This window comes from Pseudomonas sp. fls2-241-TYG-175 (genome assembly GCF_030209155.1).
In the GTDB taxonomy this organism is placed as follows: domain Bacteria; phylum Pseudomonadota; class Gammaproteobacteria; order Pseudomonadales; family Pseudomonadaceae; genus Aquipseudomonas; species Aquipseudomonas viridiflava.
In genome coordinates this window covers 112820-225895 of sequence record NZ_JARVSO010000014.1, presented here as the reverse complement: position 1 = coordinate 225895, position 113076 = coordinate 112820, and the positions used below count along the sequence as shown (strand labels likewise).

The window sequence follows — 113076 nt, the reverse complement described above, 5'->3', positions numbered from 1 at the left end:
CCATGATGTCCTGCTTGAGGCCCATGAACGCCTCGATCACCGACTCGGCAGCGGTCGCCGTTTCACACAGCACCACACCGATCCCTTGGGTGCCTTCCAGCACCTTGATCACCAGCGGGGCGCCGTTGACCATCTGGATCAGGTCGGGAATGTCATCGGGGGAGTGCGCAAAACCGGTGACCGGCAGGCCGATCCCGCGACGCGAGAGCAGCTGCAGCGAACGCAGCTTGTCCCGCGAGCGGGCAATGGCCACGGACTCATTGAGCGGAAACACGCCCATCATTTCAAACTGGCGCAACACCGCGCAGCCATAAAACGTCACGGACGCACCGATGCGCGGAATCACCGCATCGAAGCCTTCCAGTGGTTTGCCGCGGTAATGGATCTGCGGCTTATGACTGGCGATGTTCATATAGGCGCGCAGGGTATCGATCACCACCATCTCGTGGCCACGCTCAATACCAGCTTCGACCAGACGACGGGTGGAATACAGACGCGGGTTACGCGAAAGCACAGCGATCTTCATGCAGCACCTGAGGAAGTAGAGGCCGGGAACACCGGCTTGTCTTGTACATAAGTAATGCCCGGATTGACGACCAGTTGGCCGTCGATCAAGGCGTTGGAGCCCAGCAGCAGTCGATAACGCATCGACTTGCGGCATGCCAGGGTGAATTCCACTGGCCAGATGCGATCACCCAGGGCCAGCGTGGTGCGAATGACATAACGCACCTGTGCCTGACCGTTGGAGCTTTTGATGGTTTTCATGGCAACCAGCAGTGCCTCGCAGCGGCGATGCCGCAACTGAACCACGGTGCCCAGATGCGCGTTGAAACGAACCCACTTCTGGCCATCGCGTTCGAAAGGTTCTATTTCGGTCGCATGCAGGCTCGACGTGCTGGCGCCGGTATCGATTTTCGCCCGAAGGCCCGCCACCCCCAAATCGGGAAGCGCCACCCACTCGCGCAGGCCGATGACTGTCAGATGGTCGAATGTTTTCAATGCGATTCCGTAGGTATCAAGACTTCTGCCAGGCGTCGGGGCTGATCCGCGCCAGGGCTTTGAACGCAGGTTTGGCGAACCAGTAACCCTGCATCAGGAAAATGCCGCAATCCGCGAGGAAATCCCGCTCCTCCACACTCTCTATTCCCTCGGCGATCACTTTAATCCCCAACTCCGAACACATTGTGACAACCCCACGAACAATAGCCTGACGCGCGCGATCGCGGTGGATATCGCGGATCAGATTCATGTCGAGTTTTATCAGGTCGGGTTGAAAATCGGCCAGCAGCGACAGGCCGGAATGGCCAGCGCCGAAATCGTCGATGGCGGTCATGAAACCGAACTCACGGTACTCGCGCAGAATATTGCTCAAGTGACCCTGATCATCCACGTGCTCGGTTTCGATTGTCTCGAAAATCAGGCGGTCGATGGGGAAATTGTGTGCCTTGGCGGCTTCCAGCGTGCTGCGGATGCACAGCTCGGGACGATACACGGCATTGGGCAGAAAGTTGATCGAAAGTCGTTCGGTCATTCCCAGTCGTGCAGCACCTGCAATGGCTGTGGTGCGGCATGCCTGGTCGAAGCGATAGCGGTTCTGATCCGTGACCTGGCTGAGCACCGAATGCGCACCTTCGCCATTGGGGCCACGCACCAGCGCCTCATGAGCAAAGGTGGAATGGTCGCGCAGATCTACAATGGGCTGATAGGCATAGTCGAACGAAAAATTCAGTTCCGGACTGTTTGTACAGCCTTCGCACCCCTTCCTGGGGGCAGTCAATGAAGCTGGAAAGTCGGTCACGTCGCACTCCCTACGGGGTAAAGGCTGTGAAATTGAAGCAGTCTGTTTTTGACAGGCAAGGATCGGTTACTTCATGTTCGTGTCGATATGAGGTCTTGCACACGCAAACGCCCTTGGGGCCGTCGCTGATTGCAAAACGCCTGTAAACGTTCTGACTGTTATAAGGATGAGGAATTCATATGGCACAAAAGCCAGAAGAAGACGACAAGGTTCGTTTGGACAAATGGCTGTGGGCAGCGCGTTTCTTCAAGACCCGCGCCCTGGCCAAGGCCGCCATCGAAAGTGGCAAGGTGCACTGTCGCGGCGAACGCTGCAAGCCCGGCAAGGAGCCCCGCGTGGGCGACGAGTTTCAGATCCGCATGGGTTTCGATGAGCGGACGATCGTGGTCGAAGCGCTGTCCGTCGTACGTCGTGGCGCTCCCGAAGCCCAGACACTCTACCGTGAAACACCGGAAAGCATCACCCGGCGCGAGCATGCGGCCGCGCAACGCAAGGCCGGTAACCTGGGCGTCACGACTGAGGGGCGACCGACCAAGAAACAGCGCCGTCAGATTTTCGATTTTCGTGGGGTCCAGCGCGACGTTTGAGTGCTGCCACTGTATGGCTGCGTGGTCGGCCTGAATGCCGTTCGGCTTGGAAGACGGCCCTATAGCTCCTAAAATACCTGTCATACGGCTCGATGCAGTGTGTCTTCGGACACGCTGTGGCGCTTTGACGTCGACTGCCACCACCGATACTCACATCAGATACCTCTTTTATGAACGATACCCCGGACATCGATTTCACCCAGCGCTTCATCTTCGACGAAAGCGACGTTCGTGGAGAACTGGTCGCTCTCGAACGCAGCTACGCCGAAGTGCTCGCCAAACACCCGTACCCCGAACCGGTCGCAGAATTGCTTGGCGAACTGATGGCCGCTGCTGCCTTGCTGGTAGGCACGCTCAAGTTCGACGGTCTGCTGATTCTGCAGGCGCGCTCCAGTGGCGCTGTACCTCTGTTGATGGTCGAGTGCTCGAGCGAGCGCGAACTGCGTGGCATCGCCCGCTACGACGAAGCATTGATCACGCCGGGCGCAGGGCTGCAGGACCTGATGCCTGATGGTTCGCTGACGCTGACTATCGACCCTCGCAAGGGCAAACGTTATCAGGGCATCGTTGCGCTGGACGGCGTGGACCTCTCCGAGAGCCTCTCCAGCTATTTTGTGATGTCCGAGCAATTGGGCACGCGTTTCTGGCTCAAGGCCGACGGCCATCGCGCTCGCGGCCTGTTGTTGCAACAGTTGCCGGTGGCACAGATCCCCGATCCTGAAGAGCGGGACGCCAGCTGGGAGCACGTCATCACGCTGGCCAGCACCCTGACCGCAGAGGAAATGCTGAGCCTGGACAACGCGACCATCCTGCATCGCCTCTACCACGAAGACCCGCTGCGCCTGTTCGACATCCAGCCTATCTGCTTCCGCTGCAGCTGCTCACGCGAGCGTTCTGCCAACGCGCTGGTCAGCCTGGGGCTCGAGGACGCACAGCAGCTGGTTCAGGAGCACAACGGCACCATCGAGATCGACTGCCAGTTCTGCAACGAGCGCTATCTGTTCGATGCCACTGACGTCGCCCAGCTGTTCGCTGGCGGCGGTGTCGATTCGCCATCTGCCACGCGTCATTAACCGGGCCGCAAACAGCCTCCAGAATACGACGTGGGCCCTGTAATCCAGTTCTGACAGGAGGGTTCTACCATTCCTGAGCTTTTCTGGCATAATCCGGCCCACTTTTACGCTGTAGTAGTGGTAGTTTTTTTACTACAAAACCGTTTGGAGCACTCGGCCACTGGCCGACGGGGAACCTCATGACGCAAACCAACACCGCTGTGTACACCGATCTGAGCACCGACGAACTGGTCAAGGAAGCCCTTGCCCGCAACGAAGGCGAACTTTCCGACACTGGCGCACTGGTTGTGCAGACAGGCCATCGTACCGGCCGCTCGCCGGTCGATCGTTTTATCGTCGAAGAGCCGAGCACTCAGGATGCAATCGCCTGGGGCCCGATCAACCGCAAGTTCCCGGCCGAGAAATTCGACGCTCTGTGGAATCGCGTAGGTGCTTATCTGGCTGAACGCGAGCGCTTCGTTTCCCACGTTCATGTAGGTTCCGATCCTGCGCACTACCTGCCCGTCAAGATGACCACCGAGACGGCCTGGCACAACCTGTTCGGCCGTTGCCTGTTCATCAATCCTGAACAGTACAACCCGGCTGGCAAGGACGAGTGGGAAATCCAGAACGCGCCATGGTTCGTCTGCGACCCTGAGCGCGACGGCACCAACTCCGACGGCACTGTCATCATCAACTTCGCAGCCCGCAAGGTGCTGATCGCGGGCATGCGTTATGCCGGCGAAATGAAGAAGGCCATGTTCTCCGTGCAGAACTTCCTGCTGCCGGCGTCCGATGTACTGCCGATGCACTGCGCAGCGAACATGGATGAAGACGGCGATGTGACCCTGTTCTTCGGTCTGTCCGGCACCGGCAAGACCACCCTGTCTGCTGACGAAAGCCGTTACCTGATTGGTGACGACGAGCACGGCTGGGGCGAAGGCGTGGTGTTCAACATCGAAGGCGGTTGCTATGCCAAGTGCATCGACCTCTCCGAGAAGAACGAGCCTGTCATCTGGAAAGCCATTCAGCACGGCGCTGTTCTTGAAAACGTCATCCTCGACGCCAACAAGAAAGCCGATTACGCCGACAGCAGCCTGACCCAGAACAGCCGTGCGGCCTACCCGCGCGAACTGATCGAAAAACGCGCACCGAAGAACCTCGGTGGCGAGCCAAACGCCGTGATCTTCCTGACCTGCGACCTGACCGGCGTACTGCCGCCTGTGTCGATCCTCAGCGAAGAGCAGGCTGCCTACCACTTCCTGTCGGGCTACACCGCACTGGTCGGTTCGACTGAAATGGGTTCGGGTTCGGGCATCAAGTCCACCTTCTCCACCTGCTTCGGCGCACCGTTCTTCCCGCGTCCGGCTGGCGAATACGCAGAGCTGCTGATCAAGCGCATCCGCGGCTTCGGCTCCAAGGTCTATCTGGTCAACACCGGCTGGACCGGCGGTGGCTACGGCGTTGGCAAGCGCTTCAACATTCCGACCACCCGTGGCGTGATTGCAGCGATCCAGAGCGGCGCGCTGATCGGTGCCGAAACCGAGCACCTGGACACCATCAACCTCGACGTACCGAAGTCGGTTCCGGGCGTGGACACCAACCTGCTCAACCCGCGCAACACCTGGGCTGACAAGGCTGCCTACGACGAAGCCGCCAAGGCACTTGCTGGCCTGTTCGTGGAGAACTTCAAGAAGTTCGACGTGAGCGACGCCATCAAGGCTGCCGGTCCGAAGTTGTAATTAAACATTCTCGACGCCGCGCTTCAGCGCGGCGTTCGGAAATGCTCAAGCAAACGCCTCGACTTGTCGGGGCGTTTGCTTGTCCGGGATACTGCTCTGGTGTTGCACATCATGACAAGGAGCTGCGTTTTGACCCCGACCGATATCCTGATTCAACGTTTCGAGCCGCATCACCAGCAGGGCGTGGTCGATGTGATCCTGCCCATCCAGCGTGAAGAGTTCGGCATCGCCATCACCGCCGAAGAGCAGCCAGACCTCAAGGCCATTCCCGATTTCTATCAGAGCGGCACCGGAGACTTCTGGGTCGCCACGCACGGTGAGCAGGTCATCGGCACCATCGGGCTCAAGGACATCGGTGCAAGGCAGGCGGCGCTGCGCAAGATGTTCGTCGCCGCGCCGTTTCGCGGACGTGAATTCTCGGTGGCTGCCAAACTGTTGGACCGACTGATCGAAGACGCCAGGCTTAAAGGCGTCAGCGAAATATTCCTCGGCACCACCGACAAATTCCTCGCTGCACACCGCTTCTATGAGAAGCACGGGTTCAGCGAGGTCGCGAAGGCGGACCTGCCTGAAAGCTTTCCGCTCATGGCAGTGGACAGCAAATTTTATGTCCTGGCGTTGGGAAGCTGATCGTCTGAAGGCTCGTTCTTCAGGCTGTTGAGCATGTCCAGTGCCGAACTGTCGCCCGAGATCAGGTTGTCCACATAGTTGGCCGGATATTGCGCCTTTTCTATGGGCGGCAGGGCGTTGTAATGCTCAAGCAGCATGAACAGTGTCTGGGTGCTCTTGCCGGTTTCGTTGTATTCGTCGACGTAGCGTTGGCACATCTCACGGTTCCAGGCTTCCTGTTGTTGATAATTCTCTCGATAGGCAGCCTTTCGCTCATTGAGCGTGAATTCGCCGCTTTCGTCATAGATGATCAGCCTGAGCGTGTCTTGCGATAGGCCGGCGAATGGATTTTTTGCCAGACCGTTGGTGAATCGAGTGGCTTGGCTGGCTCTTTCGAGCAGATCCGGATCCTGAGTGTCGGGGACCTCGGCATCGTGAATTGCCTTGTTGGTGTGGTAGCTGCTGTCGGTCAATTTGTCGATGACTGACCTGGCCAGCGTGCCCAGTTCTTTTTCGTCCAGCAGAGCATCGCGAGCGTTGGCACGTGCAGCACTGTCATTCAGTTGTTTGGCCATGCTGGAAAATGTAGCGCCGTCCGAGAAGCGACTAAAGGCGGCCGACACGTGGGTACTGGTATTTCTGTTTCCCGGGGAAGGGATGCCGGAGGCTACTTTATGGATGCTGCTGACAACTGCTGTCGATGGGGAGTGAGTGTCTATCATGATCGCGTCCTCGCGGTATTAGCTGGTCCATGGCAATGTCTGGAGACGGTTTAGCGACCATCGCCAAGCGGTGGAGTCTTCTGTAACGGACTGTTGTATGAGGACAGCGCTGGGCTTCCGACCGCTAGATGAATGGCTTTATAGCCTTCAGCTTGTCGAGCTTGTTTTATAGGCGGTAGATCATTGTAGTGGGCGAGGATCATGTAAAGGGTTTGGGTACTCTTGCCGGTTTCGTTGTCTTCATCTTCAAGACGTTTGATAACGATACTGTTCCACGCCTGATCCTGAGCGTAGTCCTCGGAAAATGCTGCATTTCTTTCATTTATCGTGTAGTCGCCTTGTTCGTCATAGATGATCAAGCTCAACTGATCTTGCGACAGCCCCTGGAAAGGGTTTTTGGCACGTCCGTAGCTAAATTCGGTGGCCTGCTTAGCCCTCTCAAGTAATTCACTGTCTGTGGTATCTGGCACCTCTGCATCATGCAGCTCGCGATAAGCGTAATAGCCGGTACCGACCACTTTGTCGATAATACCTGCAGCCAATGCGCCCAATTCTTTAAAGCTGAGAGTCTGATCGCGTGACTGCGCACGTGCTGCGCTTTCACTGAGTTGTCTGGCCAGCGTGGAGAGTGTGCTCTTGTCCGAACCGCTTATAGCCGTAACAGGCTCTTTCAAGGCCGTTGTCCCAAGCGTCACGGTTTCCACTTTGGTGACGGACTTGGTCGTATTGTGTGCTGCGGTGCCTGAGACAGGAAGGATTTCTATCATGCTCGCGTCCTCGCGGTAATAGCCAATCCATGGCGCTGTGTGCGTTATCTGTATCGGCCTGCGCTGAGTCATCTTTAATTTCCATAAAGGTATGCGCGCCGAAACCGGCGCGCATGCCTCAGTTTTACTTCATCGTAAACTCCGCTGCCCATGCGTGGGTGGAGAAGTTGGTGACCCGAGAAGTGGCTGTGCAGACTGCTCCGCCCTCAGGGCTGGCTGTCCGGTTCCATTTAGGCACTTTAGCTCCACCTGCACCGGGTGCTTTTATGAAGGTGGTAGAGAATGTGCAAACTTTAGATCCCATCACGTAACGAACACTTGCGTAGTTGGTGCCTGGTGAGATAGTACTTTTCACGTTGTAGGAATCTGACGCTCCGGGTTGTACGATTAAACTGATCTGACTTCTGGCATTCAACTGCGTTGACTTTTCATTACGAGTGACAGGCTTGTACTCGGCATGTTCCGTCCCGAGATTTTTAAACGTTATTGTCACGGCCGGCCCGGCCTGTGCTGTAACGGTTGCGCCCAGTGTAGTCAGAGCAAGAACGCTGAGTGCGATGTAGTTGCGTTTCATGGGTATGTCCTTAAGTTAAACGATTAACGTCATGTTATTTGCGGTTTTTCAGTGGCAGACAATCGGCGGCAACAGTTGCCCGAGGCCGAGTGGGATCGTCCGGTTGATAATGATGTTGAGCGTTGGGGTTCAGGCGAGGTGTAAAGTCGCTGTTGTCCACTGCCAGAATTGTTAATCAGTTCTTGAGAAGGAAAGCAACAGGTTGTGATGGGGGTCTAAAATAAATAGCGAAGTAACATTTTTATTCTTGTGCTGCCTATGTTTTGGCGATTAACTGCGCGAGCGAAAGTTGCTCTAGTAGACTTTGTCGATTGCTTAAACGTTATAGCTGCGCCCTTCATAGTCGAAGGGCGCGGCCCGGCAATCACGTCACCGCATAGAACTTGCGTACATACCCTGTGCTGGTCCACTTGCACGGCGCGCCTTGGGCGACGAAGACGGTATCGCCGGTTTTCACTACAACCGCTTCCCCGCCCTCGATGCCCAGCGTCACGCTGCCTTCGATGAGGTTCATCAGTTCGTGGATTCTGTGCGGACGCGAGATGCGCTCGTAAGGGGTGGAATCCCAGACGCCGATGCGCAGGGTGCTGGCGGTGTCTTCGAAGAGGTTGTTGCTGCGGCACTGCGGCAGCGCGCTGATCATGATGGCGGGGTCCGGCGGAGACGACGGCGTGAGCATCGCGAGACAATCCAGGTGCGTGACGCCGGGCTTGTCCGGCCCGGTGGCCTGTGTGGCTGCGCAGAATGCCCAGAGGCTGTCGGGTTGTGCTTCGACGCGCACTTGGGTGCCGCGACCGATGACGACGCTTTCGCCGGTACTGATCGTGATGCTGTCGGTGCCTGAGTTCAGGGTGACGGTGCCGCGATGCATCACCAACATTTCGGTGTAGGGATAGGCCTCCACCGACACTGAAGTGCTGGAATGAACGACACCGGCGGCGATGCCTGCCTCATCGACGAAGGCCGTGCGGCGTTCGTTGGCGAAGGGATCGCTGGCGTCGAGAGGCCCCGGTGTGAATTCGGTATCGACAGGGCTGTGATCGGCACGGGCCAGCAGCAGTACGGTGGGTTCAGGCATGGTTCTGGTCTCGAGAATGTTGTGTGGACTGTTCGCAGGGAGGTGGGATGCATTACCACGTCTTCGATATAGCGCAGGCGCGCAGCAAGCACCGGACTGTGGGAGGCGGCTTGCCGGCGATGAAGTCTGACGCGATTTTCCTGATATACCGCGTCATCGTTCATCGCGGGCAAGCCCCATAAGTCACTGAAGTAACTGGGTTTTGTGGGAGCGGACTTGTCCGCGAAAAGGCCGGTACATCCGACGCATATGCGGTGGCTGAAACACTGCATTCGCGGACAAGTCCGCTCCCACGACGCCCGGTGTTTGCTGCGCGACAGCGCTACGTCGAAGACGTGGTGGCGCCTCCCACAAAAAAATCGCTTTCCTTCAGTGGGTATGGCTTGCTTGATAGCAGCTGGCGTCAACGCCACTGCGCTCAACCAATCGCCTGGGTAATCAACGTAAACTGGCGCACGCCCTGGCTGGGCTGCGGTACGGCGCCCATGCTCATGCAGGTCACGGCATCGACGCGTTTGAGGCCTGCTTCTTCAAGCCAGTCTGCCAGCCCGCCATTGGAGGGGATGTCGATGCGCACGAAGGCGTACGGCACCTTGGCCAGCAACTGCTCGATCATGTGTTTGGCCTGATCCACGTCCTCGGCAACCACCGGGCCGATGCACAGGCCACGACCGAACGGACGCATCAGGGCGAAGGCCTTCAGCTGGCTGTCGCGCTCAATGCCCACTGCGTGTTCGAGGTTATCAAGTACGTCGTTCATAACCGTCGAGCGGTCCATGCCCGTGCCCGCATTGGCCAGCTCAATAACGCGCGCATGGTCGGTCTCGGTCAGGGCGCGGCAATGTTCGCCAGCCTTCAGGGCGGTCGGCGCTGGCAACTGTGCCTGGCCCTGGCGCTGCTGAACTTCACCGAAGCTGACGAAGCCCATCTTCGCGTAGAGCGGCGCACCGTCGAGCGTGGCGTTGAGTACCGCTGTGCGGGGAGCGACGCTGCCGACGGCCATTTCCATCAGCTTGCGACCGATGCCCTTGCCTTGATAATCGTCGCTGACAATCACCAGGCCGATGGTGGAAAACTCACCCTGATGGCAGGCGAAGGCGCTGCCGATCAGTCGGCCGTTGTGCAGCGCAACAAAGCCCTCGGCGACGCGTTGCAGCATGGCCCAGTCTTCCAGGCGATGAGGCCATTTCAAGGCGATGGACAGTTCATGGGCGTTGACCACATCGGCGGCAGTCATCGAGCGGTATTCAAGTTCGAGGCGTTGCTGGGCAAGCATGATGTGTCTCCCATCCAGAAGGATGCACAGGCGATAAAAGGATGCGGCAGGATTGCTGTATCCCACCTGCGCGACGGGGTGACAAGAGGGTGGCGAACATTCGGTAGATTTCACGATTGGCAGCTCGCCTGACCACAGTTACTGCTTAAATCGGCCGAGACTCCGGCAGCAAATGCTTGAGGTTTTCCAGCGCATTTCTGCCTTATATAGCTGCAGGAATCGGCTCGTTCCGTGCGCAGTACATTGTGCTGAGCAACAGGGGGATACAAAGGCGCAGTATCTGCGGTGCAAAGCCGCGTGTTTGAGCCCGGGCGCCCTGAAAAGGGTCAAAAAAGCGCCAAAAACCGGGGTTTGCCCAAGGCTGGAGCGCCCCGCAAAGTCTGCTGAGCGCGCACCCCAAAACGGTGCTTTCTATCAAGCAACCAGCACTTTTAACGCCATCTGCTGATTTCACGGTGTTGTAATGAGGGTGTGCTGCAGCGTGCAACGCGGTCCTTGCATCAGGGCCGGAACTGCTCGTCATGCCATGACCCCAACGAACTTTCAGGACCGCACACAATGAGCTTTCTTCGACCAAAATTCATTACGTTCGACTGCTACGGCACGTTGACCAACTTTCACATGGGCACCATGACGCGCGAACTCTTCGCCGACCGTGTTCCGGCCGAACAGATGGATCAGTTCGTGAAGGATTTCTCGGCGTATCGCCTGGATCAGGTCATGGGTGACTGGATGCCTTATGACGAGATCCTGAAAGTCTCCCTGTCACGTGTCTGCAAGCGCTGGAATGTCGAGTACCGTGGCGAAGGTCAGCTGTATTACGACGCTGTTCCTACCTGGGGTCCGCACGCCGATGTGCCGGCCGGTCTGGCGAAGATCGCCGACAAGATTCCGCTGGTGATCTTCTCCAACGCCAGCGACAGCCAGATCATGTCCAACGTCGAAAAACTCGGCGCGCCGTTCTACAAGGTTTTCACGGCCGATCAGGCCAAGGTCTACAAACCGCGTCTGGCGGCATTCGAATACATGCTCGACAACCTCGGCTGCGGCCCGGAAGACGTGCTGCACGTTTCATCCAGCTTCCGCTACGACCTGTTCTCGGCCAACGACATGAAGATCAAGAACAAGGCGTTTGTGGCTCGCGGTCACGAACAGCCTGCTCACAGCTCCTTCGAGTATCACCAGATTCCGGACATCGGCGGTCTGGCGGGACTGGTCGGCCTGTAAGCAGGACTACCCGCGACACGGCATTTTTCAAGGTGCTCTTCCATGAGTGACAAGGGGAACAAGATGCGCAGTGAGTCCTACTGGCTCGATACGGCTCCAGATTTCACCGGCGCGCAGGCTGGCGCGGTGGAGGGGCAGGCTGACGTGGTAGTGGTCGGTGGCGGGTTCACCGGGCTCTCGGCAGCGCGTGCATTGGCCTTGAAAGGTGCCAGCGTCGTGGTGGTGGATGCAGGCCGGGTGATCGGCGAAGCGTCCGGCCGCAACGGCGGGCAGTGCAACACGGGTGTGGCGCAGGATTACGCATCGTTGAGCGCGACGCTGGGTGCGGCTCAGGCTCGCGAGTTCTACAAGGCGTATGAGAGCGCAGTACAAAGTGTTGTCGGCGTGATCGAGCAGGAAAACATCGCCTGCGACATCAAGCGCAACGGCAAATTGAAGCTGGCCGCCAAGCCGGGCCATTACGAAGGACTGGCGCGCACCTGCGAGCTGATCCGTCGTGAGGTCGATGCCGACGTCGAGCTGCTGTCGGCGCAGGACATCCGCTCCGAAATCGGTTCGGACGAGTTTCACGGTGGGCTTCTGCAGCGTAATGGTGTGCAGATTCACGTGGGACGCTTTGGCCTGGGTCTGGCCGATGCGGCGGTGCGTCACGGTGCGCGGATTTATCAGGACACAACGGTCAAGGACTGGAAAGCCAATCGCAACGGTTTTGTGGTCAACACCTCGAAAGGCTCGATTCAGGCGACGCAGGTGTTTCTGGCAACAGGCGCCTGTCAGCACGGCGGGCTGGGCTGGTATCGCCGCCGCATCGTGCCGGTCGGCAGCTTTGTGATTGCCACCGAAGTGCTGCCGCAAGCCTTGATCGATCAGTTGTTTCCCCACCAGCGTGCGTACGTGACCAGTCGTTTGATCGGCAACTATTTCCGCCTCACCCCGGATAACCGTTTGCTGTTCGGCGGACGTGCCCGCTTCGCCATGTCCAACAGCAGCTCCGACGCCAAGAGCGGCAAGGTGCTGCAGGCGGCCATGATCCAGATGTTTCCGCAGCTGGCGCAGGTGAAGGTCGATTACTGCTGGGGCGGTCTGGTGGACATGACGTCCGATCGTTTGCCGCGTGCAGGCGAGCACGACGGCGTCTTCTACTCGATGGGCTACAGCGGGCACGGCGTGCAGATGTCAGTGCACATGGGCCAAGTCATGGCCGATGTCATGGAAGGCAAGGCGCAGGCCAATCCCTGGAAAGACCTGAACTGGCCGGCCATTCCCGGGCACTTTGGCAAACCGTGGTTTCTGCCCCTGGTCGGCGCGTACTACCGCTATCAGGACAGTCGTCACTGAGTGTTTTGTTTCACCGTCGTCGTGTGTGTTTGAAGGACGCTCCGGTCAACCGTGAGCAACTCGGAATTTCCCTTTTTCGACAGGTAGAACTGATATGGCTGACAAGAAAAACGATTCCCCGCTGATCACAGGCGAAGACAGCCTGCGCGTTTTCGAGGGTCTCAATCGCGGCCTTTCGCGTCGTGATGCACTGCGTATGCTGGGCGTTGCCGGTGTGGTTGCGGCAGGCTCCACCAGCCTGTTCGGTGCCGCTGGCAAGGTCTTCGCCGATGACGACGCGGCGCCTGTCAAAGGCAAACCGGGCGGTCGTATTCGTGTGGCGGGCATGTCCAGCTCCACAGCCGACACGCTCGATCCTGCGAAAGGCGCACTGTCCACCGACTACGTGCGTCACTACATGTTCTACAACGGCCTGACCCGTTTCGACAGTCATCTGGTTCCGCACATGGAGCTGGCCGAGAAGATCGACAACAAGGACGCGACCGTCTGGACCATCACCCTGCGCAAAGACGTGACGTTCCACGATGGCAAGTCGCTGACCGCAGGCGACGTGGTGTTCTCGCTGTCACGCCACAAAGACCCGGCCACCGGTTCCAAAGTGATGCCGCTGATGGCGCAGTTTTCCGAGATCAAGGCCACCGGCCCGCTGGAAGTGCAGATCACCCTCAGTTCGCCGAACGCCGAACTGCCATCGATTCTCGCTGTTTCCCACCTGCTGATCGTGCCCGAAGGCACCACCGATTTCAGCAAGGGCATCGGCACCGGTCCGTTCAAGGTCAAGGAGTTCAACCCTGGCGTACGTTCGGTCAGCGTGCGTAACCCCAACTACTGGAAGCCGGGCCTGCCGTACCTGGACGAGATCGAGTTCATCGCCATTGCCGACGAGCCATCGCGGGTCAACGCGCTGCTGTCCGGCGATGTGCACATGATCAACGAGGTCAACCCGCGCTCCACCAGCCGCATCGCCGCCAGTGCCAAGCACCGGGTGGTCGATGCGCCGTCCGGCAACTACACCGACCTTATCATTCGTCAGGACCAGATGCCCGGCAAGAGCCCCGAATTCACCGAAGCCATGAAGTACCTGCTGGACCGTGAACAGGTCAAATCAGCGGTGTTCCGTGGCTACGCCCGGGTTGGCAACGATCATCCGATTGCGCCCGGTTCGCGTTATTTCAATGCTGATCTGCCGCAACGCGCCTACGATCCCGAGAAGGCGAAGTTCCTGCTCAAGAAAGCCGGCATGGAAAAGATCACCATGGCCGTTGCCGCCTCACCTGCGGCCACCGGTTCCGTCGACATCGCCGTGCTGTTGCAGCAATCGGCGAAACAGGCCGGGCTGACGCTCAACGTCAACCGCCTGCCAAGCGATGGCTACTGGTCCAATCACTGGATGAAGCACCCGCTGAGCTTCGGCAACATCAACCCGCGCCCTAACGCCGACGTGATCTTCTCGCAGTTCTTCCAGTCCTCGGCACCCTGGAACGAATCGGGCTGGAAGAACGATCAGTTCGACCAGTTGCTGATGCTGGCCCGTGGTGAAACCGACGACGACAAGCGCGCCAAAATGTATGGCGACATGCAGACCCTGGTCAGCCAGAACTGCGGCATCGGCATCCCGGTGTTCATCAGCAACATCGATGGTGTGGACAAGCGTATCCAGGGCTATTCCAGCAATCCGCTGGGCGGTTTCATGGGCTACATGTTCAGTGAGCAGGTCTGGCTGGACGCGTGAAAGCGGCTGTGAATCGAGCGGGAGGATGCAGATGAATAGCAACACACTCGGGTTGATCCTGCAGCGCTTCGGCGCTGCGATCGTCACGCTGCTGATCGTGTCCATGGTGGTCTTCGCCATTACGGCGGTGCTGCCAGGGGATGCGGCGCAACAGGCTCTGGGGCAGTTCGCGACACCTGAACAGGTTGCGGCATTGCGTACAAAACTGGGGCTCGATCAACCGGGTGTGGTGCGTTATCTGCAATGGTTGATGAACCTGCTGGGCGGCAATTTCGGTGAATCGGTATCCAACGCGATGCCGGTTTCCGACCTGATCGCCGGACGTTTCCCTAACACCCTGATGCTGGCCGCAACCACCGCGCTGGTGTCGGTGCCGGTCGCCCTGATGCTGGGCATCGGCGCAGCCATGGGCCGAGGCGGACGAATCGACAGCGCCCTGAATTTCGTCACCCTGTCGCTGGTGGCGGTGCCGGAATTTCTGGTCGCCACGCTGGCGGTGCTGATCTTCGCCGTCAAACTGGGCTGGCTGTCGGCGCTGTCCTATGGTGGTGACGCCAGCACGCCGCTGCAATTTATCCGCACCTATGCGTTGCCGGTCATGACACTGTGCTGCGTGATCGTCGCCCAGATGGCGCGCATGACTCGCGCCGCTGTCATCGATCAGCTCGACAGCCCTTACGTCGAAATGGCCCGGCTCAAAGGCGTAAGCCCGGTGCGTATCGTGCTGCGACATGCCTTGCCCAACGCCATCGGCCCCATCGTCAACGCCGTGGCGTTGAGTCTTTCCTATCTGCTGGGCGGTGTAGTCATCGTCGAGACGATCTTCAACTATCCGGGCATTGCCAGCCTGATGGTCGATGCGGTGACCAACCGTGACATGGCGCTGGTTCAGGGCTGCACCATGCTGTTCTGCGCGGCTTACCTTGGGTTGGTGCTGCTGGCCGACCTGTGTGCAATTCTTTCCAACCCGAGGCTGAGAAACCAATGAACCCGATCATTGAGACATCTACGCCCGCCGTTCAAGTGCGTGCGCCTCGCAAGATCGCCTGGCTGGGGTTGGTGGGCGCTTCGGTCTGCTTCTTCTGGCTCATGATCGCGCTATTCGGCCCGTGGCTCGCGCCGCATCCGGTGGGCGAGGTGGTGTCCGACAACGTCTTCGAAAACATTAGCGCGGCGTTCCCGTTCGGCACCGATTACCTGGGCCGCGACATGCTCAGCCGCGTGCTGATCGGCGCACGCTTCACGGTCGGTCTGGCGTTGATCTCCGCCGTATTGGCCAGCGGTATCGGCACCATGTGTGCGCTGTTGTCGGTGGTTGCGCCCAAGTGGCTGGACGAAATCATCAGCCGCCTGATGGACGCGTTCATTTCGATTCCGAGCAAGATGCTTGCGCTGATCATGGTCTCCGCATTCGGTTCGTCCGAGGTGCTGCTGGTGTGCACCGCTGTGCTGAGCTATACGCCGGGCGCGTTTCGCATCGCCCGCAGCATGGCGGTGAACATCGAAGCGCTTGAGTACGTACAGGTGGCGCGCACCCGTGGTGAGGGCCGTCTGTACATCGCCTGCCGCGAAATTCTGCCGAACATGCTCAACCCGGTGCTGACGGATCTGGGCCTGCGTTTCGGCTTTATTGTGCTGTTGCTCAGCGGCATGAGCTTTCTCGGTCTGGGCGTGCAGCCGCCAGATGCCGACCTCGGCTCGCTGGTGCGCGAAAACATCGGCGGGCTCAATCAGGGCGCGCCGGCCATCGTGATTCCTGCGCTGGCCATCGGCTCGCTGACCATTGGCGTGAATCTGTTTATCGACCGTTTGTCATCGCGGCGCAGCCGACGCTCGGGAGGGCACTGAGATGAGTCAATTGATTCGGGTGCAAGACCTGCGTGTGGTGGCCGACACCGACAAGGGTGAGCTGGAAATCGTCAAGGGCGTGAGCTTTGCGCTGGAGAAAGGTGAAGTACTGGCGCTGATCGGCGAGTCCGGTTCCGGCAAGACCACGATCGCCCTGGCGCTGCTGGGCTATGCCCGACGTGGCTGCAAGCTCGCCGGTGGCGTCGTTCAGGTCGGTGAGCACGACATGCTCAGCCTGCCAGAAAGCCGGTTGCAAGGCTTGCGCGGCAATCGGGTTTCCTACGTCGCACAAAGCGCGGCGGCGGCCTTCAATCCGGCGAAAAAGCTGATCGATCAAGTGATCGAAGGCGCGCTGATTCATGGTCTGGGCAGTCGTTCGGACCTGCAGCGAAAAGCCGTCGACCTGTTTCGCGATCTCGCGTTACCCAACCCCGAAACCATCGGCCAGCGCTATCCGCATCAGGTCTCGGGCGGTCAGTTGCAGCGGGTCATGGCGGCGATGGCACTGATCAGCGATCCCCTGCTGGTGATCCTCGACGAGCCAACCACTGCGCTGGACGTGACCACACAGATCGACGTGCTGCGGGCTTTCAAGCGCGTGGTACGGGATCGTGGCGCGACGGCCGTGTATGTCTCCCACGACCTGGCGGTCGTGGCGCAGATGGCCGATCAGATTGTCGTGCTCAATGGCGGAAAAATTATCGAGCAGGGCAGCACGGCTGCATTGCTCAAGGGGCCGGAAGACGAATACACGCGCAGCCTGCTCGCCGCCGCCCGTCCCGACGCGAAACTGTCGCCGGCCAGCGACATGGTCAAGGACAGCACGCTGCTGACCATCAAGGGCCTGACCGCAGGCTACGGCAAGAAGAATCTTCAAGGCATGCCGATGATCCGCGTGCTCGAAGACATCGACCTGACCATTCGCCGGGGTCAGGCCATCGGCGTGATCGGTGAATCCGGTTCGGGCAAATCGACCCTGGCCCGTGTGGTCGCCGGTCTGCTGGATCCTGCACAAGGCAGCCTGACGTTCGACGGTGCGCCGTTGTCCGGCGATTTGGCCGGGCGAACGAAAGAACAGTTCCGCCGCATCCAGATGGTGTTTCAGAACGCCGACACCGCGCTCAACCCGATGCACAACGTCAGCGCGATTCTGGCCCGCCCGCTGAAAATGTATTTCAACCTCAAGGGCAAGGCACTGCGTGATCGCATCCACGAGTTGATGGACCTGGTGCGTCTGCCGCGCGAACTGGCCGACCGGCGCCCCAACGAACTGTCGGGCGGCCAGAAGCAGCGCGTCAACCTGGCCCGTGCGCTTGCAGCCAAGCCGGACCTGATCCTGTGCGACGAAGTGACCTCGGCGCTGGATACCGTGGTCGGTGCCTGCATTCTCGAACTGCTTGGCGACCTGCGGCGCAAGCTGGGGGTTTCCTACCTGTTCATCAGCCATGACATCTCCACCGTGCGCGCGCTGTGCGATGACATCGTGGTGATGTACAGCGGCCACAAGGTCGAAGAGGGCAGCCGTGACGCCTTCAGCCAGACGCCTTTTCATCCCTACACCGACCTGCTGGTGCATTCGGTGCCCGAGCTGCGCCAGGGCTGGCTGGAAGGCTGCGGCGTGACCAGCGGCAAGCTGCCGCCGATCAGCGCGCCATCGAATACGCCGGAGCTGTGCACTTTCCTCAATCGCTGCCCCGTGCGCATCGAAGGACTGTGCAACAAGACGGCACCGGGTCGTCGCGTCATCGCAGGCGGCAGCGAAATCCTCTGTCATCGCGACGGCGGTGAGTTGCAGGAACGTCAGAGCGATCTGGACCCCGTCACCGTAGGAGCCTACGCATGAGTGGCCGTTTTGTAAGACTGGGCGAGCGTGATCGGCCGGTCGTCAACCTGATCGTCGACGGGGCACCTGTCGAAGCCTTGCAGGGCGACACGCTGATGGTGGCGCTGCTGACCGGAGGCAATGCCTTGCGTCAGTCCGAGTTCGATTCGGGGCGTCGGGCCGGTTTCTGTCTGATGGGCGCCTGTCAGGATTGCTGGGTCTGGACCCGCAGTGGCGAGCGCCTGCGCGCCTGTTCCAACGAAGTCCGTGACGGGCTCGATATCGTCACCACCCAACCGGAGGCGAAATGGCCACTTCTCCACGGCTGAATGTCAGTCACACCGCCAGCCCGCGTGTGGTCATCGTTGGCGCCGGTCCTGCGGGCACCCGTTGCGCCGAAACGTTGTTGGCCGCTGGCATCAAACCGATTCTGATCGATGAAAACCGGCGTGATGGCGGACAGATCTACCGCCGCCAGCCCGAAGGCTTCAAACGTGATTACCCGGCGCTGTACGGCACCGAAGCGGCCAAGGCGCGCGACCTGCACGAAAGCTTCGACCGTCTGCGCAGCCAGATCGATTACCGCCCCGACACCCTGGCCTGGAACCTCACCTCAGGCCAGCTCTGCTGCGTCAGCAAGGGTGTGCACACGGTCGTGGAGTACGACGCGTTGATTCTTTGCGCGGGCGCCACCGACCGACTGATGCCGATCAAAGGCTGGCAACTCGCAGGCACCTACAGCCTGGGCGGCTCGCAGATCGCGCTCAAGTCGCAGTCGGTTTCCATCGGCAGCCGTGTGGTGTTCATGGGCAGCGGTCCGTTGCTGTATCTGGTCGCCAGCCAGTACGTCAAAGCCGGTGCCGACGTGGCGGCCGTGCTCGACACTTCACCGTTCAGCAAACGCATCGGCGCGATGCCAAAATTGCTGTCGCGTCCGGGTTTGTTGTTCAACGGCATGAAGCTGCTGGCTCAGTTGTACAGCGCCAGGGTGCCGGTGCATCTGGGCATCAAGCCTGAAGAAATTCTGGGTGACGAGAAAGATGGCGTGACCGGCGTGCGCGTGAGGCTCGCCAACGGCAGCGCCCTGACAATCGATTGCGATGCGCTGGCGCTGGGTTACCACCTGCGACCTGAAACCCAGTTGGCTGATCTGGCCGGCTGCGGCCTGCGTTTCGACGAAGCGTCCGGGCAATGGGTGCTGGCCGTGGACGACGACGGCCGCACCTCTGTCGCGGGTGTCTATGCCGCAGGCGATGGCGCGAAAATTCGCGGTGCCGATGCGGCCGAACAGGCCGGGCGTCTCGCCGCGCTGACCTTGCTGAGTGACCTGGGCATGCCTGTGGATAACCAGCGCGTGGATAACCTGCGGCAGAGTCTTGAGGTCATGGATCGCTTCCGTGTCGGGCTGATGGAAGCCTTTCCCTGGCCGTCTGCGCAGGCGAAGGCGCTGCCTGATGAAGCCATTATCTGTCGCTGCGAAATGATCAGCGCGGGCGAACTGCGCGGTGTGGTGCGTGAAAAAGGCGCCTGTGAAGTCAACCGCGCCAAGGCTTTCAGCCGGGTCGGCATGGGTCGCTGCCAGGGGCGTTATTGCTCGCAGGCCGGAGCCGAAGTGATCGCTGCCGAATCCGGCGTACCGGTCGAGCAGGTCGGCCGCCAGCGCGGTCAGGCGCCGGTCAAACCGTTGTCGATGATGACAGACGAGGTGGTGTCATGAAGCAGCTCAGGGTCGATGTACTGATTGTCGGCGGCGGCGTGATGGGCGCGGCGTCTTCGTTCTTTCTGCGTCAGCGCGGCAAGTCGGTGACGCTGCTGGAGCGCGACGTGGTCGGCCAGTACGCCAGCGGCGTCAACTTCGGCAACGTGCGCCGTCAGGGTCGTCATCTGGATCAACTGGAGCTGGCCAACCGTTCCTTTGCGCTGTGGAAGCGCCTGCCGCAGCTGATAGGCGAAGACCTGGAGTTTCTGCCCAGTGGCCACATGCGCGTCTGCTACCGCGAAGACGAAATTCCTGAGCTTGAAGCCTACGCTGCTGCCCCCGAAGCGCGTGAGCTGGACCTGCAAGTACTTCAGGGCAAAGCGCTGCACGAGCGTTTTCCGTTTCTGGGGCCGGACGTAAAAGGCGGCTCCTACGCGCCACACGACGGCCACGCCAACCCGCGTCTCGCCGCGCCCGCCTGGGCCCGTGCGGCGATACGTGCCGGGGCGAGGATCGAAGAGCGCACTGAAGTGCTGCACGTCGAAAAGGTCGGCAAGGAATTTCAGGTCACGACCACCGATGGCCGAATCTTCACAGCTGATCAATTATTGATCACCGCCGGAGCCTGGGGCGAAAAGCTCTCGTCGCAGTTCGGCGAGCCGGTGCCGCTGGAAACCTTCGGCCCGCAGATGTCGGTCACCGAGCCTGTGCCTTACGCGCTGCCAACGGTGATCGGCGTGTTCACCAAGATCCCCCACGAAGTGGTGTATTTCCGCCAGATCGCGCGCGGCAACATTGTCATTGGCGGTGGCGTACGCACCAGGCCGGACATGGTCAACCGTCGCGCGTATTTCGACCCCAACAGCCTCATCAATCACATGCAGCAGATGCGTCGCCTGCTGCCTAGCGTCGGCAACCTGAACATTATCCGCGTGTGGAGCGGCATCGAAAGCTACACGCCGGACTCATTGCCGATCATGGGCCCCAGCGGCAAGGTCGACGGCCTGTACTACGCGTTCGGTTTCTGCGGCCATGGCTTTCAGCTCGGCCCGGGCGTGGGCGATGTCATGGCCGAACTGATCAGCACCGGCACCACCAGCACGCTGATCAGTCCGTTCGATATCCGCCGTTTTGCCGCCTTCTCAGAACTTGCGAGTAAAGCCTCATGACACCGCGTGCGCTGGACATCTTCAAACGCCTGATTGCCTTCGAAACCGTGTCGTCGGAGCCGAACATGGCGCTGATCGACTACGTTCGCGACCTGCTGGCGACCAAGGGCATCGAGTCGCTTATCGTCAAGGACGAGACCGGCAAGAAAGCCAATCTGTTCGCCAGCACCGGCCCTCGCGAGCAGCCCGGTGTGTTGCTCTCCGGGCACACAGACGTCGTGCCCGCCGCAGGGCAGGCGTGGACGATGCCGCCGTTTCAGGCCACGCTGCGTGACGGGCGCATCTATGGGCGCGGCACCTGCGACATGAAAGGCTTCATCGCGCTGGCCATAGACGCCATGCTCGATGCCGCCGACATGACCCTGACGCGACCGCTGCAACTGGCCCTGTCCCACGACGAAGAAATCGGCTGTGTCGGCGTGCGGCGCCTGCTGGACGTGCTTCATCTGGCACCTGTGCGCCCGTTTTTGTGTGTGGTGGGCGAGCCGACGCTGATGCAGTTCGCGGTCGGTCACAAGGGCAAGAGTTCGTACCGGACTTACTGCCGGGGTCAGGAAGCGCATTCCTCGCTGGCACCGCGTGCGGTCAACGCCATTCACCTGGCCAGCGACTTCATTGCCGAACTGCGCAAGAGCCAGAAACAGGTCGAGCAGCAGGGCGTGCGTGACGACGGCTACGACATTCCGTACAGCACCGTCCACATCGGCCGTATCGATGGCGGCAAGGCGCTGAACATCGTGCCGAACCTCTGCACCCTTGAGTTCGAATACCGCAACCTGCCGGGCGATGATCCGGACCAATTGCTGGAGCAGTTGCGTGAGCGTGCCGAAGTGCTGGTGCGTGAAGCCAGGCAACTGTCCGGCGTGGCAGCCATCGACATCGAAATCATGAACGAATACCCGGCGCTGGAGACCCATCCCAGCGTTGAAGCCGTGCGCATGCTGCACGCCTTCGCCGAGCCCGGCACGCAACACATCAAGGTCTCGTACGGCACCGAAGGCGGCTTGTTCGCCGGTCGCCTCAACGTGCCAGTGGTGGTCTGCGGGCCGGGTTCCATCGAACAGGCGCACAAGCCTGACGAGTTCATCGAAGAAAGCCAGATGAACGCAGGCGAGCGTTTTCTGCAAAGTCTGCTGGGCTCGCTGAAGCAGTAGAGGCTGCCGTGCGGGCGCGAAATTCAGCAGCGTTTGCCGCCCGCATTCCCTGCTTTCAGCATCCTGGACTGTGATGGCTGCTTAGACTGACAGTCATCCCGGAACAGGACTCGACCGACCATGCTCAAGCACCCTTTGAAAGACCCCAGCCTGCTGGTAGAACGCGCCTACGTCGATGGGCAGTGGATCGTGGCCGACGATGGCGCGACCTTGGACATTACCGACCCGGCCACCGGCGACGTCATCGCACAGGTTCCGGCGCTGCAAGGCGCTGAAACCCGCCGCGCCATCGAAGCTGCTGACCGCGCATGGCCGGCCTGGCGCGCGCGCCCGGCCGCCGAGCGTGCAGCGTTGCTGGAGCGCTGGCATCAGGCGATGCTGGAAAACGTCGAAGACCTGGCGCTGATCATGACCCTTGAGCAGGGCAAGCCGCTTAACGAGTCCCGTGGAGAAATCCGCTACGGCGCCAGCTTCGTCAAATGGTTCGCCGAAGAAGCACGTCGCTCGTATGGTGAAACCATTCCTGCGCCGAGCGCTGATCGCCGTCTGATGACGCTCAAGCAGCCGGTCGGCGTTTGCGCTGCCATCACTCCGTGGAATTTCCCCAACGCGATGATTACCCGCAAGTGCGCCCCAGCCCTCGCGGCAGGCTGCCCGATCATCGTCAAACCCTCCGACCTCACGCCGCTGTCGGCCTTGGCATTGGCGGTACTGGCCGAGCGTGTGGGCATTCCGGCTGGCGTGTTCAACGTCATCACCGGGATGCCATCCGGCATCGGTGAAGAACTGACCGGCAACCCGGTGGTGCGCAAGATTTCCTTCACCGGCTCTACCGCTGTGGGTCGTCTGCTGATGCGCCAGAGCGCCGAGCACATCAAGCGTCTGAGTCTGGAACTGGGCGGCAACGCGCCGTTCATTGTGTTCGACGATGCCGATCTGGAGCAGGCCGTCACCGGCATCATGCTCAGCAAGTTTCGCAACGCCGGGCAGACCTGCGTGTGCGCCAACCGCATTCTGGTGCAGGACGGCATCTACGACCGTTTCGCCGCACGCTTGGTCGAAGCAGTCGCCAAACTCAAGGTCGGCAACGGTCTGGAAGACGGCGTCACCATCGGCCCGCTGATCAACCCGGCAGCGGTCAGCAAAGTCGCCCGGCACATCGACGATGCCCTGAGCCAGGGCGCGAAACTGCTGTACGGCGGTATGCCGGACGGCGACAGCCAGTTCGTCCAGCCGACGGTGCTGGGCGATACCCACGCAGGCATGCTGCTGGCCAACGAAGAAACCTTCGGCCCCGTCGCCCCGCTGATGCGCTTCACCGACGAAGCCCAGGCACTGGCACTGGCCAACGCCACACCTTACGGCCTGGGCGCGTATTACTTCACTCAGGACCTGCGTCGTTCATGGCGCTTCGGCGAGGCGCTGGAGTTCGGCATGGTCGGCCTCAACACCGGCATCATCTCGATGGAAGTCGCGCCGTTTGGCGGGGTCAAGCAGTCGGGCCTGGGCCGTGAAGGCTCCAGCTACGGATTGGACGAGTATCTGGAAGTGAAGGCGTTTCACGTCGGCGGGCTTTGAGGCGCGTCTAAACGTCGCCCGGCACAACGAAAAACGCCGCAGCGCTCAAAGAGCCTGCGGCGTTTTTTATCAACCTCAGGAGAGGCAAGCTTCTTTAAGTAATGGGTGCCTACTTCAGGTCTACGTTGAGCATTGGAGTTCCGAAGGCTTCCAGTCTGGAGTTGGACTTTTCAAAGTATGAAGACCAGAACTCGTTCAAGAGATCCATTGTCTTGCCTGAGCGGTATTTCTGCTTGATGCTGTCAGTCACCAGTCCAGCGCCTGCGACATAAACCCGAGCGCCCGAGAGGTCGGAGAAGAGGCTCTTGTCAGAGGCTTTCTTGATTTCTTGCGCAACGTTGAGGTTCTGAATGGCGCTGTTGGCGTAGAACGATGCGTAATCACTGTTCTCCAGCATGTCGCTGATCAAAAAGACCACCCGATCCCTGGCACTCTGCTGACTCATGTCCGAGCCCACTTCACGAAGCGCGTGGAGTATCTCGCTTTTAGGATTGTCGTTGTTGGCGTCACGCATGGCCTTCACAAACAACCCCCCGACGCCACGAACGAAGCTCGCCTTTTGGGTTTTCATGCAGGCATCGAGCTGGCGTAGCTTGCTCATACCCATGTCATTACGGACGGTATCTGCCGGGGGGACTTCAAGCGTCACATCCGCCTGCAGGCGCATGTACTCTCCCGGCACGAAAGCTGAGAAGGTGTAAAGCTTCACTTGGTCGCCTGGCTGAACAAACCGGTCAATTTTTTCCCAGGCTGATCGCTGAATGTCTTCAGGCATCTTGATTGTCTGATCGACAATGATCACCAACTGACGACCGCTTGGTGCCGGCTTGAACTCGGTCAGTCTGGACGCTTCATAGCAGCTCGCCATGTCGTTCCGCTCTGCCGCCATAGTGGCGGCAGGAAGAAGCATGGCTGCGATCAAAATTTTTCGCAGCATGCTTTTCATCAGACCGTTGCCCCTTGGTGTGCCGGGAATTTGCCCGTTTTGGCAAGTACAACCTGGGTTGCACGGATGCGCTTCAGTTGTTCGAGCGCAAGCTGGTAAACGTCGACCACCAGTTCAAGCTCCTCATCGGACAAACTGCGAAGGTCGTCAAACTCGGTGGGCTTCACTGTATTTGCGGCGGCAGCAGGTTGAGTCGCTGGAGCCTCGATAGTCAGTTCAGGTTGCTTGGGTGTCGGATGCTGAATCTTGGGGGCTTCCTGCTTAACCTGTGCGTCAGATTGGTACTCGGCAGAAACTCCATCTTTACGTTTTTTCAACTCCAGCGCTGCCCGATGCTCAGCAATAGTCCTGTCGTCTTCCTTGGCTTTTTCAAGCTTCAAAAAGGCTTCAAAGTTCCGCTCTTGCGACGTTGAGGTGCTGTTTACCCCATCATTGCTGGTCATGTCGTAATTTGAAACCTTGTCTCGAAGAAGCGAGAGCTTATGGTTCGCATGATCACGAATAGCGGCTCGTTGACGATCCATCCAGCGAACCATTTCGTCTGCAGTCCTGAACTTGCTGATCGTCTCGTAGGCATCACGGGATGCCAGGCCCGCAAAGCCGTAAACCATGGAGAGCCACAGCGCGATGAACTGGATGGCCACGAACACTACTGACAACACGCCAAAGGTCACCATCGAGGCGCGATGCTCTGCGCCAATCTTGTCGTCGAACGTTTTTTCCTGGCTCTGCCTCTCAACGTCGGCAGAAGCGGCAGGCAAGTCAAACGGACTGTTCGATGACTTCGCTGATTCGTTGATCTGATAGCCAGCGACCAGCTCTGTTTCCATTGCATTGAGCTGTTCAGCACGAACCCAAAATGCAGCAATTGCGATAATGATAATGGTGACGCCGAACATCGCTACCCAGAAATGCTTGACGGTAACGGTCTCGTTGGTCTTGATACGGGCCAGAATCTTGTTGTAGCCGTGGGCCGTATCATCATTGTGAGTGTCATCAATGGAGATCTGAGCAATGTCTTTCCCGATCTGGTTGTCACGTTGCTGCGTCGGTGTTCCTCTCCACCAGTGGCGTGCTTTTTTGATAAGCGAGTTGTGATGGATTTCATGACCTGCGATGTGGGCAAAGAATCCGGAGATAAGAGCAAGGAACGTGGCTACAGACCAGGTGAGGTATTGGAGGTTGTTCGCAGATATTTCGCGATTTACGAAGGGCCCGATAACGTAAGCGAAACCGACCGCTTCCAGGATCAGCAGTCCTGCCATCAAAGGGATCACCCAAAAAGGGCTGGTACGCCGACCTGTTTCACACACCTTCGACAGGTAATCCCGGCACTTGGCGTAGTAAGCCGGGTCTTTATCAACCTTTTTATAGCTTGTGTAATATTCCTGGCACAAACGGAGTTCACCGTCGCTCCAACCGGAGCTGTCAGACGAGCCACGCTCCCGTTTCGCTTGCCTGGCCAACCGAGCCACGGTGCCGATCAAAGGGGTACAGTGCCAGGCACGACGGACAAAATAGCAAACCTTATCCCAGTTCAGTGCAGCGACGATTATCGCTACTACCAATGAGATCAACGACGCCGCCGCCAACCGGTTTGCCAGCATCAATGCGAGCATTGAGGTAGGTGAGAAATCTTGCATGATCTGTTCTCTCAGGGATCAGGAAGCTTTGATCGGAATGAATTTGGCCACATAGGCCGACTGCCCGCGTGGGTAGAAAACTTGCCCTTTGGTGGCCTGCGGAGCGTTTTTCTCAAAGACGACGTCGATGCAGGAAACTGCTGCCTTTGGGTCTTTTGCGAAAACTCGATAGAGCACCTGGGTTTCGCCCTCGTAGGTGTTGGCAATGCCCTGGATAGCCTTGAGGCTTTTACGGTTGCCCGCATCGTAGTCTTTGACTATTTCAAGGATTGGCTGTCGGTCTACGGCTGCGTTTTCCTTGAGGATAGAGACGGGCGTAATCGTCAGCAGGTTGCCATTGACGCGCTCGGCCCATACACGGTTGTTGTATCCGGCCATGTACTCGTAGGTCTTGTGGTCAATCAAAGGCTTGTCATTGGCAAGGCTCAAGACCTGGCCGGTTTCTCGCGGGGCATCCGCTTCGCAGCTTTGGATTGGAAGGTCACTTGCCTGTGCCGAGGATATGAGCGCGAACCCGCCTGATTTAGGCTTGATGGAAGCTGTGACGCTTTGCTCGTTATTCGCGAGTACGCCGCCAAAGTTAACCAATGTAGAACTGGCGGGTGCTTCGGGAGTAGAAGCAGGCTCCGTGCTTGAAGATTTCGCAGGGGCTTGGGCGGGTTTGGACGCTACGACGGTATCCTTTGCTTTCGCCTTGGCAGGCGTTTTAACTGCCGTCTCGGGCTTTTTTTGCGCCCCGGCGCTGTAAACAGCGTACTTGGCGTTGGACGATTCGGCCTGAACACGTTTGACCAATATATCTTCGGACTTCATTTCGCTGATTTCGACGCGGCGGTTGCTGTTTCGCCCTTCCACCGTCTCGTTATTTGCGACAGGTCGCGAGGAGCCAGCGCCCTGGTAATAAATACGATCAGACTTGACACCGGCGTCCTGGAAAATTTTGCCAACGGTACGTGCGCGTTGTTCGGATAGCTTCTGATTGAAACTCGCGCTGCCGGTAGCATCGGTATGACCAACAACCAGGAATCGGCGCTGATCAACTCCCTTTCCGTCACCGCTTTGTTGAGCGAATGTCTGTGCCAGCTTTTGTGCCTGGCGCTTACCCGTCGCGGTCAATTGAGCAGACCCGGACGTAAACATACTTTCATCTTGCACCAGGGCGACGAGGCCACCCTCAGTGCCAGCGGTGTTGCCAACAGGCGCTTCAAGGTTCAGAGATTGAACCTGGATGGACATGTTTTCGTCGTGAGCGATCTGTTCGAGGGCCTTCATCTTGGCTTCCCAGATAGAGCCGGCGTAACAGCCTGCGGCTGTTCCAAGTCCGCCACCTATAAGAGCACCTTCCTTGCCACCCAGCTTGGCGCCGATGACGGCTCCACCGACTGCACCCACTCCGCAAAGAATCAGCGTTCCGTGCTTGGCTCCAACCTCGCGTATCGTTTGCGACATGCTGTCCATGCCAGTATTCAGACTCTGGCAGCCACCGAGGGCAGCAATGGTCACCGCCAGAACTGTCAAGTGGCTAATTCTCGAGCTCATTTCTTCAATTCCTTATGATGGGGTCGGGGGCGAATGAACAGACTCTTTGGCGTTCATCTCAACCCCTTTTGCTTGCTGGCGCTGGCAACCCTGAGAAAACAGCTCCATTGAAGCGCAGGATTATTGCAAAATGCCTCTATTTGTCAATCTGTTACGGGTGTTGATGTTTGGAGTGTTATGTGTGGTGCCTGTGCAGTTAAATGACTGCTCGCTGTTTTTAGTGGCGCTGAGCTGTTTGATAACTTCTTGTTTGGCGTGACGTCCACGTTATAAAGATGTGCTGGATTACGTAGAGTTTAATATCAAGCATTCTGAAATATGAAAATGGAGTTGCCATAAAGTGCGGTGAGGTAGTGAACTTCTATTTTCCACAGGGCGGGAAGTAATTTTTCATTAGGTGCGTCTCATCTGGCCTTGAAATGCAAAACGCCCGATGCGGTGCATCGAGCGTTTTGAGACTGAAACAGGTGTAAACCTATTTCAGGACTGGACACTCAGCCTCAATCAGACTGTGTGCAGGTACCAGTTGTACTCGAGGTCGGAGATGGAGTGTTCGAATTCCGCAAGCTCGCTCTCTTTACAGGCCACAAAGATATCGATGTATTTCGGGTCGATGTACTTGGCCATGACCGCACTGTCGTCCAGCTCGCGCAGGGCATCGCGCAGGTTGTTAGGCAGGCTTTGCTCATGTTGCTCGTAGGAGTTGCCTTCCACCGGCGCGCCTGGCTCGATCTTGTTGACGAGGCCGTGGTGCACGCCTGCCAGCACGGAAGCCATGAGCAGATACGGGTTGGCATCGGCACCGGCTACGCGGTGTTCGATACGCACGGCATCGGCTGTGCCGGTCGGAACCCGGATGGCAACCGTACGGTTGTCCAGGCCCCAGGTCGGCGAGTTGGGTACGTAGAACTGGGCACCGAACCGGCGATACGAGTTGACGTTCGGGCACAGGAACGCCATCTGCGCCGGCAGGGTCTCGAGCACACCGCCGATCGCATGACGTAATGCGGCGTTCTGCTCGGGATCCTCGCTGGTGAAGATATTCTTGCCATCGCGATCCAGGATCGAGATGTGGACGTGCAGACCATTACCTGCCTGACCCGGATAGGGCTTGGCCATGAAGGTCGTGTCCATTTCGTGGTCGTAGGCGATGTTCTTGATCAGACGCTTGAGCAGTACGGCGTAGTCGCACGCCTTGATGGCGTCGGCCACGTGGTGCAGGTTCACTTCGAACTGGGCCGGGGCGCTTTCCTTGACGATGGCGTCAGCCGGAATGCCTTGCTCTTTCGCACCTTCCAGAATGTCCTGGAGGCAGTCGACGTATTCGTCGAGGTCGTCGATCAGGTAAACCTGGGTCGAATGCGGGCGTTTGCCGGAGATCGGCGAGCGCGGCGGCTGTGGACGGCCGTTCACGTTCTCCTGGTCGATCAGGTAGAACTCCAGCTCGAATGCGGCGCAGATGGTCAGGCCCATTTCGTCGAACTTGGCGACGACCTGGCGCAGCACTTCGCGCGGGTCGGCGAAGAACGGGTCGCCTTCGAGTTCGTGCATGGTCATCAGCAATTGCGCGGTAGGGCGCTTTTGCCATGGCTCGTTGCACAGGGTATCGGGGATTGGATAGCAGATTCGGTCAGCATCGCCGATGTCCAGGCCCAGGCCGGTGCTTTCCACCGTGGAGCCATTGATATCCAGAGCAAATAAAGAGGCTGGCAGGTTGATGCCTTTCTCGTAAACCTTATGGAGGCTGGTGCGTTCGATGCGTTTGCCACGCACCACACCATTCATATCTGCAATCAGAAGGTCAACGTACAGAACCTCAGGATGTTCCTTAAGGAACGCGTTCGCTTCATTAAGCTGAACGGCACGCGGGGGTACCGACATGATGCAACACCTTTGTTGTTAAAAATATCAATCATCAATGATTACGGGTCTCAGTCAATCCGAAAGCCATGATGAAGTCAATAGAGCCTGTATGTGCCCTAAAACTGCTCCAAAAAGCCTTTTTTGCTGCTATTTGGGGCGTTTTTTCGGGCCTTCGGCTGTCCTGGAATATGCGCCAGAGCGGCCTGTCTTCTATTTTTAACGGATTGTTGTATAAAAAAATGAACAAGGCTAAGCTCGATCGCAACCCATAAAGCAATAATACCGGGGGTTCAATGCTGCGCCTTCCCTTGACCGGCATGACCATGTCCAATCCGCAGAACGGTCATCATGCCTGTGATATCAGTGCTCATGGTGCGCCATCGCTGATGATGAGGGCACCCGGACTGCCATTGCGCGTTACCCGTTTCATTCTCAATGCTGGACACTATCACTATAGCGGCCTCGTCAGTGTGACGGCGGCTGTGTGGAATTGTGCCCGTGCAGGTGTCACCTTACGCCTTCTTGGCTCCTTAAACGAGTTGTACACCATGACGCCGATGCGTCGAAAAAACGCCTGATCGCGATCAGGACACCAAAACCCTGAGGTATTTATGAGTACCAACCTCGACCAGCTCACCGATTGGTTGAAAGAACACAAGATTACCGAAGTCGAATGCATGATGTCCGACCTCACCGGGATCACTCGCGGCAAGATCTCCCCGACCAACAAATTCATCGCTGAAAAAGGCATGCGTCTGCCTGAAAGCGTGTTGTTGCAGACGGTGACCGGCGACTACGTAGAAGACGATATCTACTACGAGCTGCTGGACCCGGCCGACATCGACATGATCTGCCGCCCCGACCAGAACGCGGTGTATCTGGTGCCCTGGGCCATCGAGCCGACTGCGCAGGTGATTCACGACACCTACGACAAGCAGGGCAACCCTATCGAGCTGTCCCCGCGCAACGTCCTCAAGAAAGTCCTCAAACTCTACGCCGACCAAGGCTGGCAGCCGATCGTGGCGCCGGAGATGGAGTTCTATCTGACCAAGCGTAGCGACGACCCGGACTATCCGCTGCAGCCTCCGGTCGGCCGCTCGGGACGTCCGGAAACCGGTCGCCAATCATTTTCCATCGAAGCCGCCAACGAATTCGATCCGCTGTTCGAGGACGTGTACGACTGGTGTGAGCTGCAGAACCTGGATCTGGACACGCTGATCCACGAAGACGGCACGGCGCAGATGGAGATCAACTTCCGTCACGGCGATGCCCTGTCGCTGGCCGACCAGATTCTGGTGTTCAAGCGCACCATGCGCGAGGCCGCACTCAAGCATGACGTCGCTGCAACCTTCATGGCCAAGCCCATGACCGGCGAGCCCGGCAGCGCCATGCACCTGCACCAGAGCATCATCGACATCGAGACCGGCCAGAACATCTTCTCCAACGAAGACGGGACGATGAGCGAGCTGTTCCTCAACCACGTCGGCGGTCTGCAGAAATTCATTCCCGAGCTGCTGCCGCTGTTCGCGCCCAACGTGAACTCGTTCCGGCGCTTTCTGCCGGACACTTCCGCGCCGGTGAACGTGGAATGGGGCGAAGAGAACCGCACCGTCGGCCTGCGTGTGCCGGATGCCGGGCCGCAGAATCGCCGGGTGGAAAACCGCCTGCCGGGCGCCGACGCCAACCCGTACCTGGCCATTGCCGCCAGCCTGCTGTGCGGTTTCATCGGCATGGTCGAAGGCATCAACCCGAGCGCGCCGGTGGTGGGCCGTGGTTACGAGCGCCGCAACCTGCGCCTGCCGCTGACCATCGAGGATGCGCTGGAGCGGATGGAAAACAGCAAGACCATCGAAAAGTACCTGGGCAAGAAATTCATCATGGGCTACGTCGCGGTCAAGCGCGCCGAGCATGAGAATTTCAAGCGCGTGATCAGCTCTTGGGAGCGTGAGTTCCTGCTGTTCGCCGTCTGACCCGGCAGGGCGTCGCTGCAGTTAGACGGCGACGTCCCGCTTACTGACCTGATTAAAAGGAAGTGCTGCATGAGTGCCAACCACAACCCGCAAACCCTCGAATGGCAAGCCTTGAGCAGCGAGCATCACCTGGCACCGTTCAGCGACTACAAACAACTGAAAGAGAAAGGCCCGCGCATCATTACTCGCGCCGACGGCGTTTATCTGTGGGACAGCGAAGGCAATCGCATTCTGGACGGCATGTCCGGCCTGTGGTGTGTGGCCATCGGCTACGGCCGCGAAGAACTGGCCGATGCCGCCAGCAAGCAGATGCGCGAGCTGCCTTATTACAACCTGTTCTTCCAGACCGCCCACCCACCGGTCCTGGAACTGGCCAAGGCGATTTCCGACATCGCGCCTGAAGGCATGAACCACGTGTTCTTCACCGGCTCCGGTTCCGAAGGCAACGACACCATGCTGCGTATGGTCCGCCATTACTGGGCGCTCAAGGGCCAGCCGAACAAGAAGACCATCATCAGTCGTATCAACGGCTATCACGGCTCCACCGTCGCGGGCGCGAGCCTGGGCGGCATGACCTACATGCACGAGCAGGGCGATCTGCCGATTCCGGGCATCGCGCACATCCCGCAGCCTTACTGGTTTGGCGAGGGCGGCGATATGACGCCGGATGAGTTCGGCGTGTGGGCAGCCGAGCAACTGGAACAGAAGATTCTCGAACTGGGCGTCGACAACGTCGGTGCGTTCATCGCCGAGCCGATTCAGGGCGCGGGTGGAGTGATTGTGCCGCCTGACACCTACTGGCCGAAGATCAAGGAGATCCTTTCGCGCTACGACATCCTGTTCGTCGCCGATGAAGTGATCTGTGGTTTCGGGCGCACCAGTGAGTGGTTCGGTAGCGATTTCTACGGCCTCAAGCCGGACATGATGACCATCGCCAAAGGCCTGACCTCAGGCTACGTGCCCATGGGCGGTCTGGTGGTGCGCAACGAAATCGTGGCTGTGCTCAATGAAGGCGGCGATTTCAACCACGGTTTTACCTATTCGGGTCATCCGGTGGCCGCCGCCGTGGCGCTGGAGAACATTCGTATCCTGCGCGAAGAAAAGATCGTCGAACGGGTCAAGTCTGAAACGGCACCATATTTGCAAAAGCGTCTGCGTGAGTTGAGTGATCATCCACTGGTGGGCGAGGTCCGTGGCGTGGGGCTGCTGGGCGCCATTGAGCTGGTCAGGAACAAGGCAACCCGCGAGCGTTACACCGACAGGGGCGCGGGCATGATCTGCCGAACCTTCTGCTTCGATAATGGCCTGATCATGCGGGCCGTGGGCGATACCATGATCATCGCGCCGCCACTGGTGATCACGTTCGAGCAGATTGATGAACTGGTCGAGAAGGCTCGCAAGTGTCTGGACCTGACCCTGGCGGCATTGGAAGGGTAAAAGATTGTTATCCGGTGCAGCGTTTGCACTGAGCACACCGGATTGTGGGAGGCGGCTTGCCGGCGAAGCGTCCGTTCAGACAATGATATGGCGTCTGGAAAAACGCATCGCCGGCAAGCCGCCTCCCACAGGAAAAAGCGTTTCTTCAGCGGGACAAGGGCTGTTCGACAGGTGTCGGCTTGAAAGCCTGCCCATGAACTTGCCAGACTAATGGCTACAAGCCGCTAATCTAATCGGTCAGTGATAAAAAACATTGGAGCTACGCATGAAAAAATTTGGCAAGACCCTTCTCGCCCTGTCCATGATGGGCGTCGTGGCCACCGCTGCGCAGGCCGATGACAAAGTGCTGCACGTCTATAACTGGTCCGATTACATCGCGCCGGACACCGTTGCCAAGTTCGAGAAAGAATCGGGCATCAAGGTCGTCTACGACGTGTTCGACAGCAACGAGACGCTCGAAGCCAAATTGCTGGCCGGCAAGTCCGGTTATGACATCGTGGTTCCGTCCAACAACTTCCTCGCCAAGCAGATCAAAGCTGGCGTCTATCAGGAACTGGACAAGTCCAAGCTGCCTGACTGGAAGAACCTGAACGAATCGCTGCTCAAAGCGGTGTCGGTCAGCGACCCGGGCAACAAGCACGCCTTCCCGTACATGTGGGGCTCGATCGGTATCGGTATCAACCCGGAGAAGGTCAAGGCTGCGCTGGGTGCCGATGCGCCGGTGAATTCCTGGGACCTGCTGTTCAAGCCCGAGAACGCGGCCAAGCTGAAGTCGTGCGGCATCAGCTTCCTCGATTCGCCGACCGAAATGCTGCCGATTGCCCTGCATTACCTGGGTTATCCGACCGATTCGCAGGACAAGAAGCAACTGGCCGAAGCCGAAGCGCTGTTCATGAAGATCCGTCCTTCGATCGGCTACTTCCACTCGTCCAAGTACATCTCGGACTTGGCCAACGGCAACATCTGCGTCGCAGTGGGCTACTCGGGTGATATCTATCAGGCCAAATCCCGTGCTGAAGAAGCAGGTGGCAAGGTCAAGGTTGCCTACAACATTCCGAAGGAAGGTGCTGGCAGCTTCTACGACATGGTCGCCATTCCCAAGGATGCCGAAAACGTCGAAGGTGCCTACAAGTTCATGACCTTCCTGATGAAGCCGGAAATCATGGCAGAGATCACCAACGCGGTGCGCTTCCCGAACGGCAACGCAGCCGCCACGCCTCTGGTCGACAAGGCAATCACCAGCGATCCGGGCGTCTACCCGCCTGCTGACGTACAGGCCAAACTGTATGCCATCGCGGATCTGCCTGCCGCGACTCAGCGGATCATGACCCGCAGCTGGACCAAGATCAAATCAGGTAAATAAGCCTGTCATGAAACCTGTGGAAGCTGCGTAGCCCTCGGTGCGCAGCTTCCAACAGACAGGAAAATTGCCGAAAACTTTGCTGGTTGGACTCATAGACGGTAAGTTGCGCGCCGGTTTTGTCGTCCGGATGCCATCCGGCTTTCAGGCCTCTCTGTTAAAAGGATTCATGTTGTGTCTATTTCTAATCTTTCCAAAGCCTTGCTGGTGACTGCCGGGCTGACACTGGCAGCCAGTGCTCAGGCCGAATCCACCGTGCATATTTATAACTGGTCCGATTACATCGGCAAGACCACGCTGGCCGACTTCGAAGCCGCGACGGGCATCAAGCCGATGTACGACGTGTTCGATTCCAACGAAACCCTGGAAGCCAAGCTGCTGGCCGGTCGCACCGGCTATGACGTAGTCGTGCCGTCCAACCATTTCCTCGGCAAGCAGATCAAGGCGGGCGCGTTCCAGAAGCTCGACAAGTCGCTGCTGCCTAACTACAAGAACCTCGACCCGGCGCTGCTCAAGCGTCTGGAGAAGAACGATCCCGGTAACCAGTACGCCGTGCCTTACCTGTGGGGCACCAACGGCATCGGTTACAACGTCGAGAAGGTCAAGGCGGCGCTGGGCGTCGACAAGATCGACTCCTGGTCGGTGCTGTTCGAACCGGAGAACATCAAGAAGCTGTCCAGCTGTGGCGTAGCATTCCTCGACTCTGCGGACGAGATGCTGCCTGCCATGCTCAACTACCTCGGGCTTGATCCCAACAGCACCAAGGAAGCCGATTACAAGAAGGCCGAAGCCAAACTCATGGCGATTCGTCCTTACGTGACCTACTTCCATTCCTCCAAATACATCACGGACCTGGCCAACGGCGACATCTGCGTCGCGGCCGGTTTCTCGGGCGATGTGTTCCAGGCCAAGGCCCGCGCCGAAGAAGCAGGCAAAGGCGTGAAGCTTGCGTACAGCATCCCGAAAGAGGGCGGCAACCTGTGGTTCGACATGCTGGCGATTCCGGCTGACTCGAAAAACGTCAAGGCCGCCAGCGCGTTCATCAACTACCTGCTCGATCCCAAGGTGATCGCGCAGGTCAGCGATGAAGTCGGTTACGCCAACCCCAACCCGGCCTCGGGTGAGTTCATGGATCAGGCGATCCGCACCGACGAAGCGGTCTACCCACCGCAGGAAGTGCTGGACCGGTTGTTCGTGAACAGCGAGTTGCCACCCAAGGTGCAACGTCTGATGACCCGCAGCTGGACCAAGGTCAAGTCGGGCAAATAACAATCCAGCGCCCGGCCGTTTTGGCCGGGCTGCCTATCATGTTGGGAGTTTCACCCATGGCAGTTGCCTCCGGCGCCTACAAGAAAGCCCTCGAAGGCGGTCAGCAACCCAAACAGGTGCTGGTCAAGATCGATCGCGTCACGAAAAAATTCGACGAGACGATTGCTGTGGACGACGTGTCCCTGCAAATCAACAAGGGTGAGATCTTCGCCCTGCTCGGCGGATCGGGCTCCGGCAAGTCCACACTGCTGCGCATGCTGGCAGGCTTCGAACGTCCGACCGAGGGTCGCATTTACCTCGACGGCGTCGACATCACCGACATGCCGCCGTACGAACGTCCGATCAACATGATGTTCCAGTCTTACGCGCTGTTTCCGCACATGACCGTGGCCGACAACATTGCTTTCGGTCTCAAGCAGGACAGGCTGGCCAAGTCGGAAATCGACGCCCGCGTGGCCGAAATGCTCAAGCTGGTGCAGATGACCCAGTACGCCAAACGCAAGCCGCATCAGCTTTCGGGCGGGCAGCGTCAGCGTGTCGCCTTGGCCCGCTCGCTGGCCAAGAAGCCCAAACTGCTGCTGCTCGACGAGCCCATGGGCGCGCTGGACAAGAAACTGCGTTCGCAGATGCAACTGGAGCTGGTGGAAATCATCGAGCGCGTGGGTGTGACCTGCGTGATGGTGACTCACGATCAGGAAGAGGCCATGACCATGGCCGAGCGCATCGCGATCATGCACCTGGGCTGGATCGCCCAGATCGGCAGCCCGATCGACATCTACGAAACCCCGACCAGCCGTCTGGTGTGTGAGTTCATCGGCAGCGTCAACCTGTTCGAAGGCGAAGTGATCGAGGACATGGAAGGCCATGCGCTGATCCGCAGCCCCGAGCTTGAGCGCAATATTTATGTCGGCCACGGCGTGAGTACGTCCGTGGAAGACAAGAGCATCACCTACGCGCTGCGCCCGGAAAAACTGCTGATCACCACCGAGCAGCCGAGCTTCGAGTACAACTGGTCGCGCGGCAAGGTCCACGACATCGCCTACCTGGGCGGTCATTCGGTGTTCTACGTCGAGTTGCCCGGCGGCAAGCTGGTGCAGTCCTTCGTGGCCAACGCCGAGCGTCAGGGCGCGCGTCCGACCTGGGGCGATGAAGTCTACGTGTGGTGGGAAGACGACAGCGGCGTGGTACTGCGCTCATGAAAATCCGCAAGATCAAGCGCGCCTTCGAGCGCATCATGCCCAACGGTCGGCAGATGGTCATTGGCGTGCCGTTCCTCTGGCTGTTTCTGTTCTTTGCGCTGCCGTTCCTGATTGTCATCAAGATCAGCTTCGCCGAGGCTGACGTCGCGATCCCGCCGTACACGGAAATCTTCAGCTACGCCGAAGAGAAGCTGCAGTTGGTGCTGAACCTCGCCAACTACACCTTGCTGACCGGCGATGACCTGTACGTTTCGGCGTACCTGGGTTCGCTGAAAATGGCCTTCATCAGCACGCTGCTGTGCCTGCTGATCGGCTACCCGATGGCCTACGCCATCGCCAATGCGCGCAAGGACATCCAGACGGTTCTGTTGCTGTTGATCATGATGCCGACTTGGACCGCGATCCTGATCCGCGTCTATGCCTGGATGGGCATTCTCAGCAACAACGGGCTGCTCAATGCATTTCTGATGTGGTTGGGCCTGATCGACGAGCCGTTGCAGATCCTCAACACCAATCTGGCGGTGTACATCGGCGTGGTCTATTCCTACCTGCCGTTCATGATTCTGCCGCTGTATGCCAACCTCGTGAAGCACGACACCAGCCTGCTGGAAGCCGCGTCCGATCTGGGGTCGAGCACCTTCAACAGTTTCTGGAAAATCACCGTGCCGCTGTCCAAGAACGGCGTGATCGCCGGCTGCATGCTGGTGTTCATCCCGGTCGTCGGCGAGTTCGTGATCCCCGAACTGCTGGGCGGGCCGGAAACCCTGATGATCGGCCGCGTGCTGTGGCAGGAATTCTTCAACAACCGTGACTGGCCCGTGGCTTCGGCGCTGGCGGTCATCATGCTGCTGGTGCTCATTGTGCCGATTATCCTGTTCAACCGCAGTCAGGCCAAAGAACTGGAGGGCAAGGCATGAAGACCTTTCGATTCTCGAACCTGATGCTGGTCCTCGGTCTGCTGTTCATCTATGCGCCGATGGTCATTCTGGTCATCTACTCGTTTAACGCCTCGCAACTGGTGACGGTATGGGGCGGCTGGTCGGTGAAGTGGTACGTGGGCCTGCTGGACAACTCGCAACTGATGGGCTCGGTGATGCGCTCGCTGGAAATCGCCTGCTACACAGCCATCGCGGCCGTGGCGCTGGGGACAATGGCGGCGTTCGTGCTGACCCGCATCACACGCTTCAAGGGCCGGACGTTCTTCGGCGGGCTGGTCACGGCACCGCTGGTGATGCCAGAAGTGATCACCGGTCTGTCGCTATTGCTGCTGTTCGTGGCGATGGCGCAGCTGATCGGCTGGCCACAGGAACGCGGCATCGTGACCATCTGGATCGCGCACACCACGTTCTGCGCGGCTTACGTGGCGGTCGTGGTGTCGGCGCGTCTGCGTGAGCTGGACCTGTCGATTGAAGAGGCCGCGATGGATCTGGGGGCGCGTCCGTGGAAGGTGTTCTTCCTGATCACCATCCCGATGATCGCGCCATCGCTGGCGGCGGGCGGCATGATGTCCTTTGCGCTGTCGCTGGACGACCTGGTCCTGGCCAGCTTCGTCTCCGGGCCGGGCTCGACGACCTTGCCGATGGAAGTGTTCTCGGCCGTGCGTCTGGGTGTGAAGCCTGAGATCAACGCGGTGGCGAGTCTGATTCTGCTGGCCGTCTCGCTGGCCACCTTTCTGGTCTGGTTCTTCACCCGCCGTGCGGAAAACAACCGCAAACGCGCGATCCAGCAAGCCATCGAGGAAAGCGCCGCCGACTCCTGGAAACAGCCCGACCCACGCCGCGCTCCGGCTGCGTAACACTGATCGTTCCTACGCTGCGCTCATCGTTTGATCGTTTCCACGCTCTGCGTGGGAATGCCTCCCAGGACGCTCCGCGTCCGCTCTCGAAGGTGGCGCAGATGTGTGCCCAGGCTCCAGCGTTATCCACGTCATGCACTCGGCTCACTGAATCCTCAGTCTGTGCCATTTGTGACGCAGAGCGTCACGGGATGCATGCCCACGCGACGAGCGCGATCAGTGCCCTCGCTCACTGCCCCGGCACGAACCTCAACACCCCTTCGGTGTGCTCGACCACGTCCTGTTCGCTGAAGTGCTGTTTCATGTACTCGCCATTGATGTAGGCCTTGGCCTGATCCGAGTAGTGCTTGTCGAACGGTACGCCGCTCTGGCCGACGGGGTTGATGCCCAGGCTGTTGGCGGGGTCGGCGAAGTCGATGATGCGGCGGGTCGAGGGGCCGTAGTTCACGGGCCACGGCGCAGGGCGAATGCTGGCTGACAGGTTGTTCGGCACTTCATGCGTACCCGGCGCCGGGTAAGGGCCAACGTTCAGCACTTTATCCAATGGCTTCTGTGAGCCCAATGGATGTCCATGGGTCAATGTGTGCGCTCTGCCCCAGACCCATTCGTCCGGGTTGTTGCCGTACAGGGATTTGAGGTGCGAAACGCTGGCGCGCCACGCAACCTTGACGGTATTGGCGCGGCTTTCTTCGTGAGGTGAGTTGCGGTTGTTCCACCAGGGCGAGTCGGCATCGGCGGCCAGACGCGGCAGGGCCATGTCCAGCGAGCGTGTCGTCAGGAGCGTCTGGAACAGGTCATCGCCCAGTTCATCGTGGAAGGTTTCTTCGGCGATGTCGAACAGGAACTGGTTGAACAGCGTCGCACCCACCGAGTCCAGCGAATACTCGCCGTTCCAGCTGGCCATCCGCTCCACCAGAGCAAGTTCTTCGGGGTCGCTGACGACTTTGCGTAGCACTGGAATCAGCGGCCTGAGGATGCTCGGCGCATAGTCGGTCCGCGTGCCCAGTTGCAGTTTCTTGTTGGCCTCCACGTCCCACTTGACCGAGGCGTCGCTCAACTGGCGATCAAGCTGTTGGCCGCGCTCAGGCGGGTTGTAGTAACCCGGAATCTGCATGCCGGTGGGCGAAAGCGGCTGGAAGTTGGCCGACACGATGTAGCCTCGTGCCGGATTCTCTTCCTGCGGGTTGGCGCTGAAGGGGTAAAAACCCAGCTTGTCGGCCTGCGACGTGCTGCCATCGAGGATGTAGGTCGGGTTGACGCCTTCCGGCCGGATCGGCAATTGCGCCGTTGCCCACCAGCCGATGTCACCCTTGGCGTTGGCCCAGACGATGTTCAGGCCGGGTGCCTGAATCTTCTCGGCCGCGCTGCGCATCTTCTCTCGCGTGTCGGCGCGGTTGGCCTCATAGAAACCGTCCAGCACCGGGTTGTCCGACACCAGGAACGACCACCACATGGCGATGGGCACCTGTCCTGCATTCTTGCCCATGGCATCGTTGACGACAGGGCCGTGCGGCGATTCCAGAAGGCTCAGGGTGACAGGCGCTTGGCCCTTGACCGCAATCTGCTGTTCGGTGCGAGTCATCTCGACCCACTGACCGTGATACCAGACCTGATTGGGATTTTCAGGATTGGTCTTCTCGGCGATCAGGTCCATGTCGTCGTTCTGGAACATGGTCAGGCTCCAGCCGAAGTCCATGTTGTGGCCCAGAAACGCGAACGGGTTCAGCGGCTGAAAATGCCCATACAGCTCAAAGCCCGGTGCTGACAGCTGCGCCTCGTACCAAGCGGCAGGCACCGAGAAGCGGATGTGCGGGTCGCCCGCCAGAATGGGTTTGCCGCTTTGCGTGCGGCTGCCGGAAATCGCCCAGGCATTGCTGCCTTCGAATTGCGGCAGGCCGGCCTGCTCGAACGCTTCATTGCTCAGTTTCGCCAGCGCGCCAAGGCCTTTCCAGTCCGCGCCGGTCAGCGCGGGTTTCTGGTCCAGCATGCCGTTCGGGTGCCAGTCCAGATCGAAAACCTTCAGGTACTGCGGGCCCAACTGGTCGCGCACATAGGTCATCAAGGGTTCGGTACGCAATGCCGAAGCAAAACTGTAGGCCAGATAGCCACCGATGCTGAGCGTGTCTTCAGCGCTGAACGGCCGCTTGGGGATGCCCAGTGCGTCGGACTCCATCGGCCTTGCGTGGGTGTCCTGATACTGATTGATGCCGTCGATATAGGCTTCAAGGGCCTTCCACATCGGCGTGTTCTTGTCCTGACGCGCCACATAGGCCGCCGCGTGATCACGAATGCGCAGGCTGCGGAACAATTTGTCGGTCTCGATCAGATTCGGACCCAGGATTTCGGCCAGTTCGCCACGCGCCAGACGCCTTATCATTTCCATCTGGAACAACCGGTCCTGAGCCTGGACATAACCCAGGGTGCGGTACAGGTCCGCTTCGTTTTCGGCGCGTATATGCGGCACACCGCGTTCGTCGTAGCGCACACTGACCGGCCCCTGCAGACGGCTCATGGCAATCTCGCCCTCGCGCACCGGCTGTTTGCTGTGGATGTACCAGCCTGCGCCACTGGCAACGATGGCGATGATGATGGCAAGGGCGATCAGGCTGCGTTTCATCCGGGTCCTCAATGGGTGGCGTATTGCGGGGATGAAGGCTACCGTTTTGGCTCAGGGCTGGGTAGTGAAGATACCAGGCAGATACAATGCGTGAGTTTTGTGAAAGACGTTTTAACTGCGTCGGTCTGGCTTGTCATGTCCAGGCAGACAGAAGACTATCCCTGCATCATATTCTCGCGGCGCTTGCCCGAACCTGGAAGGCCCATGTCCGTAAAGTTCGACCCCGATAATCTGCGTGCCAGCCTGTTGCCGCTTGGCATCATCGATCCGCTTTCGCCGGATGGACAGGCGTACCAGCGCTTCTATGGACTGGGCGGTCTGGGCGGGGAGAACGTGATTCGCAGCTGGCTCGGGCGGCTGGATGTGGCGGGGTACGAGATCGTTGGGCAGGTGTGGATTCCCGAGAATGCCGTCGCGACGCTGTTTCTGTTCCATGGTTTCTATGACCACATGGGGCTTTACCGGCACGTGATCGAATGGGCGCTGGGGCAGGGCTTTGCGGTGATTTCCTGCGACCTGCCGGGGCACGGGCTTTCCAGCGGCAGCCGCGCAAGCATCAACGACTTCGCGGAATATCAGGCCGTGCTGCAGCAACTGCTGCTGGAAGCGCAGGCCCTCAGACTGCCGCAGCCCTGGCACCTGTGTGGCCAGAGCACCGGCGGTGCCATCGTGATCGATCATTTGCTCAATCAGGGTGCCGACAGCCCAGCGCAAGGACAGGTCATTCTGCTGTCGCCACTGGTGCGCCCGCGTGCCTGGGGCTGGTCGCGGCTCAGTTACTACCTGCTCAAGCCCTTCGTGACCGGCATCGCCCGACGTTTCACCGAAAACTCCAACGCCCCGGCCTTCCTGCCGTTCCTGCTGGCCGACCCGTTGCAGCCCAATCGACTGCCGACCGCCTGGGTCGGCGCGCTGGCGCAATGGATCGTACGTATCGAAAGCGCGCCACGCAGCACACGCAGTCCGTTGATCATTCAGGGTGAGGCGGACATGACGGTGGACTGGCTACACAACCTGAGCGTTCTGAAGGACAAATTCAGCGAACCGCAAATCCTCATGCTCGGTCCCGCTCGCCATCACCTGGCCAACGAACTGCCAGAGTTGCGCGCACGGTACTTCGATTTTCTGGCGGAGCGGTTGCGTTAAGGCTTCTGGAGAGTACGGGCCGAAAACGCTTTGACCTGACGGCGCAGACGGAAGTTGTCGACGGCCAGCGTCACGGTCGTGATCAGACCCAGCACGGCAAACGCGTCCTGCCCCAGTTCCCTCCAGAACAGCGAGGCCAGAACGGCCATGGCGATTGCGGTGGCGAGCAATGCGATCGAGTCTTTCATAACGTCCTTTTTGATAATGACTGCCGGGTTACTGCGCGGGGTTCAGACTCGACGTACTTTGCCCGACCGCAAGTCCTGCGCGGATCGCGGCGAGTGCCGCCTGGTAGTACGCCTGACCTTCCGGCGATTCAGCGAAGGTCGAAAACTCTTCCAGCTCCGGGTCCGACAGCTCGCGATAGACGTACAGCAGCGTGTTGTTCAGGTCGGCACTGATCTGCGCCATCAGGCGCTCGCGCTGGCCTTCGAGCATGCCTTGCGCCTGACCTCCGCCCAACAGGCCGGGAATCATCTGGCTAAGGCTGTCGGCGGCCACACCGGCGATGGCCAGGCTGACTTCGGCACCGGCCTGTTTGGCGGGCAGTGCTTGCGCCAGATGGCCGATCAACAGCTGGCGGGTCGCGTCGGCTTCAATGTGCGGCAGCCCGTCGGCATGCTTGGCCAACTGATCAGCGCGGGTCGCGGTCAGTTCGGCGTTGACGATCTTGCGGCCCAGTGGCGACTGGAAGAATTGCAGCGAGGGGTTGGGGTCCTTCAGCGTTTCACGCAGGCGTCGTGCAGCACGCTGATCCATCGCCTGCGGTGCAAAACGCTGATTGCTGTTATTGACCAGCGCCTGAAAAACCGCAGGTGGCAGGTTGTCCCGGTAGCGCTGTTGCGCAGCTTTCAAGGCATCGTTGAAGTGCGCGCGCTGGTCCGGCCAGCCTGCAGCCTTGTACAACTGGTCATAGCTGTCTGCCCAGGCAGGCGCAGTGCACAACATCAACAACAAAACAAACAAACGGCGCATTAGGGACTCCTGTCGGCAGGTCGCTATTCTCCGGGTGTTACCGGGGACTTGTCGAGTTATCACTGCCCTTGCGCAGCGAAATCTACCGCATATGACGCGCCACATACGCGCCTCTGTCGAATTTCAGGGCTTATGGATATGATGCGCCGCATGCGCATACCCTCCGATCACCCGCTGCTGCTACGAATCGTCGACGACCTGGCCGCAAACGGCTGGTCGCAGCAGAATATTTTCCTGCCCGACAGTCTGACCCTCGAACTCGAACAAGAGTGCCGCAAGCGCGCTGCCGAAGGTGAACTGGAGCCCGCCGGTATAGGCCGGGGGCTTGCGCATGAAGTGCGCGAGGGGATTCGCGGTGACCGGATCCAGTGGCTGGAGGCAGGTCAGGCAGACTGCTGCGACAGTTATCTGGAACTGATGGACAGCCTGCGTCAGGCACTCAACCGCGGTCTGTTCCTGGGCCTAGAGGATTACGAAAGCCATTTCGCCCAGTATCCGCCCGGTGCTTTCTATCTGCGCCACGTGGACCGCTTCCGCGATGACGACAAACGCATGGTGTCGGCGGTGCTTTACCTCAATAACGCCTGGCTGCCGGAACATGGCGGTCAGTTGCGCATGTACCTCAAGGACGAGGTGGCGTATGACGTGCAGCCTACGGGCGGTTGTCTGGTTGTGTTTCTCTCCGGCGAGATTCCGCATGAAGTGCTGCCCGCAACCCGGGACAGGCTGTCACTGACCGGCTGGTTCCGGCGTCGTGGCGACGAAGTCTTTCCTTAAGTCTTGCCCGAATTCATGAAAACACTTTCATCAAGTCGTTCAGCTGTTTTTACGCGGCTCGGGCTATCGTTGCACAGCCCGACATTACGTCGATCACGTCTGGAGGCATCATGAAGTCGCTATTTTCTGGAGCTGTCGTTGCAAGCGTTCTGCTGGGCGCTTCGATGCTGGTCAGCGCCGCTGACATCCCGCGCACCGCATCGGCGCCGGGTGCCGAGGTCTACATCATCTCGCCGAAGGATGGCGAGACCGTCACCTCGCCCTTCAAAGTGCAGTTTGGCTTGAAAGGTATGGGCGTTGCGCCTGCCGGTGTGGACGTCCCCGAGACCGGGCACCATCACCTCCTGATCGACGTGAAAGACCAGCCTGCGATGGATACGCCATTGCCGATGACTGACAACATCCGCCATTTCGGCAAGGGCCAGACCGAAACCGAAGTGAACCTGCCGCCGGGCCAGCACACCCTGCAACTGCTGGTGGGTGACAAGAGCCACATCCCGCTGAACCCGAGCGTCGAGTCGAAGAAGATCACCATCAATGTGAAGTGATGGGCGGCGTGCTGGCGATCTGCAGGGGACCGGCAGCCCATGATGATCGTTCCTACGCTCCGCGTGGGAATGCCTCTCAGGACGCTCCGCGTCCGCTCTTGAATGTGACGCAGAGCGTCACGGGTCGAGGCGGGCAGATGCAGACTTCAGCGTTTCTTCTGACCTGACGCCATCGCCGGCAAGCCGCCTCCCACGGTTGCGGTGCAGTTCAACCAAACACCAGCCCCGACGAGCGCAGCAGTTCCTGTGTGTAGGGCTGCTGTGGCGCGGCGAAAATCTCCCGCGACGGGCCTTGCTCGACCACTTTGCCGTCCTTGATCACGATCAGGTCGTGCGCCAGCGCGTGTACCACCGCCAGGTCGTGGCTGATGAACAGATAGGTCAGCCCGTGACGAATCTGCAGGTCTCGCAGCAGTGCGACGATCTGTTTCTGCACGGTGCGGTCCAGCGCCGAGGTCGGTTCGTCCAGCAGGATCAGATCAGGTTCCAGTACCAGCGCCCGGGCGATGGAAATGCGCTGGCGTTGCCCTCCGGAAAATTCATGTGGGTAACGATGCCGACTGGCCGGGTCCAGCCCGACTTCGCCCAGCACTCGGATCACGGTTTCCTCACGTTCTTTGGCTGTGCCAATACCATGCGTGACCAATCCCTCAGCGATAATCTGCGCCACCGTCATGCGCGGGCTAAGGCTGCCGAACGGGTCCTGAAACACCACCTGCAACTGGCGACGCAGCGGACGCATCAGGTGCTGGCTGTGCAGGCTCAGTTCCTTGGTGCCGAAGCGGATACTGCCTTCGGAGTCGACCAGCCGCAGGATGGCCTGACCCAGCGTGGACTTGCCCGAACCCGATTCGCCAACGATGCCCAGCGTCTTGCCCTTGAGCAGTTCGAAACTCACGCCATCCACCGCCTTCACAAACTGCTGCTCGCGCTTGAACCAGGACTTCGCCAACGGAAACCAGACCTTCAGGTCCAGCACCGACAGCAGCGTGTTGGTATGCGTCGAGGGCACCGGCTCGCCATCGGGCTCGGCGTTGATCAGCAACTGGCTATACGGATGCTGCGGGCTATTGAAAAGAGTTTCGCAGTCAGCCTGTTCGACGATCTCGCCCTCGCGCATCACGCAGACCCGCTGTGCGATGCGACGCACCAGATTGAGGTCATGGCTGATCAGCAGCAGCGACATGTTCAGCCGCTGTTGCAGGGACTTGAGCAGTTCGAGGATTTTCACCTGCACCGTCACGTCCAGCGCCGTGGTCGGCTCGTCGGCGATCAACAGATCAGGCTCGTTGGCCAGCGCCATGGCGATCATGATGCGCTGGCGTTGCCCGCCGGACAGTTGATGCGGATAGGCGTTGAGGCGCGACAGCGGATCCCGGATGCCCACCAGTTCCAGCAGTTCAAGGGTACGACTCAAGGCGGCTTTGCCTTTCAGGCCCTTGTGGGTGACGAGGATTTCGCCGATCTGTTTCTCGACCGTGTGCAGCGGGTTCAGCGAACTCATGGGCTCCTGGAAGATCATCGCCACCCGGTTTCCGCGCAGGCTGCGCAATTGCTTGTCGCTGGCGCTGACCAGATCCAGCCCGTCATAGCGAATCGAGCCCTGGGTGCTGACCGTCTTGCCCGGCAACAGACGCAGGATCGAATGCGCCGTCACCGATTTGCCCGAGCCGGATTCGCCCACCAGCGCCAGGCATTCGCCACGCCGGATATCGAGGCTGACGCCATGCACCACTTCGTGGCCGTTGAAGGCAACGCGCAGATCACGTATTTCAATCAGGTTGTCGTGCATGTCAGCTCCGGGGATCGAACGCGTCACGGCAGGCTTCGCCGATGAACACCAACAGGGACAGAATCAGCGCCAGCGCGACGAAGGCGGTCAGGCCCAGCCACGGCGCCTGCAGATTGCGCTTGGCTTCGCCGATCAATTCGCCCAGCGAGGCGCTGCCCGCAGGCATGCCGAAGCCGAGAAAATCCAGCGCGGTGAGGGTAGCGATGGAGCCCGTCACGATGAACGGCAGGTAGGTGAGCGTGCTGGTCATGGCGTTGGGCAGGATGTGCCGCCACATCAGCGCGGCATCGGTCAGACCCAATGCGCGGGCGGCTTTGACGTATTCCAGATTGCGACCGCGCAGGAACTCGGCGCGCACCACGTCCACCAGCGACAGCCATGAAAACAGCGCCATGATCCCCAGCAGCCACCAGAAATTCGGTGACACGAAGCCCGACAGAATGATCAGCAGGTACAGCACCGGCAGGCCCGACCAGATTTCCTGAATGCGCTGGCCGATCAGATCGGTCATGCCGCCGTAATACCCCTGAATCGCACCGGCACAGACCCCGATCACCGTGCTGATCGCCGTCAGCAGCAAGGCGAACAGAATCGAAATCCGCGCCCCGAACAGCACCCGCGCCAGCACATCACGCGCCTGTTCGTCGGTGCCCAGCCAGTTATGGCCATCGGGCGGGCTGGGCGAGGGCGCTTCCAGGTCGTAGTTGATGGTGTCGTAGCTGAACGGGATCGGCGCGAACATCATCCAGCCGTTCTTAGCCGCGATCAGTTGGCGCACATAGTCGCTGGAATAATCCGGCTCAAAGGGCAGCTCGCCGCCGAAATCGGTTTCCATATAGGTGTGAAACGCCGGGTAATACAGCTCGCCGTCATAGCTGAGCAGCAACGGCTTGTCATTGGCGATCAGCTCGCCGCACAGGCACACCAGCATCAGCCCGACGAAGATCCACAACGACCACCAGCCGCGCCGGTTGGCCTTGAACAGCGCCATGCGTCGCTGGCTCTGGGGAGAGAACTCGAACATCAGGCGCTCCTCGCGGAAAAATCGATGCGCGGATCGACCAGCATGTAGCACAGGTCGCCCACCAGTTTGATCAGCAGGCCGAACAGGGTGAACAGGAACAGCGTGCCGAACACCACGGGGTAATCCCGCGACACCGCCGCCTCGTAGCTCATGCGTCCCAGCCCGTCGAGGCCGAAGATGGTTTCGATCAGCAGCGAACCGGCGAAGAACACCTCGATCAGCGCCTGCGGAATACCGGCAATGACCAGCAGCATGGCGTTGCGGAACACGTGGCCGTACAGCACGCGATGTTCCGTCAGGCCCTTGGCCCGCGCCGTGACCACGTACTGGCGGCTGATCTCGTTGAGAAAGCTGTTCTTGGTCAGGATGGTCAGTGTCGCGAAGCCGCCGATCACCAGCGATGTGACGGGCAGCACAAGGTGCCACAGGTAGTCCTTCACCTTGCCCCAGGTGCCGAGGCTGTCGAAGTTTTCCGAGAACAGGCCCTGCGCCGGAAACCAGCTCAGGTAGCTGCCACCGGCGAACACCACGATCAGCAGAATCGCGAACAGGAATGCAGGCGTGGCGTAGCCGATGATCACCAGCGTGCTGCTCCATACATCGAATGCGCTGCCGTGCCGTACTGCCTTGCGAATGCCCAGCGGAATGGAGATCAGGTAGGTGATCAACGTCGCCCATAACCCGAGCGACAGCGACACCGGCAGTTTCTGCGCGATCAGCTCGGTCACCGGCGCGCCGCGAAAGAAGCTGTTGCCGAAGTCCAGTTGCGCGTAGTTCTTGAGCATCAGCCACAGGCGTTCATGCATCGGTTTGTCGAAACCGTAATGCTCCTTGATCGACTCGATCAGCGCCGGGTCCAGACCGCGCGTGCTGCGGCTGGCAGTACCGCTGGAGGCCACTTCGCCGCCGCCTCCACCGACGCCGTTGGGGCTGAAACCCTGAATCCGTGCGATGGCCTGTTCCACCGGCCCGCCGGGGGCAGCCTGCACGATCAGAAAATTCACAATCAGAATGGCCAGCAGCGTAGGAATGATCAGCAGCAGGCGTCGGATTACGTAAGCCAGCATCTCAATGCTCCTTCGCAGCGGTGGTCTTGCTGCCGAGCGCAGCAGCCTGGGCGTTGGTCAGCGCGGTCGGGCTGATCTGCCACCAGGTTTCCAGGCCGACGTCGTAGATGGGCGCGGTGTCGGGCCTGCCGAAACGGTTGGCGTACACCAGCGGCGTGCCCTTGGAGAAATAGTTGGGGATCATGTAGTAACCCCACTGCAACACCCGATCCAGCGCACGGGCGTAGTGCACCATGTCGTTGCGGCTGTTGGCGGCCACCAGCCCGTCGATCAGGGTGTCCACGGCCGGGTTGCGCAGCACCATGGCGTTGGAACTGCCGATTTCGGTGGCGCTCTGTGAGCCATACAGGTTGTACAGATCACGGCCCGGCGAGATCAGCGGATTGCCGCTCTTGGGGAAGGTGACCACGATCATGTCGTAGTCCCGGGCGTTGAGCCGATTGATGTATTGCGCGGAGTCGATGCGCAGGAAATCCAGCGTGATCCCGATCTGCGCCAGCGTGCGTTTGAACGGCAGGATCAGGCGATCAAATCCGCCCTGGCCGTCGAGAAAGCTGAACACCATTGGCTCGCCTGCGGCATTGACCAGCTTATTGTCTTTCGGGTGCCAGCCGGCTTCAGCCAGCAGCTTGAGGGCCTGTACCTGTTTGTCGCGGATGTAGCCGTTGCCGTCGGTCTTCGGCGGCTGGTAGACCTGAGTGAACACCTCGTCCGGCACCTGACCCCGCAAAGGCTCAAGAATCTTCAGCTCGGCTTCGTCCGGCAATTGGGTCGCGGACATTTCGCTTTTCGGAAAGTAGCTCTGCTGGCGCACATAGAAATTGCGCATCACCCGGCGGTTGATCCAGTCGAAGTCCCACAGCATCGACAGCGCCTGCCGCACGCGACGATCCTGGAAGATCGGGTTGTCCAGATTGAACACAAAGCCCTGCGCGGCGACGGGGCGCTGAGTGGCCAGGATGTTTTTCTGCAAGCGCCCGTCGTCGATGGCCGGGCCGCTGTAGCCGACGGTAAAGCCCGCCGAGGAGTACTCCCGGTTGTAATCGAATGCCCCGGCCTGCAGCAGCTGGCGGGCGATTTCCGTGTCGCCGTAGAAATTCACAGTCAGGGTGTCGAAGTTGTACAGGCCACGGCTGACCGGCAAGTCCTTGCCCCACCAGTCTTTGACCCGCTCAAAGACTACGCTGCGCCCGGCATCGACCTTGGCGACCCGGTAAGGCCCGTTGCCCAGCGGTGGCTCAAAACCGCCGCCGTTGGCGAAGTCCCGGTCTTTCCACCAGTGCTTCGGCAAAATGTGCAGGCTGGCGATGTCGAGGGCCAGCATGCGGTTGAGGTTGTTCTTGAAGTCGAAACGTATCTGCAGCGGCCCTTCGATGGTCACGTCCTTCACGTCGGCGAACATCGGGCGATAGCTGAAGCTGGCCTTGGTGGTCATCAGCTCGTAGGTGTAGCGCACGTCCTCGGCTGTGACCGGCTGGCCGTCGTCGAAGCGCGCCTTGGGGTTGAGGTAAAACCGCACCCACAGACCGTTCGGGTCCACTTCCATCTTTTCAGCGATCAGCCCGTAGACGGTGTAAGGCTCGTCGAGCGAGCGATAGGCCAGCGGCGAGTAGACCCACGTGTCGAGCTGTACGACACCGATGCCTTGATCGACATACGGGTTGAGGTAGTTGAACTGACCGATTTCTTCGGCTGACCGGGTCAGCGTTCCACCCTTGGGGGCGTCCGGGTTGACGTAATCGAAGTGCTTGAAGCCGGCCGGGTATTTCGGTGCCTCGCCGTAGACAGTCAAGGCATGTGTCGGCGTAGCCAGCGCGACCTGCCAACAGGTGCACAACACCGCAACACCCAGCAGCAGGCGTCGCAGAAGACGGATTTGACGCGACATGATGGGGCTATCCTCGTACGCACGAATGACGCCATGCGGCGAAAAAGGCCTCCGGCCGGGGAAGGTGGATGAAACCTGTGGCCGGAGGGGGCGAGCTCGCAAACAGGACGCGACCCACGGAGCGGGTATGGGTCGCGCCTTCACCCTCAGAAGTGATACGTCATGCGTGCGAACAGCGTGCGGCCCAACGGGTCGGCGTAGCGTGGGTCGTAGCCGGACTGGAAGTTGTAGGACTGATTGGAGAACGGCGGGTTGCGGTCAAACATGTTGCGCAGGCCCGCATCGACATCCAGCACCTTGTCGAAGGTATGACCGACCGACAGGTCCCACAGCGCATACGAGGCGACCCGTGCGTTGGTGGTGCGGTCGGAGTCGTTGTAGCCCGAGGTGAAGCGGTTGGTGATGGACGCGCGGGTATTGCCCAGCGACCAGGTACCGCTCAGAACGTGTTTCCAGCGCGCAATTACGCCGTCGCCCTGAAAGTCGCCGACTTTGTCGGTGTACGGACCGTCGATGATGTTCTGGAAGTCATAACGGGTCACGTAAGTGCCGGTCATGCCCAGACCGAACTGACCATAGGGCGTGTTCGGGAAGCGATAATCGAGGCTGACGTCCACACCGCTGGTCTTGACGATGCCCAGGTTGGCGTTACCGGTCACGATGTTGGCGATGGAACCGTCAGCGGCGCGAACGAAGCGATCAGCGTACGTGTTGGGGTCGTCGAACACGGTCGATTCAGGGAAGGACTGAATCTGGTTGGAGATGTGAATCCACCAGAAGTCCAGACCCATCGACAGATTGTTGACCGGCTGATACACGAAGCCCAGCGTCATGTTACGGGCTTTTTCCGGCGCCAGTTCGGTGTTGCCGCCGCTGTTGTTGAGGAACTGCTGCGCACAGTCACGACCGGCATTGCCGCCGGGCTGCACGGTGCCGCCGGCACACAACACAGGGTCGTTGTAAAAACCCTGAGTGAACGTCGTGCTGCGCGGCGCATACAGCTCATAGAGCGATGGCGCGCGGAAGCCCTCGCTGTAGGCACCACGGACCACCAGTTGCTTGATCGGCTGATAGCGGAACGAGTACTTGGGGTTGGTGGTGCTGCCGAAGTCACTGTATTTGTCATGACGCACAGCGGCGGTCAGCTCCAGGCTGTCCAGCACCGGCACGTTCAACTCGGCGTATTCGGCTTTCACGCTGCGCTCACCCGATACGCTGCCCGCAGCATCCGCACCCAGGCTGCTGACGTCGTTGACGAACGCTTCGTACTGTTGATGCATCTTCTCTTTGCGGTACTCGCCGCCCAGTGCCAGACCGGCCGGGCCTGCGCCGAACCAGTCACCGATTTCCCGGCTGATGCGCCCGTCAATGCCAGCCACGCGGCCCACAGCGCTGGAGTATTGCCCGTGATATTGGTTGGCATCGATCAGCGCCTGACCCGCTGCGGTCTGCGGCCCGAACGGGTTGATCACGCCGTTGGCCAGGCCATTGATCATCTGCGCGTCACTGACGTAGCCGTCGGTGAGACTGGACAGCACCTTGTTCTGGTTGTACGAAGCGCCGACGTTGTAATCCCAGCCGCCGACCAGACCGTCGAAATTCAGCAGAAAGCGCTGGCTGGTGTTCTGGTCACTTGAACCGCGAGGTCCGGCGGCGGTTTCGCGCCATGCGGTGTCGACCGGTTGTGTGGGGTCGAGTGTAAAGTTGGTCGGTGCCGGGGTGATGCCATTGCCGGGATAGAACGGCGAAGACGAATCCAGCGACAGGCCGGTGAGTGGGGCCGGCCCAATGTCGGTGTGGTTGTTGTTGCGTGCCCAGAAGTATTCAAGGCTGACGTTGTGGTCGTCGGCCAGCTTGCCGGTGGCCTTGCCGAAGAACGAGGTCTTTTCGGTCTGCGGGATCAGGTCGATGTACTCGCGGGTGCTGAACCGGCAGATGCCGTTGCGGGCGATCAGGCTAGGCCCGGAGCAATTGGCGCCCAGCGGGTTGGAAGAGTTGTCGCCCTGAAAATAGTTGCCAGGGTACGCGGTGCCGGAGGTCTGGTTGAGGCCGCGCCCTGGCTGGTAATCCTGAGTGAATGAACGGTCGTTGGCGTCCAGATTCTGCTGCTTGTTGTAGTTGAAGACGCCCATCACATTGAAGCGGTCTTCTTCCAGATCACCAAAGCCCCAGCTGGCGCTCATGTCCTTGGTCGCGCCGCCGCCACTGTGGGTCGGTGTCTCGCCGCCCAGGGTCAGCGAACCGTCGGTCAGGGTCTTCTTGGTGATGAAGTTGATCACACCGCCAATGGCATCGGTGCCGTACAAGGCCGATGCACCGTCACGCAGGACTTCAACCCGATCGATGGCGGCGAACGGGATCATGTTCAGGTCGATGGCGCTGCCGTTCGGCGAACCGACACCCGAGATGGCGTTGTTGGCCAGCCGGCGACCATTGAGCAGAACCAGTGTCTTGTTGGGGCCAATGCCACGCATGTCGGCGAAGGAAGCTCCCCCTGAACCGGTACCGACAGAGCCCGCGCTGTTGTTGATCGACTGGCTGCCGGTAATGCGCTGGACCATTTCCTGAGTGGTGGTCACGCCCTGTTTCTTCAGATCATCGGCGCGCAGGATGGTGATCGGTACAGCGGTTTCGGCGTCGACCCGGCGAATCGCCGATCCGGTCACTTCAACGCGTTGCAGCTGGGTCGTGGCGGGCACGACGGCGGCAGCGGAGACGGATTCGCTGGCGGTGTCCGCTTCAACGGCCTCGGCCGCATGGGCACCGCTCATGCCCATGGCCAGGGCGCACAGCAGGGCGCGAGGGTGACGGCGGACCGCGAGGGCCAGTGGCTTGAGGGTGTATCCGGGAAGATTCATCAGCATGGTTATTTCCGACTTGGTCCAGACATTATTGAAATGGCCTTGTGAGCCCTCTATTCCTGCGCGGTTGTGCCGTGCGGGAGTTCCACTGCGTTGGTTTCCAGCAAGCCGCTCCCCTCCAGGGGCTTTTCAGCCCACGGACGATGGTGTTGGCGGGAGTCGGTTCAGCGGGTTTCGCGGGGCGAAACCCTCAGTTCATTTGGCCGTCATGACGGAAATCTTCGTGATGCCCGAGCGCTCGATGGACGCCATGGCCTTGGCCACCTGGCCATAGTTCACGTCGGTATCGGCCTGCAGCTGGACACGGATGTCCGGATCCTTGGCCTTCTCGTCCTGCAGGCTTTTCTCCAGCAGTTCGGGGGCGATTTCCGATTTGGCGAGGAAGAACTTGCCGCTCTGGTCGACGCTGACCACTACCGGATCCTTCTTCTCGGCCGGGGCGACCGAATCGGTCTTGGGCAGGTTGACCTTGATCGCGTTGGTCATCAGCGGCGTGGTGACGATGAACACCACCAGCAGCACGAGCATCACGTCCACCAGCGGCGTGACGTTCATTTCGCTGAGCACTTCATCGCTGTCTTGAGTGGAGAACGACATTAGCTTGCCTCCCGCACGGCGTGGCCTTGCTTGCTGGCGATGGGTTGACGGGATACGGCGAAGGCACTGCGCTGGGCGAGGGCGTCGAAGTCATGGGCGAAGTCGTCCATGTCGGCCACAGCCAGCTTGAGGCGGCGCAGGAAGAAGTTGTAGATCAGTACCGCAGGCACAGCGACCGCGATACCGACGCCGGTGGCGACCAGTGCATGACCGATGGGACCGGCAACCGCTTCAAGGCTGGCCGAGCCGGTCAGGCCGATGCTTTGCAGCGCTTCCATGATGCCCCAGACCGTTCCGAACAGGCCGATGAAGGGCGCGGTGCTGCCGATACTGGCGAGAATCGCCTGGCCGCTTTCCAGCGAGCGACGTTCCTTCTGAATCTGCTGGCGCAGGTTGCGCTCCAGGCGGTCCGAGCGGTTGATGGTGTGCGCCAGTTGCTGCGTGGTACGCGGTGATTCGTCCACCGCCATGGCTTCGAAACCACTGTTGGCGATGCGTGCCAGCGAGCCTGGGTATTGCGACGCATGTTCGGCGGCGGTGAGCAGGTCCGGCGCGCCCCAGAAGGCTTTGGTGAAGTGTTTGTTCTGGGATTTCAGCTTCACGTATTGCGCGGACTTGATCAGCAACAAGGCCCAGCTCAGTACGGAAAACAGAATCAGCGCCCAGAGCACGGCGGGTACGATCATGGAAGAGAGCGATGCGTTCATGGTTTACACCTCACCAGCTTTAATAGAATTGTCAGTGGTCATACGCCGGATCATTCCGGCAGCTTGAAATCGATGGTCTGTGTCGCGAAGCCTTCAATCGGTGTGTCGCCACGCTTGGCCGGAATGAACTTCCAGTTGCGCACCGCTTCCACCGCCGCCTCGTCGAGAACCGGTTTGCCGCTGGATTTGGTCACCTCGACCGTGCCGGCACGGCCGTTGGGCAGCACCTTGATGCGCAGCACCACGCGGCCTTCCCAACTGCGTCGCAAGGCCAGGCCCGGATATTCGGGCGGCGGGTTGCCCAGGCTGGCGAGCCCGGAGACCGCTGCGCTTTCCTTCACAGGTGCTGCTGGCGCTGCCGGAGCGGGTGGCGCAGGCGTTGGCGTCGGCGGTGCTGCTGGCGCGGGGGCTGCGACCGGTTTTGGCGGTGCAGGCGGCGTCGGCTTTTTCACAGGCTCAGGTTTCTTGACCGGCTTGGGCTTCTCGACCTTCGGCTTTTCGATGGGCTTGGGCGGCGGCTCGACCGCATCCGGGTCCTCGACCGGTTGTTCCGGCTCGGGCGGCGGTGGCGGGGGAGGCGGCGGAGGTGGTGGTTCAGGCGGCGGCGGTGGCTCCGGGGTTGGAGGCGTCGGGCTGGTCAGCTCAATGGTCATTTCCGGAACTTGTGGCGGAACTTCCGGCACTTCCGGTTTGGCAGTTTGCATGTACCACCACACGGCACCGTGAATAAGTACCGAGGCTGCGATCAACACGAAGACGTGCGATTTTTTCAGGCCGCCAGGTCGCGAAGTATTGGCCTTGAAGGGAATGCTCTGCCACACCGTCGGACTTTCTTCCGGCGGCGGTACAGGGACCGCTTTCATTATTACCGCATCATTCATTAACGCTCCCTCGGGTAGTTGAAGGGCAATAAAAGTCCGTTCAAACATTGGCGAATGTTCGAATGATGGAGACCTGCACATTCGTTGAAGCGCACGACGCCGTCGAGCCTGAAGAGGCACAGACTCAAGAGGGCAAAGCGCGATATTCAATCAGGGCGATAGCATTGCGAATCCTTGCTTATTAGTTATGTCCACTACGAGCAAACGTGTTGCTTGATAACAATCCTGCTTTGCAACCGCTGTGCCAGAAATGGTTGGTGGTGTGCCTGTATGCAGCGTTCCAGAGCGGATGTCGCATTCCTGTACCTTTCTTGCGATTAAGCGCTGTTTCGGCAGGGATCACCTTCAAATGAATAGTGCCAATACCCATTCAGAGGCCGAAGTTCACCCCTCTGAGGAGTCAGACGAATTGAAAAATACATGACCGCTCGGTCATAAAATCACGTGCACCAATACTGTAAGGTTCGAGTCAAGTTGGTGCGTTAGTGGGTCATGTATTCACGGCAAGTGGCTCCGGCTGTAAAAGATTGCAGGTCGAGTTAAATATAAAGCTCAGCCATGGATTGAGTGGTGGCTAAGTGATGTTAATCAAAATAAATTGTCGAACGATAAGTGTGTTGTTGCGAAGTTTTCCGTTGTTAGTTAGTAGCGGGCACACAGCAGTACGCAAGTGCTTGCCGATAAGGCAAAACAAGGGTGTTCGGTTATTGATTCAAGGCTTGCGCCTTGTGTGTTGAATCAGTCGGAAGGGTATGTCGGTAAGGTCGAACATGAAGCCGTTACAGCGGGCAGGCCCGTTGCGGGCGCAGCCATCTGAGCCCGTGAAGGGCATTGCGGTGGTCTGGCATGAGCTGGATGTGGCATGGGTAGACTCCTTTCCTGGCAAGGCGCACGACTTGTGGTCTGGCATTGCACTGTTAATGGACGACTCGGCGTCCGAAAACTGCACTTTGGTGCGTGTGGGCACCTCCTGTGTGCAGCGCATGCCAATGGTTCATGGCACGGCCGTTCCACTTGGAAGATCTGTGCCAATTGTGTCTTTTTGTATCATGAAGATTACAGACGGCAGCAAACGCGCCGTATAGACGCGCTCGTCACCTGAATCGAACCCTTGGCGTTCAGGCACGTCCACTTTCTTTGGCAAGACAAAAGAGGTGGCCGACATGACAACCGATTTCATCCTGACAAACGAAGTACCCAGAGAAGATCCTGCCAGCCCGCAGCTGGGCCAATACGACCGTGAGGCCGATCCGGTGCTTAACATGAACGCCAACAAGCCGGGCGCAGGCTCCGAGAAGGGCGACGAGGTTTTGGAGCGCACCCAGCACGATGAGGCTTATGAGGATGACGAGCCCGAGGTGTATTCGGATGACCCGGATATCGTGGCGGATGAGGGCGGTGGTGTTTCGCCGGGCTGATAAAGACGAAACAGCTCAAGCGTCCCTGTTAAGAGACCTTGAGCGGTTTGCATTGAAGGCCGGAGTTACCAGAACGCAGCCGGCGCGGTGAACGCCTTGCTGAATACCTCGATGGCGCGTTCGACATCGGTTTGCGTGGTGTAGCGACCGAGGCTGACGCGTACGCTAGCCTTTGCCTTGTTGGTATCGAGCCCCATCGCCAGCAGCACGTGCGACGGTGCATTGCTCGCCGAGTTGCAGGCCGAGGTCGAAGAGAGTGCCAGCGCGTGAGACAGCTGCGCACTGGTGAATCCGCTGCGCGTGATGCACAGGTTCAGGGTGTGCGGAATACGTTGCTCAGGACAGCCGTTAAGTTGCACGTCCGGTAGTGCCAACAGCCCTTCGCGCAAATGACTGCTCAGCTCCGCGATGCGACGATTTTCCGCATCAGCCTTGTTGACCGCCAGCGCAAAGGCTTCGCCCATGCCGACGATCTGATGCGTCGCCAGAGTACCTGAACGAAAACCGCCTTCATGACCACCGCCATGAATCTGCGCCTGCAGCAATGCATGAGCACGCGGGCCTACGTACAGCGCACCAATACCTTTCGGGCCATACGCCTTATGAGCCGAGAACGACATCAGATCGACCGCCAGACTCGCCAGATCCACCTTCACTTTGCCGACCGCCTGCGCCGCATCGACGTGAAACAGCGCGCCATGTTCGCGCACCAGCGTGCCGATGCTGGCGATATCGGTGAGCGTGCCCAGCTCGTTATTCACCAGCATCAACGACACCAGCAACGTGTCTTCACGCAATGCCGCCTGCACGGCCTGCGGCTGGATCAGCCCATTGGCGTCCGGCTGCAACCAGGTCACGGGAAAGCCCTGGCGCTCCAGCGTTTTCACCGTGTCGATGACGGCCTTGTGTTCCACAGCGCTGGTGATGATGTGGCGACGTTGCGCCGTGCTGTCATAGGCGATGCCCTTGATCGCCAGGTTATTGGACTCGGTCGCGCCAGAGGTCCAGATCACCGTATCGGCAGGCGCACCCACTGCGTCCGCCACTTGACGACGAGCCTGCTCGACCGCCTGCCGCGCCACCTGCCCGTAACCATGCCCGCTGGACGCCGGATTACCGAAATGCCCTTCGCGCCCCATACAGGCAACCATGGCTTCAATGACCTGCTCATCGACAGGTGTGGTAGCGGCGTAATCCAGGTAGAGGGCGTTGTTGGTCATGGGCAATTCGCTTGTTTATCGGGTCAAGGTTGATGGTGAAAAGATTACCGACGCCGACGCGAAAAATTTTTGATATTTGTGCGGGTTGACTGGCTGTGAGTGAAAAATAATTCTGCTTCAAGTGCTTTTGGATGATAAAAATTTTACAGTTTGATTGGCGGGGGTTAGTTTTATACCAATAGTTGCGTAAATACCGGTCGTACGGCGGCGCGCATGTGACGCGGAGCGTCACGGGAGGCATGCCCACGCGGAGCGATGGGCACGATCAGTGTCGAGACGGACTTGTGTATAACGATGAGCGCTCTGCGTGGTAACGCCGCCCAAGACGCTCCGCGTCCGATACAGAGCCGAACCACAAACACAGGAACCCACATGGACAAGTTCGACCGAGCCATCCTGGACAGCCTGCAAACCGACTGCACACGCTCGGTTGCAGACATTGCCGAGCGCATCGGCCTGGGCAGCACCGCCTGCTGGCGACGCATTCAGAAGCTGGAAGAAACCGGCATCATCGACCGCCGCGTCGCCCTGCTGAACCCGCAGCGCCTGAACGTCTCCGTCAGCGTCTTCGCCGCGATCCGCACCAACCAGCACAACGCCGCTTGGCTCGAACAGTTTCACAGCGCCGTCGGCGATTTACCCGAAGTGGTCGAGTGCTACCGCATGGCCGGCGACACCGACTACCTGCTGCGCATCGTCGTTGCCGACATCGCGGGCTACGACGCGGTGTACAAACAGCTGATCAGCATCCCCGGCATTACCGACGTCAGTTCCAGCTTCGCCATGGAGCAGATCAAATTCACCACAGGCCTTCCCCTGCGGTATGCGTCGTTTGGTGGGTAAGCGCGCAGACAATGTCCGTTCGGGGCATGGCCACTGATATCAACCGAACCAACTCCATCGTGTTCCGTCACATCAAGAGTTGGTGGCGGGCAACTGCAGCGTCGCGGCCCTGATGGCCGTGCGTGACGCACCTGTCGTTCGCACCTCACACCCTTCTCGAACCTGACTCGACGGGTCAGCGTTTTCGTCGTCAAGGCATCAAGGGTCGGTCTTGCACCGCATGCCCCTGGTGCTCTACTCATGAGCATTTTTACCCAAAGGGAATTCCAATGCGCCCGCAGACCTCATTTATCTTCGACCTGGACGGGACGCTGACAGACAGCGTTTATCAAAACGTTGCGGCCTGGAAAGAAGCCCTCGACTCGGAAGACATCCCCCTCGCCATGTGGCGCATTCACCGGAAAATCGGCATGAGCGGTGGCCTCATGTTGAAATCCCTGTCTCGCGAAACCGGTCTGGACATCAGCGAAGAACAGGCCGAACGCCTCAGCGAAAAACATGCCCGCGCCTACGAGCGGTTGCAGGGGCAGATCATCGCGCTGCCCGGCGCAATCGAACTGCTTGAGACCCTCAGCCAAGAGAACCTGAAATGGTGCATCGCCACCAGCGGCGGCGTCGATACCGCCAACATCAACCTCAAGGCATTGGGGCTCGAGGCGGACAAGATCGACATCATCACACGTGACGACGTCCACTACGGCAAGCCCGATCCCGACCTGTTTCTGGCTGCCGCAAAACACATGAACGTGCCCATCGACGAATGTCTGGTGATCGGCGACGCCATCTGGGACATGCTCGCCGCCCGACGCTGCAAGGCTACAGGCATCGGGGTACTTTCAGGCGGCTACGACATAGGCGAGCTGGAAAGGGCAGGGGCGTTGAGGGTGTATGAAGACGCTCTGGATCTGCTCGATCATCTGGACGAGATTGCCTCGCGGCCTTGACGGTTCGTGGCTGAAATCCGGGCAGCCGGGATCGAGCTGGGCCAGGAGCATTCATCAGAGGCGGGGTTTACCGCCATTGGTGTAGTCAAACCGTCGACACGGGGAACGACCCGCTGCGCTTGTACGTCAGACCTGTATCGACTCACTTGAAAAGGTACAGCTCAATGGACAAGACCATCACCGTGGACCAACTGGCGACCACCGACCTCTCGTCAATCAACGAGATCTGGCTCGGTGGGACGCACACCCAACTGTGCCTGTGGCGTGGCGAACAGATCGTCACCCACGACATGCTCAGCGAAGGCACCCACGATCAGAACGCCCGACGCCTGTGCCTGCAACTGGTCAATCCTGACGATCAGGCAGCAGTGGCCAGCGTCGAGGTGATCGTGCGTGAGCGGCTGGAAGGGAGAGAGGGCGAGTTTTATCCGGCTGAGGATGTGGATACATATCAGTGATTGTTTTGAGGCACGATCTCGATGGCAGCGTGAGCTCGCTTCTGCCTGATAAGCCCTGAGTCTGCTTCTGCCCGAAGGGCGTGGGAGCTCTCGGAGGTTACGACGGCAGCGATGGGCTGCGCAGCAGCCCTTGATCGTTTTAACCCTTGTGCTGAATCAGGCTCAGATATCACGAGGTTGGGAAATGTGCTGGAGAATTTAAAGTTTCTTGATTTTTGCAGTCGGCACTTACACATCAAATAGTTACCCATCTTATTGCAGTTGTAATGTGTCGTTTTGATATTGCACCTTGATGCCCATGAATAAACTCGTCTAAATAAATCTTCATCCCTCTCCATAAAAAACTGATGTCTGATTAATAAGCTGAACAGTAAGCCAATGGCTGCCTGAATGATGGCCATTTCCAATAAGAGTTTTTTGCTGTGCCTGATGGCTAATTAAACAGCCTGTTTTCAAGTGGAGAAGTAAACGATGACGTATACCGTAAAACAGTACGGCTGGATTCGTGACGTACCGGATCATCGCGATCATCTGTACGCCGCGCCCGTCGAGCAGTTGGCCTCGCTTCCACGTCATGTGGATCTGCGTCCTCATTGCCCCAATATCTACGATCAGGGTCAGTTGGGCAGTTGCACAGCGAATGGTATTGCAGCTGCCATTCAGTTTGATCGCATGAAACAGAAGCTTGTCCCCGCGTTCACGCCTTCCCGGTTGTTCATCTATTACAACGAGCGTGTCATCGAGCACACCGTGGAGTCGGACAGCGGTGCAATGATTCGTCACGGTATCAAAAGCGTTGCCGAACAAGGCGACTGCGATGAAGCCGAATGGCCGTACGACATTACCAAATTCACCGTCAAACCCACCAAATCCTGCTACGCCCATGCCAAGCGGTACAAGGCTGTCTCCTACCAGAAGGTCGCCCAGAACCTGAACCAGATGAAAGGATGTCTGGCCGCTGGATATCCTTTCGTCATAGGCTTTGGCGTCTATGAAAGCCTCGAAAGCGATGAAGTCGCCAAGACAGGCATTGTCCCGATGCCAGCCCCTAACGAGAAATTGCTTGGCGGCCATTGTGTGCTCGCGGCGGGCTACGACGATGCGAAACAGGTCTTCATCATGCGCAACTCCTGGGGCGTCAAATGGGGCATGCATGGCTACTTCACCATGCCGTACAGCTACCTGATGGACCCGAATCTTGCATCGGATTTCTGGACGATCAGGATTGTCGCGGCGTAGTACCGAGGCAGAAGGTGTGGTCAGCGATCACACCTTCAGTAGGCGTTTTTTATTTGGGACTGGGGCCGAATCGATTGCCGTCGCGTTGTCCTTCCTGGCAACTGAATATGAGAGGGACTATCGGTACCAGCATCCACCAGCCACTGCGATCAGTGTCATGAAGCCTGCGAACGCCTACGGCAAGTCCGGGAAGGAAGACCGCGATGGAATAGAGGGCGGAGATCAACTGGTCAGTGCCCAAAAAACCATCGAGAAAACCGAGGACTATGGATATCAGGAGGTTTATCAAAAAAAACATCCAGAATTCTTGTCTGCGCGCTCTGCCGCTAAAAACAGCATATTTCCTCAAGACTTCAAAATACCAGAATGTCGATTCTGGAGCATTTGATGACACCGCGCCTGGTGTCCATATGATATCTCTCGATGCATTGCAGTGCGGGCAGGTATCCCCTTTTTCAGTCAGTTCCTTTGCGCAGTTGTGACAAAACGCCATGTCATTCCTTATTAATTTGAATGGGTTTATTTATATAAAACTCAGGTTGCTTGGGTGTGTCGATGAAAGGGCGAAGATCCTGAAGCAAAAAAACAGAACTGCCAAGCTTGAACTGCGTTCGTTAACAACTGTGTCGGTTTGGAAATAACTTGAAGCGCTGGCACGATGAGGTGGGATGTTTTTTAGTTGTGATGACTTGGTGAGTTGGCTGGAAACTTAAGCTAATACTCTTTAGCGTTTTTGAAACATGATTTTATGAAATCCATAAAATCCACGGTTTGAACAGCAGATGGATATCACCTGTACATCTGACTCGCCATGGAGTCATCCAAGAAGGCAGCTCAAAGCCTATAGCTGGCGCGCTTCACCACAAGCGCCATCAGTCTAGGGAAGGCAAATCCATAAGCCTGGATAGGCAATGACGAGCGATAGCCTGGTCAACTCAAACGCTGCCCTCACGTTCGATAACCAGAATCCGTGCTTCCCCACGAGGATGCGCAACATGTTCACATCCAACCCCTGCGAAAAACACGTCGCCAACCACCAATGTCACGACGCGCTCGATGCCTGACTCGCGATAGTGCATATCCACCGTTCCGTCGAGGACGGCGAAAACTTCCTCACCATCGTTGATATGCCACTTATAGGGCTGGTCGGTCCAGTGCAGGCGGACGGTGGTTCCACCCATGTTAGCTATGTCGTCCGCCCCCCAGGGCCGAGTGGCGGTGAAGTCTTTGCTACGAATAACTCTCATTGATCGCCGTTCTCGGTCAGGTATTTCAAACAATCTATCAGAACCCTTGACCCTCTACTGCTGGTCGCTATCGTCCACCTGAACGTCATGCCTCGCTCCGGAGTCATAAACCTACTTCAGCCATGCTCCTCAAGGTGCCTCATGAGTTTGATCCCCGAACTGAACAGCGATGCCAACGTGCTGATATGCGGAGCCAGCCGGGGTATCGGCCTGGCACTGTGCGCGGCTTTGCTTGCTCGCGACGACGTGGCTCAGGTATGGGCCGTCGCGCGAGAAGCCAGCACCTCCACAGGGCTGGCAAAACTTGCAGAGCAATATGGCCAACGCCTCAAGCGAGTCGACTGCGACGCGCGCAATGAACAAGCCCTTGAGGCGCTTGTGAGTGAGACGCTTGAAGGATGCGAGCATCTGCACCTCGTCATCAGTGCGCTTGGCATTCTTCATCAGGACGGCGCAAAACCGGAAAAGGGCCTGGCACAACTGACGCTTGCGAGCATGCAAGCGAGCTTCGCGACCAACACCTTTGCGCCAATCCTGCTGCTTAAACACCTGCTCCCGTTATTGCGCAAACAACCGGCCACCTTCGCGGCGCTTTCCGCGAGGGTTGGTTCTATAGGCGATAACCGATTGGGCGGCTGGTACAGCTACAGGGCCAGCAAAGCGGCACTCAACCAGTTGCTGCATACGGCCAGCATCGAATTGAAACGCCTGAACCAGGCCTCGACTGTTCTGGCCATACACCCAGGCACGACTGACACGGAGCTTTCTCAACCATTTCAGGCGAACGTGCCTAAAGGACAACTCTTCGAACCGGCTTTCACAGCGGAGCGCATTATTGAGGTGGTAGGAGCGCATGGGCCGGCTGACAGTGGGACTTTCTGGGATTGGGACGACAAGCCTATTGTGTGGTGAGTTATTTCATTGGCGAAAGCAGGATGGTTACCCGCCAGGTTCTCGATGTCTCAGCGGCTGTTTCGGGCATTCATACTCTGTTGGATGAATTTCTCATGCGGATGGCGAGAGTAGTAGAGTATGCACACGCTATGTCAACGCCGGAGAGCATGGCTCGATGGGTGTCTTTTCATCGTTAGAGGCTAAAGTGATTAAGCCGATAAGTGATCTGATCTGGGAGTGGTACGGTGCTGGCGATACGTCACGGATCAAATCTGTCTTTGAGCTTGGGAATGTACTCATGCTTCTTGCGTTAACGCCCGAACAGAAGGTTGAAACGATACCTGACTGCCCATGCTGTGAGCTGATAGGCCAGTATTCAGGGACAGACACATTTTTCTTGGCGTTATGTGCAGATAAAGTGGATGTGAAGTTAATTCAAAAGCTCAAGGACTTATCGCATACCCTTCAAAATCTGGCGCCAGAGGAAACGCGTTGTTTCTCAAGGTCAGTGTTCAGCTTGCCTGGCTGGTTGAGCGCACAAGAACTTGCGGGTCAGATACTTGAATTGTTGAGCTGGTCTGACATCCAGAAGTATGAAGAAGAACTCTCTTAGCTATGCAGGTTTCTCCATGAGTTTTTGAAGCTGCTAGCGGGTACTGGATAACGTGAAATCCTTGGTTTAATCGTGAGCTACACTATGAAAGTAATCGAATCGCACCAGTTTTACTTGGCAATATCCATGGTGGATTTGGTGTCTTGGCAGGGTGACGGCGATGACGATCTTGAAGTTCGCAAGGAAATTCAGGCAGTTATTGATCTCATGGGTCTGGACGTTGACATCAGGCACATGCACGAGAAATATTTTTTCCAGCTGAAGGTGGGGCAAGGTGATGTGTATGCTTTTGTTAATGAACATCAGCCTGAGAATGTTTTGGCAATCGACATGTACCGAGGTCTGACGGATCAACTGGATATAGTTTCCATCTTCGTCAGGTCCGCCCCAACGATTGCAGTCGTGGTCAGGGCTCAGCTTAGGGGGCTGTTTGATGCCGCTTCATGCCAAGTCATTTACAAAGAAGCCAGTGTTCTTCCTGAGCTTCAAAAGCTGCTCGATGTGAGTAATTACCCGTTCACCTTGGCGGAGAGCGGCTATAAACAAAGTCTGATTGTACGGCGATGTGGATGACGGGTAGCAAGCTGACCCGCTACCCATGTCAGAGGAATCCCCGATCAACGCCTTCAACGTTGCTACGATGATGCACATTGGTGAATCTGACGGCATGCGATAGCTTTCCCGGCTTTTGCCTGTCAGAAAAGGCCAAGGTCTATTTTCGTTGGATTTGGAGTCCAGGCGTCCACGGCTGTAGTAATTCATGAAGTCGCGCATGGCCGGTGAAAGCTCCTCTTGTGAAGCAATCTGCCAGAACTTCGTCTCTCCCAGAACCGCCTGATAAGCTCCTGCGCTGCATTGTGACTACCGTTGCGCAGCCAGTACTTGAGCATGTGCTCGTTTGCCTGCCTCGGTAACTGTGCGGCCTGGAGCAGTATGAGTGAGTATCGGTAATTCAGGGGCCACGGTCGCTTTAGAAATTCGAGTCTCTCAGGGACAGGAAGACCTACTAACCATTGCCTCACATCCTTATCCACCTGAGCGATACCAGATCGCTTTGCCACCTGCTCGGGTGTGAAACGAGAGTCGTCCATTGTGTATGACTCCAGGTTTTCAGTGAGAAGAGAAGCGCCCGGCTGTTTGAGAGGGTCGAGCTTGAAGCATACTCGCCCAAAAGGGCCCGCCCGGGCCCTCTTTCGGGTGAGGCTGCTTTACTTCTTCAGCCATCCCTCTACGACATCCGCACCGTGCTCTGCCTTCCATTCCTTCAAGGCCTTGTGATTTCCACCTTTGGTTTCGATCACTTCACCTGTATTCGGATTTTTGTAGACCTTTAGCTCACGTGGTTTGCGTGTGCCTGCAGGTTTGTCTGCGCTTTGGCCACGAGCCGGTGTCTGTGGACCCAGCAGATTAATGATGTGCTTTAGGCTGAAGCCGTACTGCTCAAGCAGCTTGCGCAGCTTGGTTTCGAACTCGATCTCCTTTTTTAGTCCCTCATTGCCCTTCATCGTTTCCAGTGCCTGGAGCTGCTCGGCGAGGTGCTTTTCCAACTGGCGGTACTCTGCAAGCTTGGACATTATTTTTCCCTATGAATGATCGTGTGTAGTTATTACGATCGATTGAGTCGTTTACAAGTTCAGCCTATTTCCGGGGCGTCAGTCGGCTCTTGGCGCGAACCGGTCCTGTCCGGACCCGCGAAACCCGGCTGCCAATCAGGCACGCCTTACAAGCGATAGCAATGCGTAGGACTTAGACTGTTGCTACGGACTGGTGCACACGCCTTACGAAGGAGGAGCTTCATATATGGACAATAAACTGACATCCAGAATCGCGATCATTACAGGAGCGGCTCAAGGGATTGGTGCTGCGATTGCACAACGGTTCGTACAGGAAGGCTGCTTTGTTTACGTCACTGATGTAAACGATGTGCTCGGAAGAGCGACCGTAAAGGCGTTGGGAGACCGTGCCTGTTATCTGGACCTTGATGTCCGATGCGAAGAAGATTGGCAGCGAGTGACAACGCATGTGCTGGAGGCGCACGGCCGTCTCGATGTGGTGGTCAACAACGCTGGCATTACCGGGTTTGAGGAGGGTGCCGTGCAGCACGACCCAGAGCATGCGAGCCTGGAAGACTGGCGGGCCGTGCATCGCACCAATCTCGATGGAGTGTTTCTTGGGTGCAAGTACGCCATACGTGCCATGCGCCGTACCGGGACTGGTTCCATTATCAATATTTCCTCTCGCTCCGGAATGGTTGGTATTCCTGGCGCGGCTGCATATGCGTCGTCCAAGGCCGCCGTTCGCAATCACACCAAGACGGTGGCTCTTTACTGCGCCGAGCAGGGACTGAAAGTTCGATGCAACTCGATCCACCCAGCCGCCATCCTCACCCCTATGTGGGAACCAATGTTAGGCGCTGATGCCGGTCGTGAAGAGCGAATGGCTGCACTCGTTCGAGACACTCCACTCAGAAGATTTGGACTGCCCGAAGAAGTAGCAGCGGTGGCCCTGTTATTGGCCAGCGATGAGGCTACGTACATTACCGGCAGTGAGTTCAACATTGATGGAGGTCTGTTGGCGGGGACGGCAGCGACGCCAGTGGTATTGGATGAAAGCGAAGCCTGAGAACTGCCTGAGAGAATGGCTGCAATTGGTCGATAGCAGCCCCTCTCCGGCGATCCCTCAACGCGTTGCAGTCAGTCCTGTGTCGAAGGGGTCGTTTTCGGACATTCCACACACGGCGTGGATTGAACAGGAGCAGGTATCGGTCAGAAACCATCATTGCGATGATGTAAGACGACGCATTAAAACCCGGTATCGGCCTTTAGCTGATCGGGCACGTTGAGAAACGAGGAATAAGACATGGAATATCGGATTCAGATTGCTTCGGACGTGATCCGTGATGGATTGGGACTGGAGCTCATCAACGCTACCAATCAAATATGCGCCGAGGTCTTCAGATGTGATGCTGATAACACATTGAAAATTTCGCTATTCGCTGAGGATCTGCCATTTGTTCAGGTTGAAAAGTTAGTGCAGATCGCCCGAAAAGAATTAGCTTGCTATGAGGACGGCACACCCCTGCCCCCTGCTATCCCTCTCCAAAGCTCATAGAAAAGGCCTTCGGACAGCCCCTCCTAACCACTGCTGATCTTCAGGTGCCGAAAGGGATCGTTTTCGTACACTTGGAAGACGACGTGGTGCGCAGCGGTGGCTATCGACCCGATTCCGTTAAAGTCTGTTTAATACCTATTGCGAGCAAAGGGCGAATGATGGGCTTGGAAGCGAGCGTTCACCACAAAAAAATATCTTTTCACCTATTGCAAACGTCCGCTATGGCCGCATTTTGCCCCTCAGACGTTAGCCGCCATCAATCCCCGGACAGGCAGCACATTAACGCTCCAAGAGCCACGGATTGGCTTCGTCAAAGCGAGTCGGCGCCGGCATTTTTCCAGCGAAGAAGCCTTCGAAAACCATCTTGAATCTTTCACGAAAATCGTAAATTTGGTTTCTTTTAAGGTTGCGGATCTTGAAGCCATCCTTGCGATCGAAGTGGCATCCAAACAGCAGAAAACTATAGCTGAATATTTCAAACACCCGCTGAAAGAGCGTTAGGCTGAAGCTCGCTTCTGTTGCAAGTTGGTACAACGCCCACTCCAGTAACCAGTATTCATCGTGATCCCAGATTTCTGCTTCGTGCAATCGTCCAATGAACGACGCGTCTTCGAACGCTTCGCCCCCAACGAAATTTCTGGCGATGACAGAATGTGCATCCATGTCCGAGATTCCCGACGCAAATAGGTCGATAGCCTATCGAGTGGCTCACTCTCAAACAATAGATTGCATAATCCCGCTACCCTTGAAAGGTGACTGGATCGACCGGTTGCTTCTGGCCGACTCTGCCGGTCAAAGACACTCAGTGTGCTGGCCTCATCCGACGCACACGACTGATCCAGCCATGCGCAAATGATGCTCCGTCTGTGCAATTACCACGCCGCCGGGTGTGGTTCGATCAAGCTAGCTTCGCCGCCAGCTCCTCCGCGGTAATGTTGTAATACCGCTTCAGCATGTTCACCTCCCTGTGCCCCGTTACACTAGCCAGCTCAATCAAATTCGGCAGCTTGGTCGCAAGCCGACAGGTCGCTTCATGCCGCAGATCGTGAAAGCGCAGATTGATCAGGAAGTCTTCCTGTGGCGTTACCTGCGCCACCCGCAATCTCCTAAGTATTTCAGCCTGGCACGCTCCAGACCTCTCACAAACGCCTTCTTGAGAGCATCAGCCGTGGTGGGGAAGACTCGCCCGCACAGCGAGCGCGGTAAATCTTTGAGCAGCTGAATAGCCTTCGGTTAAAGCGGGGCGGTTCTGGGCAGTCCGTTCTTGGTTGCAGGAAGGTGCGCGGTCCTACGGTCCAAATTCACATGCATCCAGCGCAGCTCGAAAATCTCGCCACGGCGCATGGCTGTCTCGATAGCGAGTTGGACGATGGGCCGTATCCATGGGTTGTGCGAGGCGTCTGCATAGTTTCCATCAGCGCGGCGCTGCCGAAGCTCCAAAGCGCTGAGGATGTATTGCTCTTCTACTGGGTCGAGCCGTCGCGAGCGCTCATCGTTATAGCTAGGGCGGCTGACCATCCTGACCGGGTTTTCAGCAAGATGAATTCCCCACTCCCGCCGAGCGACCTCGATTACGCACTGAAACAAAGCCAGCTCACGCTTCACCGTATTGCCTTTGCGGATCTTCAGGCGTTCGTCGCGGTAACGGGCAAAGTCGAAAGAGGTGAGGGTGGCAACGATATGTGTCGCCAATGTATGACGCTTAAGAGCTTCCATGCGTTTGATTTCCGAGTATGCGCCTTTGTGCTTCGGAGCGATCTCGGAGATGTAGCGATCAATGAGTTGATGAAAGGCGGTGCGTTCAGCCTCGACGCGAGAGACAAAAATGCCTCGGTCGATTTCGCTTTCGATCATGCGTGCCCAGGCTTGGGCATCGGATTTGGTTTCGAAGGTTTTTCGCTGGGCTGGATAGCCCTTACGGCGAATTTGAGCTTCCCACTGATACTCGCCGCGATTCCTGATTGTTGCCATTTCGACCATTCCCGCCACACTTGAGTGTGGCAAAGTTGTGGCAGAAACGACTTTCAGGACTAGGACAGGTTTCTGGCAGTGAAGCTAACCCCTTGTTATACAAGGGATAGAAGATGGTGCACCAGGCGGGATTCGAACCCACGACCCCTGCCTTCGGAGGGCAGTACTCTATCCAGCTGAGCTACTGGTGCAACGCGGGCGCCATGATACTCATCTGATGGGCGGGCGTCCATGCTGGCGAGCGGCTGTTGTCGATTTCGCACGCTTTGCCCATCCCGCGCCTGCAAACCAGGCAAAACCTCCATTCCCACCGCTACACACCGTTCTTTTTTTCGAACAGACTATTGTCCTTTACCCCCGCAGTCCCTAGGATTCGTTTGAGATTTCAAACGCTCTTGTTCGGTCTTCGCGCTTTCTATACGCCGCGCATCGCTCAGGCCGATGGAATGTTTTCCCGGCGATGACTTCCAATTGGGGTGCATCGATATTCATTTGTTCGCTCCGCCCTTGTGCGGTGCTGTTTAGGAGGCCGACATGCAGCTCAAAGATTCCAAACTGTTCCGCCAGCAAGCCTACATCAACGGCCAGTGGCTGGATGCGGACGGTGGTCAGTCGATCAAGGTCAATAACCCTGCAACCAACGAGATTCTCGGGACTGTGCCGAAGATGGGCGCGGCCGAGACGCGTCGTGCGATTGAGGCGGCTGACAAGGCGCTGCCGGCCTGGCGTGCGTTGACCGCCAAGGAGCGGGGCAACAAGTTGCGTCGCTGGTTTGAGCTGATGATCGAGAACCAGGACGACCTGGGTCTGTTGATGACGCTGGAGCAGGGCAAGCCGCTGGCCGAGGCCAAGGGCGAGATTGCGTATGCCGCTTCCTTTATTGAATGGTTCGCGGAAGAAGCCAAGCGCGTCTACGGCGATGTGATTCCCGGCCACCAGCCGGACAAGCGTCTGATCGTGCTCAAGCAGCCGATTGGTGTGACGGCTGCGATTACGCCGTGGAACTTCCCGGCCGCGATGATCACCCGTAAAGCCGGTCCTGCGCTGGCAGCGGGTTGCACCATGGTGCTCAAGCCTGCGTCGCAAACCCCTTACTCCGCACTGGCGCTGGCTGAACTGGCCGAACGTGCGGGTATTCCGGCGGGCGTGTTCAGTGTGGTGACGGGCAGCGCGGGCGATATCGGCAGCGAGCTGACCGGCAACCCGATCGTGCGCAAGCTGTCCTTCACGGGCTCGACCGACATTGGTCGTCAGCTGATGGCCGAATGCGCCAAGGACATCAAGAAAGTCTCGCTGGAACTGGGCGGCAATGCGCCGTTCATCGTGTTCGATGATGCCGACCTGGATAAGGCGGTTGAAGGCGCGATGATCTCCAAGTACCGCAACAACGGTCAGACCTGCGTCTGCGCCAACCGCATCTATGTGCAGGACGCGGTGTACGACGCGTTCGCCGAGAAGCTCAAGGTTGCCGTGGGCAAGCTCAAGATCGGTAACGGTCTGGAAGAGGGCATCACCACCGGTCCGCTGATCGATGACAAGGCTGTGGCCAAGGTCAAGGAACACATTGCCGATGCCGTGAGCAAGGGCGCCAAGGTCTTGTCCGGTGGCAACAGCATGGAAGGCTCGTTCTTCGAGCCGACTATTCTGGTCAACGTGTCGAAAGATGCCGCCGTCGCGAAGGAAGAAACCTTCGGCCCGCTGGCGCCGCTGTTCCGCTTCAAGGATGAAGCCGAAGTGATCGAAATGGCCAACGACACCGAGTTCGGTCTGGCGTCGTACTTCTATGCTCAGAACATGAGCCGCGTGTTCCGTGTGGCCGAGGCGCTGGAGTACGGCATGGTGGGTATCAACACCGGCCTGATCTCCAACGAGCTGGCACCGTTCGGCGGTATCAAGTCCTCGGGCTTGGGCCGTGAAGGCTCCAAGTACGGCATCGAAGATTATCTGGAAATCAAATACCTCTGCCTGTCGGTCTGATCCAGACTGCCCAACCAGAGTTATTGCAGCCGATGGCGCGCGAGAGCGACGTGTCATCGGCTTTTGCTGCACCCGAAACTTATTGGTGGCCTGAAGGCTGCGACAGTCGATCATCGTATGCTGTTGCAACTGATCCAGCCCGCTTGATCCTTGAGCTACGCCGACCGATGAGCGGCGAATGAGGAATACATGAGCAAGACAAACGACTCTCTGATGCAACGCCGCCATGCTGCCGTCCCGCGTGGCGTGGGCCAGATTCATCCGATCTTCGCTGCTTCGGCGAAGAACGCCACCGTTACCGACGTTGAAGGTCGTGAGTTCATCGACTTCGCGGGCGGTATTGCGGTACTGAACACCGGTCACCTGCACCCGAAAATCGTTGCGGCTGTGCAGGAACAGCTGACCAAGCTGACGCACACCTGCTTCCAGGTGCTGGCTTACGAGCCGTATGTCGAGCTGTGCGAGAAGATCAACGCCAAGGTGCCGGGTGATTTCGAGAAGAAAACCCTGCTGGTCACCACCGGTTCCGAAGCGGTCGAAAACGCTGTGAAGATTGCCCGCGCTGCCACGGGTCGTGCTGGCGTGATCGCGTTCACCGGTGCTTACCACGGCCGCACCATGATGACCCTGGGTCTGACTGGCAAGGTCGTGCCGTACTCGGCCGGCATGGGCCTGATGCCCGGCGGTATCTTCCGTGCGCTGTACCCGTGCGAGCTGCATGGCGTGAGCGTTGACGATTCCATCGCCAGCATCGAGCGCATCTTCAAGAACGACGCCGAGCCGAAAGACATCGCCGCCATCATCATCGAGCCTGTGCAGGGCGAAGGTGGTTTTTACGTGGCGCCGAAAGCTTTCATGCTGCGTCTGCGCGAGCTGTGCGACAAGCACGGCATTCTGCTGATCGCTGACGAAGTGCAGACGGGCGCTGGCCGTACCGGCACTTTCTTCGCCATGGAGCAGATGGGCGTTGCGGCCGACCTGACCACTTTCGCCAAGTCCATTGCAGGCGGCTTCCCGCTGGCGGGCGTGTGCGGCAAGGCCGAGTACATGGATGCCATCGCGCCCGGCGGTCTGGGCGGCACCTACGCCGGTAGCCCGGTGGCCTGTGCGGCGGCGCTGGCGGTGCTGGATATCTTCGAAGAAGAGAACCTGCTGGAGCGTTGCAAGTTGGTCGGCGAGCGTCTGGTCACTGGCCTGAAAGCCATCCAGGCCAAGCACCCGGTCATCGGCGAAGTCCGTGCGCTGGGCGCGATGATTGCGCTGGAGCTGTTCGAAGACGGCGATTCGCACAAGCCGAACGCGGCGGCCGTGGCTCAGGTTGTGGCCAAGGCACGTGACAAGGGCCTGATCCTGCTGTCGTGCGGCACTTACGGCAACGTCCTGCGCGTGCTGGTCCCGCTGACTGCCGAAGACGAACTGCTGACCAAAGGTCTGGCCATTCTCGAAGAGTGTTTCGCTGAAATTGCCTGATCCACTGTGCGGTCACGGATTGGTTGATTTGTGACCAAACAGACAAAAAAAGCCCGTTTCGACGGGTTTTTTTTGGTCTGAACGAAGGTATTTCACTGTTTTGGCTATATCCGGGCGAAGGCTTTGGCTAAGGTGAACGCATCGATGTCGGAGAGTCCTGATGACTGCTGTAGTTTTACCCGCGGTACCTCGCGTATTGATTGCTGAGTCTGATCCGTGGGTTCGCGAAACACTCAGCGAGCTGGTACTGAGTGTGCGTGGCGATATCGAACTGGAGATGTGCACCGACGGCAGGCAAGCCATCGAATGGATGAAGAAACACCTGCCGGATCTGGTCATCGCTGCGCGTGAACTGCCCGCCATCGATGGACTGAGTCTGTTGCGCGGCATTCGCAACCTGCGTCGTCAGCCGCCGATCCCGTTTATTCTGATCAGCAACCGCAGTGATGCGGCCAGCGTGCGTGAAGTCCTGCCGCTCGCGCCGACGGCGTATCTGACCAAACCCATCGATACCGTGGGCCTGAAGCAGCGTCTGGAAGGGCTGTTGCTGGGACGTCGTGCGGCTGCACCGGGTGATATGCCCGCGTTGACGCCGGGCCTGACGTTGATGAAGTTTCTGGAAAAGCGTCGCGACGTGGCTGATGGCGCGCCGCTGTTTGTTGACGTGCCCAACGCGATTCAACTGAGCCAGGGGGCGAGCGGTCTTGATGCGACGCTGCTGGAGCAGGAGTTGCGCAACGATCCGCACATTACGGCGGTGCTCATCGCGGCCGCGAATACGGCGGCTCAGCATTTGGGAAAGCCTGTGCAGACCCTGGGCGGCGCGATGGCGGTACTCGGCGCGCCGCAAACGGCGGCTATCGCCTCGGGTCTGGCCAAAAAGCGCATGGCGGTGCTGACCAGCGATGCGCTGTTGGCCAAGGCCAGTCAGTTCTGGACCCTGTCGCAACGCACAGCGGATTACGCTCGGATTCTGGGCGGCATGCTGGAGCTAGATGTCGAGCGCTGTTTCTGCGCCGGGATGCTGCAATCGCTGGGCGATCTGGCGGTGCTGGGCTGTCTGCAGGAATGGCTGCTGGCGGGCGGTGAGCTGAATGAACAGGCCATCGATCAGGCGCTGGAGCAGTATTCGGCCTCCTTCGGGTCTGCACTGCGCACCCGCTGGCGCCTGCCACTGGAACTGCGCGAGCTGATCGCGGCGGTGTATCAGTACAACACCGGCATCTACAAGCGTGAGGTGCTGGCAATGAACCTCGCAGGGCAGATGGCGCAGTTGGGCGAGGAAGAAAGCGTCACCCAGTTGCTCAAGACCAAATCGGCCAAGCTGTTGAAGCTGAGCGTCGGGGATCTGCAGCGTTTGCGTAAGAAACTGACGGGCGTGACCGATCCGAGTCTGCTGGCACCTTTGGTGGTGGAGCCTGAGGAGGGTGAGGAAGAGGGTGTTGAGGACGACGGGCCTGATCTTCTGGACCTGACACCTGAACCTCCAGCGGCTGAAGAGCCGGAGGCTGAGTCCGAGCCGACGATCGAGGATGTGCCGAAGGGCTAATGTACGTGGCGTACTGCTGGATGAAAGCAAGATCCAGAGCAAGCTCACTCTTATCAATACAACACGTAATCTGCTGGATAGACACTTTTCGTGGGAGCGGACCGGGCGGCGTTCCGTTTGTCCGCGAATGCTGCACTTCGTCCACTGCATCTTCATCGGATGTACTGGCCTTTTCGCGGACAAGTCCGCTCCCACCAGGTTTGCTGCGCGACAGCGCTACGTCGAAGACGTTGTGGTGCTTCCCCCCAGTCCCTATCACCGCGAAGATTCAAGCTGTTGTCAGCCAGACCCCGTCAGCAAAGGAACCATCTGATGCCTACCCTCGATCTGCAACATCTCTATAACAAAGCCTGGTTGTTCGCCTCCCACGCTCATGTCGGGCAGACGATGACCAGCTCGGATCTGCCTTACACCACCCACGTGGCGATGGTGGCCAATGAGCTGATCTTCGCCCATCGCGAAGAGCCCGTCGGTGCATTCGAGATTGCCCTGCCTGCCGCGCTGTTGCATGACGTGGTGGAAGACACCGATGTGACGACAGCGCAGTTGGCGGAGGCGTTTGGTGCCGAGGTTGCATCAACGGTTGCGTGCCTGAGCAAGAACCTGATCGTGCCGTTTTCCGAGGAGCGTTATTTTCAGGGTATTGCCGAACACTCCCGTGAAGCGGCAGCGGTCAAGCTGTGTGACCGCATCACCAACCTGCAGTCAGCGCCTGCCAAATGGACACACGCCAAGCGGGCGTCCTACCTGGTCGAGTCCGAGCAGATCCTGAATGCGTTGGGTCATGCGAACGGCTACCTCAGGCAGCGGCTCAGCGACACCATGGTGCGTTATCAGGTCCTGTATGTGGATGGCTTTGAGGCTGTGTGACAGCCAGGATCGGGCTGCATGCCGACGCGGAACATCGGCACGATCAGATCACGCACGCAGCCTCAACACTGATCGTGCCCATCGCTCCGCGTGGGCATGCGTCCCGTGACGCTCCGCGTCACAAATGGCACAGACTGAGTGTTCAGTTAGCCGAGCGCATGACGTGGATAACGCTGGAGCTTGGACTAGCATCTGCGCCACATTTGAGAGCGGACGCGGAGCGTCCTGGGAGGCATTCCCACGCAGAGCGTAGGAACGATCATCATCGTATTCGTCCAAGAGGACTTGTGTATAACGATGAGCGCGGAGCATCGGCACGATACATCACGCATGCAGCCTCAATGACTGTGACTGCGCCCCACATGGGAGGGCTCGCCTTCGGGTGAGGCGACGGCGCCGGTCACTTCCAGTCTTTCCAGAATCGCGCAGTGATCAGCCTCGCCGCTGCCGCAACGTTGGCGCAGGTCGAGCAGTTGTTGCTGCAGCGCCTGAAGGCTGGCGACGCGGGCATTGACGTGTTCGATGTGCTCGTCGATCAGCGCATTGACGCTTTCGCACTGGTCCTGCGGGCTGTCACGCAGACTCAGCAGACTGCGAATCTCTTCCAGCGTCATGTCCAGGCTGCGGCAGTTGCGGATGAACGACAGCCGCTCCACATGAGCCTGGGTGTACAGCCGGTAGTTGCTATCGCTGCGTGCGGGGGCGGGCAGCAGGCCTTCGCGTTCGTAATAACGGACCGTTTCGACCTGCGTATCCGTCAACTTTGCCAGTTCACCGATCTTCATGGGCTGCTTCTCGTTTTAGCGCTTGACCCTATAGTGGCTACAGGGTGTTCACTTGGCAACAAGCAGAATCCAGGAGCGCGCCAAATGGGCCCGATCAGCAAAGTTACCCCGACACACGGTCATGACGAGCACGAAGAGGTGCACGCAGAGCATGCGCATTCGTGTTGCTCCAGCAAGGCAGCGCCTGCCGTCGTGACGCTCGATAACGCTACATCAGCCGATGCGCGTTTGAGCAGTTTCCGTATCGAGGCGATGGACTGCCCGACCGAGCAGACCCTGATCCAGAACAAGCTGGGCAAGCTGGCGGGCGTGCAGAAACTGGAGTTCAACCTGATCAATCGCATCCTCGGCGTCTGGCATGACCTGCCGTCGACCGATCCGATCCGCGAGGCCATCGGTTCGCTGGGCATGCAGGCCGATCTGATCGAAGAGGGCGCCGATTCAAACGCCGCCGCTGCACCTGCGCCGAAGAAACACTGGTGGCCGCTGGCGCTGTCCGGCGTCGCTGCGTTGGCTGCGGAAGTGGTGCACTTTGCTTCGCTGGGCCCGACTTGGGTTGTCGCACTGCTGGCGCTGGTGTCGATCTTCAGTTGCGGCCTCACGACCTACAAGAAAGGCTGGATTGCGCTCAAGAACTTCAACCTGAACATCAATGCGTTGATGAGCATCGCCGTGACCGGCGCTGTGCTGATCGGCCAATGGCCTGAGGCGGCGATGGTGATGTTCCTGTTCACCGTGGCCGAGCTCATTGAAGCCAAGTCGCTGGACCGTGCACGTAATGCGATCAGCGGCCTGATGCAGTTGACGCCGGAGCTGGCAACAGTTCGTCAGGCAGACGGAAGCTGGCTTGAAGTAGAAGCGAAAAAGGTCGAGTTGGAAGCAATCGTGCGGGTAAAGCCGGGCGAGCGCATTGCGCTGGACGGTGAAGTCGTGTCCGGGCAATCGACCATTGATCAGGCCTCGATTACCGGCGAAAGCCTGCCGGTCGAGAAGGCGGTCGGCGACAAGGTGTTTGCGGGCACGATCAATCAGGCGGGCTCGCTGGAGTACCGCGTCACGGCGGCGGCGAACAACTCGACGCTGGCGCGGATCATCCACGCAGTAGAAGCCGCTCAGGGTTCGCGTGCGCCGACTCAGCGCTTCGTTGACAGCTTCTCGCGCATCTACACGCCAGTGGTGTTTGTCGTGGCATTGGCGGTTGCGCTGGTGGCTCCGCTGTTCTTTGGCGGTGCCTGGTTCGACTGGGTCTACCGCGCGCTGGTGCTGCTGGTTGTCGCGTGTCCGTGTGCGCTGGTGATCTCTACGCCTGTGACCATTGTCAGTGGCCTGGCGGCTGCGGCGCGTAAAGGCATCCTGATCAAGGGCGGTGTGTATCTGGAAATGGGCGAGAAGCTGGATTACCTGGCGCTCGACAAGACCGGCACCCTGACGCACGGCAAGCCGGTGCAGACCGACTACGTGGCGTTGCACGCTGATGCAGCCGACACCGCGCCTGCCATCGCTGCCAGCCTTGCGGGTCGCTCGGATCATCCGGTTTCCCAGGCCATTGCCAAGGCGGCCGACGCGGGTGCTGCCGTGCATGAGGTGGTGAACTTCGAAGCGCTGGGCGGGCGCGGTGTGAAGGGCGAGATCAATGGTCGCCTGTATCACCTGGGCAATCATCGTCTGGTGGAAGAACTGGGGCTGTGCTCGCCTGAACTGGAAGCACGTCTGGACGCACTGGAAATGCAGGGCAAGAGCGTGGTGCTGCTGCTCGACTCAACCGGTCCGCTGGCACTGTTTGCAGTGGCCGACACGGTCAAGGATACCAGTCGTCAGGCCATCGCCGAGTTGCATGAGCTGGGCATCAAGACGCTGATGCTGACCGGCGACAACCCGCACACCGCCAAGGCGATTGCCGATCAGGTGGGGATCGATCAGGCGCAGGGCAACCTGCTTCCTGCGGACAAGCTGGCGGCGATTGAAGGGCTGTATGCGCAGAACCACCGCGTCGGGATGGTCGGCGACGGCATCAACGATGCGCCTGCGCTGGCACGCTCCGAGATCGGTTTCGCGATGGCGGCGGCGGGGACTGATACAGCGATCGAGACGGCGGATGTTGCGCTGATGGACGACGATCTTCGCAAGATTCCCGCTTTTATCCGCCTGTCGCGCAGGACCTCGGCGGTGCTCAAGCAGAACATCGTGCTGGCGATTGTCACCAAGGTGCTGTTCATCGGCATCACCTTCGCCGGACTGGCGACCATGTGGATGGCGGTGTTCGCCGACATGGGCGTGAGTTTGCTGGTGGTGTTCAACGGGTTGCGGTTGCTCAAGAAGTGAGCAACTTCCGAACCTGATCATGCCCATGCTCTGCGTCACACCGCGGAGCGAGTGTGCTACCGACCAAACCGCTTCTGGCCCCAGGCGATGAGTGTTTCGAGCAGTGGCCTGAGGACGTTGCGGGTCGGTTCGGCCAGGTCCGGGCGGTAGTGGAAGGGGGCGAATTCTTCCATGTAGGTGCTTTGCGCCAGTTCCAGCTGCACGGCGTGGATGTTGTTCGCCGGGTCGCCGTAATGGCGGGTGATGTGGCCGCCCTTGAAGCGGCCGTTCAGCACGTGGCTGTAATCCTTGGCAGATGCACAGACCTGTTCCAGCCTGCTGGCCAGTTCCGCGTCGCAGCTGGCGCCGTTGAAGGTGCCGAGGTTGAAGTCCGGCAGGCGACCATCGAACAGGTGCGGGACGTGGCCGCGAATCGAGTGTGCATCGAACAGCAGCGCGTAGCCGAACTCGTCGCGCAACCGTTGCAGTTCCTGCTCCAGCGTCTGGTGATACGGCGTCCAGATCTGCTTCAGGTACTTCGCTTGCTCTTCAGGCCCCGGCGTTTGTCCTTCCTTGAACAGCGGCACGCCGTCGAACAGGATCGATGGAAACAGCCCTGTGGTCGCACCGGCGTACATCGGCTTGTCGTCGGACGGGCGATTCAGGTCGATGACGAAACGCGAATACTCGGCCGCCAGGGTGCTGGCACCCAGTTCGGCAGCGAAGTCGTACAGACGCGGAATGTGCCAGTCGGTGTCGGGCAGGCTCAGCGCTTCGTCCACCAGCCCGGCTTCCACTGCGGGCGTGAGCTTGAGGCCCGCGTGGGGCATGCTGATGAGCAGCGGAAGTCGGCCGCGAGTGAATGTCAGAACGTTGTCCACAATCTTCTCCTTTAAACCAGTGATTCGACACCATGACGCACGACGCGTTTGTCCAGATCGCCGCCCAGCCAATACGCCAGATCAGCCGGTCGCTCGATGTCCCAGGCGACGAAATCCGCCGTCTTGCCGACTTCCAGCGAACCGTGTGTATCGCCCATGCCCAGCGCCTTGGCGGCGTTGAGTGTGACGCCTGCCAGTGCCTCTTCAGGCGTCATGCGAAACAGCGTGCAGGCCATGTTGAGCATCAGGCGCAGCGACAGGCCGGGCGAGGTGCCGGGGTTCATGTCGGTGGAAATCGCGATGGGCACGCCGTGCTTGCGCAGCGCATCCATCGGCGGCAGTTGCGTCTCGCGCAGGAAGTAGTAGGCGCCCGGCAGCAGCACGGCGACGGTGCCCGACGCGGCCATGGCGATGACGTCGTCTTCGGTTATGAACTCCAGATGGTCCGCCGACAGGGCCTTGTAGCGCGCCGCCAGACTTGAGCCGCCCAGCGACGAGAGCTGTTCGGCGTGCAGCTTCACTGGCAGGCCGAGCTGGCCGGCGGTGATGAACACCTGCTCGACCTGCGCCGGGGAAAACGCTAGGTACTCACAGAACGCGTCCACCGCATCCACCAGCCCTTCGGCGGCCAGCGCCGGGAGCATTTCGTTGCAGATGTGGTGGATGTAGTCGTCGGCGCGGTCGGCGTATTCAGGCGGCAGCGCGTGGGCGGCCAGGCAAGTGCTGCGCACGGTGACCGGCTGGGTGTTGCCGAGGCGACGGATCACGCGCAGCAATTTGCGTTCGTTTTCCAGATCCAGCCCGTAACCGGACTTCATCTCGACGGTGGTCACGCCATCCTTGAGCAGGTGCCGCAAGCGACGTTCGGCGCTGATGTACAGCTCGTCCTCGGTCGCAGCGCGGGTGGCGCGCACGGTGCTGGCGATGCCACCGCCTGCGGCTGCGATGTCGGCGTAGCTCACGCCTTGCAGCCGCTGCTCGAATTCGCCGCTGCGGTTGCCGCCGAACACGGTGTGGGTGTGACAGTCGATCAGACCGGGCGTGACCCACGCTCCGCCCAGATCGGTACAGTTTTCATAGTCCGTTTCCACCACCTGATCCAGAGGCCCGATCCATTCGATGTACGCTCCGGAAGTCACGATGGCGGCATCCTCGATGATCGAGTACGTGCCGTGTGCCATGGTTGCGATGTGACAGTTCTTCCAGAGCGTTTTCATCCAGGGCCTCCTCAGGCTAGGGGACAGATTTCAGCGATTTGGGTTTCACCCATAGACGGTAGGCGATGACCAGCAGCACGATCCAGATCGCGCCGACGATCAGCGCGGCGCGGTTGTCCGGGAAGTACCCCAGCACGCCGAAGATAAACAGCATGAAGACGATGGCGGCGGCTGGCGCGTACGGCCAGAACGGCACCGGAAATTTCAGCTCGGCGACTTCTTCGGCGCTCATGGCGCGGCGCATTGCGACCTGGGTCAGCAGGATCATCAGCCAGACCCAGACGGTGGCGAAGGTGGCCAGCGAAGCGATCAAAAGGAACACGTCTTTGGGGATCAGGTAGTTGAGCACCACACCGCCCAGCAGTGTCACGCCCATGACCACGACAGTCATCCACGGCACGCCTTGCCGCGACAGGTGGGCAAAGCTGGCCGGTGCCTGACCATCGCGCGCCAGCCCATACATCATGCGGCCTGCGCCGAAGATGTCGCTGTTGATGGCTGACACGGCAGCGGAAATCACCACGATGTTGAGAATGGTGGCGGCCGACGCGATGCCCAGATTGTCGAAAATCTGCACGAACGGGCTGCCCTGCGTGCCGATCTGTGGCCATGGATAAATGGACATCAGCACGAACAGTGTCAGTACGTAGAACAGCAGGATGCGCAGCGGTACGGCATTGATCGCACTCGGCAGCGAGCGTTGCGGGTCCTTGGCTTCACCGGCGGTAATCCCGATGACCTCGATGCCGCCGAAGGCAAACATCACCACGGCAAACGATGCGATCAGACCTGCGACGCCGTTGGGCATGAAACCGCCATGCGCCCACAGGTTGGCGATGCCGATCTCCGTGCCTGTGGTCGAGCTGCCGATGCCGAACAGCATGATGCCGAAGCCCGCCAGAATCATCGCGATGATCGCGCCGACCTTGAGCAGCGACAGCCAGAATTCGGTTTCGCCAAAGACTTTCACGTTGCACAGATTCAGCGCGGCGATCAGGAACACGATGCCCAGCACCCAGATCCAGCGCGGCACTTCCGGGAACCAGAAGCCCATGTAGATCCCGAATGCGGTGACGTCGGCGAGGCAGACGATGATCATCTCGAACGCGTAGGTCCAGCCCAGGACGAAGCCTGCCAGCGGGCCCAGATAGCGTGTGGCGTAATGGCTGAACGAACCGGCCACCGGATGGTGCACGGCCATTTCGCCCAGCGCACGCATGACCATGAATACCGCCGCGCCGCCGATCAGATAGGCCAGCAATACGGCGGGGCCTGCCTGTTGAATCGCCGAGGCCGAGCCGTAGAACAACCCTGTGCCGATGGCAGAGCCCAGGGCCATGAAGCGAATGTGGCGGGCGGATAACCCGCGTTTCAAACCATCTCGTGACGTCATTTCAGGTCCATTTCATTACTGGTATGGCTATAGCTGCGAGAACGCCTGCATCCGGCTCCCCGCAGCGATTGACCATGGCGAGCCCTGCCAGGCTCGCGGTGCATCACAGACTGGGTAGCAGACGTGCAGGAACCAAAGGGTTCAGGCAAGTGGAGGACAACAGCTGGCTGGCAGCTTCGATGTCCGGTGCGAAAAAGCGGTCTTTGTCGTAGGACGGGACCTTGCTGCGCAGCAGGGCACGGGCCTGCTCCAGTTTCGGAGAGGTTTTCAGGCCATTGCGCAGGTCCAGACCCTGACACGCAGCCAGCCATTCTACGGCAAGAATCCCGCGAACGTTTTCTGCCATTTCCCATAACCGCTTGCCGGCGGCTGGCGCCATCGACACATGGTCTTCCTGGTTGGCCGACGTCGGCAGGCTGTCGACGCTGTGCGGATGGGCCAGCGCCTTGTTTTCACTGGCCAGCGCGGCGGCAGTGACCTGGGCGATCATGAAGCCGGAATTGACTCCGCCGTTGGCCACCAGGAACGGCGGCAGTTGCGACATGTGCTTGTCCATCATCAACGAAATGCGGCGCTCACTGAGCGAGCCGATTTCTGCGATGGCCAGCGCCAGGTTGTCTGCCGCCATGGCGACCGGCTCAGCGTGGAAGTTGCCGCCGGAGATCACGTCGTTCTCGGCAGCGAACACCAGCGGGTTGTCGGACACGGCGTTGGCTTCGATTTCCAGCACTTCGGCAGCCTGACGCAACTGAGTCAGGCAGGCGCCCATGACCTGGGGCTGGCAGCGCAGCGAGTAGGGGTCCTGAACCTTGTCGCAGTTGCGGTGCGACTCGGACACTTCGCTGCTTTCACCCAGCAGGTCGCGGTAGCAGGCAGCGGAATCGATCTGTCCGCGCTGGCCACGTGCGGCATGGATGCGTGCGTCGAACGGCGAACGAGAACCCAGTACCGCCTCAACCGTGAGCGAACCGCAGGTCAGGGCGGCGGCGAACAGGTCTTCGCCTTCGAACAGGCCGCGCAGCGCGTAGGCGGTCGAAACCTGCGTGCCGTTGAGCAGCGCCAGACCTTCCTTGGCGGCCAGGGTCAGCGGCGTCAGGCCGGCGACTTTCAGGGCATCGACTGCATTGAGCCATTCGCCCTTGTAGCGCGCCTTGCCTTCACCCAGCAGCACCAGCGACATGTGCGCCAGCGGCGCGAGGTCACCGGATGCGCCCACCGAGCCCTTGAGCGGGATGTGCGGGTAGACCTCGGCATTGATCAGCGCAATCAGCGCGTCGATGACCACCCGACGAATCCCCGAAAAGCCCCGGCTCAGGCTGTTGACCTTGAGCACCATGATCACTCGCACCAGTTCATCACTGATCGGCTGGCCGACACCGGCGGCGTGGGACAGCACCAGCGAACGCTGCAGGTTCTCCAGGTCTTCACTGGCGATGCGCGTCGAGGCCAGCAGGCCGAAACCGGTGTTGATGCCATAAGCGGTGCGGTTCTCGGCCAGGATGCGCTCGACGCACACCACGCTGTCGTCGATCTGCTGATCAGCGCTGGCATCGAGCGTCAGGGTCACAGGCTGCTGATAAATGGCGCGCAATTGCGCCAGTGTCAGTTGGCCGGGAATCAGGTTGAAAGCGTGGGCAGATGAGGTGGTCACGATGCAGCTACTCCTTGATTGATGTCGGGCGTGCGCGCTTCTTGAACGCGCCGCCGTCGGCCCTGCGTGGGTAACGCCGGGCCTTGACCGCTTTTTATTGGGTTACCGTGTGTTCGCGGCAGCGCTGGAAAATCCTTTCCAGCGTCTGTTGTTCGTTGATCAGTGCTGCGCTGCTGGCGATGTCCGGCGCCAGCCAGCGGTCTTCGTCATAGGCTGGAACCCGCTCGCGTAACAGTTGCCAGGCGATGTTCGTTCCGACGCCGAAGCGCTGGGTCTTGAGGAATTCGAAGGCCTGCGCCGCGAGCAGGTATTCGATGGCCAGAATCTGCGTCGCGTTGCCCAGCACCTTGTGCAGCTTGAGTGCGGCGCTGGTGCCCAGGCTCAGGTGATCTTCCTGCAGGCCGGACGTGACGTAGTTATCCACAACCGCCGGTTGCGCCATCTGACGGTTTTCCGCGCACAGCGAGGCGGCGACGTACTGGACGATCATCATTCCCGAGTTGACGCCCGGCTGGCTGACCAGAAAGGCGGGCAGGCCGCTGACCATCGGGTTGATCAGGCGGTCCAGACGACGCTCGGCAATCGAGCCCAGTTCGGCGACGGCCATGCACAGCAAGTCTGCCGCCATCGCCACGGACTGACCGTGCGGATTGGCCTGGGACACCACGCGATAGGCGTCGGGCGTGCCGAGCAGCAGCGGGTTGTCGGTGACCGAGTTCAGTTCGGTTTCGATCTGGCGAATGGCATGTGTCAGTTGATCGCGGGTGGCGCCGTGCACTTGCGGAATCGAACGGATGCTCAGCGCATCCTGAGTCCTAATGCCCTGACTGCTGGCGAGCACTTCGCTGCCTGCCAGCAGGCTTCGCAGGTTGCTGCCGACTATCTGCATGCCGGGATGTGGCTTGAGGGCGAGGATGGTTTCATCGAAGGCGTCCAGCTGACCGCGCAGCGCTTCGAAGGTCATGGCGCCGATCACGTCGGCCCACTGGGTCAGGCGTTCGGCGTCGGCGATGGCCAGACAGCTCAGGCCGGTCATGCAGGGCGTGCCGTTGACCAGACACAAACCGTCTTTCGCGCCGAGCAGGACGGGTTTGAGACCTTCCTCATCCAGCGCCTGCTGTGCCGAGACGATCTGCCCGCGATAGCTGACCTGACCGACGCCCAGCAAGGCGACGCCGACGTGCGCCATGTGGGTCAGGTAACCGACCGAGCCCTGCGCCGGAACCTGCGGCGTGATGCCGCGATTGAGCAGGGCCAGCAGCGCTTCGACCACTTGCCGATGAATGCCGGATTTGCCCTGACTGTAATTGAGCAGAGCGGCGCAGATGATCGCGCGGGTCTGCTCGTCGGCCAGCGGTGCGCCGACGCCACAGGCATGGCTGAGCAGGGTGTTGCGCGACAGACGACTGAGCTGTTCGCCTTCCAGCGAGACATTGCACAGCGCGCCCAGGCCGGTGTTCACGCCATAGGCGCGCTCGCCGCTGGCGACGATCTGCCGGACGATGGCCTGGGCGTTGTCGATCCTCGCCCACGCGGCGTCGGACAGCACCAGTTGCGCGCCATGCCGGGCGACGGCCACCACATCCTGCCAGCGCGCCGGGGCGTCGCCGATGACGATCTGTTCTGCTCGCGACATCTGCAACGGTCCTTAAAGAGTGGCCACGCGGCGCTGAACGAAACGGTCCACGTAATCGTCAGCGGGCGAGTGAAGGATTTCTTTCGGCGTGCCGACCTGAATCAGCCGCCCGTCCTTGAGAATCGCGATCCGGTTGCCGATGCGCACCGCCTCGTCCAGGTCGTGGGTAATGAACACGATGGTCTTGTGCAGCTTGGCCTGCAGTTCCAGCAATTGGTCCTGCATTTCGGCGCGGATCAGCGGGTCGAGGGCGCTGAACGCTTCGTCCATCAGGATGATGTCGGTGTCGGCCGCCAACGCGCGGGCCAGACCGACCCGCTGGCGCATGCCGCCGGAAAGCTGGTGCGGGTACTTGTTTTCGTAGCCGCTCAGGCCGACCGTGGTGATCCAGTGCCGGGCGCGCTCATCACACAGCGCCTTGGTCTCGCCGCGCACTTTCAGGCCGTAGGCTACGTTGGCGAGCACGGTCTTGTGCGGCAGCAGGCCGAAGCTCTGGAACACCATGCTGATCTTGTGTCGGCGAAACTGGCGCAGCGCTTCCATGTCGTAGCGCAGGATGTCCTCGCCATCGACCAGAATCTCACCGCTGGTAGGGTCGATCAGCCGGTTGAAGTGGCGTACCAGCGTCGATTTGCCCGAGCCGGACAGGCCCATGATCACGAAGATCTCGCCACTGGCAATCGACAGCGACAGGTCGTTCACGCCGACGACGCAGCCGGTTTTGGCCAGCACCTGATCCTTGCTCTGATTTTGCTGGACCATCGCCAGCGCTTCCTTTTCGCGGCTGCCGAAAATCTTGAACACATTTCGTACGACGATCTTGTTCTGTTCCGCACTCATCATTTATGCGCCTCATGCCGTGGGCGGCCGTAGGCCTGAGTGATACGGTCGATCACGACCGCCAGAATGACGATGGCCAGTCCCGCTTCCAGTCCGCGTCCAACGTTCAGCGTCTGAATGCCGACGAGTACGTCTTCGCCCAGACCGCGAGCGCCGATCATCGAGGCGATGACCACCATCGACAGTGCCATCATGGTGGTCTGGTTTATCCCGGCCATGATGCTGGGCATCGCCAGTGGCAGTTGCACGCCGAACAGTTGCTGCCAGCGGTTGGCACCGAACGCGTTGATGGCTTCCATGACTTCGCCATCGACCTGACGAATGCCCAGGTCGGTCAGGCGGATCAGCGGTGGCGCGGCGTAGATCACGGTGGCGAAGATCGCCGGGACCTTGCCCAGACCGAACAGCATCAGCACCGGAATCAGGTAAACGAAGCTGGGCATGGTCTGCATGATGTCCAGCAGTGGCATCAGCACCGAACGCAGGCGGTTGCTGCGCGCCGAAAGAATCCCCAGCGGGATACCGATCAGCACGGCGATGATCGTGGCGACCAGCATCAGCGCCAGGGTCTGCATCAGTTTGTCCCACAAGCCGACCGCGCCGACCAGAAACAGCAGGCCGACGATCACGACGGTGGTGACGACCTTGCGAGTGGCGTGCCAGGCGATGCCGCCGACAATCAGCAGCATCAGCCACCAGGGCGCCATGCGCAGCAGGCCTTCCAGATTGACGATGGCCCACAGCAGGGTGTCGGAGATGTGCCGGAACACATCGCCGTATTGGGTCACCAGCGAGTCGACGCCGTCATTGACCCAGTTGGCGATCGAGAAAGTGAAGCTTTCAGGGAACATAAGCGGCTCTCAAGTAAGGTGTATCGGACCCACGAACGGGCAACCGGACCGGCACTGTCAGCCCGGCTGCCCAGTCGTTTACAGCGAGGCGTCCACCTTTTTCGCGGCGTCTTCACTGACCCACTGGTGCCAGACTTCCGGGTGTTCTTTCAGGAAGATCCGGGCAAGCTTCGGCGATTCGATGCGGTCCTTGGCCATGCGTCCCAGGTTCTGGTTGAGCAGGTCGATCGGCAGATTGACCTTCTCCAGCATCGCAACCAGCTCAGGCGCCTGATCATGGAACACTTTGGACACGCCGACCTTGATATCGATCGTCTTGTTTACCCCGGCCTTCTCTTCCAGACGCACCAGATCCACCTGGCCCATCAGCGGCGTCGGCGACCAGTAATACGTCAGGATCGGCTCGCCACGCTTGTAGCTGGACAGGATAGCCGCGTCCAGCGCTGGGCCGGTGCCCGGCCGGAAGTTGGTGTACTTGTTCTCCAGACCGTAGCTCTTGAGCATCTCGCTGTTTTCCAGCTCGCAGGTCCAGCCGGCCGGGCAGTTGTAGAAACGGCCCTTGCCGGGTTCTTCCTGATCCTTGAACACCGCCGAGTATTGCGCCAGGTCACTGATGGACTTGAGGTTCGGCGCCTTGGGTTCCAGCTTGCGCTTGGCATCGCCTTCGATCACGTAGCGCGGTACGTACCAGCCTTCGACCGCACCGACGATAGGCGCGCCGACACCGACCACTTTTCCGGCCGCCGCCGCCTTGTTCCACACCTCGCTGCGACCCACCCATTCTTCAGCGAAAATCTGGATGTCGTTGGTGCTCAGGGCGTTTTCCATGGCGATGGAGTTGCCGGGCAGGGCGTCCACGGTGCAGCCGTAACCCTTGTCCATCACAATCTGCAGGATGTCGGTCAGCAGCATGGCGCTTTCCCAGTTCAGGCCCGCAAATTTCACCGGCTTGCCCGATTCACACCAGCTGGCGGCCTGACTCGCTCCGGCGCTGGCAAGCAAGCCAGCGGATACCAGAGTGGTCAACAGGGCCTTTTTCATATTCATTGTCGATGCTCCTACGCCTGAAAGGGATGGTGGCAGCTTCAAAACAGGCATCCGGCCTTCGGGCGTTTTCACGCCCGTTCCCGAGGGCTGTCGGTGATGACCGACAGGTCCCTTAACGTCCGATCATCGGCAGGTTCAAGCCCTGCTCTTTGGCACATTCGATAGCAATGTCATATCCCGCGTCGGCATGGCGCATGACGCCAGTGGCCGGGTCGTTGTGCAGCACGCGGGCGATCCGTGCAGCGGCTTCGTCGGTGCCGTCGCAGACGATCACCATGCCCGAGTGCTGCGAGAAGCCCATGCCGACGCCGCCGCCGTGGTGCAGAGACACCCAGGTTGCGCCGCTGGCGGTGTTGAGCAGGGCGTTGAGTAACGGCCAGTCGGAGACTGCGTCGGAGCCGTCGCGCATGGCTTCGGTTTCGCGGTTGGGGCTGGCGACCGAACCGGAGTCCAGGTGGTCGCGGCCAATCACCACCGGTGCCGACAGCTCGCCGCTGCGCACCATCTCGTTGAACGCCAGACCCAGCTTGGCGCGCTGGCCCAGACCGACCCAGCAGATACGGGCGGGCAGACCCTGAAAGCTGATGCGCTCGCGGGCCATGTCCAGCCAGTTGTGCAGGTGTTCGTCGTCCGGGATCAGTTCCTTGACCTTGGCGTCGGTCTTGTAGATGTCCTGCGGGTCACCCGACAGCGCGGCCCAGCGGAACGGACCGATGCCTCGGCAGAACAGCGGACGGATGTAGGCAGGCACGAAGCCTGGGAAATCGAAGGCATCCTTGACGCCGACTTCCTTGGCCATCTGGCGGATGTTGTTGCCGTAGTCGAAGGTTGGAATGCCGGCTTTCTGGAAGGCCAGCATGGCTTCGACGTGTTCGGCCATCGACTGCTTGGCAGCCTTGACCACATTGGCCGGCTCGCTTACCGAGCGGGCGCGGTACTCGTCCCAGCTCCAGCCTTTTGGCAGGTAGCCGTTGAGCGGGTCATGGGCGCTGGTCTGGTCGGTGACCATGTCCGGGCGCACGCCACGACGGACCATTTCCGGCAGGATCTCGGCCGCGTTGCCGCACAGGGCGATGGAGATGGCCTTGCCTTCGGCGGTGTATTTGGCGATGCGAGCCAGCGCGTCATCCAGATCGTCGGCCTGTTCGTCGACGTAGCGGGTCTTGATACGGAAATCGATACGGCTCTGCTGGCATTCGATGTTCAGCGAGCAGGCTCCGGCCAGTGTCGCGGCCAGTGGTTGCGCGCCGCCCATGCCGCCCAGGCCTGCGGTCAATACCCAGCGGCCTTTGAGGTTGCCGTCGTAATGCTGGCGACCGGCCTCGACGAAGGTTTCGTAGGTGCCTTGCACGATGCCTTGGCTGCCGATGTAGATCCAGCTGCCGGCGGTCATTTGGCCGTACATCGCCAGGCCCTTGGCATCCAGTTCGTTGAAGTGCTCCCAGCTCGCCCAGTGCGGCACCAGGTTGGAGTTGGCGATCAGCACGCGCGGGGCATTGCTGTGGGTCTTGAACACGCCGACCGGCTTGCCGGATTGCACCAGCAGCGTCTCGTCGTCATTCAGGTGAGTGAGGCTTTCGACGATCTGGTCGTAGCACTCCCAGTTGCGTGCCGCCCGCCCGATGCCGCCGTACACCACCAGTTCGTTGGGGTTCTCGGCGACTTCCGGGTCCAGGTTGTTCATCAACATGCGCAACGGCGCTTCGGTCAGCCAGCTTTTGGCCGTCAGTTTCGTACCTCGTGCCGCACGTACCTCGCCTTCGCGGTGGCGGGTCCAGTCCTGCTTCAGGTCTTGCTTCTCGGTCACAAGTTTCTCTGTCACAAAAAAATCCTCGGCGATCATTCCAAACCAGCCCGCAAAGGGCGTTCACATCTGTCTGGCAGAACCAGTCTGCCAACTTGTCTCTACTCGTATATACAAGCATATGCAATCTGAAGGCCAACTTGAATTGACGACCTGCACCGTCGCGTCGATGCCCGGTTTAAAAGGGCTTTGGAGAGGGCATGGATGACGGGATTTTTTCCTGCCCCATACCGAACCTGTTACCTGAAACGTTTCCTGCGCTGTTTTGGGGCGGTGGGTAACAGAATGATGCACAGCAGGTGGGGCGCCTGTGGAACCTGATTTCTCGATAACTGTTCTGCAGATTTTCGTTTGTGGAGGGGTTGGCGAAGCGGCTTAATCTGCCTGGTTTGATGAAGGCATCAGGCTGCGTGACAGAGACGGCGCAACAAGAACGCCAGACGCTGGCAAAGGACGTGTTCATGACCGCACAGGCTCACTCGCCACAGCTACATCATGTGTTCGGTCTTCATCGCACCTGGACGCAACGCTACGTTTTCAACAACCTCAACGCGCTGTTGAACGGGCCGCCGAATCTCTCGCCTGACACACTGCTGCGCTCGCTTGCGCGGTATCGGGGCGGCTATTGCCATGAACTGAACTCGGCATTCAAGGCGCATCTGGAACGTCAGGGCATCGAGGCGACGCCGTATCTGGCGCGAGTGGTCTACCGCACCGGTGACCGGGTTCTGCCGCCTACGCATCTTTACCTTCTGACGCAGGTCGCAGGCCGGGTGCTGCTGTGCGATACCGGCTTTGGCAACGGCCTGCTCTGGCCCATTGAACTGGACACCGAGAGCGCTCGGCCGCAGAACACCCTGGCGTTTCAGGTGCGTCCATCGCAGAGTGGCAGAGGGTTGTGGATCAGTGAGCAGGGCCAGTGGGACGAGTTGTACCGGCTGGGCGATGAGCCTTCGCGGCAGGCGCACATCGACACGGCCAATCACTATTCGGCTACTTCGCCTGACTCCATTTTCTGTCGCAACCTGGTATTGACCCGTTACACCCGCGGTGGGCGAAGACGCCTGTTGAATCTGCGTTACGTGAATGAAATGCAGCAGACGGTGTTACTGGATTCGCGCTCGGCGTTCGATAGCTGCCTGCAAGGTCAGTTCGACGTCAGGCCCACAGCGGTCGAAGCCGGGCGTCTGTTCGAGATTGCCCGCAGCGCCGCTCGCCCGGCCGCATAGCGAATAACTGCAAGTGAATAACTGGGCGTACTTATTTAAAAACTAGCACCCGTACGCCGTGCTGTTTACCCATCATGCGTGTTGATCCTGTTTTCGGAGCGCATGATGAAAGACGCTGGTTTTTCAACCGCCCATGGCGGAATGGTTATTTGGGCAGCCTTGATTGCCTCGTCGTTTTTTGCCGCCGGCTATGTGAGTCAGGCGGTTGATCCGGTGTTGCTGACCGGGCTGCGCCTGTTGTTTTCGGCGCTGCTTTTTCTGCCGATTCTGCTGGTGAAGGGCAACCTGTCGATGAACATGACACGGCTGCGTTGCCACTGTGTGCTGGGGTTGTTGCTGGCGGTCTATTTCGGCTCGCTGTTCGAGGCGCTGCGCTATACGTCGGCCGTGCACACCGCAACGCTGTACACACTGGTGCCGCTGATGACGCTGTGCTTCGAGGTGGCGCTGATGCACGGGATGATCCTCAAGGGCCGGGTGTTCCCGATGTTGACCGCAGCCGTGGGTGCCGTGTTGCTGATCGTGGCAGGTTCGCATGCGGATGCGACGCCGTCGCTGTACGCGCTGGTGGTCTACGGTGTGGGCTGTCTGGCGATGGCGCTTTATTCACCGCTGAGTCAGCGCTACAAGCTCAAGGCGCTGAGCGACACCAGCCCGGTCGCGATGACGTTCTGGAACATGCTGTTTGGCGCGCTCTTTCTGCTGCTGATTGCCGCTGCAACCGGAGGCTGGCGCACCGGGACGGAGCTCATGGCGATCGATGTCTTCTGGCTGTTTTACCTAGCGTTGTTCGGCACCCTCGGAACGTTCTGGCTGTTGCACCGGGCCATCGGGGTCATCGGGTCTTCGACCGTGATTTCCTACGTGTACCTGAGCACGCTGTTCGTCACCCTGTCTCGCTGGTATCTGGGGGAGCAGCCGGTATCAATGGGTGTTACCGGCGCGTTGCTGGTCCTGCTCGGCATGGTTGCGCTGGTGCTCAAGAGCCGCCAGCGCAAGCTTGCCACGGTCTGATGTCAGCCCGCTTTGACGAAGGCTGGCTGCCAGCCTTCGAACTCGCTCTCCAGATAGGCGGCCACTCTGAGCAGTTGTTCTTCCTGCCAATGGGGCGCGACGATCTGAATGCCGATCGGCATGCCGTTTTGCGGATCGTTGCCGCACTTGATGACCGCTGCGGGTGACCCCGACAGGCTGAAGGGAAAGACGAAGGCGTAGCGGCCCCGATCCTCGAGGGACTCTCCGTGGGCAAAGGCGACATCGCCGTACACCGGGGAAATGAACAAGTCGTAGTCGTTGAAGAACCGCGCAAGCTGGTGACGGAAGGTGTCAATCATGACCCAGTCACGCTTCAGCTCTTCGGTGCTCAGCTCGACGCCACGGCTCATTTCCAGCAATTGCGCGGTTGCCTTGGTGAACTGGTCCTTGCCGATGGCAGCGAACAGCGCTTCCCACCCTTTGCCGCCGTCGCCACCGGTAATGAAGACCCGCCACAACACGTCGCAAGCCTCTTCGAGCAGGGGCGGCCTTGCGTCTTCCACTGCGCTGACCACGTTGTTCAGGCGTCTGGCAACCGCGTCCAGCACGCTCTGGATGGCCGGGGTCACCTGAGCGACTGACGACCTGCCCGATACGGCAATTCGCAGGTCCTGCAAAGGTTTGCCGGGTGCAAAGGGCACGTCCACGGTGTCCGGGTCCTTCTGATCGGCACCGCTGATGAGTTTGCCCAGCACCCGCAGGTCATCGACATACCTGCCCATGACGCCGAAGGCCGAAGTCATGTGGAACAGGCCTGAACGTTCGTTGGGGTATTGCCCGCTCAGCGGGACGCGACCCTGCGTCAGTTTCAGGCCGCAGATGCCGTTGAAATGCGCCGGAATACGCACGCTGCCGCAGGCGTCGGAGGCCAGCCCTGCCGGTGACAGACCCGCAGCGATGGCCGCCGCTTCGCCGCCACTGCTGCCGCCTGCGGTACGGCTTGAGTCGTGCGGGTTGAGCGTGCGCCCGTACAGCAGATTCTCGGTCTCGAAGGCCATGCACAGTTCAGGCACGTTGGTGATGCCGAGAATGATCGCTCCGGCTTGTCTCAAGCGGGCCACGGCGGTGGCGTCCACGGTGCTGGGTTCGTTGCGCCACTGCTCCACGCCCCGGGACATGCGAAAGCCCTTCACGTGGCACACGTCCTTGATGGTGATCGGAATGCCATGCAACGGCCCGCTGAACTGCCCTTTGCGTGCCTGGCCATCCGCCGCTTCGGCCTGCTGATAAAGGCTCTCGCGCTGCTCCTGCAGAATGATTGCGTTGATCTGTGGATTGCGTTCCTCGATGCGCTGCAGGTAGAAGTCGACCAGCGAAACGCTGGTCAACACTCTGCGCCGGATCAGGCTGGCCATTTCTTCGAGCGTCAACTCGTCCGGTTTAAGCATGCTTGAGTCCTTTCTTGCTGCCGAGCCACTTGTTCGGGATCTGGTACATGTTGCGCACCACCAGCGAAAACGCTTTCACGAACAGCTTCGGCTTGGCGGCAATCACCTCCAGCGATTCCTCGATCATCTTGAGCACGTGCTCCAGCGCCTCGGGCGTGATGTTCAGTGGCGGGTAGAACCTGAGCACCGGATGCTCGGCCTTTTCGTTCATCGAGTGCCCGGCGTGTACGCCACGTTTGCCCAGTTCCATGCTCATCAAGGCTTCGTACACCGAGCCCCGCAGGCGCAGGCCGGTCATCAGGCCGACGCCTGGCACGTCTTCGATGATCTGCGGGAAGCGCGAAGCCAGCCGTTGCAGACCGTTACGCAACAGGCCGCCGTTGATCCGCGACAGCTCGACCAGATTGTGCTGCTGGATGTAATCAATGGCGGCCAGTGCCGCAGAGCAGGCCAGTGGATGGCCGCCGGTGGTGCGGTTGTCCGGTTCGATTTCATCGAGCGGAAAACGGTTGGTCAGAGCCTGGCTGTAAACGGCACAGGCGAAGGAGGTGTAGCCGCCGGTCAGACCTTTGGACAGGATCATGATGTCCGGCACCACATCGTCGTACTGAACCGCGAACCACTTGCCGCAGCGTCCGAATCCGGTCTGGATTTCGTCGGCGATGAGCAGGGTCTGGGTCGCATCGCACAGTGCGCGAATGTTGGCCATGTAGCCGACGGGCGGAACCTGCAGGTGCGCGCCGCCCAGAATCGGCTCGACGTAAATGGCGCAGACACCCTCGCCAACAGCCTTTTGCAGCGCGGCGAAATCGCCATATGGCACGTAGGTAACTTCTTCGGAATAGGTGCCGTAGCTGCTGTGGTGTTGTTGCTGACCCAGAATGCTCATGGCGGCCAGGGTTTTGCCGTGATAGGAATCGGTCATCACGACAATGCCGCGCCGATGCTTCTGGACCTGCAGCACATAGCGCATGGTCTGCTCGATGGCTTCGGCGCCCGACACCATGTAGCGCACCTCGCCCCAGTCACCGGGAATCAAGTGGCGCAGGCGTTCCGACAAGACAGCCTGCGTCGGGTGTTCACGACCCTCCGGCACCCAAGCCAGCTCGCTCAGTTGCGCCTGCACACGCTCGCGCACGGTCGGGTTGCGATGGCCGACGATGAACACGCCGTAGCTGCACGCGCAGTCGATGAATTTCTTGCCGGTGTGGTCCGTGACGTAAATGCCGTCAGTGCTCTTTTCCACCGAGGTCTTGCCGATGCGATAGAGCTTGGCGGCCGAGGCGCTCCAGAACTGTTCGCAGTCGTCCAGCAGTTGTTCACGCGGCATGGTTGAGGACATGTCTGAAAGTCTCCTTGATACGTTGGCCGGCGCGTTCGACAGGCAGGGATCTGGCGGTAACAGGGCAGCGCAGCACCAGCGCGTTGCCGCGTGCCGGGCTTGCGTACACACCATTCTGGTAAAGGGCTTCGCGCAGTTGCGCTTCGTCGCGACCGTGCAGCGGCACGCTGACCCAGCCACCCAGCGCGGTTGCGCCAAGGTCTGTCAGCACGCCGGCCAGCAACTGGCCGTTGTGCGTACAGCGCTGAGGCGAGTTATGGGTGTGCAAGTAATCGAGCGTGGTCAGGGCTGCGACGCAGGCCATCGGGTTACCGGCCGTGGTGCTGCCATGTTTGGCGGGCGTGCTGCGGCCATAGACCTTGTAGGCCATTTCTTCGCTGCAGGTGTAGGTGCCGATCGGCACTGCGCTGCCGCCCAGCGGACCGCCCAATACGGCGATGTCCGGGGTGTTGGTGTACTGCTGGAAGCCGAACAGGGTGCCCAGGCTGCCCAGGCAGGTGGCGACGTCCATGGCGATGACCGGCGCTTTCGCGTTACCGGCGGCGGCATACAGGCGGTCGAGCAAGGGCTGCTCGATCAGGCGCAGAACGCCCTTTTCGTCGGTGATGACACTGGTGTGGCAGACCGCAAAGCAGTCGTTCCAGTCGATTCTTGCCAGATCATCGGCATGACTGACGGCAACGCGCTTGAAGCCCAGCAGTCGCTGGATTTCGCTGTAGCGATCGGGCTGAGTGAGGCTGCGGCCATAGGTCAGCGAGCCGTAGTCGCCGCCCTTGATGAACACCAGCGTATTGCGACGAGGATTCAGCCCCTTGCACAGCTTCAATGCACCTTCGAAGGCTTCGTCACCCGAACTGCAGACATAGGAGCTGACCAGCGGATCCGGCAGCAACCCGGCGAGTCGGCGGCACAGGGCAATCAAGGGTTCGGACATCAGGACCCGGTTGGACAGCCCCATGATTTCGGCCTGGGCTTTGACGGCATCGATGACTTCTGGCACCTGAAAGCCGAAACCGCCCGACAGGTCGATGATTTCCTCGCCTTCGGCATCTGTGTAGGTCTCGTAGAGTCCGGCCACAATTGTTTTTTTAGTGTTTTTCATAGGGGCTCTCAGCGATAGCTCAAGGCGTTGAAGATGCGACGGCGGTCGTCGACGATGGCCTGGCGTCCGTGCATGACCCGGCGGTTGTCGATCATCACCATGTCGTTGTCGCGCCAGCCGACCGGGTAGGTCAGGGCGGTCGAAACCTGTTCGATCTCGGTCAGGAACTGCTCGGGAATGGCGTCGCCCGAGACCGTGTCGATGATCGGCTTCTCGTAGTTGAACGACGGACCGAGGATGCTGTTGGCGAACGCCGGTCGCTGGCTGATCGGCGAAACCGGAATGGCCGGTGTGGAAAAGGCGTAATGAATCGAGTCGTCGCTGGTGTTGAAGGTGATGCGCGTCTGCGGGTCGTTGCCGACGATCTGCATCAGGTCATCCGGCGTGACGAGGCTCGGATCATTCTTGTCGGCCGAGTAGTGGCAGACCAGACGACGCCATTTGTCTGCACTGACCGTGCGGCTGTAGCGAATCGGGTTGTTCTCGAAAAAGGCCCGGCATTCGGCCGACAAGGCACGCAGCACGGCTTCACCGTCGCAGAGCGTGGTCTGCGAACCCTGACGGGGCGCTTCCTGACAGTAGAACCAGGTGATGTCCGGCCAGAATGGAGAGTTGCCGTTCTCGCAGTGCAGACCGATTTCCTGGGTCCCGGCATCGACCAGCTGCGCGGCACCGCCGACCATCGTGCGGGCCGGGTCCAGGCTCAGGCGCGAACTGTTGTTCTTCACGAACCGGCTGAAGGTTTCGGCTTCATGAATACAGTCACGCATGAGCACCACGCCATAGGTCCCCAGCAACTCGTAAAGCGCCTGGGTCGTCAGCGTGGCGAATTGCGCGGGTTCGATCACCGCGAATTCGGGGTTGTCAGAGCGAGAGGCAGGCATGTTCATCGGCAGAAGTCCTTTGCATGGATGGAGAAAAACGGTGCGCGAACGCTTCGGCAATCTCGGCGCGTCTGGGGCGACCGGTCACGGTGTACAGCTGTTCAAGCAGGGGATTGGCGAGGTCCAGCAGCCAGAGCTTGCTGGGGCGTTCCACGTCGGAGAAACGTTTGGTCGACCACTGCGCCAGGTCGCTGCGATCCGGTTGTGACTCTACGCACAGCAGGGCGATCAGGCCGTGGTCTTCGTCCAGAAAAACCGCTGCGTCGCGAACGCCGTCGTATTTGCGGTATTCCAGTTCAACCTGCTCCGGGCTCACGTTGCGGCCGTTGGCCAGGCAGATCACATTCTTCTTGCGACCGTGGACATACAGATAACCGTCACTGTCCAGTGCACCCAGGTCGCCGGTGTCCATCCAGCCATCGGCACTCATGGCACAGGCGCTCGGGTCCGTGCCGGAATAACCGCTGAACAGCGACGTGCTTTTGACTTCGATGGTCTTGTCGAGGCCGATGCGAACCTGAACGTGCGGCAACGGCTTGCCCACGCTGCCCAGGCGTTGCTGTTCGGCAGTGTTCACGCTCACCACCGAAGCATTTTCGGACAGCCCGTAGCCCTGGAAGACCGACACACCCTGTGCTTCAAGGGCGCGCAGGATCTCGACATCGACCGCTGCACCGCCGCAGGTGATGTGCACCTGTTCGGTGAGGTAAGTGGCCAGACTCCGAGCGATCTCCCGGTCTTCCTGGAGCCTGCGCAGAAACTCGTTGAGCATGACCGGCGGCACCGTCAGCGCGGTGGGTTTCACCCGTTGAATCCAGTCGGTCAGGCGCGCAGGCGATGCGCCCGGTTCGCCCAGCAACGGCTCATTGGGCGGCAGAAAATGAATCGTCCCGCCTGCCAGAAGCGGCAGATAGGAGGCAGTGACCTGTTCCAGCAGCAGGCTCAAGGGCACCAGCGACAGGTAACGGAGGTGGGCGTTGGCCGGCATTCTGAAACGCAGCGAGTTCAGCACCTGCCCAATCGCGGCGCAGGACAGTCGAACGCCTTTGGGACTGCTGGTAGTACCTGAGGTATGAATGATCTTGCAGATCCAGTCGTGCTCGACAGCTGTCTGTGCCAGTGGCTGGGGTATGGCCGGTGAGTCCAGATGCCGGACCTTGCTGGCGGGCAGGTCCAGAAGCCAGCGCTCGGTGAGCGTTTTCTGACCGGCCGAGTCCACGAGAAAACCGTCGCAATGCGCTGCCAGGTTTTCTGCCTGGACCTGACTGAAGGCCAGGGGCAGCGGCAAAGAAGTTATGCCTGCGAACAGACACGCCAGATCGGCGATCAGCCACTGACTGGAGTTGCGTGTGACGATGCCGATCACCACCGGATCGTTCGGCATCTTCGGCTGGAATCGGTGCTGCAGCTCTGCAGCCAGGGCAAATGCCTGTTGGCGCAGTTCGCGGTAGGTGAGGGATCTGGCGGTGTCGCCATGGTCTACCGCGCAGACTCTCTCGCCGTGAACCTGCAGGGCGGAGCGCAACTGGGCAATCAGATTGGCGCTCATTGCGTCACCCTCGCTTGTACTGGAAGGTGGTTGAACAGCGTACCCAAGGTCATGGCAGCGAAGCGCGAGCGCTGCGGATCGACCTTGATGAACCCGGTGATCGGGCGTTTGGCGTAGTAGGAGCCCCAGTTCTTGCCGCCGTCTTCGGAAAGAAGCGTGGGGTCGGCGGTCAGCAGCGGCTCGAAGACAATCTGGCAGCTTTCCATCATTTCCCGCACGCGCGGGGTCACGGTGCACAGCAGGTACTGCGCGCCCATGCACCAGGCCAGCAACGGAATCATGTTGACCATGATCACGCCGGCCGTGACGTGGTGCGAGACCAGGCTGCCGATTTCAACAATCGAGGAACGGTCGATCTGCTGCCCGTGACGTTCGGACAGAATTTCATGAATGGGGCGGGACAGGTACTGTTCGGAAAACAGTGTGCGGTGATCGCCGAAGGTAATTCCGGCGCATGACATAATTCTTTCATCTTCGTCCTGAGTGAGGGCGAAATACTGCGGGTTAGGTTCTATGGTGGCTTTATATGATGACTGAAATTTACTCTTAACTATTTCGACAGCCTGCTTCCACAGCGGTGATTCACAGTCGGTCACGCGTATAAGCATGATGGCATCTCCATTGTTTGTGATGATCCTGAAACGTGCTGCGAATGTATTTGGGAAAATTCCTACACACCATTTAAAAAACAAAAACGGTCTGTTAATATCTAAATAGCTGGGTACTCTACGAGCACATTGGACTTCTGGAATATATGGATATGCTTAAAAGCAATATGCTCAGAAAGTTGGATATGCAGGACTTGTTGATTTTCATTTCGGTTTACGAAAGCTCCAGCGTCACCGAGGTCTCCGAGTCCCTTTTTGTTAGCCAATCCACCGTCAGCTACTGCCTGAAGAAGCTGCGCAACAGCTTTGAAGACGAGTTGTTCATCAATACCCGCAGCGGTATGCGACCCACGTATAAAGCCACGGCCATGTACAGCCATGTTCTAAAGATCGTGGAAAGTATCAATGTTTGTTATTCCGGCGCTGCGCTGTCGTCGCCGCCTCAGAAAGATGTCATTTACAACGTTTGTGCGCCTGAGTATTTCGAACTTCTTATCTTGCCCGGTTTGTTGAAGTTGTTTTCTTCCAACGAAGTTCCCGTCACGTTGAATGTTCAAAAAATCAATCGCGACATTCCGGTTAAAGAGTTGAACGGTGGCACGCTGGATCTGGTTATTTGTTTTGGTCCCAATTATCACCGCGGCGGCGGCGGACTGAAATCCCAGATACTGTTGGATGATGATTTAGTGTGTGTGGTGGATCGCAACTTCATGCCACCCGAAACGGGTTTCGAACTTGAAACCTTCGTGGCGCGCAGGCACGTCTACCCGACGCCCTGGACGTCTGAAACCAACATGGTAGACGGCTGGCTGAGCAAGCAGGGCAGCAGCCGGCAGATCGTGGCCAAGGCCAACAGCTATGGGGCAGCCCTGCACATGATCGCCGGTTCTGACGTGGTGGTGACCCTGCCCAGGCGTGTGGCGCAATTAATCGTTAATGATGATATTCATTTGTCAACAGATGCGCCGACAGGCTTGCCGACATTTACGCTGGATATGGTCTGGAGTGAGAGCGCCGATCAGGACCCTTCCAACTCGTGGATCAGGGAACAGGTGGTCAAGGCGTGTATGGAATACACGGTTTAGATGATGTTCGGTCAGGTCTGATTCTGGACGGGGGGCGTGTTGTCTTTTGAGTGTCACACAGCGCCGTTTATATTCACGTGACGAGTAACGGCGCTGTATTGTTGCATCAGGGAATAGGGTCTATTTCATTATCGGTAACTATCAATCGATTGTCTGACAAAATTAGCCTCAGATGACTTTCACTGCCCGCCCTATGAATTGAATCGGCCCGGTTGGTTTGCCGATTGACGAGCCGGTGGATTTTTCCAGCGTCAGTTCAAACAACTGGTTGGGTTGCAGGGGCGGCAGTTTATCGAGCGCGATGTTCAGGCTTTGCCCTGGTTTGACCAGCCCCAGCGACACCGGTCCCTGCCAGTCGTCACCCTTGGTCCAGAACTCCAGCGCCTTGTCGGCCGGTACTTCGAACGCGCCCAACGGGATGAGCTGGATTTCCTGCCGATTGCTGGCCTGCACGACCCAGCCGGGTGATTTGTCCTGAGGTCCGACGAGTACCACCAGATAGGAAGGTGGCGCCGGATCGCGGGTCAGCAACGTCAGGCCCAGCACCAGCGAGGCTGCGATGCCTGCACCGGCCAGCCCGCGCCAGATCGCCATATTGTCCCACCAGCGCACGCGCTGTTCAGGCTGCGCATGAGGCGCTGTCCGATCCATCAGGTTGCGTTCGATCCGCTCCCACAGGCCGGGTGATGGCTTGACCGGTTCCGCCAGCTCGGTCAACGGCAGCAGGCGTTGATCCCAGGCGTCTATCGCTGCCTGCAGATCCGGTTCGTGAGGCAGGCGACGTTGTACGTCGAGCCTCTGTTCGGCCGACAGTGTGCCGAGCACATACTCGCCTGCCAGTTCGTGAATATTCTTGTCCGAAGGTTGGGTCATCCCATGCACTCCCGCAAAGCCGTCAGGCTGCGCTTGATCCAGGCTTTGACCGTACCCAGTGGCGCGCCGATTTTCTGCGCGATTTCCTGATGCGAATAACCGTCTACATACGCGTGAAACACGCAGTTGCGCCGCACCGGCTCAAGCTGCTCCAGGCACGACGTGATGCGTCCCGGATTGACTCGCCAATCGAAGGCATCGCCGGTTTCCTGCCAGCCTTCCAGTGTCGCCTGTTCATGATGATCTTCGCTGTCGTCATCCTCAACCCGGACTTCCCGCGCCGTATTGCGCAGGTTGTTGAGCGCCAGATGCCGGGTCACGCTGAATATCCAGCCGCGTGCCGAACCGCGTGATGCGTCGAAACTGGCCGCTCGGGTCCAGATTTTCAGAAACGCGTCATGCACGATGTCCTCGGCCAGTTCCCGGTCGCGAACCAGTCGCACGACCACACCGAGCAGCCGTGCGCTTTCCTGTTCATAAAGACGCTGCAGGGCCTGCCGCTCACCGCGGGCGCAGGCTTGCAACGTGCCTTCGTAATCAAAGAGAGATTCGTGTGAGGACAAGGTAATCCGCCATCGATGGACTAATGCCTCGTTGATATCACGAGGACCCGCGCAGCAGCATAGCTCACTGACTGCGCGGTGCCCGATTGCCTGGCTGTATCAGTTGGCAGCCCAGAACAGGTAGTCAGCCTGGTACTTGACCACTTCCTTGGCGCCCTTGTTGCTGGCTGCGCACGCGGTGGTCGGTGCCACGCCGCCTTTCAGCGCGGTGCGCTGGATGTAGGCAACACCGGTCATGGCGCCTTTGCCTTCTGCCGGGTTGGCCTTGACCAACTGGTACGGCAGGTTGCCTGCGCTCGAAGGTGCAACAGCGACCTGAGTGCCGGTCACTTTCGAGCCGTCTTTGGCTTCCCAGGTAGCAGGCGGGCCGTAGTAAGTGCCGACCTGCTTACCGCTCTTGTCATTGAGCACGGCCTTGGGACCGACGAACGCCCATTCCATTTCGTTGGGCATGTTGGCTTTTGCGCGGCACTCGTAGGTGATTTCGCCGACCCCGGTGGTTTGCATGCTGATCTTGTGGCCGGCCGGAACCCGAACGCTTTCGGGCAGATCGGTCTGGGCCAGGGCGACGGACGACAGGCAAGTGAAAGCCAGGGTACTACCTGCAAGGCAGAGAAAGCGTTTTGCGTTCATGCAGAAATCTCCAGATTATTTAACCGCGCTCAGCAACTCGAAGTGGCTGCTGTATGTACTACCCGCGAAGAAACAATCTGGATGCAGTGATTTGAAAATATTTTTTTCAGGGCCGGCTGAAGCGGCTGCGCAACACGATAATGCCGGCAATTGCCGCAATGCCCGAACCGATCAGCACGCCGACTTTCACCTCGTCGATCAGGTGCTGCTGACCCGGGAATGCCAGGTTGCCGATGAACAGGCTCATGGTGAAACCGATGCCGCACAGGATCGCCACGCCATACAGCTGCACCCAGTTACTGCCCTCCGGCAACACCGCGAGCCCTGAACGAATCGCCAGCACAGCGGCGAGGAACACACCAATCTGCTTGCCCACGAACAGCCCCAGCGCAACACCGAGCGGCACCGGATCAACGAGGTTTTCCACCGTGATACCGGCCAGCGAAACACCCGCGTTGGCAAAGCCGAAGATCGGCACCACGGCGAACGCGACCCAGTAATGCATCTTCTCTTCAAGGAACAGCAGCGGCGAGCGCGCCTCTTCCTCGGGCTTGCCCATCGGGATGCACAACGCCAGCGCGACGCCTGCCAGCGTGGCGTGAACGCCAGACTGCAACACGAAGAACCACAACAGTGCGCCCAGCAGCAGATAAGGCAGCAGGCGACGAACGTTGAGTCTGTTCATCACGATCAACACCGCCAGTGTGGCGAAGGCGGCGCCCAGCATCGGCAGGTTCAGGCCGGAGCTGTAGAAAAACGCAATGATGGTGACCGCGCCCAGGTCATCGAGAATCGCCAGTGCGGCAAGAAACACTTTCAGCGAGGTCGGCACCCGGTTGCCCAACAGCGACAGCACGCCCAGAGCAAAGGCGATGTCGGTGGCCGCAGGAATCGCCCAGCCGCTCATCGTCTGCGGGTTGCCCCAGTTGATGGCGATGTAGATCAGCGCCGGGATCAGCATTCCGCCTGCTGCTGCAAAGCCGGGCAGGGCGCGCTGACCCCAGGTCGAGAGCCCGCCCGCGAGTACTTCGCGTTTGATTTCCAGGCCGACCATCAGGAAGAAGATTGCCATCAGACCATCGTTGATCCACAACTCGACCGACAGACCCAGCCATACGCTGTGCAGAATCGAAAAGTAACCGGCGGAAAGTGGCGAGTTGGCGACGATCAGAGCGGCCAGTGCTGCGAGCATCAACACGATGCCGCCTGCCGATTCAGAGGCGAGGAAGCTGGCGAGGATGGCGACGGCTCTGGGTGTTTCCTTGACAGGGAATTGAGTCATGGTCGTCCTTGAACGAGAAGCTGATTTTTAGGGGGCGTCCAGCATACCGTCATTGCCAATGGCGTTCAGCTCAATCAGGCAGCACCGACTGGCGCCTGAGGATTGCAGCTCGATTTCCGTGAGTCCGCCCGTGGTGTCCACTTGAGCGCAGTCGTGTTTGCCGAGGATTTCCCAAGGCTGGCCACTGACGCTCAGCGCAATCTGCTCGGCCATGCTGAACAGCACGAAGGTGCTGGCCGAACTGAACAGCCTTTGCGGCTGACGCACGTCGATCCACTGCAGCCGAGCGTTGTACCGATGTGCAGCGTAGATCAGGTTGAAATCCCGGATCGGTCCATCGAGCAACGTGCACTCGACCTGACTGTCGCCGCTGAACGCGAACGGGTCGGATGGCAGCAGCGGGCGGCTGTCGATGCCGTCAACCGACAGCGTCATGCCCACGCCCTGCAGCACGGTGATAATCCGCTGATAACCGGCAAACACTGAAAAACCGCCCGAATTCTCGATGTCGGCAATCGACAGGCGCCAGCCGAAACCATCCAGACCGTGACCTGCATCGCGGGCGATTTCTTCAGTGCTGCCACCGCCGTTCTTCCACGGCATGCGCGGGTAGTCGACGGCGCGCAGAATTCGGGTCTGGGTCATTTGGTGAAACGTCCTTCAAGGCGATGACGGGAGCCGGGATGGATCAGACGTGCGGCGGTCACCGGCTGGCGGCCTGACCAGGTGCGACGACGAATCAGCAGGCAGGGTTCGCCCGCGTCGATCTGCAACAGCTTGCACTCGTCAGCTTCGGCCAGAATCGCCTCGACCACGTGTTCACCCTCGGTCAGCGGTGCGACCTGCGACAGGTAGGCGTAAGGCGTCTGTTGAGTGAAATCCTGCTTGAGGTAATCCGGTGCGACCAGGGCGTTCACGAAGCGGTCTTCGATCTGCACGGCAATGTCGTTTTCGTAGTGCACGATCAACGAGTGGAACACCCGCTGACCCTCGCGCATGTCCAGCGCCAACGCACGCTCGGAGCCTGCCGCTTCTTCCTTGAGGACGATGACCTTGCAGGAATGACGATGGCCTCGTGCCGCGATCTCGTCAGCGATATTGTGGACTTCGAACAGCGCCGATTGGCTCTTGGGTTCGGCCACGAACGTGCCGACACCCTGCATGCGCACCAGCAGGCCTTCGGCAGTCAGTTCGCGCAGGGCGCGGTTGATGGTCATGCGGCTGAAGCCCAGTTGGGTCACCAGCTCGCTTTCCGATGGCACGCGGTGATGTGGCGGCCAGGTGCCGTTCTGGATCTGCAGGGCGATCATGTGTTTGACGCGGGCGTACAAGGGTGCGGGACTTTCGCCCATCTGGGCTGCCAGTGAGGAAGAGGCGGGCGGCGTCGGCACGTGTGTGTCCTTGTTATCGAGATGATTCAGGCGCTCAAGCTAACCATTAAGCGGTGGCACGGCAAGTTTGCCGACGGTTTACCGGATCGCCAAACGTCTGTATATGTATATACAAATTACAGTGATGAGGTATGAAGTCAATGTCAGCCTTCTTTGCCGAGCGCGCGTTACTCCCTGACGGCTGGGCCAGCGATGTGCGTCTGGAGGTCAGCCCCGAGGGAATGTTGACGCGGATTCAGGTCAATGCTGATCGGCAGGGCGCGGAAGTGGTCAGCGGCCCGTTGCTGCCCGGCATGCCGAACCTGCACTCGCACGCTTTCCAGCGCGCTATGGCCGGGCTCGCGGAAGTGGCGGGCAACCCGAATGACAGCTTCTGGACCTGGCGCGACCTCATGTACCGTCTGGTCGGGCGTATCACGCCTCAGCAACTGGGTGTCATCGCCCGCCAGCTCTACATCGAGATGCTCAAGGGCGGCTACACCTCGGTTGCTGAGTTTCATTACGTGCATCAGGACCTGACCGGCAAGCCTTACGCCGATCCCGCCGAGCTGGCGGTACAGATCAGCCAGGCGGCGAGTTCGGTCGGTATCGGTCTGACGCTGTTGCCGGTGCTCTACAGCCATTCAGGTTTTGGCGGGCAAGCGCCCAATGAGGGCCAGCGCCGATTTATCCACAGCACCGAGAGTTATCTGGACCTGCAGGCGCGTCTGCAGCCGATTCTGGCAAGCCAGTCGTCGCAGCGACTGGGCCTGTGCTTTCACTCGTTACGTGCCGTCACGCCCGAGCAGATCAGTGCAGTGCTGGCCGCCAGTGACCCGCATTGCCCGGTGCATATCCACATTGCCGAGCAGCAGAAGGAAGTCGCCGACTGCCTGAGCTGGAGCGGGCGACGACCCTTGCAGTGGTTATATGAAAACACGCCTGTGGATAACCGCTGGTGTCTGGTGCATGCGACCCATGCCGAGCCTGATGAAGTGGCGCTCATGGCGAACAGCGGTGCGGTGGCCGGTCTGTGCCTGACCACGGAGGCGAATCTGGGCGACGGCATTTTCCCCGCGGTGGATTACATCGCTCAGGGCGGGCGCTGGGGTATCGGTTCGGACAGCCATGTGTCGCTCAGCGTGGTCGAAGAGCTGCGCTGGCTGGAGTACGGTCAGCGACTGCGCGACCAGCGCCGTAACCGGTTGTATCGCAGCGATCAGCCGATGGTCGGACGAACCCTGATGGACGCCGCGCTTGCGGGCGGTGCGCAGGCGCTGGGTCAGGAGATCGGTGCGCTTGAAGTTGGCAAACGTGCCGACTGGCTGGTGCTGGACGGTAATAGCCCTTACATCGCGACCGCGACAGGCGACGCCATTCTCAATCGCTGGCTGTTCGCGGGCGGTGATCGTCAGATTCGCGACGTGGCCGTCGCCGGACGCTGGGTGATCCGTGAAGGCCGGCATGTTGATGAAGAGCGGAGCGCCCAAGCGTTTGCGCAGGTATTGAAGGCGTTGCTGGGCTAGTCATGAAGCCTTGAATCGACGCAAGTCTCGTGGGAGGCAGTTTGCCGGCGATGGCGTCAGTTCAGTCGCTGATGTGGCGCTTGAAATACCGGATCGCCGGCAAGCCGCCTCTTATCAAACAACCTGTAACTTACTGAAGAAAAAAGATTTTTTGTAGGAGCGCGCTTGCCCGCGATTGCGTCATGTCATTCACTAATTTTCTGTCTGCAAGAACTTATCGCGGGCAAGCGCGCTCCTACGGCCCTCGTTTGCCGCGCGACAGCGCTACGTCGAAGACGTGGTGGCGCCTCCCACAGTCTGGTGTATGCAACGCTTAACCCCGTCCCGCCAGCGGCTGCAATTTCGCCAGCTGCCATGCCACGCCCAGCGCCATCAGCAGCAACACGCCAATAAACAGTCCGATGCCGTTCCAGCCCGCGTAATGCCAGAACACGCCGCCGCCGGTACCGGCCACGCTCGAGCCTGCGTAGTAGCAGAACAAATACAGCGAGGTCGCCTGGCCTCTGGCGACGGTGGCCCTGCGGCCGACCCAACTGCTGGCCACCGAATGCGCGCCGAAGAAGCCGAAGGTGAAAATCAGCACGCCTGTGATCACGACTGGCAATGGCGTGAAGAGCGTCAGGCTCAGGCCGAACAGCATCATCACGATCACCGCCCACAGTACGCGGCGACGGCCCAGCCGATCAGCCAGTGAGCCAACCTTCGCCGAACTGTAGATGCCGGACAGGTACACCACCGAGAACACGCCCACCACAGCCTGACTCAGGTGATACGGTTCGCTCAGCAAGCGATAGGCGATGTAGTTGAAGAGCGTGACGAACGCGCCCATCAGCAGGAAAGCGGTCAGAAACAGCAATGGCAGACCCTTGTCGCGGAACTGCACAACAAAGCCATCCAGCAGGCTGCGCGGATGCAGCGAGCGGGCGCGGAAGTTGCGCGACTCGGGCAGGATTCGCCAGAACACCGCCGCTGCAATCAGCGCCAGACCGCCGACCACCAGCATCGCGGCGTGCCAGCTCACATAATCGATCATCACACCGACGATCAATCGCCCGCTCATGCCGCCGACCGCGCTGCCGCCGATATACAGCCCCATCGCCAGCCCCAGGTGCGTGGGGTGTATTTCTTCGCTGAGGTAGGTCATGGCTACCGCCGCCAGGCCACTGAGCGACAGGCCGACCAGCGCCCGGGTGACGAGTACGCCCTCCCAGCTCGGCATCAACGCACTGGCGATGGTGAACAGCGAGGCGCAGAACAAGGCCATGACCATCACCGACTTGCGTCCCAGTCGGTCGGAAACCGGACCGGTGATCAGCAGGCCGATGGCGAGCATGGCGGTGGCGACCGAAAGGATCAGGCTGCTCTGGGCGGCGGTGATGGAAAACTCCTGCGACAGCATAGGCATCATCGGTTGCACGCAGTACAGCAGTGTGAAAGTCGAGAAGCCGCCTGCGAACAAGGCCAATGCGGTGCGCTTGAACAACGGCGTGTTTTTCTCGATATAGGTGTCACCCAGCGGGACCGAAGACTCGGCAGAGGCAGTGTTTGACTTGATGGCGGATGGAGCGGCGGCAGGGTTCACGGTCAACCTCGGAGCACGGTTCGGGCAGGCAATGAAAAAATCATATAGCTGGCTAATGATTCAATCCAATATATTGTTCGACCTGTTTGATACGTAAAACGACTTGATTGAGGCTGTATGGAACTGCGCCATTTGCGTTACTTCATCGCCGTGGCCGAAGAGCTGCATTTCGGCCGTGCCGCCCAGGTGCTGGGCATTTCCCAGCCGCCGCTGAGCCAGCAGATTCAGGCGCTGGAGCAGGAGCTGGGTACGCGTCTGTTCGACCGCACCAATCGGCGTGTCGAGTTGAGTGAGTCAGGCAGGTTGTTTCTCGACGAAGCGCGTCTGGTGCTGGCGCAGGTCGACAAGGCCGCCGACGTGGCCCGGCGTGCGCAACTGGGGCAGTTGGGCGAGCTGAAGGTCGGGTTTACGTCTTCCGCGCCGCTGACGTCGAATATTCCCGAGGCAATCTTTGCCTTTCGTCAGGCGTACCCGCAGGTGCATCTGGACCTGACGGAAATGACCAGCCAGCAGGTCGCGGCGGGGCTGGAGGACAAGAGCATTCAAGTGGGCATCATGCGGCCGCTGGAGTTGCCTGATTCTCTGGACGTGTTCGAGCTGCTGAACGAACCCCTGATCGCGATCATGCGGGCCGATCATCCGTTGGCGGCGGGCAGTGAAGACGGTATCTACATGGCAGCGCTGGCGGCGGAGCCGTTCGTGTTCTTTCCGAGGACCTACGGCAGCGGGATCTATGGCCAGATCCTGAGCCTGGCCCGTGCGGCTGGCTTCAACCCGTTGATCACCCAGGAAGCGGGCGAGCCCATGACCATGATCGGTCTGGTGGCAGCGGGGCTGGGCGTCACGGTACTGCCCGCGCCGTATCGCCGGATGCGCATCGACGGCGTGGTCTACCGCAACCTGCTCGACCCCGGCGCCACCAGCCCGGTGTGGCTGGTGAAGCGCAAGGACGAACAGTCCGCGATGGCCAGAGCGTTTTTCGAGTTGGCGACAAAGGGCTAGGGTGCTGCTGCAGTAATGTCTGACTGAATGCATACCCCGTGGGAGGCGGCTTGCCGGCGATGGCGTCAGTTAAGTCCCCGATAGGTCGCTTCCGGAAAGCATCGCCGGCAAGCCGCCTCCCACAGTCCGGTGTTTGCTGCGCGATAGCGCTACGTCGAAAGACGTGGTAGCGCCTCCTACAGTCCTGGTGCTCATTAGAGACCGTATAGTGTCCGGTCTCGCCAGTCACGCCCAGCGCTTGAAGATCAGCGACGTATTGACCCCGCCAAACGCGAAGTTGTTGTTCATGACGTATTCGTTGCTCATTCGCCGGGGTTCGCCAACGATGTAATCCAGATCGCCACACTCCGGATCAATTGCATCAAGATTAAGCGTGTGGATATACCGATCACTGTTGAGCATTTCGATGCTGAACCACGACTCCAGCGCGCCGCAGGCACCCAGGGTGTGGCCGAGGAAGCTTTTCTGCGAGCTGAGCGGCATGCGCGAGCCGAACAGGCTGCTGGTGGCGAGGGTCTCGGCGATGTCGCCCTGTTCCGTCGCCGTGCCGTGACCGTTCACGTAGCCAATGGCCTCGGGCGGCAGGTTGGCGTCTTCCAGGGCCAGCTCCATGGCGCGGCGCATGGTGATCTGCTCCGGCCGGGTGCTGTGTGCGCCGTCGGCGTTGCTGCCGAAACCGACGATCTCGGCGTAGATGTGCGCGCCACGTGCCTGGGCATGCTCCATTTCCTCAAGCACCAGCATGCCGCCGCCTTCACCGATCACCAGCCCGTCGCGGCCCGTGTCGTAAGGGCGTGGCGTGGTGTGAGGGGCGTCGTTCTTGAGGCTCGTGGCGTACAGCGCGTCAAACACCATCGCTTCGGTCGGGCACAGTTCTTCCGCGCCGCCTGCCAGCATGAGCGGCAGACGTCCGAACTTGATCGCTTCGTAGGCATAGCCGATGCCCTGGCTGCCACTGGTGCAGGCACTGGACGTCGGGATGAGCCGCCCGGTCAGGCCGAAGAAGATGCTGATATTGGCGGCCGTGGTGTGCGGCATCATTCGCACATAGGAGTTGGCGTTCAGACCGACCGCCACCGAGTTGATCAGCATCGCACCGAACGCCTTGATCTCATCGGTGCTGCCAGTGGACGAACCGCAGGCCGTGCCCATGCGGCCATCGCGAATGATCGGGTCGTTCAGCAGCCCGGCGTCAATCAGCGCCTGCTCCGATGCGCCCACCGCAAAGCGCGACACACGCCCCATGCTGCGCAATTGCTTGCGCGTCCAGTGTGCGGGCACTGCGAAGTCATCGATAGGCCCGGCCAGTCGCGTGTTCAGTTCCGTAAACCGGTTCCACTCGTCCATGTGCCGGATGCCGCTGCGATTGGCGGTAAAATTCGCCTCGACGCTGGCCCAGTCGCTGCCGATCGACGTAATGCCGGACATGCCGGTGACCACCACGCGTTTCATCAACACAGGCCTCCGTTGACGGCCAGCACCTGGCGCGTGATGTAAGCGGCTTCGGCCGACATCAGAAAATTCACCGCACCCGCCACTTCCTCGGGCGTGCCCATGCGCTGGGCCGGAATCATCTTCATCAGTTCATCCACCGGCACGTTCTCGTCGAGCATGGCGGTGTCGATCAGGCCCGGTGCGACGCAGTTGACCGTGATCTTGCGTTTGCCCAGTTCGATGGCCAACGCCTTGGCCGCACCGATCAGGCCTGCCTTGGAGGCGCTGTAGTTGACCTGCCCGCGATTGCCGATCAGGCCGGACACCGAGGTGATGCACACGATGCGGCCAGCCGAACGACGACGAATCATCGGCATGGTCAGCGGATGCAGCACGTTGTAGAAACCGTCGAGGTTGGTGCGCAGCACCTGATCCCAGTCGTCATCAGTGAGCGCCGGAAAGGCGCCGTCGCGGGTCAGGCCTGCATTGAGCACCACGCCGTAATAAGCACCGTGGGTTTCCACGTCCTGCTCAAGAATTTCCTTACAGGCGGCACGGTCCGACACGTCGAATTGCAGGACACGGGCCTGGCGACCCAACGCGATGATCTCGGCCTGCACCGCTTCGGCTTCGCTGCGGCCGGTGCGGCAGTGCAGGATCAGGTCGTATCCGGCCTGAGCCAGACGCAAGGCGATGGCGCGGCCGATGCCACGGCTTGAGCCGGTGACCAGTATGGATTCAGTCATGCCGGGGCTCCTTCAGCCAGGTAGTCAGCAGTGTTGGGTGGGCAATATACATTGAGGCGCGCAAAGGCGTTGATGTCCGGGCCTGTCAGGGTGCATTCGAAGACGCCCATGCCGCTGTCGTCCTGCAGCGACCGGACGGCGTGGATGTGCAGCTCGCTGCCAGCCGGAAAGTGCGCAACGTTGCATTCGAACTTGCGGCTGCCGAGCAGAAAGCCCAGCTTGACCGCTTCGCCCTTGCTGCGTGCCTGACAGCCGGCAAACGCCGCCACGCTCTGGGCCATCAGCTCCACGCCGACCCAGGCGGGCAGGCTGCCGTCCGCTTCGTTGAACAGACCATCGGCACGCACGGTCAGGCAGGTCTGGATCTGTTCTTCATCAAAGGCCAGCACCTGATCGATGAGGATCATGTCGCCAGCGTGCGGAATCAGTTCGGCGAGCGGCCAATCGATCATGGTGCATCTCCGATAATCAGGCTGATGTTGTTGCCACCGAAGGCAAAGGAATTGCTCATCAGGTAGCGGCTGTCGCCAGCGGCCAGACGTGCGCCCGGTGCAGTCAGTTGCAGTGCCGGTTCGGATGGATCGGCCGCGCCGTCCCAAACATGAGGCGGCAGGGCGTGTTCAAGGTTGTCGGGCGACAGGCTCAGCCAGCAGAACGCGACTTCCAGCGCCCCGGCTGCACCGAGGGTGTGGCCACTCAGTGGCTTGGTCGACGAGCACGGCACGCCGTTCGGAAACACCGCCTGCACTGCCAGGCTTTCCATGGCGTCGTTATGAAAGGTTGCGGTGCCGTGCAGGTTCAGATAACCGATCTGTTCAGGCGCAAGCCGGGCGTTGCTCAGTGCCTGCTGCATGGCATCGCGTGCGCCACGCCCGGTCGGTTCCGGGGCCGAGATATGGTGCGCATCGCAACTGGCCCCCGCGCCCAGCAAGGCGATCGAGTGTTTGCCGCCCGCTTCGCGGGTCATGAGAAACAACACCGCGGCTTCGCCGATATTGATCCCGTTGCGATTGCTGGAAAACGGATTGCACAGCTGCGGCGACATGGCTTCCAGCGAGGAAAACCCGTTCAGGGTCAGCTTGCACAGGCTGTCCACGCCGCCGCACAGCACGGCGTCGCAGAGCCCCATGTCCAGCGCCCGCCGGGCGCTGAGCAAGGCCCGTGCACTGGAGGTGCAGGCCGTTGAGATCACGTAAGCCGGGCCGGTCAGTTGCAGCCAGCTCGCCAGAAAGTTGGCCGGCGCACCGAGTTCCTGCTGCGCATAATCGTAGTGCTCGGGGAAGGTCTGTTCACGCAGCCACTGCACCATGCTGCTGCTGGCTTCATCGATGCCGGAAGTGCTGGTGCCGATGATCACGCCGATGCGAGACGCGCCGTAACGGTCGATGGCCTGACGAATGTCGCCCTCGATCTGCAAGGCGGCAGCCAGCAGCAACTGATTGTTGCGGCTGTGTTGCGATTGCAATGATGCGGGGATCACAGGCAGTGCGTTCTTGACCGCGCCCACGGGCAACGTGCGACCCGCCACCCAGCCGTCTTCGAAGACCATGCCTGAGCAGTCGCCGGCGAACAGTCGGCGAGAGACTTCTTCTTGGCCATTACCCAGCGCGCAGATCAGCCCCAGTGCGTTGAGGTGAGCGGTCATGGCGTGGTCTCGCTGTTCAACGGGGTCACTTTGTAGCTCAGGCCGTCCTTGAGGCGGACAGTAAAGGCATTGGCCGACTGATATTCGACCAGCCAGCGATTATCAAGACGGCGCTGCATGCCCTGGCGATAGGCCGTCGGGTAGCGGCTGTTCAATTCCTGATCCGGTGTCATGGCAAACATCAGCGCGGCGAACAGTTCGCGTGCTTCAGGATTGGGCGGCAACAGGCCGTCTGCCTGCCACTTCCCTTCGATCAGCAACTGCCGCGCCTGAGGAATGCCCAGCGGGTCCATCA

Annotated in this window: 104 protein-coding genes and 1 tRNA gene (2 of these 105 only partly in view); 46 read left to right on the top strand and 59 right to left on the bottom strand. The window is 59.6% G+C overall.

Annotated features, from left to right (window positions below; all coding sequences use genetic code 11):
• The 3 genes in view from rimK to rimA are tightly spaced (at most 16 nt apart) and all read right to left on the bottom strand, a layout consistent with a single transcriptional unit that may run on beyond the window.
• Nucleotides 1–526, bottom strand: partial view of a 30S ribosomal protein S6--L-glutamate ligase gene (gene rimK, locus QRN20_RS12610; RefSeq protein ID WP_003318100.1) — the 5' portion only. It extends 380 nt beyond the left edge of the window; 526 of the gene's 906 nt are visible here — the first part of the coding sequence; it begins with the start codon at nucleotides 524–526; its stop codon lies beyond the left edge, outside the window.
• The gene (rimB, locus tag QRN20_RS12605; protein ID WP_004880568.1) at nucleotides 523–999 is read right to left on the bottom strand and encodes a retropepsin-like aspartic endopeptidase RimB; all 477 of its coding nucleotides are present in this window, start codon (nucleotides 997–999) and stop codon (nucleotides 523–525) included. Before rimB ends, rimK begins: the two co-directional genes overlap by 4 nt.
• A 16-nt stretch (nucleotides 1000–1015) precedes the next feature.
• Nucleotides 1016–1798 (bottom strand): S6 modification regulatory phosphodiesterase RimA, encoded by a 783-nt coding sequence (rimA, locus tag QRN20_RS12600; protein ID WP_004880566.1) that lies wholly within the window; start codon nucleotides 1796–1798, stop codon nucleotides 1016–1018.
• A 179-nt stretch (nucleotides 1799–1977) separates the two neighbouring features.
• Between rimA and QRN20_RS12595 the strand changes: the two genes are divergently transcribed.
• The 4 genes from QRN20_RS12595 (at nucleotide 1978) to QRN20_RS12580 (ending at nucleotide 5809) form a co-directional block, all read left to right on the top strand.
• Nucleotides 1978–2385 carry an RNA-binding S4 domain-containing protein gene (locus QRN20_RS12595; RefSeq protein ID WP_096766837.1) on the top strand — a complete coding sequence of 136 codons (408 nt, stop codon included), beginning with the start codon at nucleotides 1978–1980 and terminating at the stop codon, nucleotides 2383–2385.
• Nucleotides 2386–2555: 170 nt separating this feature from the next.
• On the top strand, nucleotides 2556–3458 hold the full coding sequence (gene hslO, locus QRN20_RS12590) for an Hsp33 family molecular chaperone HslO (protein WP_122516954.1): 903 nt from the start codon (nucleotides 2556–2558) through the stop codon (nucleotides 3456–3458).
• 179 nt (nucleotides 3459–3637) lie between these two features.
• Nucleotides 3638–5179, top strand: coding sequence for a phosphoenolpyruvate carboxykinase (locus QRN20_RS12585; RefSeq protein ID WP_285360473.1), 1542 nt, complete (start codon nucleotides 3638–3640; stop codon nucleotides 5177–5179).
• 129 nt (nucleotides 5180–5308) lie between these two features.
• Nucleotides 5309–5809, top strand: a complete 501-nt coding sequence (locus QRN20_RS12580) for a GNAT family N-acetyltransferase (RefSeq protein WP_029243601.1) — start codon at nucleotides 5309–5311, stop codon at nucleotides 5807–5809.
• On the opposite strand, the gene QRN20_RS12575 is transcribed toward QRN20_RS12580, so the two are convergent.
• From QRN20_RS12575 to QRN20_RS12555, 5 genes are all read right to left on the bottom strand, one after another.
• Complete coding sequence (locus QRN20_RS12575; RefSeq protein WP_080665277.1) at nucleotides 5785–6510, bottom strand: hypothetical protein; 726 nt, start codon at nucleotides 6508–6510, stop codon at nucleotides 5785–5787. The genes QRN20_RS12580 and QRN20_RS12575 overlap by 25 nt on opposite strands.
• 50 nt (nucleotides 6511–6560) lie before the next feature.
• Complete coding sequence (locus tag QRN20_RS12570) at nucleotides 6561–7277, bottom strand: hypothetical protein (RefSeq protein WP_029243599.1); 717 nt, start codon at nucleotides 7275–7277, stop codon at nucleotides 6561–6563.
• 124 nt (nucleotides 7278–7401) lie between these two features.
• Complete coding sequence (locus tag QRN20_RS12565; protein WP_029243598.1) at nucleotides 7402–7851, bottom strand: hypothetical protein; 450 nt, start codon at nucleotides 7849–7851, stop codon at nucleotides 7402–7404.
• A 364-nt stretch (nucleotides 7852–8215) separates the two neighbouring features.
• Nucleotides 8216–8929: a cupin domain-containing protein gene (locus QRN20_RS12560; RefSeq protein WP_029243597.1), complete on the bottom strand. Its 714-nt coding sequence runs from the start codon at nucleotides 8927–8929 to the stop codon at nucleotides 8216–8218.
• A gap of 418 nt (nucleotides 8930–9347) precedes the next feature.
• Nucleotides 9348–10205, bottom strand: a complete 858-nt coding sequence (locus QRN20_RS12555; RefSeq protein ID WP_029243596.1) for a GNAT family N-acetyltransferase — start codon at nucleotides 10203–10205, stop codon at nucleotides 9348–9350.
• Nucleotides 10206–10763: 558 nt separating this feature from the next.
• On the opposite strand from QRN20_RS12555, the gene QRN20_RS12550 reads away from it, so the two are divergent.
• The 11 genes from QRN20_RS12550 (at nucleotide 10764) to QRN20_RS12500 (ending at nucleotide 23772) form a co-directional block, all read left to right on the top strand.
• On the top strand, nucleotides 10764–11432 hold the full coding sequence (locus tag QRN20_RS12550; protein ID WP_004880547.1) for a haloacid dehalogenase type II: 669 nt from the start codon (nucleotides 10764–10766) through the stop codon (nucleotides 11430–11432).
• A gap of 63 nt (nucleotides 11433–11495) precedes the next feature.
• Entirely contained in the window at nucleotides 11496–12770 is a 1275-nt protein-coding gene (locus QRN20_RS12545; RefSeq protein ID WP_122585204.1) for an NAD(P)/FAD-dependent oxidoreductase, read from the top strand.
• Between the two features lie 94 nt (nucleotides 12771–12864).
• Entirely contained in the window at nucleotides 12865–14502 is a 1638-nt protein-coding gene (locus QRN20_RS12540; protein ID WP_004880543.1) for an ABC transporter substrate-binding protein, read from the top strand.
• Between the two features lie 31 nt (nucleotides 14503–14533).
• Entirely contained in the window at nucleotides 14534–15490 is a 957-nt protein-coding gene (locus QRN20_RS12535; RefSeq protein WP_004880541.1) for an ABC transporter permease, read from the top strand.
• Entirely contained in the window at nucleotides 15487–16350 is an 864-nt protein-coding gene (locus QRN20_RS12530) for an ABC transporter permease (RefSeq protein WP_004880539.1), read from the top strand. Before QRN20_RS12535 ends, QRN20_RS12530 begins: the two co-directional genes overlap by 4 nt.
• Before the next feature lies 1 nt (nucleotide 16351).
• The gene (locus QRN20_RS12525; RefSeq protein ID WP_122427987.1) at nucleotides 16352–18193 is read left to right on the top strand and encodes an ABC transporter ATP-binding protein; all 1842 of its coding nucleotides are present in this window, start codon (nucleotides 16352–16354) and stop codon (nucleotides 18191–18193) included.
• Nucleotides 18190–18501, top strand: coding sequence for a (2Fe-2S)-binding protein (locus QRN20_RS12520; RefSeq protein ID WP_029243592.1), 312 nt, complete (start codon nucleotides 18190–18192; stop codon nucleotides 18499–18501). Before QRN20_RS12525 ends, QRN20_RS12520 begins: the two co-directional genes overlap by 4 nt.
• On the top strand, nucleotides 18480–19889 hold the full coding sequence (locus QRN20_RS12515) for an FAD/NAD(P)-dependent oxidoreductase (protein WP_285360467.1): 1410 nt from the start codon (nucleotides 18480–18482) through the stop codon (nucleotides 19887–19889). The genes QRN20_RS12520 and QRN20_RS12515 overlap by 22 nt, the downstream gene beginning before the upstream one ends.
• The gene (locus QRN20_RS12510) at nucleotides 19886–21040 is read left to right on the top strand and encodes an NAD(P)/FAD-dependent oxidoreductase (protein ID WP_285360465.1); all 1155 of its coding nucleotides are present in this window, start codon (nucleotides 19886–19888) and stop codon (nucleotides 21038–21040) included. Before QRN20_RS12515 ends, QRN20_RS12510 begins: the two co-directional genes overlap by 4 nt.
• Complete coding sequence (gene argE / locus QRN20_RS12505; RefSeq protein WP_004880529.1) at nucleotides 21037–22194, top strand: acetylornithine deacetylase; 1158 nt, start codon at nucleotides 21037–21039, stop codon at nucleotides 22192–22194. Before QRN20_RS12510 ends, argE begins: the two co-directional genes overlap by 4 nt.
• Before the next feature lie 120 nt (nucleotides 22195–22314).
• Entirely contained in the window at nucleotides 22315–23772 is a 1458-nt protein-coding gene (locus tag QRN20_RS12500; protein WP_217670118.1) for an NAD-dependent succinate-semialdehyde dehydrogenase, read from the top strand.
• 109 nt (nucleotides 23773–23881) lie between these two features.
• On the opposite strand, the gene QRN20_RS12495 is transcribed toward QRN20_RS12500, so the two are convergent.
• The 4 genes from QRN20_RS12495 to QRN20_RS12480 form a co-directional block, all read right to left on the bottom strand.
• A complete protein-coding gene (locus QRN20_RS12495) occupies nucleotides 23882–24718 on the bottom strand; it encodes a hypothetical protein (protein ID WP_088234341.1) in 837 nt (278 codons plus the stop codon).
• Nucleotides 24718–26361 (bottom strand): hypothetical protein, encoded by a 1644-nt coding sequence (locus QRN20_RS12490; protein ID WP_088234342.1) that lies wholly within the window; start codon nucleotides 26359–26361, stop codon nucleotides 24718–24720. The genes QRN20_RS12495 and QRN20_RS12490 overlap by 1 nt, the downstream gene beginning before the upstream one ends.
• 18 nt (nucleotides 26362–26379) lie before the next feature.
• The gene (locus QRN20_RS12485; protein ID WP_088234343.1) at nucleotides 26380–27900 is read right to left on the bottom strand and encodes an OmpA family protein; all 1521 of its coding nucleotides are present in this window, start codon (nucleotides 27898–27900) and stop codon (nucleotides 26380–26382) included.
• Between the two features lie 504 nt (nucleotides 27901–28404).
• On the bottom strand, nucleotides 28405–29781 hold the full coding sequence (locus QRN20_RS12480) for a glutamine synthetase family protein (protein WP_025996673.1): 1377 nt from the start codon (nucleotides 29779–29781) through the stop codon (nucleotides 28405–28407).
• A 275-nt stretch (nucleotides 29782–30056) separates the two neighbouring features.
• Here QRN20_RS12480 and QRN20_RS12475 point away from each other — a divergent pair, with 275 nt between their 5' ends.
• The 8 genes from QRN20_RS12475 (at nucleotide 30057) to QRN20_RS12440 (ending at nucleotide 38793) form a co-directional block, all read left to right on the top strand.
• Nucleotides 30057–30341, top strand: coding sequence for a hypothetical protein (locus QRN20_RS12475; protein ID WP_162868324.1), 285 nt, complete (start codon nucleotides 30057–30059; stop codon nucleotides 30339–30341).
• Between the two features lie 33 nt (nucleotides 30342–30374).
• On the top strand, nucleotides 30375–31733 hold the full coding sequence (locus QRN20_RS12470) for a glutamine synthetase family protein (RefSeq protein WP_004880514.1): 1359 nt from the start codon (nucleotides 30375–30377) through the stop codon (nucleotides 31731–31733).
• Between the two features lie 69 nt (nucleotides 31734–31802).
• Nucleotides 31803–33170: an aspartate aminotransferase family protein gene (locus tag QRN20_RS12465; RefSeq protein WP_029243587.1), complete on the top strand. Its 1368-nt coding sequence runs from the start codon at nucleotides 31803–31805 to the stop codon at nucleotides 33168–33170.
• 265 nt (nucleotides 33171–33435) lie between these two features.
• Nucleotides 33436–34533, top strand: coding sequence for a polyamine ABC transporter substrate-binding protein (locus QRN20_RS12460; protein WP_004880509.1), 1098 nt, complete (start codon nucleotides 33436–33438; stop codon nucleotides 34531–34533).
• Between the two features lie 171 nt (nucleotides 34534–34704).
• A complete protein-coding gene (locus tag QRN20_RS12455) occupies nucleotides 34705–35799 on the top strand; it encodes a polyamine ABC transporter substrate-binding protein (protein WP_004880507.1) in 1095 nt (364 codons plus the stop codon).
• A gap of 56 nt (nucleotides 35800–35855) precedes the next feature.
• On the top strand, nucleotides 35856–36998 hold the full coding sequence (gene potA / locus QRN20_RS12450) for a polyamine ABC transporter ATP-binding protein (protein ID WP_029243586.1): 1143 nt from the start codon (nucleotides 35856–35858) through the stop codon (nucleotides 36996–36998).
• Nucleotides 36999–37033: 35 nt separating this feature from the next.
• Entirely contained in the window at nucleotides 37034–37915 is an 882-nt protein-coding gene (locus tag QRN20_RS12445) for an ABC transporter permease subunit (RefSeq protein ID WP_161627649.1), read from the top strand.
• Nucleotides 37912–38793, top strand: a complete 882-nt coding sequence (locus QRN20_RS12440) for an ABC transporter permease subunit (protein WP_004880501.1) — start codon at nucleotides 37912–37914, stop codon at nucleotides 38791–38793. Before QRN20_RS12445 ends, QRN20_RS12440 begins: the two co-directional genes overlap by 4 nt.
• Nucleotides 38794–39022: 229 nt before the next feature.
• Here QRN20_RS12440 and QRN20_RS12435 read toward each other — a convergent pair whose 3' ends face one another.
• Entirely contained in the window at nucleotides 39023–41410 is a 2388-nt protein-coding gene (locus tag QRN20_RS12435; protein ID WP_122499212.1) for a penicillin acylase family protein, read from the bottom strand.
• 204 nt (nucleotides 41411–41614) lie between these two features.
• Between QRN20_RS12435 and bipL the strand changes: the two genes are divergently transcribed.
• Entirely contained in the window at nucleotides 41615–42556 is a 942-nt protein-coding gene (gene bipL / locus QRN20_RS12430; protein WP_058430719.1) for a phospholipase BipL, read from the top strand.
• Here bipL and QRN20_RS12425 read toward each other — a convergent pair.
• On the bottom strand, nucleotides 42553–42744 hold the full coding sequence (locus QRN20_RS12425) for a hypothetical protein (protein WP_058430718.1): 192 nt from the start codon (nucleotides 42742–42744) through the stop codon (nucleotides 42553–42555). The two genes, bipL and QRN20_RS12425, sit on opposite strands and share 4 nt — an antisense overlap.
• Nucleotides 42745–42772: 28 nt before the next feature.
• Nucleotides 42773–43531: a DUF2059 domain-containing protein gene (locus QRN20_RS12420; RefSeq protein ID WP_004880485.1), complete on the bottom strand. Its 759-nt coding sequence runs from the start codon at nucleotides 43529–43531 to the stop codon at nucleotides 42773–42775.
• Between the two features lie 141 nt (nucleotides 43532–43672).
• On the opposite strand from QRN20_RS12420, the gene QRN20_RS12415 reads away from it, so the two are divergent.
• Nucleotides 43673–44308 (top strand): 2OG-Fe(II) oxygenase, encoded by a 636-nt coding sequence (locus QRN20_RS12415; protein WP_025996666.1) that lies wholly within the window; start codon nucleotides 43673–43675, stop codon nucleotides 44306–44308.
• Nucleotides 44309–44418: 110 nt separating this feature from the next.
• On the top strand, nucleotides 44419–44856 hold the full coding sequence (locus tag QRN20_RS12410) for a DUF4399 domain-containing protein (protein WP_029244427.1): 438 nt from the start codon (nucleotides 44419–44421) through the stop codon (nucleotides 44854–44856).
• 208 nt (nucleotides 44857–45064) lie between these two features.
• On the opposite strand, the gene QRN20_RS12405 is transcribed toward QRN20_RS12410, so the two are convergent.
• From QRN20_RS12405 to QRN20_RS12370, 8 genes are all read right to left on the bottom strand, one after another.
• Nucleotides 45065–46648, bottom strand: coding sequence for an ABC transporter ATP-binding protein (locus QRN20_RS12405; RefSeq protein ID WP_122409351.1), 1584 nt, complete (start codon nucleotides 46646–46648; stop codon nucleotides 45065–45067).
• A 1-nt stretch (nucleotide 46649) separates the two neighbouring features.
• Nucleotides 46650–47672 carry an ABC transporter permease gene (locus tag QRN20_RS12400; protein WP_004880478.1) on the bottom strand — a complete coding sequence of 341 codons (1023 nt, stop codon included), beginning with the start codon at nucleotides 47670–47672 and terminating at the stop codon, nucleotides 46650–46652.
• Nucleotides 47672–48739, bottom strand: coding sequence for a microcin C ABC transporter permease YejB (locus tag QRN20_RS12395; protein ID WP_004880477.1), 1068 nt, complete (start codon nucleotides 48737–48739; stop codon nucleotides 47672–47674). Before QRN20_RS12395 ends, QRN20_RS12400 begins: the two co-directional genes overlap by 1 nt.
• A gap of 1 nt (nucleotide 48740) precedes the next feature.
• On the bottom strand, nucleotides 48741–50627 hold the full coding sequence (locus tag QRN20_RS12390) for an extracellular solute-binding protein (RefSeq protein ID WP_217386885.1): 1887 nt from the start codon (nucleotides 50625–50627) through the stop codon (nucleotides 48741–48743).
• Between the two features lie 146 nt (nucleotides 50628–50773).
• A complete protein-coding gene (locus QRN20_RS12385) occupies nucleotides 50774–53491 on the bottom strand; it encodes a TonB-dependent receptor (protein WP_029244424.1) in 2718 nt (905 codons plus the stop codon).
• Nucleotides 53492–53683: 192 nt separating this feature from the next.
• The gene (locus tag QRN20_RS12380; RefSeq protein WP_004880470.1) at nucleotides 53684–54085 is read right to left on the bottom strand and encodes an ExbD/TolR family protein; all 402 of its coding nucleotides are present in this window, start codon (nucleotides 54083–54085) and stop codon (nucleotides 53684–53686) included.
• Nucleotides 54085–54792, bottom strand: coding sequence for a MotA/TolQ/ExbB proton channel family protein (locus tag QRN20_RS12375; RefSeq protein WP_004880467.1), 708 nt, complete (start codon nucleotides 54790–54792; stop codon nucleotides 54085–54087). Before QRN20_RS12375 ends, QRN20_RS12380 begins: the two co-directional genes overlap by 1 nt.
• Before the next feature lie 50 nt (nucleotides 54793–54842).
• Entirely contained in the window at nucleotides 54843–55673 is an 831-nt protein-coding gene (locus QRN20_RS12370; RefSeq protein ID WP_074454423.1) for an energy transducer TonB, read from the bottom strand.
• Nucleotides 55674–56836: 1163 nt separating this feature from the next.
• Here QRN20_RS12370 and QRN20_RS12365 point away from each other — a divergent pair.
• Nucleotides 56837–57091, top strand: a complete 255-nt coding sequence (locus tag QRN20_RS12365; protein ID WP_025996658.1) for a hypothetical protein — start codon at nucleotides 56837–56839, stop codon at nucleotides 57089–57091.
• 65 nt (nucleotides 57092–57156) lie between these two features.
• On the opposite strand, the gene QRN20_RS12360 is transcribed toward QRN20_RS12365, so the two are convergent.
• Nucleotides 57157–58311, bottom strand: a complete 1155-nt coding sequence (locus QRN20_RS12360; RefSeq protein ID WP_285360460.1) for a cysteine desulfurase family protein — start codon at nucleotides 58309–58311, stop codon at nucleotides 57157–57159.
• A gap of 372 nt (nucleotides 58312–58683) precedes the next feature.
• Here QRN20_RS12360 and QRN20_RS12355 point away from each other — a divergent pair, with 372 nt between their 5' ends.
• The 4 genes from QRN20_RS12355 to QRN20_RS12340 all read left to right on the top strand — a co-directional run bounded on the left by QRN20_RS12355 (nucleotide 58684) and on the right by QRN20_RS12340 (nucleotide 61795).
• Nucleotides 58684–59154, top strand: coding sequence for an Lrp/AsnC family transcriptional regulator (locus QRN20_RS12355; protein WP_004880460.1), 471 nt, complete (start codon nucleotides 58684–58686; stop codon nucleotides 59152–59154).
• Between the two features lie 269 nt (nucleotides 59155–59423).
• Nucleotides 59424–60098 (top strand): HAD family hydrolase, encoded by a 675-nt coding sequence (locus QRN20_RS12350; RefSeq protein WP_004880459.1) that lies wholly within the window; start codon nucleotides 59424–59426, stop codon nucleotides 60096–60098.
• A gap of 164 nt (nucleotides 60099–60262) precedes the next feature.
• Nucleotides 60263–60556 (top strand): hypothetical protein, encoded by a 294-nt coding sequence (locus QRN20_RS12345; RefSeq protein WP_004880456.1) that lies wholly within the window; start codon nucleotides 60263–60265, stop codon nucleotides 60554–60556.
• A gap of 471 nt (nucleotides 60557–61027) precedes the next feature.
• Nucleotides 61028–61795, top strand: coding sequence for a C1 family peptidase (locus tag QRN20_RS12340; RefSeq protein ID WP_285360457.1), 768 nt, complete (start codon nucleotides 61028–61030; stop codon nucleotides 61793–61795).
• A 49-nt stretch (nucleotides 61796–61844) separates the two neighbouring features.
• Here the strand turns inward: QRN20_RS12340 and QRN20_RS12335 are convergent, their stop codons facing one another.
• Both QRN20_RS12335 and QRN20_RS12330 read right to left on the bottom strand, forming a co-directional pair.
• Entirely contained in the window at nucleotides 61845–62093 is a 249-nt protein-coding gene (locus QRN20_RS12335) for a DUF805 domain-containing protein (protein WP_249584754.1), read from the bottom strand.
• Between the two features lie 637 nt (nucleotides 62094–62730).
• The gene (locus QRN20_RS12330) at nucleotides 62731–63042 is read right to left on the bottom strand and encodes a cupin domain-containing protein (RefSeq protein ID WP_088234351.1); all 312 of its coding nucleotides are present in this window, start codon (nucleotides 63040–63042) and stop codon (nucleotides 62731–62733) included.
• 141 nt (nucleotides 63043–63183) lie between these two features.
• On the opposite strand from QRN20_RS12330, the gene QRN20_RS12325 reads away from it, so the two are divergent.
• The 3 genes from QRN20_RS12325 to QRN20_RS12315 all read left to right on the top strand — a co-directional run bounded on the left by QRN20_RS12325 (nucleotide 63184) and on the right by QRN20_RS12315 (nucleotide 65122).
• Nucleotides 63184–63954, top strand: a complete 771-nt coding sequence (locus tag QRN20_RS12325; RefSeq protein ID WP_285360454.1) for an SDR family NAD(P)-dependent oxidoreductase — start codon at nucleotides 63184–63186, stop codon at nucleotides 63952–63954.
• Nucleotides 63955–64111: 157 nt separating this feature from the next.
• The gene (locus QRN20_RS12320) at nucleotides 64112–64549 is read left to right on the top strand and encodes a hypothetical protein (RefSeq protein WP_029244417.1); all 438 of its coding nucleotides are present in this window, start codon (nucleotides 64112–64114) and stop codon (nucleotides 64547–64549) included.
• Nucleotides 64550–64633: 84 nt separating this feature from the next.
• A complete protein-coding gene (locus QRN20_RS12315; protein ID WP_058430705.1) occupies nucleotides 64634–65122 on the top strand; it encodes a hypothetical protein in 489 nt (162 codons plus the stop codon).
• A gap of 635 nt (nucleotides 65123–65757) precedes the next feature.
• Here the strand turns inward: QRN20_RS12315 and QRN20_RS12310 are convergent.
• A complete protein-coding gene (locus QRN20_RS12310; protein WP_029244415.1) occupies nucleotides 65758–66123 on the bottom strand; it encodes a histone-like nucleoid-structuring protein, MvaT/MvaU family in 366 nt (121 codons plus the stop codon).
• Between the two features lie 226 nt (nucleotides 66124–66349).
• Between QRN20_RS12310 and QRN20_RS12305 the strand changes: the two genes are divergently transcribed.
• A complete protein-coding gene (locus QRN20_RS12305; RefSeq protein WP_069142738.1) occupies nucleotides 66350–67171 on the top strand; it encodes a glucose 1-dehydrogenase in 822 nt (273 codons plus the stop codon).
• A gap of 237 nt (nucleotides 67172–67408) precedes the next feature.
• Complete coding sequence (locus QRN20_RS12300; protein WP_069142739.1) at nucleotides 67409–67660, top strand: hypothetical protein; 252 nt, start codon at nucleotides 67409–67411, stop codon at nucleotides 67658–67660.
• Between the two features lie 279 nt (nucleotides 67661–67939).
• Here the strand turns inward: QRN20_RS12300 and QRN20_RS12295 are convergent, their stop codons facing one another.
• The 4 genes from QRN20_RS12295 to QRN20_RS12280 all read right to left on the bottom strand — a co-directional run bounded on the left by QRN20_RS12295 (nucleotide 67940) and on the right by QRN20_RS12280 (nucleotide 69822).
• Nucleotides 67940–68323, bottom strand: a complete 384-nt coding sequence (locus tag QRN20_RS12295; RefSeq protein WP_122563340.1) for an Imm41 family immunity protein — start codon at nucleotides 68321–68323, stop codon at nucleotides 67940–67942.
• A gap of 235 nt (nucleotides 68324–68558) precedes the next feature.
• The gene (locus tag QRN20_RS12290) at nucleotides 68559–68756 is read right to left on the bottom strand and encodes a tyrosine-type recombinase/integrase (protein WP_285360450.1); all 198 of its coding nucleotides are present in this window, start codon (nucleotides 68754–68756) and stop codon (nucleotides 68559–68561) included.
• A 137-nt stretch (nucleotides 68757–68893) separates the two neighbouring features.
• Entirely contained in the window at nucleotides 68894–69640 is a 747-nt protein-coding gene (locus QRN20_RS12285; RefSeq protein ID WP_235160895.1) for a tyrosine-type recombinase/integrase, read from the bottom strand.
• 105 nt (nucleotides 69641–69745) lie between these two features.
• Nucleotides 69746–69822 (bottom strand) — tRNA-Arg (locus QRN20_RS12280).
• A 343-nt stretch (nucleotides 69823–70165) separates the two neighbouring features.
• On the opposite strand from QRN20_RS12280, the gene gabD reads away from it, so the two are divergent.
• From gabD to QRN20_RS12260, 4 genes are all read left to right on the top strand, one after another.
• Complete coding sequence (gene gabD, locus QRN20_RS12275; protein ID WP_004880425.1) at nucleotides 70166–71608, top strand: NADP-dependent succinate-semialdehyde dehydrogenase; 1443 nt, start codon at nucleotides 70166–70168, stop codon at nucleotides 71606–71608.
• Between the two features lie 189 nt (nucleotides 71609–71797).
• Nucleotides 71798–73078, top strand: coding sequence for a 4-aminobutyrate--2-oxoglutarate transaminase (gene gabT / locus QRN20_RS12270; RefSeq protein ID WP_285360449.1), 1281 nt, complete (start codon nucleotides 71798–71800; stop codon nucleotides 73076–73078).
• Nucleotides 73079–73238: 160 nt separating this feature from the next.
• On the top strand, nucleotides 73239–74627 hold the full coding sequence (locus QRN20_RS12265; RefSeq protein WP_032650531.1) for an HDOD domain-containing protein: 1389 nt from the start codon (nucleotides 73239–73241) through the stop codon (nucleotides 74625–74627).
• A 312-nt stretch (nucleotides 74628–74939) separates the two neighbouring features.
• Nucleotides 74940–75497: an HD domain-containing protein gene (locus QRN20_RS12260; RefSeq protein ID WP_029244312.1), complete on the top strand. Its 558-nt coding sequence runs from the start codon at nucleotides 74940–74942 to the stop codon at nucleotides 75495–75497.
• A 338-nt stretch (nucleotides 75498–75835) separates the two neighbouring features.
• Here QRN20_RS12260 and cadR read toward each other — a convergent pair whose 3' ends face one another.
• Nucleotides 75836–76282: a Cd(II)/Pb(II)-responsive transcriptional regulator gene (gene cadR, locus QRN20_RS12255; RefSeq protein ID WP_122433328.1), complete on the bottom strand. Its 447-nt coding sequence runs from the start codon at nucleotides 76280–76282 to the stop codon at nucleotides 75836–75838.
• Nucleotides 76283–76366: 84 nt separating this feature from the next.
• Between cadR and QRN20_RS12250 the strand changes: the two genes are divergently transcribed.
• On the top strand, nucleotides 76367–78604 hold the full coding sequence (locus QRN20_RS12250) for a heavy metal translocating P-type ATPase (RefSeq protein ID WP_032664417.1): 2238 nt from the start codon (nucleotides 76367–76369) through the stop codon (nucleotides 78602–78604).
• A 56-nt stretch (nucleotides 78605–78660) separates the two neighbouring features.
• Here QRN20_RS12250 and hutG read toward each other — a convergent pair whose 3' ends face one another.
• The 9 genes from hutG to hutU form a co-directional block, all read right to left on the bottom strand.
• Complete coding sequence (gene hutG / locus QRN20_RS12245) at nucleotides 78661–79464, bottom strand: N-formylglutamate deformylase (RefSeq protein WP_285360446.1); 804 nt, start codon at nucleotides 79462–79464, stop codon at nucleotides 78661–78663.
• An 11-nt stretch (nucleotides 79465–79475) separates the two neighbouring features.
• Nucleotides 79476–80681, bottom strand: a complete 1206-nt coding sequence (gene hutI, locus QRN20_RS12240; RefSeq protein ID WP_122863731.1) for an imidazolonepropionase — start codon at nucleotides 80679–80681, stop codon at nucleotides 79476–79478.
• Nucleotides 80682–80697: 16 nt separating this feature from the next.
• The gene (locus tag QRN20_RS12235) at nucleotides 80698–82074 is read right to left on the bottom strand and encodes an L-histidine transporter HutT (RefSeq protein ID WP_069142751.1); all 1377 of its coding nucleotides are present in this window, start codon (nucleotides 82072–82074) and stop codon (nucleotides 80698–80700) included.
• Between the two features lie 103 nt (nucleotides 82075–82177).
• A complete protein-coding gene (gene hutH / locus QRN20_RS12230; RefSeq protein WP_285360443.1) occupies nucleotides 82178–83725 on the bottom strand; it encodes a histidine ammonia-lyase in 1548 nt (515 codons plus the stop codon).
• Between the two features lie 94 nt (nucleotides 83726–83819).
• Nucleotides 83820–85361: an HAL/PAL/TAL family ammonia-lyase gene (locus QRN20_RS12225; RefSeq protein ID WP_285360442.1), complete on the bottom strand. Its 1542-nt coding sequence runs from the start codon at nucleotides 85359–85361 to the stop codon at nucleotides 83820–83822.
• A 12-nt stretch (nucleotides 85362–85373) separates the two neighbouring features.
• Nucleotides 85374–86204: a quaternary amine ABC transporter ATP-binding protein gene (locus tag QRN20_RS12220; RefSeq protein WP_004880403.1), complete on the bottom strand. Its 831-nt coding sequence runs from the start codon at nucleotides 86202–86204 to the stop codon at nucleotides 85374–85376.
• Nucleotides 86201–87052, bottom strand: coding sequence for an ABC transporter permease (locus QRN20_RS12215; protein ID WP_122413419.1), 852 nt, complete (start codon nucleotides 87050–87052; stop codon nucleotides 86201–86203). Before QRN20_RS12215 ends, QRN20_RS12220 begins: the two co-directional genes overlap by 4 nt.
• A 78-nt stretch (nucleotides 87053–87130) precedes the next feature.
• Nucleotides 87131–88099 carry an ABC transporter substrate-binding protein gene (locus QRN20_RS12210; protein ID WP_122435057.1) on the bottom strand — a complete coding sequence of 323 codons (969 nt, stop codon included), beginning with the start codon at nucleotides 88097–88099 and terminating at the stop codon, nucleotides 87131–87133.
• A 112-nt stretch (nucleotides 88100–88211) separates the two neighbouring features.
• Entirely contained in the window at nucleotides 88212–89942 is a 1731-nt protein-coding gene (hutU, locus tag QRN20_RS12205) for a urocanate hydratase (protein ID WP_080665337.1), read from the bottom strand.
• A 422-nt stretch (nucleotides 89943–90364) separates the two neighbouring features.
• Here hutU and QRN20_RS12200 point away from each other — a divergent pair, with 422 nt between their 5' ends.
• Both QRN20_RS12200 and QRN20_RS12195 read left to right on the top strand, forming a co-directional pair.
• Nucleotides 90365–91132, top strand: coding sequence for an arylamine N-acetyltransferase family protein (locus tag QRN20_RS12200; protein WP_160169232.1), 768 nt, complete (start codon nucleotides 90365–90367; stop codon nucleotides 91130–91132).
• Nucleotides 91133–91237: 105 nt separating this feature from the next.
• On the top strand, nucleotides 91238–92146 hold the full coding sequence (locus tag QRN20_RS12195; protein WP_029244320.1) for a DMT family transporter: 909 nt from the start codon (nucleotides 91238–91240) through the stop codon (nucleotides 92144–92146).
• A gap of 2 nt (nucleotides 92147–92148) precedes the next feature.
• Here QRN20_RS12195 and QRN20_RS12190 read toward each other — a convergent pair whose 3' ends face one another.
• Genes QRN20_RS12190 through QRN20_RS12165 form a run of 6 tightly spaced genes read right to left on the bottom strand, consistent with a single transcriptional unit; the run spans nucleotide 92149 to nucleotide 99040 of the window.
• Nucleotides 92149–93555 carry an amidase gene (locus tag QRN20_RS12190; protein ID WP_122588476.1) on the bottom strand — a complete coding sequence of 469 codons (1407 nt, stop codon included), beginning with the start codon at nucleotides 93553–93555 and terminating at the stop codon, nucleotides 92149–92151.
• Complete coding sequence (locus tag QRN20_RS12185; RefSeq protein WP_025995357.1) at nucleotides 93548–94897, bottom strand: aspartate aminotransferase family protein; 1350 nt, start codon at nucleotides 94895–94897, stop codon at nucleotides 93548–93550. Before QRN20_RS12185 ends, QRN20_RS12190 begins: the two co-directional genes overlap by 8 nt.
• Nucleotides 94875–95999, bottom strand: coding sequence for an aminotransferase class III-fold pyridoxal phosphate-dependent enzyme (locus QRN20_RS12180; protein WP_088234375.1), 1125 nt, complete (start codon nucleotides 95997–95999; stop codon nucleotides 94875–94877). Before QRN20_RS12180 ends, QRN20_RS12185 begins: the two co-directional genes overlap by 23 nt.
• Nucleotides 96000–96007: 8 nt before the next feature.
• Nucleotides 96008–96889, bottom strand: coding sequence for a TauD/TfdA family dioxygenase (locus tag QRN20_RS12175; RefSeq protein WP_285360434.1), 882 nt, complete (start codon nucleotides 96887–96889; stop codon nucleotides 96008–96010).
• Complete coding sequence (locus QRN20_RS12170) at nucleotides 96864–98432, bottom strand: AMP-binding protein (protein ID WP_285360432.1); 1569 nt, start codon at nucleotides 98430–98432, stop codon at nucleotides 96864–96866. Before QRN20_RS12170 ends, QRN20_RS12175 begins: the two co-directional genes overlap by 26 nt.
• The gene (locus tag QRN20_RS12165; protein ID WP_058431831.1) at nucleotides 98429–99040 is read right to left on the bottom strand and encodes a thermostable hemolysin; all 612 of its coding nucleotides are present in this window, start codon (nucleotides 99038–99040) and stop codon (nucleotides 98429–98431) included. The genes QRN20_RS12170 and QRN20_RS12165 overlap by 4 nt, the downstream gene beginning before the upstream one ends.
• 152 nt (nucleotides 99041–99192) lie before the next feature.
• Between QRN20_RS12165 and QRN20_RS12160 the strand changes: the two genes are divergently transcribed.
• On the top strand, nucleotides 99193–100125 hold the full coding sequence (locus tag QRN20_RS12160; protein WP_285360430.1) for a LysR family transcriptional regulator: 933 nt from the start codon (nucleotides 99193–99195) through the stop codon (nucleotides 100123–100125).
• Between the two features lie 168 nt (nucleotides 100126–100293).
• On the opposite strand, the gene QRN20_RS12155 is transcribed toward QRN20_RS12160, so the two are convergent.
• The 6 genes from QRN20_RS12155 to hutC all read right to left on the bottom strand — a co-directional run bounded on the left by QRN20_RS12155 (nucleotide 100294) and on the right by hutC (nucleotide 104828).
• On the bottom strand, nucleotides 100294–100998 hold the full coding sequence (locus QRN20_RS12155) for an anti-sigma factor (protein ID WP_122491609.1): 705 nt from the start codon (nucleotides 100996–100998) through the stop codon (nucleotides 100294–100296).
• A complete protein-coding gene (locus tag QRN20_RS12150; protein ID WP_025995350.1) occupies nucleotides 100995–101561 on the bottom strand; it encodes a sigma-70 family RNA polymerase sigma factor in 567 nt (188 codons plus the stop codon). The genes QRN20_RS12155 and QRN20_RS12150 overlap by 4 nt, the downstream gene beginning before the upstream one ends.
• 99 nt (nucleotides 101562–101660) lie before the next feature.
• Nucleotides 101661–102194, bottom strand: a complete 534-nt coding sequence (locus QRN20_RS12145) for a DUF3455 domain-containing protein (RefSeq protein WP_285360427.1) — start codon at nucleotides 102192–102194, stop codon at nucleotides 101661–101663.
• Between the two features lie 106 nt (nucleotides 102195–102300).
• On the bottom strand, nucleotides 102301–103476 hold the full coding sequence (gene nhaA, locus QRN20_RS12140) for a Na+/H+ antiporter NhaA (RefSeq protein WP_058431835.1): 1176 nt from the start codon (nucleotides 103474–103476) through the stop codon (nucleotides 102301–102303).
• A gap of 27 nt (nucleotides 103477–103503) precedes the next feature.
• A complete protein-coding gene (locus QRN20_RS12135; protein ID WP_285360424.1) occupies nucleotides 103504–104121 on the bottom strand; it encodes a HutD/Ves family protein in 618 nt (205 codons plus the stop codon).
• Nucleotides 104118–104828 carry a histidine utilization transcriptional repressor HutC gene (gene hutC / locus QRN20_RS12130; protein WP_170969020.1) on the bottom strand — a complete coding sequence of 237 codons (711 nt, stop codon included), beginning with the start codon at nucleotides 104826–104828 and terminating at the stop codon, nucleotides 104118–104120. Before hutC ends, QRN20_RS12135 begins: the two co-directional genes overlap by 4 nt.
• Before the next feature lie 179 nt (nucleotides 104829–105007).
• Here hutC and QRN20_RS12125 point away from each other — a divergent pair, with 179 nt between their 5' ends.
• Complete coding sequence (locus QRN20_RS12125; protein ID WP_029244331.1) at nucleotides 105008–106372, top strand: formimidoylglutamate deiminase; 1365 nt, start codon at nucleotides 105008–105010, stop codon at nucleotides 106370–106372.
• Nucleotides 106373–106685: 313 nt separating this feature from the next.
• On the opposite strand, the gene QRN20_RS12120 is transcribed toward QRN20_RS12125, so the two are convergent.
• Nucleotides 106686–107954: an MFS transporter gene (locus tag QRN20_RS12120; RefSeq protein WP_285360423.1), complete on the bottom strand. Its 1269-nt coding sequence runs from the start codon at nucleotides 107952–107954 to the stop codon at nucleotides 106686–106688.
• 117 nt (nucleotides 107955–108071) lie between these two features.
• On the opposite strand from QRN20_RS12120, the gene QRN20_RS12115 reads away from it, so the two are divergent.
• Nucleotides 108072–108956, top strand: coding sequence for a LysR family transcriptional regulator (locus tag QRN20_RS12115; protein WP_029244333.1), 885 nt, complete (start codon nucleotides 108072–108074; stop codon nucleotides 108954–108956).
• A 225-nt stretch (nucleotides 108957–109181) separates the two neighbouring features.
• On the opposite strand, the gene QRN20_RS12110 is transcribed toward QRN20_RS12115, so the two are convergent.
• The 5 genes in view from QRN20_RS12110 to QRN20_RS12090 are tightly spaced (each overlapping or abutting the next) and all read right to left on the bottom strand, a layout consistent with a single transcriptional unit that may run on beyond the window.
• Nucleotides 109182–110408 carry a beta-ketoacyl-ACP synthase gene (locus tag QRN20_RS12110; RefSeq protein WP_088234380.1) on the bottom strand — a complete coding sequence of 409 codons (1227 nt, stop codon included), beginning with the start codon at nucleotides 110406–110408 and terminating at the stop codon, nucleotides 109182–109184.
• Nucleotides 110408–111136, bottom strand: coding sequence for a 3-oxoacyl-ACP reductase FabG (gene fabG / locus QRN20_RS12105; protein WP_029244335.1), 729 nt, complete (start codon nucleotides 111134–111136; stop codon nucleotides 110408–110410). The genes QRN20_RS12110 and fabG overlap by 1 nt, the downstream gene beginning before the upstream one ends.
• Nucleotides 111133–111588, bottom strand: a complete 456-nt coding sequence (locus QRN20_RS12100) for a hotdog family protein (protein WP_029244336.1) — start codon at nucleotides 111586–111588, stop codon at nucleotides 111133–111135. The genes fabG and QRN20_RS12100 overlap by 4 nt, the downstream gene beginning before the upstream one ends.
• Complete coding sequence (locus QRN20_RS12095; RefSeq protein ID WP_029244337.1) at nucleotides 111585–112781, bottom strand: beta-ketoacyl-[acyl-carrier-protein] synthase family protein; 1197 nt, start codon at nucleotides 112779–112781, stop codon at nucleotides 111585–111587. Before QRN20_RS12095 ends, QRN20_RS12100 begins: the two co-directional genes overlap by 4 nt.
• A protein-coding gene (locus tag QRN20_RS12090) for a hypothetical protein (RefSeq protein WP_058431840.1) crosses the window boundary here: on the bottom strand, nucleotides 112778–113076 show its 3' portion. It continues 184 nt past the right edge of the window; 299 of the gene's 483 nt are visible here — the last part of the coding sequence; the start codon falls outside the window, past its right edge; it ends in the stop codon at nucleotides 112778–112780. The genes QRN20_RS12095 and QRN20_RS12090 overlap by 4 nt, the downstream gene beginning before the upstream one ends.

What these genes read in the sequence shown, in the direction of transcription:
- QRN20_RS12125 (WP_029244331.1), top strand. Translation starts at nt 105,008, where the DNA reads ATGTCAGCCTTCTTTGCCGAGCGCGCGTTACTCCCTGACGGCTGGGCC.
- QRN20_RS12440 (WP_004880501.1), top strand. Translation starts at nt 37,912, where the DNA reads ATGAAGACCTTTCGATTCTCGAACCTGATGCTGGTCCTCGGTCTGCTG.
- QRN20_RS12285 (WP_235160895.1), bottom strand. Translation starts at nt 69,640, where the DNA reads ATGGTCGAAATGGCAACAATCAGGAATCGCGGCGAGTATCAGTGGGAA.
- QRN20_RS12210 (WP_122435057.1), bottom strand. Translation starts at nt 88,099, where the DNA reads ATGAATATGAAAAAGGCCCTGTTGACCACTCTGGTATCCGCTGGCTTG.
- QRN20_RS12425 (WP_058430718.1), bottom strand. Translation starts at nt 42,744, where the DNA reads ATGAAAGACTCGATCGCATTGCTCGCCACCGCAATCGCCATGGCCGTT.
- QRN20_RS12115 (WP_029244333.1), top strand. Translation starts at nt 108,072, where the DNA reads ATGGAACTGCGCCATTTGCGTTACTTCATCGCCGTGGCCGAAGAGCTG.
- QRN20_RS12465 (WP_029243587.1), top strand. Translation starts at nt 31,803, where the DNA reads ATGAGTGCCAACCACAACCCGCAAACCCTCGAATGGCAAGCCTTGAGC.
- bipL (WP_058430719.1), top strand. Translation starts at nt 41,615, where the DNA reads ATGTCCGTAAAGTTCGACCCCGATAATCTGCGTGCCAGCCTGTTGCCG.
- QRN20_RS12415 (WP_025996666.1), top strand. Translation starts at nt 43,673, where the DNA reads ATGCGCCGCATGCGCATACCCTCCGATCACCCGCTGCTGCTACGAATC.
- QRN20_RS12365 (WP_025996658.1), top strand. Translation starts at nt 56,837, where the DNA reads ATGACAACCGATTTCATCCTGACAAACGAAGTACCCAGAGAAGATCCT.
- QRN20_RS12560 (WP_029243597.1), bottom strand. Translation starts at nt 8,929, where the DNA reads ATGCCTGAACCCACCGTACTGCTGCTGGCCCGTGCCGATCACAGCCCT.
- QRN20_RS12480 (WP_025996673.1), bottom strand. Translation starts at nt 29,781, where the DNA reads ATGTCGGTACCCCCGCGTGCCGTTCAGCTTAATGAAGCGAACGCGTTC.
- QRN20_RS12350 (WP_004880459.1), top strand. Translation starts at nt 59,424, where the DNA reads ATGCGCCCGCAGACCTCATTTATCTTCGACCTGGACGGGACGCTGACA.
- QRN20_RS12235 (WP_069142751.1), bottom strand. Translation starts at nt 82,074, where the DNA reads ATGACGTCACGAGATGGTTTGAAACGCGGGTTATCCGCCCGCCACATT.
- QRN20_RS12500 (WP_217670118.1), top strand. Translation starts at nt 22,315, where the DNA reads ATGCTCAAGCACCCTTTGAAAGACCCCAGCCTGCTGGTAGAACGCGCC.
- QRN20_RS12385 (WP_029244424.1), bottom strand. Translation starts at nt 53,491, where the DNA reads ATGCTGATGAATCTTCCCGGATACACCCTCAAGCCACTGGCCCTCGCG.
- QRN20_RS12185 (WP_025995357.1), bottom strand. Translation starts at nt 94,897, where the DNA reads ATGTCCTCAACCATGCCGCGTGAACAACTGCTGGACGACTGCGAACAG.
- QRN20_RS12485 (WP_088234343.1), bottom strand. Translation starts at nt 27,900, where the DNA reads ATGAGCTCGAGAATTAGCCACTTGACAGTTCTGGCGGTGACCATTGCT.
- QRN20_RS12135 (WP_285360424.1), bottom strand. Translation starts at nt 104,121, where the DNA reads ATGACCCAGACCCGAATTCTGCGCGCCGTCGACTACCCGCGCATGCCG.
- cadR (WP_122433328.1), bottom strand. Translation starts at nt 76,282, where the DNA reads ATGAAGATCGGTGAACTGGCAAAGTTGACGGATACGCAGGTCGAAACG.
- QRN20_RS12330 (WP_088234351.1), bottom strand. Translation starts at nt 63,042, where the DNA reads ATGAGAGTTATTCGTAGCAAAGACTTCACCGCCACTCGGCCCTGGGGG.
- fabG (WP_029244335.1), bottom strand. Translation starts at nt 111,136, where the DNA reads ATGACTGAATCCATACTGGTCACCGGCTCAAGCCGTGGCATCGGCCGC.
- QRN20_RS12300 (WP_069142739.1), top strand. Translation starts at nt 67,409, where the DNA reads ATGGAATATCGGATTCAGATTGCTTCGGACGTGATCCGTGATGGATTG.
- QRN20_RS12260 (WP_029244312.1), top strand. Translation starts at nt 74,940, where the DNA reads ATGCCTACCCTCGATCTGCAACATCTCTATAACAAAGCCTGGTTGTTC.
- QRN20_RS12200 (WP_160169232.1), top strand. Translation starts at nt 90,365, where the DNA reads ATGACCGCACAGGCTCACTCGCCACAGCTACATCATGTGTTCGGTCTT.
- QRN20_RS12495 (WP_088234341.1), bottom strand. Translation starts at nt 24,718, where the DNA reads ATGAAAAGCATGCTGCGAAAAATTTTGATCGCAGCCATGCTTCTTCCT.
- QRN20_RS12165 (WP_058431831.1), bottom strand. Translation starts at nt 99,040, where the DNA reads ATGCTTATACGCGTGACCGACTGTGAATCACCGCTGTGGAAGCAGGCT.
- potA (WP_029243586.1), top strand. Translation starts at nt 35,856, where the DNA reads ATGGCAGTTGCCTCCGGCGCCTACAAGAAAGCCCTCGAAGGCGGTCAG.
- QRN20_RS12390 (WP_217386885.1), bottom strand. Translation starts at nt 50,627, where the DNA reads ATGTCGCGTCAAATCCGTCTTCTGCGACGCCTGCTGCTGGGTGTTGCG.
- QRN20_RS12380 (WP_004880470.1), bottom strand. Translation starts at nt 54,085, where the DNA reads ATGTCGTTCTCCACTCAAGACAGCGATGAAGTGCTCAGCGAAATGAAC.
- QRN20_RS12555 (WP_029243596.1), bottom strand. Translation starts at nt 10,205, where the DNA reads ATGCTTGCCCAGCAACGCCTCGAACTTGAATACCGCTCGATGACTGCC.
- QRN20_RS12225 (WP_285360442.1), bottom strand. Translation starts at nt 85,361, where the DNA reads ATGTCGCGAGCAGAACAGATCGTCATCGGCGACGCCCCGGCGCGCTGG.
- QRN20_RS12565 (WP_029243598.1), bottom strand. Translation starts at nt 7,851, where the DNA reads ATGAAACGCAACTACATCGCACTCAGCGTTCTTGCTCTGACTACACTG.
- QRN20_RS12585 (WP_285360473.1), top strand. Translation starts at nt 3,638, where the DNA reads ATGACGCAAACCAACACCGCTGTGTACACCGATCTGAGCACCGACGAA.
- QRN20_RS12145 (WP_285360427.1), bottom strand. Translation starts at nt 102,194, where the DNA reads ATGAACGCAAAACGCTTTCTCTGCCTTGCAGGTAGTACCCTGGCTTTC.
- QRN20_RS12220 (WP_004880403.1), bottom strand. Translation starts at nt 86,204, where the DNA reads ATGATGAGTGCGGAACAGAACAAGATCGTCGTACGAAATGTGTTCAAG.
- gabD (WP_004880425.1), top strand. Translation starts at nt 70,166, where the DNA reads ATGCAGCTCAAAGATTCCAAACTGTTCCGCCAGCAAGCCTACATCAAC.
- QRN20_RS12515 (WP_285360467.1), top strand. Translation starts at nt 18,480, where the DNA reads ATGGCCACTTCTCCACGGCTGAATGTCAGTCACACCGCCAGCCCGCGT.
- QRN20_RS12420 (WP_004880485.1), bottom strand. Translation starts at nt 43,531, where the DNA reads ATGCGCCGTTTGTTTGTTTTGTTGTTGATGTTGTGCACTGCGCCTGCC.
- QRN20_RS12215 (WP_122413419.1), bottom strand. Translation starts at nt 87,052, where the DNA reads ATGTTCCCTGAAAGCTTCACTTTCTCGATCGCCAACTGGGTCAATGAC.
- QRN20_RS12510 (WP_285360465.1), top strand. Translation starts at nt 19,886, where the DNA reads ATGAAGCAGCTCAGGGTCGATGTACTGATTGTCGGCGGCGGCGTGATG.
- QRN20_RS12160 (WP_285360430.1), top strand. Translation starts at nt 99,193, where the DNA reads ATGCTTAAAAGCAATATGCTCAGAAAGTTGGATATGCAGGACTTGTTG.
- nhaA (WP_058431835.1), bottom strand. Translation starts at nt 103,476, where the DNA reads ATGACTCAATTCCCTGTCAAGGAAACACCCAGAGCCGTCGCCATCCTC.
- QRN20_RS12550 (WP_004880547.1), top strand. Translation starts at nt 10,764, where the DNA reads ATGAGCTTTCTTCGACCAAAATTCATTACGTTCGACTGCTACGGCACG.
- QRN20_RS12180 (WP_088234375.1), bottom strand. Translation starts at nt 95,999, where the DNA reads ATGAAAAACACTAAAAAAACAATTGTGGCCGGACTCTACGAGACCTAC.
- QRN20_RS12375 (WP_004880467.1), bottom strand. Translation starts at nt 54,792, where the DNA reads ATGAACGCATCGCTCTCTTCCATGATCGTACCCGCCGTGCTCTGGGCG.
- hslO (WP_122516954.1), top strand. Translation starts at nt 2,556, where the DNA reads ATGAACGATACCCCGGACATCGATTTCACCCAGCGCTTCATCTTCGAC.
- argE (WP_004880529.1), top strand. Translation starts at nt 21,037, where the DNA reads ATGACACCGCGTGCGCTGGACATCTTCAAACGCCTGATTGCCTTCGAA.
- QRN20_RS12360 (WP_285360460.1), bottom strand. Translation starts at nt 58,311, where the DNA reads ATGACCAACAACGCCCTCTACCTGGATTACGCCGCTACCACACCTGTC.
- QRN20_RS12190 (WP_122588476.1), bottom strand. Translation starts at nt 93,555, where the DNA reads ATGCTTAAACCGGACGAGTTGACGCTCGAAGAAATGGCCAGCCTGATC.
- QRN20_RS12295 (WP_122563340.1), bottom strand. Translation starts at nt 68,323, where the DNA reads ATGGATGCACATTCTGTCATCGCCAGAAATTTCGTTGGGGGCGAAGCG.
- gabT (WP_285360449.1), top strand. Translation starts at nt 71,798, where the DNA reads ATGAGCAAGACAAACGACTCTCTGATGCAACGCCGCCATGCTGCCGTC.
- QRN20_RS12310 (WP_029244415.1), bottom strand. Translation starts at nt 66,123, where the DNA reads ATGTCCAAGCTTGCAGAGTACCGCCAGTTGGAAAAGCACCTCGCCGAG.
- QRN20_RS12340 (WP_285360457.1), top strand. Translation starts at nt 61,028, where the DNA reads ATGACGTATACCGTAAAACAGTACGGCTGGATTCGTGACGTACCGGAT.
- QRN20_RS12520 (WP_029243592.1), top strand. Translation starts at nt 18,190, where the DNA reads ATGAGTGGCCGTTTTGTAAGACTGGGCGAGCGTGATCGGCCGGTCGTC.
- hutI (WP_122863731.1), bottom strand. Translation starts at nt 80,681, where the DNA reads ATGAAAACGCTCTGGAAGAACTGTCACATCGCAACCATGGCACACGGC.
- QRN20_RS12195 (WP_029244320.1), top strand. Translation starts at nt 91,238, where the DNA reads ATGAAAGACGCTGGTTTTTCAACCGCCCATGGCGGAATGGTTATTTGG.
- QRN20_RS12100 (WP_029244336.1), bottom strand. Translation starts at nt 111,588, where the DNA reads ATGATCGATTGGCCGCTCGCCGAACTGATTCCGCACGCTGGCGACATG.
- QRN20_RS12395 (WP_004880477.1), bottom strand. Translation starts at nt 48,739, where the DNA reads ATGCTGGCTTACGTAATCCGACGCCTGCTGCTGATCATTCCTACGCTG.
- QRN20_RS12575 (WP_080665277.1), bottom strand. Translation starts at nt 6,510, where the DNA reads ATGATAGACACTCACTCCCCATCGACAGCAGTTGTCAGCAGCATCCAT.
- hutC (WP_170969020.1), bottom strand. Translation starts at nt 104,828, where the DNA reads ATGGGCGAAAGTCCCGCACCCTTGTACGCCCGCGTCAAACACATGATC.
- hutU (WP_080665337.1), bottom strand. Translation starts at nt 89,942, where the DNA reads ATGATCGCCGAGGATTTTTTTGTGACAGAGAAACTTGTGACCGAGAAG.
- QRN20_RS12250 (WP_032664417.1), top strand. Translation starts at nt 76,367, where the DNA reads ATGGGCCCGATCAGCAAAGTTACCCCGACACACGGTCATGACGAGCAC.
- QRN20_RS12400 (WP_004880478.1), bottom strand. Translation starts at nt 47,672, where the DNA reads ATGTTCGAGTTCTCTCCCCAGAGCCAGCGACGCATGGCGCTGTTCAAG.
- QRN20_RS12305 (WP_069142738.1), top strand. Translation starts at nt 66,350, where the DNA reads ATGGACAATAAACTGACATCCAGAATCGCGATCATTACAGGAGCGGCT.
- QRN20_RS12490 (WP_088234342.1), bottom strand. Translation starts at nt 26,361, where the DNA reads ATGCAAGATTTCTCACCTACCTCAATGCTCGCATTGATGCTGGCAAAC.
- QRN20_RS12535 (WP_004880541.1), top strand. Translation starts at nt 14,534, where the DNA reads ATGAATAGCAACACACTCGGGTTGATCCTGCAGCGCTTCGGCGCTGCG.
- QRN20_RS12475 (WP_162868324.1), top strand. Translation starts at nt 30,057, where the DNA reads ATGCTGCGCCTTCCCTTGACCGGCATGACCATGTCCAATCCGCAGAAC.
- QRN20_RS12095 (WP_029244337.1), bottom strand. Translation starts at nt 112,781, where the DNA reads ATGACCGCTCACCTCAACGCACTGGGGCTGATCTGCGCGCTGGGTAAT.
- QRN20_RS12460 (WP_004880509.1), top strand. Translation starts at nt 33,436, where the DNA reads ATGAAAAAATTTGGCAAGACCCTTCTCGCCCTGTCCATGATGGGCGTC.
- QRN20_RS12540 (WP_004880543.1), top strand. Translation starts at nt 12,865, where the DNA reads ATGGCTGACAAGAAAAACGATTCCCCGCTGATCACAGGCGAAGACAGC.
- QRN20_RS12410 (WP_029244427.1), top strand. Translation starts at nt 44,419, where the DNA reads ATGAAGTCGCTATTTTCTGGAGCTGTCGTTGCAAGCGTTCTGCTGGGC.
- QRN20_RS12110 (WP_088234380.1), bottom strand. Translation starts at nt 110,408, where the DNA reads ATGAAACGCGTGGTGGTCACCGGCATGTCCGGCATTACGTCGATCGGC.
- QRN20_RS12370 (WP_074454423.1), bottom strand. Translation starts at nt 55,673, where the DNA reads ATGAATGATGCGGTAATAATGAAAGCGGTCCCTGTACCGCCGCCGGAA.
- QRN20_RS12315 (WP_058430705.1), top strand. Translation starts at nt 64,634, where the DNA reads ATGAAAGTAATCGAATCGCACCAGTTTTACTTGGCAATATCCATGGTG.
- QRN20_RS12265 (WP_032650531.1), top strand. Translation starts at nt 73,239, where the DNA reads ATGACTGCTGTAGTTTTACCCGCGGTACCTCGCGTATTGATTGCTGAG.
- QRN20_RS12355 (WP_004880460.1), top strand. Translation starts at nt 58,684, where the DNA reads ATGGACAAGTTCGACCGAGCCATCCTGGACAGCCTGCAAACCGACTGC.
- QRN20_RS12175 (WP_285360434.1), bottom strand. Translation starts at nt 96,889, where the DNA reads ATGAACATGCCTGCCTCTCGCTCTGACAACCCCGAATTCGCGGTGATC.
- QRN20_RS12545 (WP_122585204.1), top strand. Translation starts at nt 11,496, where the DNA reads ATGCGCAGTGAGTCCTACTGGCTCGATACGGCTCCAGATTTCACCGGC.
- QRN20_RS12595 (WP_096766837.1), top strand. Translation starts at nt 1,978, where the DNA reads ATGGCACAAAAGCCAGAAGAAGACGACAAGGTTCGTTTGGACAAATGG.
- QRN20_RS12325 (WP_285360454.1), top strand. Translation starts at nt 63,184, where the DNA reads ATGAGTTTGATCCCCGAACTGAACAGCGATGCCAACGTGCTGATATGC.
- QRN20_RS12435 (WP_122499212.1), bottom strand. Translation starts at nt 41,410, where the DNA reads ATGAAACGCAGCCTGATCGCCCTTGCCATCATCATCGCCATCGTTGCC.
- QRN20_RS12335 (WP_249584754.1), bottom strand. Translation starts at nt 62,093, where the DNA reads ATGTTTTTTTTGATAAACCTCCTGATATCCATAGTCCTCGGTTTTCTC.
- QRN20_RS12170 (WP_285360432.1), bottom strand. Translation starts at nt 98,432, where the DNA reads ATGAGCGCCAATCTGATTGCCCAGTTGCGCTCCGCCCTGCAGGTTCAC.
- QRN20_RS12445 (WP_161627649.1), top strand. Translation starts at nt 37,034, where the DNA reads ATGCCCAACGGTCGGCAGATGGTCATTGGCGTGCCGTTCCTCTGGCTG.
- QRN20_RS12155 (WP_122491609.1), bottom strand. Translation starts at nt 100,998, where the DNA reads ATGACCCAACCTTCGGACAAGAATATTCACGAACTGGCAGGCGAGTAT.
- QRN20_RS12530 (WP_004880539.1), top strand. Translation starts at nt 15,487, where the DNA reads ATGAACCCGATCATTGAGACATCTACGCCCGCCGTTCAAGTGCGTGCG.
- QRN20_RS12345 (WP_004880456.1), top strand. Translation starts at nt 60,263, where the DNA reads ATGGACAAGACCATCACCGTGGACCAACTGGCGACCACCGACCTCTCG.
- QRN20_RS12570 (WP_029243599.1), bottom strand. Translation starts at nt 7,277, where the DNA reads ATGATAGAAATCCTTCCTGTCTCAGGCACCGCAGCACACAATACGACC.
- QRN20_RS12525 (WP_122427987.1), top strand. Translation starts at nt 16,352, where the DNA reads ATGAGTCAATTGATTCGGGTGCAAGACCTGCGTGTGGTGGCCGACACC.
- QRN20_RS12405 (WP_122409351.1), bottom strand. Translation starts at nt 46,648, where the DNA reads ATGCACGACAACCTGATTGAAATACGTGATCTGCGCGTTGCCTTCAAC.
- QRN20_RS12470 (WP_004880514.1), top strand. Translation starts at nt 30,375, where the DNA reads ATGAGTACCAACCTCGACCAGCTCACCGATTGGTTGAAAGAACACAAG.
- QRN20_RS12320 (WP_029244417.1), top strand. Translation starts at nt 64,112, where the DNA reads ATGGGTGTCTTTTCATCGTTAGAGGCTAAAGTGATTAAGCCGATAAGT.